The organism is Pseudomonas sp. 21LCFQ010 (assembly GCF_024129905.1).
Lineage (GTDB): Bacteria > Pseudomonadota > Gammaproteobacteria > Pseudomonadales > Pseudomonadaceae > Aquipseudomonas.
Map to the genome: position 1 here is coordinate 113,868 of NZ_JAMYDZ010000004.1, position 114,026 is coordinate 227,893.

109 protein-coding genes (2 of these 109 cut by a window edge) are annotated in these 114,026 nt (G+C 60.9%); 41 read left to right on the forward strand and 68 right to left on the reverse strand.

All coding sequences use genetic code 11. The features are described from left to right. Positions 1–1,301, reverse strand: the 5' portion of a protein-coding gene (locus NJC38_RS07005) for a fatty acid cis/trans isomerase (protein WP_253112507.1). Its footprint begins 1,009 nt before the window's first position; 1,301 of the gene's 2,310 nt are visible here — the first part of the coding sequence; its start codon is at positions 1,299–1,301; its stop codon lies off the left edge, out of view. Between the two features lie 173 nt (positions 1,302–1,474). Between NJC38_RS07005 and metH the strand changes: the two genes are divergently transcribed. Beyond that, on the forward strand, positions 1,475–5,194 hold the full coding sequence (gene metH / locus NJC38_RS07010) for a methionine synthase (protein WP_253112510.1): 3,720 nt from the start codon (positions 1,475–1,477) through the stop codon (positions 5,192–5,194). A gap of 114 nt (positions 5,195–5,308) precedes the next feature. Here the strand turns inward: metH and NJC38_RS07015 are convergent, their stop codons facing one another. Then, entirely contained in the window at positions 5,309–7,255 is a 1,947-nt protein-coding gene (locus tag NJC38_RS07015) for an EAL domain-containing protein (RefSeq protein ID WP_253112513.1), read from the reverse strand. 309 nt (positions 7,256–7,564) lie between these two features. Between NJC38_RS07015 and NJC38_RS07020 the strand changes: the two genes are divergently transcribed. Beyond that, positions 7,565–7,795, forward strand: a complete 231-nt coding sequence (locus NJC38_RS07020; RefSeq protein ID WP_253112516.1) for a DUF2970 domain-containing protein — start codon at positions 7,565–7,567, stop codon at positions 7,793–7,795. Here NJC38_RS07020 and NJC38_RS07025 read toward each other — a convergent pair. Beyond that, complete coding sequence (locus tag NJC38_RS07025) at positions 7,777–8,847, reverse strand: ABC transporter substrate-binding protein (protein WP_253113013.1); 1,071 nt, start codon at positions 8,845–8,847, stop codon at positions 7,777–7,779. The genes NJC38_RS07020 and NJC38_RS07025 overlap by 19 nt on opposite strands. 594 nt (positions 8,848–9,441) lie before the next feature. On the opposite strand from NJC38_RS07025, the gene NJC38_RS07030 reads away from it, so the two are divergent. Together NJC38_RS07030 and NJC38_RS07035 are read left to right on the forward strand one after the other, a co-directional pair. Next, positions 9,442–11,100: a nitrite/sulfite reductase gene (locus NJC38_RS07030; RefSeq protein WP_253112519.1), complete on the forward strand. Its 1,659-nt coding sequence runs from the start codon at positions 9,442–9,444 to the stop codon at positions 11,098–11,100. Next, entirely contained in the window at positions 11,084–11,578 is a 495-nt protein-coding gene (locus tag NJC38_RS07035; protein WP_045490934.1) for a DUF934 domain-containing protein, read from the forward strand. Before NJC38_RS07030 ends, NJC38_RS07035 begins: the two co-directional genes overlap by 17 nt. Before the next feature lie 493 nt (positions 11,579–12,071). On the opposite strand, the gene sohB is transcribed toward NJC38_RS07035, so the two are convergent. Beyond that, positions 12,072–13,097: a protease SohB gene (sohB, locus tag NJC38_RS07040; RefSeq protein WP_253112520.1), complete on the reverse strand. Its 1,026-nt coding sequence runs from the start codon at positions 13,095–13,097 to the stop codon at positions 12,072–12,074. Between the two features lie 248 nt (positions 13,098–13,345). On the opposite strand from sohB, the gene NJC38_RS07045 reads away from it, so the two are divergent. The 3 genes from NJC38_RS07045 to NJC38_RS07055 all read left to right on the forward strand — a co-directional run bounded on the left by NJC38_RS07045 (position 13,346) and on the right by NJC38_RS07055 (position 15,508). Next, the gene (locus tag NJC38_RS07045; RefSeq protein ID WP_045490930.1) at positions 13,346–13,663 is read left to right on the forward strand and encodes an SCP2 sterol-binding domain-containing protein; all 318 of its coding nucleotides are present in this window, start codon (positions 13,346–13,348) and stop codon (positions 13,661–13,663) included. A gap of 192 nt (positions 13,664–13,855) precedes the next feature. Beyond that, positions 13,856–14,623 carry an SDR family oxidoreductase gene (locus NJC38_RS07050; protein WP_045490928.1) on the forward strand — a complete coding sequence of 256 codons (768 nt, stop codon included), beginning with the start codon at positions 13,856–13,858 and terminating at the stop codon, positions 14,621–14,623. Positions 14,624–14,728: 105 nt separating this feature from the next. Next, a complete protein-coding gene (locus NJC38_RS07055) occupies positions 14,729–15,508 on the forward strand; it encodes a TSUP family transporter (protein WP_045490926.1) in 780 nt (259 codons plus the stop codon). On the opposite strand, the gene nudC is transcribed toward NJC38_RS07055, so the two are convergent. Both nudC and NJC38_RS07065 read right to left on the reverse strand, forming a co-directional pair. After that, positions 15,476–16,306 carry an NAD(+) diphosphatase gene (gene nudC, locus NJC38_RS07060; protein ID WP_253112523.1) on the reverse strand — a complete coding sequence of 277 codons (831 nt, stop codon included), beginning with the start codon at positions 16,304–16,306 and terminating at the stop codon, positions 15,476–15,478. The genes NJC38_RS07055 and nudC overlap by 33 nt on opposite strands. A gap of 25 nt (positions 16,307–16,331) precedes the next feature. Beyond that, a complete protein-coding gene (locus NJC38_RS07065) occupies positions 16,332–17,144 on the reverse strand; it encodes a crotonase/enoyl-CoA hydratase family protein (RefSeq protein ID WP_045490922.1) in 813 nt (270 codons plus the stop codon). A 221-nt stretch (positions 17,145–17,365) separates the two neighbouring features. Between NJC38_RS07065 and NJC38_RS07070 the strand changes: the two genes are divergently transcribed. Both NJC38_RS07070 and NJC38_RS07075 read left to right on the forward strand, forming a co-directional pair. Beyond that, a complete protein-coding gene (locus tag NJC38_RS07070) occupies positions 17,366–18,850 on the forward strand; it encodes an ATPase domain-containing protein (RefSeq protein WP_253112526.1) in 1,485 nt (494 codons plus the stop codon). Beyond that, a complete protein-coding gene (locus NJC38_RS07075) occupies positions 18,847–20,871 on the forward strand; it encodes a response regulator (protein ID WP_045490918.1) in 2,025 nt (674 codons plus the stop codon). Before NJC38_RS07070 ends, NJC38_RS07075 begins: the two co-directional genes overlap by 4 nt. A gap of 44 nt (positions 20,872–20,915) precedes the next feature. On the opposite strand, the gene NJC38_RS07080 is transcribed toward NJC38_RS07075, so the two are convergent. From NJC38_RS07080 to NJC38_RS07100, 5 genes are all read right to left on the reverse strand, one after another. Continuing rightward, positions 20,916–21,293 (reverse strand): response regulator, encoded by a 378-nt coding sequence (locus NJC38_RS07080; RefSeq protein WP_045490917.1) that lies wholly within the window; start codon positions 21,291–21,293, stop codon positions 20,916–20,918. A gap of 167 nt (positions 21,294–21,460) precedes the next feature. Beyond that, entirely contained in the window at positions 21,461–22,660 is a 1,200-nt protein-coding gene (locus tag NJC38_RS07085; RefSeq protein ID WP_253112529.1) for a hybrid sensor histidine kinase/response regulator, read from the reverse strand. Further along, entirely contained in the window at positions 22,654–23,265 is a 612-nt protein-coding gene (locus NJC38_RS07090) for a chemotaxis protein CheB (protein WP_045490915.1), read from the reverse strand. Before NJC38_RS07090 ends, NJC38_RS07085 begins: the two co-directional genes overlap by 7 nt. Then, positions 23,262–24,089, reverse strand: a complete 828-nt coding sequence (locus tag NJC38_RS07095; protein WP_253112534.1) for a protein-glutamate O-methyltransferase CheR — start codon at positions 24,087–24,089, stop codon at positions 23,262–23,264. Before NJC38_RS07095 ends, NJC38_RS07090 begins: the two co-directional genes overlap by 4 nt. Before the next feature lie 42 nt (positions 24,090–24,131). Then, positions 24,132–27,653 (reverse strand): response regulator, encoded by a 3,522-nt coding sequence (locus NJC38_RS07100; RefSeq protein ID WP_253112537.1) that lies wholly within the window; start codon positions 27,651–27,653, stop codon positions 24,132–24,134. A gap of 254 nt (positions 27,654–27,907) precedes the next feature. Here NJC38_RS07100 and NJC38_RS07105 point away from each other — a divergent pair, with 254 nt between their 5' ends. From NJC38_RS07105 to NJC38_RS07115, 3 genes are all read left to right on the forward strand, one after another. Continuing rightward, positions 27,908–28,273, forward strand: coding sequence for a response regulator (locus NJC38_RS07105; protein WP_253112540.1), 366 nt, complete (start codon positions 27,908–27,910; stop codon positions 28,271–28,273). Beyond that, positions 28,260–29,573, forward strand: a complete 1,314-nt coding sequence (locus NJC38_RS07110) for a glycosyltransferase (RefSeq protein ID WP_253112552.1) — start codon at positions 28,260–28,262, stop codon at positions 29,571–29,573. The genes NJC38_RS07105 and NJC38_RS07110 overlap by 14 nt, the downstream gene beginning before the upstream one ends. Positions 29,574–29,638: 65 nt before the next feature. Beyond that, positions 29,639–29,800 (forward strand): hypothetical protein, encoded by a 162-nt coding sequence (locus NJC38_RS07115; RefSeq protein WP_253112554.1) that lies wholly within the window; start codon positions 29,639–29,641, stop codon positions 29,798–29,800. Between the two features lie 53 nt (positions 29,801–29,853). On the opposite strand, the gene NJC38_RS07120 is transcribed toward NJC38_RS07115, so the two are convergent. From NJC38_RS07120 to NJC38_RS07170, 11 genes are all read right to left on the reverse strand, one after another. Then, a complete protein-coding gene (locus NJC38_RS07120; protein WP_253112557.1) occupies positions 29,854–30,408 on the reverse strand; it encodes an MgtC/SapB family protein in 555 nt (184 codons plus the stop codon). Between the two features lie 417 nt (positions 30,409–30,825). Next, positions 30,826–31,572, reverse strand: a complete 747-nt coding sequence (locus tag NJC38_RS07125; RefSeq protein ID WP_253112560.1) for an SDR family oxidoreductase — start codon at positions 31,570–31,572, stop codon at positions 30,826–30,828. Positions 31,573–31,643: 71 nt separating this feature from the next. Further along, positions 31,644–33,776, reverse strand: a complete 2,133-nt coding sequence (locus NJC38_RS07130) for an EAL domain-containing protein (RefSeq protein ID WP_045490908.1) — start codon at positions 33,774–33,776, stop codon at positions 31,644–31,646. A 114-nt stretch (positions 33,777–33,890) separates the two neighbouring features. Beyond that, positions 33,891–35,348 carry an efflux transporter outer membrane subunit gene (locus tag NJC38_RS07135; RefSeq protein ID WP_253112570.1) on the reverse strand — a complete coding sequence of 486 codons (1,458 nt, stop codon included), beginning with the start codon at positions 35,346–35,348 and terminating at the stop codon, positions 33,891–33,893. Further along, entirely contained in the window at positions 35,345–38,452 is a 3,108-nt protein-coding gene (locus NJC38_RS07140) for an efflux RND transporter permease subunit (RefSeq protein ID WP_253112572.1), read from the reverse strand. Before NJC38_RS07140 ends, NJC38_RS07135 begins: the two co-directional genes overlap by 4 nt. Beyond that, positions 38,449–41,559, reverse strand: a complete 3,111-nt coding sequence (locus tag NJC38_RS07145; RefSeq protein WP_253112575.1) for an MdtB/MuxB family multidrug efflux RND transporter permease subunit — start codon at positions 41,557–41,559, stop codon at positions 38,449–38,451. Before NJC38_RS07145 ends, NJC38_RS07140 begins: the two co-directional genes overlap by 4 nt. Beyond that, complete coding sequence (locus NJC38_RS07150) at positions 41,556–42,860, reverse strand: MdtA/MuxA family multidrug efflux RND transporter periplasmic adaptor subunit (RefSeq protein WP_253112577.1); 1,305 nt, start codon at positions 42,858–42,860, stop codon at positions 41,556–41,558. The genes NJC38_RS07145 and NJC38_RS07150 overlap by 4 nt, the downstream gene beginning before the upstream one ends. A gap of 194 nt (positions 42,861–43,054) precedes the next feature. Then, positions 43,055–43,555: a thiol peroxidase gene (gene tpx, locus NJC38_RS07155; protein ID WP_253112580.1), complete on the reverse strand. Its 501-nt coding sequence runs from the start codon at positions 43,553–43,555 to the stop codon at positions 43,055–43,057. 169 nt (positions 43,556–43,724) lie between these two features. After that, on the reverse strand, positions 43,725–47,414 hold the full coding sequence (locus tag NJC38_RS07160) for a translocation/assembly module TamB domain-containing protein (protein ID WP_253112583.1): 3,690 nt from the start codon (positions 47,412–47,414) through the stop codon (positions 43,725–43,727). After that, on the reverse strand, positions 47,411–49,135 hold the full coding sequence (locus NJC38_RS07165) for an autotransporter assembly complex family protein (RefSeq protein WP_253112586.1): 1,725 nt from the start codon (positions 49,133–49,135) through the stop codon (positions 47,411–47,413). The genes NJC38_RS07160 and NJC38_RS07165 overlap by 4 nt, the downstream gene beginning before the upstream one ends. 67 nt (positions 49,136–49,202) lie before the next feature. Next, on the reverse strand, positions 49,203–49,865 hold the full coding sequence (locus NJC38_RS07170) for a GNAT family N-acetyltransferase (protein ID WP_045490900.1): 663 nt from the start codon (positions 49,863–49,865) through the stop codon (positions 49,203–49,205). Between the two features lie 185 nt (positions 49,866–50,050). Between NJC38_RS07170 and xthA the strand changes: the two genes are divergently transcribed. The 6 genes from xthA to NJC38_RS07200 all read left to right on the forward strand — a co-directional run bounded on the left by xthA (position 50,051) and on the right by NJC38_RS07200 (position 57,692). Next, a complete protein-coding gene (gene xthA / locus NJC38_RS07175) occupies positions 50,051–50,863 on the forward strand; it encodes an exodeoxyribonuclease III (protein WP_253112589.1) in 813 nt (270 codons plus the stop codon). Between the two features lie 96 nt (positions 50,864–50,959). Beyond that, on the forward strand, positions 50,960–52,294 hold the full coding sequence (locus NJC38_RS07180; protein ID WP_045490898.1) for a substrate-binding domain-containing protein: 1,335 nt from the start codon (positions 50,960–50,962) through the stop codon (positions 52,292–52,294). Positions 52,295–52,379: 85 nt separating this feature from the next. After that, on the forward strand, positions 52,380–53,297 hold the full coding sequence (locus NJC38_RS07185; protein ID WP_253112592.1) for a LysR family transcriptional regulator: 918 nt from the start codon (positions 52,380–52,382) through the stop codon (positions 53,295–53,297). A gap of 1,297 nt (positions 53,298–54,594) precedes the next feature. Then, complete coding sequence (locus tag NJC38_RS07190) at positions 54,595–55,131, forward strand: DUF4880 domain-containing protein (RefSeq protein ID WP_253112593.1); 537 nt, start codon at positions 54,595–54,597, stop codon at positions 55,129–55,131. Positions 55,132–55,222: 91 nt separating this feature from the next. After that, positions 55,223–56,359, forward strand: coding sequence for a M14-type cytosolic carboxypeptidase (locus tag NJC38_RS07195; RefSeq protein ID WP_253112596.1), 1,137 nt, complete (start codon positions 55,223–55,225; stop codon positions 56,357–56,359). A gap of 40 nt (positions 56,360–56,399) precedes the next feature. Further along, on the forward strand, positions 56,400–57,692 hold the full coding sequence (locus tag NJC38_RS07200; protein WP_253112599.1) for a leucine-rich repeat-containing protein kinase family protein: 1,293 nt from the start codon (positions 56,400–56,402) through the stop codon (positions 57,690–57,692). Between the two features lies 1 nt (position 57,693). On the opposite strand, the gene NJC38_RS07205 is transcribed toward NJC38_RS07200, so the two are convergent. Next, a complete protein-coding gene (locus tag NJC38_RS07205; protein WP_045490893.1) occupies positions 57,694–58,398 on the reverse strand; it encodes a YebC/PmpR family DNA-binding transcriptional regulator in 705 nt (234 codons plus the stop codon). A 279-nt stretch (positions 58,399–58,677) separates the two neighbouring features. On the opposite strand from NJC38_RS07205, the gene NJC38_RS07210 reads away from it, so the two are divergent. Beyond that, a complete protein-coding gene (locus NJC38_RS07210; RefSeq protein ID WP_253112617.1) occupies positions 58,678–60,528 on the forward strand; it encodes a contractile injection system protein, VgrG/Pvc8 family in 1,851 nt (616 codons plus the stop codon). Here the strand turns inward: NJC38_RS07210 and NJC38_RS07215 are convergent. Next, entirely contained in the window at positions 60,525–61,298 is a 774-nt protein-coding gene (locus NJC38_RS07215) for an enoyl-CoA hydratase (protein ID WP_253112619.1), read from the reverse strand. The genes NJC38_RS07210 and NJC38_RS07215 overlap by 4 nt on opposite strands. 88 nt (positions 61,299–61,386) lie before the next feature. Beyond that, positions 61,387–62,586, reverse strand: coding sequence for an acetyl-CoA C-acyltransferase (locus NJC38_RS07220; RefSeq protein ID WP_253112621.1), 1,200 nt, complete (start codon positions 62,584–62,586; stop codon positions 61,387–61,389). A gap of 162 nt (positions 62,587–62,748) precedes the next feature. Between NJC38_RS07220 and NJC38_RS07225 the strand changes: the two genes are divergently transcribed. Continuing rightward, positions 62,749–63,237 (forward strand): LEA type 2 family protein, encoded by a 489-nt coding sequence (locus tag NJC38_RS07225; protein WP_253112623.1) that lies wholly within the window; start codon positions 62,749–62,751, stop codon positions 63,235–63,237. Positions 63,238–63,251: 14 nt separating this feature from the next. Here the strand turns inward: NJC38_RS07225 and NJC38_RS07230 are convergent, their stop codons facing one another. Continuing rightward, positions 63,252–63,506: a hypothetical protein gene (locus tag NJC38_RS07230; RefSeq protein ID WP_045490888.1), complete on the reverse strand. Its 255-nt coding sequence runs from the start codon at positions 63,504–63,506 to the stop codon at positions 63,252–63,254. 140 nt (positions 63,507–63,646) lie between these two features. Here NJC38_RS07230 and NJC38_RS07235 point away from each other — a divergent pair, with 140 nt between their 5' ends. Next, a complete protein-coding gene (locus NJC38_RS07235; protein WP_045490887.1) occupies positions 63,647–63,964 on the forward strand; it encodes a YqjD family protein in 318 nt (105 codons plus the stop codon). A gap of 59 nt (positions 63,965–64,023) precedes the next feature. On the opposite strand, the gene NJC38_RS07240 is transcribed toward NJC38_RS07235, so the two are convergent. After that, a complete protein-coding gene (locus NJC38_RS07240; protein ID WP_045490886.1) occupies positions 64,024–64,377 on the reverse strand; it encodes a hypothetical protein in 354 nt (117 codons plus the stop codon). 445 nt (positions 64,378–64,822) lie between these two features. On the opposite strand from NJC38_RS07240, the gene NJC38_RS07245 reads away from it, so the two are divergent. From NJC38_RS07245 to NJC38_RS07270, 6 genes are all read left to right on the forward strand, one after another. Further along, positions 64,823–65,452: a paraquat-inducible protein A gene (locus NJC38_RS07245; protein WP_253112625.1), complete on the forward strand. Its 630-nt coding sequence runs from the start codon at positions 64,823–64,825 to the stop codon at positions 65,450–65,452. Next, positions 65,449–66,063, forward strand: a complete 615-nt coding sequence (locus NJC38_RS07250) for a paraquat-inducible protein A (RefSeq protein WP_253112628.1) — start codon at positions 65,449–65,451, stop codon at positions 66,061–66,063. Before NJC38_RS07245 ends, NJC38_RS07250 begins: the two co-directional genes overlap by 4 nt. Then, positions 66,056–67,735 (forward strand): MlaD family protein, encoded by a 1,680-nt coding sequence (locus NJC38_RS07255; protein WP_253112638.1) that lies wholly within the window; start codon positions 66,056–66,058, stop codon positions 67,733–67,735. Before NJC38_RS07250 ends, NJC38_RS07255 begins: the two co-directional genes overlap by 8 nt. Continuing rightward, on the forward strand, positions 67,732–68,349 hold the full coding sequence (locus NJC38_RS07260) for a membrane integrity-associated transporter subunit PqiC (protein WP_253112641.1): 618 nt from the start codon (positions 67,732–67,734) through the stop codon (positions 68,347–68,349). The genes NJC38_RS07255 and NJC38_RS07260 overlap by 4 nt, the downstream gene beginning before the upstream one ends. 370 nt (positions 68,350–68,719) lie before the next feature. Further along, positions 68,720–69,166 carry a helix-turn-helix transcriptional regulator gene (locus NJC38_RS07265; protein WP_253113016.1) on the forward strand — a complete coding sequence of 149 codons (447 nt, stop codon included), beginning with the start codon at positions 68,720–68,722 and terminating at the stop codon, positions 69,164–69,166. Positions 69,167–69,414: 248 nt separating this feature from the next. Then, complete coding sequence (locus NJC38_RS07270) at positions 69,415–70,227, forward strand: class I SAM-dependent methyltransferase (protein WP_253112644.1); 813 nt, start codon at positions 69,415–69,417, stop codon at positions 70,225–70,227. A 5-nt stretch (positions 70,228–70,232) separates the two neighbouring features. Here NJC38_RS07270 and NJC38_RS07275 read toward each other — a convergent pair whose 3' ends face one another. Further along, the gene (locus NJC38_RS07275) at positions 70,233–71,195 is read right to left on the reverse strand and encodes a FecR domain-containing protein (RefSeq protein ID WP_253112647.1); all 963 of its coding nucleotides are present in this window, start codon (positions 71,193–71,195) and stop codon (positions 70,233–70,235) included. After that, on the reverse strand, positions 71,192–71,707 hold the full coding sequence (locus NJC38_RS07280; protein ID WP_045490873.1) for a sigma-70 family RNA polymerase sigma factor: 516 nt from the start codon (positions 71,705–71,707) through the stop codon (positions 71,192–71,194). Before NJC38_RS07280 ends, NJC38_RS07275 begins: the two co-directional genes overlap by 4 nt. 206 nt (positions 71,708–71,913) lie before the next feature. Between NJC38_RS07280 and NJC38_RS07285 the strand changes: the two genes are divergently transcribed. From NJC38_RS07285 to NJC38_RS07295, 3 genes are all read left to right on the forward strand, one after another. Continuing rightward, positions 71,914–72,258 carry a nuclear transport factor 2 family protein gene (locus NJC38_RS07285; protein WP_253112650.1) on the forward strand — a complete coding sequence of 115 codons (345 nt, stop codon included), beginning with the start codon at positions 71,914–71,916 and terminating at the stop codon, positions 72,256–72,258. A gap of 81 nt (positions 72,259–72,339) precedes the next feature. Then, positions 72,340–73,560 (forward strand): putative DNA modification/repair radical SAM protein, encoded by a 1,221-nt coding sequence (locus NJC38_RS07290; RefSeq protein WP_045490870.1) that lies wholly within the window; start codon positions 72,340–72,342, stop codon positions 73,558–73,560. Next, complete coding sequence (locus NJC38_RS07295) at positions 73,557–74,396, forward strand: TIGR03915 family putative DNA repair protein (protein ID WP_253112654.1); 840 nt, start codon at positions 73,557–73,559, stop codon at positions 74,394–74,396. Before NJC38_RS07290 ends, NJC38_RS07295 begins: the two co-directional genes overlap by 4 nt. Here the strand turns inward: NJC38_RS07295 and NJC38_RS07300 are convergent. Further along, complete coding sequence (locus NJC38_RS07300; protein ID WP_253112656.1) at positions 74,393–75,235, reverse strand: PhzF family phenazine biosynthesis protein; 843 nt, start codon at positions 75,233–75,235, stop codon at positions 74,393–74,395. The two genes, NJC38_RS07295 and NJC38_RS07300, sit on opposite strands and share 4 nt — an antisense overlap. A gap of 108 nt (positions 75,236–75,343) precedes the next feature. On the opposite strand from NJC38_RS07300, the gene NJC38_RS07305 reads away from it, so the two are divergent. After that, the gene (locus tag NJC38_RS07305; RefSeq protein ID WP_253112679.1) at positions 75,344–76,195 is read left to right on the forward strand and encodes an NAD-dependent protein deacetylase; all 852 of its coding nucleotides are present in this window, start codon (positions 75,344–75,346) and stop codon (positions 76,193–76,195) included. Positions 76,196–76,367: 172 nt separating this feature from the next. Here NJC38_RS07305 and NJC38_RS07310 read toward each other — a convergent pair whose 3' ends face one another. Further along, entirely contained in the window at positions 76,368–78,728 is a 2,361-nt protein-coding gene (locus NJC38_RS07310; RefSeq protein ID WP_253112682.1) for a DNA polymerase II, read from the reverse strand. Positions 78,729–78,840: 112 nt separating this feature from the next. Here NJC38_RS07310 and NJC38_RS07315 point away from each other — a divergent pair, with 112 nt between their 5' ends. Then, positions 78,841–81,420 (forward strand): EAL domain-containing protein, encoded by a 2,580-nt coding sequence (locus tag NJC38_RS07315; protein ID WP_253112684.1) that lies wholly within the window; start codon positions 78,841–78,843, stop codon positions 81,418–81,420. Positions 81,421–81,536: 116 nt separating this feature from the next. Next, positions 81,537–81,977, forward strand: a complete 441-nt coding sequence (locus tag NJC38_RS07320) for a CBS domain-containing protein (RefSeq protein ID WP_045490858.1) — start codon at positions 81,537–81,539, stop codon at positions 81,975–81,977. Between the two features lie 81 nt (positions 81,978–82,058). On the opposite strand, the gene NJC38_RS07325 is transcribed toward NJC38_RS07320, so the two are convergent. Beyond that, positions 82,059–82,586, reverse strand: coding sequence for a DUF4174 domain-containing protein (locus NJC38_RS07325; RefSeq protein WP_045490856.1), 528 nt, complete (start codon positions 82,584–82,586; stop codon positions 82,059–82,061). A gap of 122 nt (positions 82,587–82,708) precedes the next feature. Beyond that, positions 82,709–83,878 carry an aspartate aminotransferase family protein gene (locus NJC38_RS07330; protein WP_253112687.1) on the reverse strand — a complete coding sequence of 390 codons (1,170 nt, stop codon included), beginning with the start codon at positions 83,876–83,878 and terminating at the stop codon, positions 82,709–82,711. Between the two features lie 103 nt (positions 83,879–83,981). On the opposite strand from NJC38_RS07330, the gene NJC38_RS07335 reads away from it, so the two are divergent. Continuing rightward, on the forward strand, positions 83,982–84,896 hold the full coding sequence (locus tag NJC38_RS07335; protein ID WP_253112690.1) for a LysR family transcriptional regulator: 915 nt from the start codon (positions 83,982–83,984) through the stop codon (positions 84,894–84,896). On the opposite strand, the gene cysC is transcribed toward NJC38_RS07335, so the two are convergent. Further along, positions 84,893–85,456, reverse strand: a complete 564-nt coding sequence (cysC, locus tag NJC38_RS07340) for an adenylyl-sulfate kinase (protein WP_253112693.1) — start codon at positions 85,454–85,456, stop codon at positions 84,893–84,895. The genes NJC38_RS07335 and cysC overlap by 4 nt on opposite strands. Positions 85,457–85,589: 133 nt before the next feature. Between cysC and NJC38_RS07345 the strand changes: the two genes are divergently transcribed. Then, the gene (locus NJC38_RS07345; RefSeq protein WP_253112696.1) at positions 85,590–86,168 is read left to right on the forward strand and encodes an N-acetyltransferase; all 579 of its coding nucleotides are present in this window, start codon (positions 85,590–85,592) and stop codon (positions 86,166–86,168) included. A gap of 156 nt (positions 86,169–86,324) precedes the next feature. Here NJC38_RS07345 and NJC38_RS07350 read toward each other — a convergent pair whose 3' ends face one another. Next, entirely contained in the window at positions 86,325–86,486 is a 162-nt protein-coding gene (locus tag NJC38_RS07350; RefSeq protein ID WP_253112700.1) for a hypothetical protein, read from the reverse strand. A 27-nt stretch (positions 86,487–86,513) separates the two neighbouring features. Between NJC38_RS07350 and NJC38_RS07355 the strand changes: the two genes are divergently transcribed. From NJC38_RS07355 to NJC38_RS07370, 4 genes are all read left to right on the forward strand, one after another. After that, complete coding sequence (locus NJC38_RS07355) at positions 86,514–86,732, forward strand: hypothetical protein (RefSeq protein WP_253112702.1); 219 nt, start codon at positions 86,514–86,516, stop codon at positions 86,730–86,732. A gap of 193 nt (positions 86,733–86,925) precedes the next feature. Next, the gene (locus NJC38_RS07360; RefSeq protein ID WP_253112704.1) at positions 86,926–88,056 is read left to right on the forward strand and encodes an XRE family transcriptional regulator; all 1,131 of its coding nucleotides are present in this window, start codon (positions 86,926–86,928) and stop codon (positions 88,054–88,056) included. A 224-nt stretch (positions 88,057–88,280) separates the two neighbouring features. Next, positions 88,281–88,580, forward strand: a complete 300-nt coding sequence (locus NJC38_RS07365) for a hypothetical protein (protein ID WP_253112708.1) — start codon at positions 88,281–88,283, stop codon at positions 88,578–88,580. A 48-nt stretch (positions 88,581–88,628) separates the two neighbouring features. Next, a complete protein-coding gene (locus NJC38_RS07370) occupies positions 88,629–88,988 on the forward strand; it encodes a hypothetical protein (RefSeq protein WP_253112711.1) in 360 nt (119 codons plus the stop codon). Between the two features lie 108 nt (positions 88,989–89,096). On the opposite strand, the gene NJC38_RS29155 is transcribed toward NJC38_RS07370, so the two are convergent. From NJC38_RS29155 to NJC38_RS07505, 29 genes are all read right to left on the reverse strand, one after another. Further along, on the reverse strand, positions 89,097–89,360 hold the full coding sequence (locus NJC38_RS29155) for an ogr/Delta-like zinc finger family protein (protein WP_366855608.1): 264 nt from the start codon (positions 89,358–89,360) through the stop codon (positions 89,097–89,099). Between the two features lie 88 nt (positions 89,361–89,448). Then, positions 89,449–90,462, reverse strand: coding sequence for a contractile injection system protein, VgrG/Pvc8 family (locus NJC38_RS07375; RefSeq protein ID WP_253112715.1), 1,014 nt, complete (start codon positions 90,460–90,462; stop codon positions 89,449–89,451). Further along, positions 90,459–90,857, reverse strand: coding sequence for a phage tail protein (locus NJC38_RS07380; protein WP_253112718.1), 399 nt, complete (start codon positions 90,855–90,857; stop codon positions 90,459–90,461). The genes NJC38_RS07375 and NJC38_RS07380 overlap by 4 nt, the downstream gene beginning before the upstream one ends. 5 nt (positions 90,858–90,862) lie before the next feature. Beyond that, entirely contained in the window at positions 90,863–93,442 is a 2,580-nt protein-coding gene (locus NJC38_RS07385; protein ID WP_253112720.1) for a phage tail tape measure protein, read from the reverse strand. Continuing rightward, positions 93,429–93,554 (reverse strand): GpE family phage tail protein, encoded by a 126-nt coding sequence (locus NJC38_RS07390; protein WP_253112723.1) that lies wholly within the window; start codon positions 93,552–93,554, stop codon positions 93,429–93,431. The genes NJC38_RS07385 and NJC38_RS07390 overlap by 14 nt, the downstream gene beginning before the upstream one ends. An 8-nt stretch (positions 93,555–93,562) precedes the next feature. After that, positions 93,563–93,874 (reverse strand): phage tail assembly protein, encoded by a 312-nt coding sequence (locus NJC38_RS07395; RefSeq protein WP_253112727.1) that lies wholly within the window; start codon positions 93,872–93,874, stop codon positions 93,563–93,565. 56 nt (positions 93,875–93,930) lie between these two features. After that, positions 93,931–94,446 carry a phage major tail tube protein gene (locus tag NJC38_RS07400; protein WP_253112742.1) on the reverse strand — a complete coding sequence of 172 codons (516 nt, stop codon included), beginning with the start codon at positions 94,444–94,446 and terminating at the stop codon, positions 93,931–93,933. A 9-nt stretch (positions 94,447–94,455) separates the two neighbouring features. Further along, entirely contained in the window at positions 94,456–95,625 is a 1,170-nt protein-coding gene (locus NJC38_RS07405) for a phage tail sheath protein (protein WP_253112746.1), read from the reverse strand. 107 nt (positions 95,626–95,732) lie between these two features. Next, positions 95,733–96,212: a DUF1353 domain-containing protein gene (locus NJC38_RS07410; RefSeq protein ID WP_253112749.1), complete on the reverse strand. Its 480-nt coding sequence runs from the start codon at positions 96,210–96,212 to the stop codon at positions 95,733–95,735. Beyond that, positions 96,209–96,673 (reverse strand): hypothetical protein, encoded by a 465-nt coding sequence (locus NJC38_RS07415; protein WP_253112751.1) that lies wholly within the window; start codon positions 96,671–96,673, stop codon positions 96,209–96,211. The genes NJC38_RS07410 and NJC38_RS07415 overlap by 4 nt, the downstream gene beginning before the upstream one ends. A gap of 24 nt (positions 96,674–96,697) precedes the next feature. After that, complete coding sequence (locus NJC38_RS07420) at positions 96,698–96,940, reverse strand: hypothetical protein (RefSeq protein ID WP_253113044.1); 243 nt, start codon at positions 96,938–96,940, stop codon at positions 96,698–96,700. A gap of 819 nt (positions 96,941–97,759) precedes the next feature. Further along, positions 97,760–98,146 (reverse strand): hypothetical protein, encoded by a 387-nt coding sequence (locus NJC38_RS07425; protein ID WP_253112755.1) that lies wholly within the window; start codon positions 98,144–98,146, stop codon positions 97,760–97,762. Next, entirely contained in the window at positions 98,146–98,931 is a 786-nt protein-coding gene (locus tag NJC38_RS07430) for a phage tail protein (protein ID WP_253112758.1), read from the reverse strand. Before NJC38_RS07430 ends, NJC38_RS07425 begins: the two co-directional genes overlap by 1 nt. Continuing rightward, positions 98,928–99,545 carry a phage tail protein I gene (locus tag NJC38_RS07435; RefSeq protein WP_253112761.1) on the reverse strand — a complete coding sequence of 206 codons (618 nt, stop codon included), beginning with the start codon at positions 99,543–99,545 and terminating at the stop codon, positions 98,928–98,930. The genes NJC38_RS07430 and NJC38_RS07435 overlap by 4 nt, the downstream gene beginning before the upstream one ends. Further along, on the reverse strand, positions 99,542–100,456 hold the full coding sequence (locus tag NJC38_RS07440) for a baseplate J/gp47 family protein (protein ID WP_253112763.1): 915 nt from the start codon (positions 100,454–100,456) through the stop codon (positions 99,542–99,544). The genes NJC38_RS07435 and NJC38_RS07440 overlap by 4 nt, the downstream gene beginning before the upstream one ends. Continuing rightward, a complete protein-coding gene (locus NJC38_RS07445) occupies positions 100,453–100,803 on the reverse strand; it encodes a GPW/gp25 family protein (protein ID WP_253112766.1) in 351 nt (116 codons plus the stop codon). The genes NJC38_RS07440 and NJC38_RS07445 overlap by 4 nt, the downstream gene beginning before the upstream one ends. 1 nt (position 100,804) lies before the next feature. After that, positions 100,805–101,341: a phage baseplate assembly protein V gene (locus NJC38_RS07450; RefSeq protein WP_253112769.1), complete on the reverse strand. Its 537-nt coding sequence runs from the start codon at positions 101,339–101,341 to the stop codon at positions 100,805–100,807. Between the two features lie 82 nt (positions 101,342–101,423). Next, entirely contained in the window at positions 101,424–101,861 is a 438-nt protein-coding gene (locus NJC38_RS07455; protein ID WP_253112771.1) for a phage virion morphogenesis protein, read from the reverse strand. Between the two features lie 4 nt (positions 101,862–101,865). Next, entirely contained in the window at positions 101,866–102,402 is a 537-nt protein-coding gene (locus tag NJC38_RS07460; RefSeq protein WP_253112774.1) for a phage tail protein, read from the reverse strand. After that, positions 102,399–103,226: an N-acetylmuramidase family protein gene (locus NJC38_RS07465; RefSeq protein ID WP_253112777.1), complete on the reverse strand. Its 828-nt coding sequence runs from the start codon at positions 103,224–103,226 to the stop codon at positions 102,399–102,401. Before NJC38_RS07465 ends, NJC38_RS07460 begins: the two co-directional genes overlap by 4 nt. Next, positions 103,223–103,594, reverse strand: coding sequence for a peptidoglycan-binding domain-containing protein (locus NJC38_RS07470; protein WP_366855615.1), 372 nt, complete (start codon positions 103,592–103,594; stop codon positions 103,223–103,225). The genes NJC38_RS07465 and NJC38_RS07470 overlap by 4 nt, the downstream gene beginning before the upstream one ends. Beyond that, positions 103,500–103,781 carry a peptidoglycan-binding domain-containing protein gene (locus NJC38_RS29160; RefSeq protein ID WP_366855617.1) on the reverse strand — a complete coding sequence of 94 codons (282 nt, stop codon included), beginning with the start codon at positions 103,779–103,781 and terminating at the stop codon, positions 103,500–103,502. Before NJC38_RS29160 ends, NJC38_RS07470 begins: the two co-directional genes overlap by 95 nt. Next, positions 103,768–104,094, reverse strand: coding sequence for a phage holin, lambda family (locus NJC38_RS07475; RefSeq protein WP_253112783.1), 327 nt, complete (start codon positions 104,092–104,094; stop codon positions 103,768–103,770). The genes NJC38_RS29160 and NJC38_RS07475 overlap by 14 nt, the downstream gene beginning before the upstream one ends. Positions 104,095–104,132: 38 nt before the next feature. Further along, a complete protein-coding gene (locus NJC38_RS07480; protein ID WP_253112784.1) occupies positions 104,133–104,342 on the reverse strand; it encodes a tail protein X in 210 nt (69 codons plus the stop codon). Further along, positions 104,342–104,665 carry a hypothetical protein gene (locus NJC38_RS07485; RefSeq protein WP_253112787.1) on the reverse strand — a complete coding sequence of 108 codons (324 nt, stop codon included), beginning with the start codon at positions 104,663–104,665 and terminating at the stop codon, positions 104,342–104,344. The genes NJC38_RS07480 and NJC38_RS07485 overlap by 1 nt, the downstream gene beginning before the upstream one ends. Further along, a complete protein-coding gene (locus tag NJC38_RS07490; RefSeq protein WP_253112789.1) occupies positions 104,665–105,135 on the reverse strand; it encodes a head completion/stabilization protein in 471 nt (156 codons plus the stop codon). The genes NJC38_RS07485 and NJC38_RS07490 overlap by 1 nt, the downstream gene beginning before the upstream one ends. A gap of 95 nt (positions 105,136–105,230) precedes the next feature. Further along, positions 105,231–106,160, reverse strand: a complete 930-nt coding sequence (gene gpM, locus NJC38_RS07495) for a phage terminase small subunit (RefSeq protein ID WP_366855621.1) — start codon at positions 106,158–106,160, stop codon at positions 105,231–105,233. Next, positions 106,160–107,173 carry a phage major capsid protein, P2 family gene (locus tag NJC38_RS07500; RefSeq protein WP_253112790.1) on the reverse strand — a complete coding sequence of 338 codons (1,014 nt, stop codon included), beginning with the start codon at positions 107,171–107,173 and terminating at the stop codon, positions 106,160–106,162. Before NJC38_RS07500 ends, gpM begins: the two co-directional genes overlap by 1 nt. A gap of 12 nt (positions 107,174–107,185) precedes the next feature. Continuing rightward, a complete protein-coding gene (locus NJC38_RS07505; RefSeq protein WP_253112792.1) occupies positions 107,186–108,043 on the reverse strand; it encodes a GPO family capsid scaffolding protein in 858 nt (285 codons plus the stop codon). A gap of 179 nt (positions 108,044–108,222) precedes the next feature. Here NJC38_RS07505 and NJC38_RS07510 point away from each other — a divergent pair, with 179 nt between their 5' ends. After that, positions 108,223–109,989: a terminase ATPase subunit family protein gene (locus tag NJC38_RS07510; protein WP_253112794.1), complete on the forward strand. Its 1,767-nt coding sequence runs from the start codon at positions 108,223–108,225 to the stop codon at positions 109,987–109,989. Beyond that, positions 109,989–111,014, forward strand: a complete 1,026-nt coding sequence (locus NJC38_RS07515) for a phage portal protein (protein ID WP_253112795.1) — start codon at positions 109,989–109,991, stop codon at positions 111,012–111,014. Before NJC38_RS07510 ends, NJC38_RS07515 begins: the two co-directional genes overlap by 1 nt. Before the next feature lie 402 nt (positions 111,015–111,416). On the opposite strand, the gene NJC38_RS07520 is transcribed toward NJC38_RS07515, so the two are convergent. From NJC38_RS07520 to NJC38_RS07535, 4 genes are all read right to left on the reverse strand, one after another. Beyond that, positions 111,417–111,710, reverse strand: coding sequence for a hypothetical protein (locus NJC38_RS07520; protein ID WP_253112798.1), 294 nt, complete (start codon positions 111,708–111,710; stop codon positions 111,417–111,419). A 660-nt stretch (positions 111,711–112,370) separates the two neighbouring features. Continuing rightward, on the reverse strand, positions 112,371–113,273 hold the full coding sequence (locus NJC38_RS07525; protein WP_253112801.1) for a hypothetical protein: 903 nt from the start codon (positions 113,271–113,273) through the stop codon (positions 112,371–112,373). Then, the gene (locus NJC38_RS07530; protein WP_253112803.1) at positions 113,273–113,902 is read right to left on the reverse strand and encodes a hypothetical protein; all 630 of its coding nucleotides are present in this window, start codon (positions 113,900–113,902) and stop codon (positions 113,273–113,275) included. The genes NJC38_RS07525 and NJC38_RS07530 overlap by 1 nt, the downstream gene beginning before the upstream one ends. Before the next feature lie 20 nt (positions 113,903–113,922). Next, positions 113,923–114,026, reverse strand: the final stretch of a protein-coding gene (locus NJC38_RS07535) for a Cro/CI family transcriptional regulator (RefSeq protein ID WP_253112819.1). The gene runs 160 nt beyond the window's last position; the window shows 104 of its 264 coding nt (coding positions 161–264); the start codon falls outside the window, past its right edge; it ends in the stop codon at positions 113,923–113,925.

Genomic DNA, 114,026 nt, shown 5'->3' on the forward strand with positions numbered 1-114,026 from the left:
AGGTTTTCATAGTCGTTACGCCGATCCTTGTAGGACAGCCACAGACTCAGAACACTGCCGACGTCATCGTTCTGCCCCGGCATGGCCAGCAGCGGTGTAGCTTGCCCCTGATAACGGGCATCGTCGACGTACAGGTCGCTGGCCGGCTCCTGGAACAGCACCCAGAAGTGGTCGCGGATCACATCGGTGGCGATCTGCCCCCGGCATACTGGCCCGCGAATGAAGCTGTTCACAAAGTATTGGGCGTTATCGAGCATGAACTGATAACGCGCCCTGGCCGGAATTGCCTCGAAGGTCAGAAACGGATTGGCCCGATGCCCTGGTCCGTAACCCGGCACAGCGCTGGCGTGCCAGTCGTTGTTATAGAACAGTTCCTGCACACGCTTGAGCTTCTGCGCACTCAGCGCGTAGGTGATGTGGGTCTTGTGGACAATCACACCCTGCACCGGCACCAGACGGTAGTAGAACTCGGTGCGACCAGGATCGTCGTTGGGCCGCCGGGTGGCGATGATGTCCACCGGTTTGCCGCTTGGGGTGCGCGAGCGCACCCACTGAAAGAAATGTCCGGGGTCGCCATTGTCGAAGTAAATGTGCGCCAGAAACAGATGCTCATACAGCCAGCGGCCGACCAGCGCCTGGCTGGCACCGGGGCGGTTGAGCAGCGCTTCCCACTCTTTGATCTGCGCCGCTTCCACAGCATTGGCCTGCAGCGGCTGCTGGTCTACCGGCGCGCCGGCCGCCAGCCAGCGTTGCAGGGTCTGGTGCTCGGTGGCGGTCAGGCCGGTCACCGCCAGCGGCATGCCCTGGGTCGGGTGCGCGCCAGCGTAGCCGTTGAATTCCTCCGGCGACGGGCAAAGGTTTTCGCGGTTCAGGCCCAGCACGATGTCATCCGGAATCTTGCTGTTGGGCGGCAACGGCTTCTGTTGGCCCAACTCCAGCATCCGGGTCATCAACGCCGCTTGCCCGCCGTGTGGCTCAAGCACCGAATAAAAGCCCTTGCGCTGCCAGGCCGCCGTGCCATTGGCATCGTAAAACAGCCGGGTCGGGTCAACCGCCCGAGAGCGCTCGCCCTGATACACCGGCACTTTATTGGCCCCGCGCAACACGCCTTCGCCACTGCCCAGATTGAGCTGGCACGGCGCGTCGTTGCAGGCGTGGCAGGCCACACACTTGTCGGTGAGGATCGGCTGGATATCACGGGTGTAGGAAACAGGTGAAGCAGCAGGTGCAGGCAAATCACGCGCCTGGAGCGTGCAGCACGACAGCAACAAGGCAAGTCCTGCCAGCAGACGGTACGGCATATCCGGTTGATTCCCCAAGGCCAATGGCCATCAGTCTATAACGGTTAAAGGTCGCCAAGATGAGCAATTTTCATGTAAATGCCCGGGCAACGCTAAAACGGTCGTGCTTTGGTATTATTTCGGCCTTTCTTTATACGGCCTTTTCATCTGTGGCCTTTGCTAGGTAGCCCTCAATGTCTGATCGCAGCGCCCGCCATCAAGCTCTCCTGAATGCTCTGCAACAGAGGATCCTGATCCTCGATGGCGGCATGGGCACCATGATCCAGAGCTACCGGCTCGAAGAGCAGGATTATCGCGGCGCGCGCTTTGCCGACTGGCCCAGCGACGTCAAAGGTAACAACGACCTGCTGCTTCTGACCCGCCCGGACGTGATTGGTGCCATCGAGAAGGCTTATCTGGATGCCGGTGCCGACATCCTTGAAACCAACACCTTTAACGCCACCAAAGTGTCCCAGGCCGACTACGGCATGGAAGCGCTGGTCTACGAGATCAACGTAGAAGGCGCACGCATTGCCCGCCAGGTGGCCGATGCAAAAACCCTCGAAACCCCGGACCGCCCGCGCTTCGTCGCCGGCGTCCTCGGCCCGACCAGCCGCACCTGCTCGATTTCGCCGGACGTCAACGACCCCGGCTATCGCAACGTCACCTTCGACGAACTGGTCGAGAACTACACCGAGGCCACCCGTGGCCTGATCGAAGGCGGCGCCGACCTGATCCTGATCGAGACCATCTTCGACACCCTCAACGCCAAGGCGGCGATCTTCGCCGTGCAGCAGGTGTTCGAAGAAGACGGCGTTGAACTGCCGATCATGATTTCCGGCACCATCACCGACGCCTCGGGCCGCACCCTGTCAGGCCAGACCACTGAAGCATTCTGGAACTCGGTGCGCCATGCCAACCCGATCAGTGTCGGCCTGAACTGCGCGCTGGGCGCCAAGGACCTGCGTCCGTACCTCGAAGAGCTGTCGAACAAAGCCGACACCCACGTCTCGGCGCACCCTAACGCCGGCTTGCCAAACGCCTTCGGTGAATACGACGAAACCCCGGCACAGATGGCCGAAGTGGTCGAAGAGTTCGCCGCCAGCGGCTTTTTGAACATCATCGGCGGTTGCTGTGGCAGCACGCCTGCGCACATCAAGGCGATCGCCGAGGCCGTGGCCAAGCATCCGCCGCGCGCGATCCCCGAGATTCCCAAAGCCTGTCGCCTTTCGGGCCTTGAGCCGTTCACCATCGATCGCCAGTCGTTGTTCGTCAACGTCGGTGAGCGGACCAACATCACCGGCTCGGCCAAGTTCGCCCGGCTGATCCGTGAAGAGAACTACACCGAAGCACTGGAAGTGGCCCTGCAACAGGTCGAAGCCGGTGCCCAGGTGATCGACATCAACATGGACGAAGGGATGCTCGACTCCCAGGCGGCCATGGTCCGGTTCCTCAACCTGATCGCTGGTGAGCCGGATATCTCGCGAGTGCCGATCATGATCGACTCCTCGAAATGGGAAGTCATCGAGGCCGGCCTCAAATGCATCCAGGGCAAGGGCATCGTCAACTCGATTTCGATGAAAGAAGGCGTCGAGGCATTCAAGCATCACGCCCGGCTGTGCAAGCGCTACGGCGCTGCCGTGGTGGTGATGGCCTTCGACGAAGTCGGCCAGGCCGATACCGCCGCACGCAAGCGCGAGATCTGCCAGCGCAGCTACGACATTCTGGTCAATGAAGTGGGCTTCCCGCCGGAAGACATCATTTTCGACCCGAACATCTTTGCCGTGGCCACCGGCATCGAAGAACACAACAACTACGCCGTTGACTTCATCGAAGCCTGCGCCTACATCCGCGACCATCTGCCATTCGCCCTGTCGAGTGGCGGGGTCTCCAACGTGTCGTTCTCGTTCCGCGGCAATAACCCGGTGCGCGAAGCCATCCACTCGGTGTTTTTGTATCACGCCATCCAGAACGGCCTGACCATGGGCATCGTCAATGCCGGCCAGCTGGAGATCTATGACGAGATCCCGGCGGCGTTGCGTGAGAAGGTCGAAGACGTGGTGCTCAACCGCACCCCGGAAGGCACCGACGCGCTACTGGCCATCGCCGATGACTACCGTGGCGACGGCAGCACCAAAGAAGCTGAAACCGAAGAGTGGCGCGGCTGGCCGGTCAACCAGCGCCTGGAGCACGCCCTGGTCAAAGGCATCACCGCGTTTATCGTGGAAGACACCGAAGAGTCGCGGCTGTCGTTCAATCGGCCGATCGAGGTGATCGAAGGCCCGTTGATGGCCGGCATGAACACCGTCGGTGACCTGTTCGGCTCAGGCAAGATGTTCCTGCCCCAAGTGGTGAAATCCGCCCGGGTAATGAAACAGGCCGTGGCCCACCTGATTCCATTTATCGAAGCCGAGAAAGGCGACAAGCCCGAAGCCAAGGGCAAAATCCTGATGGCCACGGTCAAGGGTGACGTGCATGACATCGGCAAGAATATTGTCGGCGTGGTGCTGGGCTGTAACGGCTATGACATCGTCGACCTTGGGGTGATGGTGCCGGCCGAGAAGATCCTGCAGGTCGCCAAAGAGCAGAAGTGCGACATCATCGGCCTGTCCGGGCTGATCACCCCGTCGCTGGACGAGATGGTCCACGTCGCCCGTGAAATGCAACGCCAGGACTTCCACCTGCCGCTGCTGATCGGCGGCGCCACCACCTCCAAGGCGCACACCGCGGTGAAGATCGAGCCGCGCTACAGTAACGACGCGGTGATCTACGTCACCGACGCCTCACGCGCCGTCGGCGTTGCCACCCAGTTGCTGTCCAAAGAGCTGAAGCCTGGCTTTGTCGAGAAAACCCGCGAAGAATATGTCCAGGTGCGTGAGCGCACCGCAGCGCGCAGCAGCCGCACCGAGCGCCTGCCCTACGCCGCCGCCGTGGCCAAGAAGCCGAAGTTTGACTGGGCCGGCTACACCCCGGCAGTGCCGACGTTCACCGGCACCCGGGTGCTGGAAAACATCGACCTCAATGTGCTGGCCGAGTACATCGACTGGACGCCGTTCTTCATTTCCTGGGACCTGGCCGGCAAGTTCCCGCGCATCCTCACCGACGAAGTGGTCGGCGAAGCGGCCACCGTTCTGTTCGACGATGCGCAGCAACTGCTGCGTAAACTGATCGACGAACAGCTGATCAGCGCGCGCGCGGTGTTCGGCTTCTGGCCGGCCAACCAGATCAACGATGACGACCTGGAAGTCTACGCTGACGATGGCCGGACTCTGGCGACCCTGCATCACCTGCGCCAGCAAACCATCAAGCCCGATGACAAACCGAACCTCTCGCTGGCTGACTACGTGGCACCGAAAAGCAGCGGCGTGACCGATTACATGGGCGGGTTCATCACCACCGCCGGCATCGGTGCCGAAGAAGTGGCCAAGGCCTATCAGGACAATGGCGACGACTACAACGCGATCATGGTCAAGGCCCTGGCCGACCGACTGGCCGAGGCCTGCGCCGAGTGGCTGCACGAGCGGGTGCGTAAAGAGTACTGGGGCTATGCCGCCGACGAGCAACTCGATAACGAGGCGCTGATCCGCGAGCAGTACCGCGGTATCCGCCCTGCCCCCGGCTACCCGGCCTGCCCGGACCACACCGAGAAGAGCAGCCTGTTCAACCTGCTCGACCCGTTGCCGGCCGGCACGCCGATCCACACGGCTGGCAAAAGCGGGGTGTTCCTCACCGAACACTACGCCATGTTCCCGGCCGCGGCGGTCAGCGGCTGGTACTTCGCCCATCCGGATGCGCAATATTTTGCCGTGGGCAAGGTCGACAAGGATCAGGTCGAAAGCTACACCGCCCGCAAGCAGCAATCGCTGGAAGTCACCGAGCGCTGGCTGGCACCGAACCTTGGCTATGACGAATAACCCATAGGAGCGGCCGGGCGGCGATCCGCTTTAGCCGCGAAGGCTTCCCGGCTAAAGCCGGTCCTACGGGGGTTGCGGGTTTGTTGCACGACAGCGTGGCGCCGGGGCGGCGGATCAAACCGCCTGGACCGTGGCCAGTTGCTCGCCGTCAAGCCAGGCGCCGATGTCGCTGGCGCGCATGGGTCTGGAGAACAGGTAGCCTTGGGCCCAGGCACAACCGAGGTTTTTCAGGGCATCGAGTTCTGCGGCGGTTTCCACGCCTTCGACGATGCATTCGAGCTGCATGTCCTGGCACAGGGCAATCAGCGACTTGACGATCTTGAAGCTGGCCGGGTCGAGGTGGATGTTGGTGACGAAGGTGCGGTCCACCTTCAGTTTGGTCAGCGACAACGCGTGGATCTGGCTCAGGCTGGAATAACCGGTGCCGAAGTCGTCGAGGGAAATACCGCAACCCAGTTCACGAAACCGGCTGATCGCTCGCTGGGTCTGCGCCAGGTCCTGGATGACCGCGGTTTCGGTGATTTCCAGATCGAGACAGGCCGGGTCGAAGCCGCTGTTGCTGATCAGCTCGACGATCTGCTGGGCGGCGTCCTCGGAACCACAGTCGTGGGCGGACAGGTTAAATGACAGGCGCATGCCCGCAGGCCAGCTCGCGGCCGCCTCCAGCGCCTTGCTGAGCAACGGCAGCGTGAGGCGATTGACCATGCCGACGCGCTCGGCAATCGGGATGAAATCACCGGGCGGCACGTTACCCAACTCCGGGCTTTCCCAGCGTGCCAGGGCCTCGAACGCGACGGTTTGCTCACGGCGAATGTCCACGATGGGCTGGAACACCACGTAAAACTCACCCTCCAGATCGGCCCTGCGCAGGGCCTGTTCGGTCAGCCCTTCGCGATTGAGCTGCTGGCGATGGGCTGCGCTGAACAGGCAGACCGTGCCGGGGCGGTGGCGCTTGCTCTGATACAGGGCGTAGTCGGCGTACTCATACACTTGCGTGGCGCAGGTTGCGTGATCCGGGAACGTCGCAATGCCCAGTGAAGCACTGATCTGAATCGGAATGTCGACCAGCAGAAACGGCTCGCGCATGCTGGCGCAAATGGTTTCGCCAACCCCAAGCAACTGCTCGTCGCTCATGGCCTGAGTGAAGATCAGACCGAACTCGTCACCGCCCAGCCGGGCCAGGTGCACCTCTTCATCAAGCAGCCCGGTCAGGCGCTGGCCAACCTGATAGAGCAGCTTGTCACCGATGCTATGGCCATACAGATCATTGACCGGCTTGAAGCCATCCAGGTCGATCAGCCCCACGGCCAGACGAATCTCCTGCTCGCGGGCACGGGACAGCAGCGTATCAAGGCGGGAAAAGAACTGCCGCCGATTGGCCAGCCCGGTCAGGCTGTCCTGATTGGCCAAGTGAAGGTTTTCCTCGCTGAGTTTTGCCGTATGCGCCTGCATGTTCACCAGCCGGGTGAAGTCGGTGTACTGCGCCTTGAGAATGACCAGCATGGCGATCGACACCAGCAGGACGTCAATCGCAGTGGCAATGAAGGTAATGATATTGGTGGACGCGAAGAACACCACGAACGCTGTGTTGACCACTGCCGTGGTGGCCAGCGCGGCTGGCAGCAGGTGCATCATGCAAAAAATGCAGCCGATGACGGTGATCGCCATATAAAAGGCGACATGCGCCTGGGTATAGCTGTCGCCATAGGGAAACAGCGCCAGCGACCAGGCGGTAAACGCCACGGCGACAAACGGCGCGAGCATATTGGTGCGCTTGAGCGCCGTCAGCATCTGCGCCGGGCTGCAGGTGCGCTTGCGCGTGCATATCCATTGCGCCGCACGAACCACGCCGAACAAGGTCATGATCAACGGGCAATACACCACCAACCAGCGCGGCGCGACCGCAAAGTGAGTGCCGGCCAGCATCAGGGTGTTGATCAGCAGGATGAAATACATCATGGGCAACTGGCGAGACAGCGCGATGTACTGCGCCTTGACCAGACCAGGGTTGTCCTTGGGTACGGACATCAACGCTCGCACGCCCAGCAGTGTTTTTTTCATCAGGCGACGCTCTGAAAATACAGCCAGATAAATAACCGAGCGGATGATCCTTTCCAGCCTGGATCGAGCAGGACTGAATTCTGCCCTCATGGGATCGTATCGGCCGATCCTGTGGTTTCTGCAACCCTTAAGACTAGTGGCACTTTGATTTCGTTCCCTTCCTGCCCGCATCGCAGGTATCGAAGTGGTACGGTTTGTTACCGTCGGGCATCCGGCAGCGGTTGTACGTCGCCTGCCCCAGCAATACCTCCTCTGCGCGACTACCCTGCCTGACACATGCCTGCGCAGGGCAATCCCATGTACCTCTCTATGCACCTCCAGACTCCGCCACCTGAAAAACCCGACCCGCCCGGCTTCTGGCAGATGCTGCAAAGCGTTCTGGCCGCGGCCTTCGGCGTGCAAAGCAACCGCAACCGCGAGCGCGACTTCGCCCACGACAAGCCCTGGCACTTTATCGTGCTCGGTGCCGGCTTCACGCTGGTGTTTGTCTTGGGGTTGTTGTTGATTGCGCGGCTGGTGCTTTATTTCGTCGGGGCCTGACTGGCAGGCAGCATATGCCGCAAGGCGAATGGCGAATCGCCGGGCGTGGCGGGCCTGGTAAACACCTGCGGGTCGACCCGGTAACTGTCGCCTCTGGCCGCCTCCAGCAGGCGCACGGTTTCGCCTGGCTCCACCAGTTGCAGGACATCGATCTCACGCTCACCCAGTGGCATTGGCCCGCCCACCCGCTGGCGATCATAATCACTGAGCAACACCAGCGCCCAGCCTCCCAGGGTGAAGTGCCCACTGGCCACTGCCGACAGGCGACCATCGAGCAACGCCTGCAATGATTCGGGAGTGCCGTTGATCGCACTGAACAACACGTCTCGGCCGGCGACGCCGCCGATCTCTGCCAGAGCGTCCATGGCGCCATAGGCCATTTGCTCGTTCGCGGCCCACACCAGCCGGGTGTCCGGATAGCGCTTGAACAGCATGCGCGCCTGCTCCAGCGCCCGGTCGCGGCGCCAGACACCCAGCACCACCTGACGCAGGTTCACCTCAGGGTGTTCAGCCACTGCCCGACGCATGCCTTTTTCACGCAACAGTGACACCGGGGTGGCATTGGTGCCGGAGAAGGCCAGCATGTCGACGCTCTGCCCTGGCGTCAGCGGGCCAAGTTGTTTGATCAGACGCTTGGCGGTCAGATACCCGCCTTGCTCGTCGTTACCGAGCAGGCTGCCGAGCAGGTCCGGGTAACGCTGCGACAAATCACCGAGAATCCGCCGCTGATCGAGGCTCAGGGTGTTGTTGACCAGCAACAACTTCACCCCGCTGCCTTCGGCCAGACGCAGGATTTCCGGTGCCACGTTCAATTCGTTGGAAAACACCAGATAATCGGGGCGCTGATCGCCTTTGAGGGTCTGCCGCGCCAGATCGACCTGGGTGCGTGTGTCGCGGTCGGAGAACTCCACGCGCAATGCCATACCGGTTGCATCCGCAGCGGCCTGCATGACTCGCGCGTAGCTGTTCCAATAGCCATCTGACGCAGGGCCGGGGCTTAGAAATACCACTGACGCCGCCCAGCCAGAGCCACAGCCCAGCGCGCACAGCATCGCCAGTGAGCGGGCCAGCCAGCCCGCTCTCGCTGTTGAAACCTTGACCGCCGATAAATCCTTTACCAAGGGTGGCCGTCCGCTCCACGGGGGGTTGAACCCTGGTTATCGGCGGGGCGCGGCAAAAGCTGAGAGCGGCGGTAGCAGAGCCGGCGCGCTACTGACCACTGACCCAGAAGACTCCCGCCCCCGCTACCAGCAATATAAGAAAGAAGATCGCCCAGGCATCGACTGAACTGTCGGATTTTCCAGCTTTGTGTGGGTTGCTCATCGCATCGCCTTTTATCGGTCTTGTGGAGGAATGCAGATGGAAAAATAAGAGATAGGTGCAGTTAAGACGTCCTTTAACCATACTTCAAGTGCGGGCATGACCGATGGCGTGATGCATATCGCTTTTAGCGATTTGCATATATATAAACATCACTTTTACCGATATCAGCAAGCTGGTATCTTCGCCACCGCTCCGCATGGAGTGCGCGACCGTGCGCGCAGAAGCAGAATTGTCCAGATGGTGCCGGACCCGGAGCAGCCCCACCCGAATGGGACGTGACCGGCCACCGCGCAGCATTATTGAAGCCTGAGAGCAGGACCTATATGTACGTATACGATGAGTACGATCAGCGAATCGTCGAGGACCGCGTCAAGCAGTTCCGTGACCAGACCCGCCGCTACCTGGCCGGTGAGCTGAGCGAAGAAGAGTTTCGGCCACTGCGGCTGCAGAACGGCCTGTATGTCCAGCGCTTCGCGCCGATGCTGCGCGTGGCGGTTCCTTATGGTCAGCTGAACTCGCGCCAGGCGCGCATGCTGGCCAAGATCGCCCGTGACTACGACAAGGGCTACGCCCACATCAGCACCCGCCAGAACGTGCAGTACAACTGGCCGGCACTGGAAGACATCCCGGATATTCTCGAAGAGCTGGCCACCGTGCAGATGCACGCGATCCAGACCAGCGGTAACTGCCTGCGCAACGTGACCACCGACCAGTTCGCCGGTGTGGCGGCCGATGAAGTCATCGACCCGCGCCCCTGGTGTGAGATCGTGCGCCAGTGGACCACCTTCCACCCTGAGTTCGCCTACCTGCCGCGCAAATTCAAAATTGCCATCAACGGCGCGGCCAGCGACCGCGCCGTGATCGAGATGCACGACATCGGCCTGGAGCCGGTGCGCAACGAAGCCGGTGAGCTGGGCTTCCGGGTACTGGTGGGTGGCGGCCTGGGCCGTACCCCGGTGATCGGCGCGTTCATCAACGAGTTCCTGCCGTGGCAGAACCTGTTGAGTTACCTCGATGCCATTCTGCGTGTCTACAACCGCTATGGCCGTCGCGACAACAAGTACAAGGCGCGGATCAAGATCCTGGTCAAGGCACTGACGCCTGAAGTGTTCGCCGAGAAGGTCGAGGCCGAAATGGCCCACCTGCGTGGCGGCCAGACCACCCTGACCGAAGCCGAACTGCAGCGTGTTGCCAAACACTTCGTCGACCCGGCCTATAAAACGCTGACTAACCAGGATGCGGAACTGGCCGCACTGGAAGCCGAGCATCCGGGCTTTGCCCGCTGGCGCGTGCGCAACACCCTCGCGCACAAGAAACCCGGCTATGTGGCTGTTACGCTGTCGCTCAAGCCGACCGGCGTGGCGCCAGGTGATGTGACCGACAAGCAGCTCGACACCATCGCCGAGCTTGCCGACCAGTACAGCTTCGGTTTCCTGCGCACCTCCCACGAGCAGAACATCATTCTCGCCGACGTTGAACAATCGCGCCTGTTCGAGCTGTGGAACGTGCTGCGCGAAAACGGCTTCGCAACGCCGAACATCGGCTTGCTCACCGACATGATCTGCTGCCCGGGCGGTGATTTCTGCTCGCTGGCCAACGCCAAGTCGATCCCGATCGCCGAATCGATCCAGAGCCGTTTCGACAATCTGGACTACCTGTTCGACATCGGCGAACTGGACCTGAACATCTCCGGCTGCATGAACGCCTGTGGTCACCACCACGTGGGTCATATCGGCATCCTGGGCGTGGACAAGAAAGGCGAAGAGTTCTACCAGGTGTCGCTCGGCGGCAGCGCCAGCCGTGACGCCAGCCTGGGCAAGATCCTTGGCCCTTCTTTCGCCCAGGAAGTCATGCCTGACGTGATCGAGAAGCTGATCAACGTGTACATCGAAAAACGTACCGAAGACGAGCGCTTTATCGACACTTACAACCGTATTGGCATCGACCCTTTCAAGGAGCGCGTCTATGCAGCGAATCATTAAGAACAACGAAGTCGTCGATGAAACCTGGCACCTGCTGCCCAAGGACACGACCTTTGACAGCCTGTCGAACTGCGACGATCTGATCGTACCGCTGGTGCTGTGGCGTGAGCACGGCCATGCCCTCAAAGCCCGCGACGGCGGCCTGGGCGTGTGGCTGGACAGCGATGAAGAAGCCGAGGAAATCGGTGATGACGTGCAGCACTTCCAGGTCATCGCCCTGAACTTCCCGGCCTTTACCGACGGGCGCAGCTATTCCAATGCCCGACTGTTGCGCGATCGCTATGGTTTCAAGGGTGAACTGCGCGCCATCGGCGATGTGCTGCGTGACCAGTTGTTCTACCTGCGCCGCTGCGGCTTCGATGCCTTTGCCATTCGCCCGGATAAAGACCCCTATGAGGCGCTGGAGAGTCTGAAGGACTTCTCGGTGACTTATCAGGCCGCCACCGACGAACCGCTGCCGCTGTTCCGTCGTCGCTGATCGCTGTTGCTGTACTGCAAAAGCCCGGCCCCTGTTGAAGGGGCCGGGCTTTTTTGTTGGATGTTTTGCTGTTGTGGGAGGCAGCTCTGCTGGCGAAGCACTCTTGCCATTTCGAGCGATGGAAAATCCCTTCTCGCGGCGTCTGGGCGGCAGGTTTCGCCCTGCTGGGCGACCTACTTTTTTCTTGGAAAAAGTAGGCAAAACCGCCTGCTCCTGGCTTGGCCCTTCGGGTTCCCTCGCTCCGGTGCCGATTTGGCGGTCGGCACGATGGGCATCCCTGCCCAGCGCGCCTAAAACCGGCTTCCCTGCCGGTTTTCCCACCAAATCGACACCTCCACTCGGCCAGCGCCCAAGTCGCGATTGGCGTCGTCTGTGCCATCTGTGCTCAAAGAAACCAAAAGTGACCCGCTGTAAAAGTGGAAAGCTGACTAAAGACCAACATCAATGTGGAGGATGTACACCAACACCAACACCAACACCATCCACCTATAAGTCAGGACCAAAACCGCTGCTGGCTCAACCGCTCCCACCAGCGCAGCGCAATGCCATCCAGCGAAGCCGCCGCCGCCATGCCGACCCGCTCTTGCAGGCTCTTGCGCTGGGCGTAATGCAGGTGGAAGACCTCGGCATCCTTGGCCTTGTCGGCCAGGTACTCGTCGCTGGTCTTGAGTTCGTCGACCAGTTGCTTATCCAGCGCCGCCATCCCCAGCCAGACCTCGCCGGTGGCCACTTCATCGATGTCCAGTTGCGGGCGGTAGCTGGCGACAAAGCCCTTGAACAGTTCGTGGGTGATTTCCAGGTCCTGCTGGAACTTCTCCCGGCCCTTTTCGGTGTTTTCGCCAAACACGGTCAGGGTGCGCTTGTATTCACCGGCGGTCAGCACCTCGAAGTCGATGTCGTGTTTTTTCAGCAGGCGGTTGACGTTGGGCAGTTGCGCCACCACACCGATGGAGCCGAGGATAGCGAAGGGCGCGCTGATGATCCGGGTGCCGATGCAGGCCATCATATAGCCGCCGCTGGCCGCGACCTTATCGATGCAGATAGTCAGTGGGATGCCGGCCTGACGCACCCGAGCCAGTTGCGAAGATGCCAGACCGTAGCTGTGCACCAGACCGCCGCCGCTTTCCAGACGCAGGACAACTTCATCCTTGTCAGTGGCCAGGCTCAGCAGTGCGGTGATTTCATGACGCAGGCTCTCGGTGGCCGAGGCCTTGATATCGCCATTGAAGTCCAGCACATAGACCCGCGACCTGGCCTCGGGCTGCTTCTTTTCCTTCTTCAGCGCTTTGCTCTGCTCTTTGCGCAATGCCTTGAGCCGGGCCTTGTCGAGCAGCGAATGCTCCAGACGCTCACGCAGCCCCTTGTAAAAATCATTGAGCCGGGTGACCTGCAACTGCCCGGCCGTCTTGCCACGCCCTTTACTGCGCAGCGAAGCGATGGCAACCAGTACCACCACAATGGCAACCACCAACGTGACGGTCTTGGCCAGAAAGCTGGCGTAATCGGCAAAAAAATCCACGGCGACTCCTTGATTGCTGGCGCGCTCTCTATAGCGGGCACGCGATGAACAAGCATACCGAGCAGGCCGATCAACCACCAGCCGACAAACGTGTGCAAACATTGAAACAGCTAATTCAAACAACTGTATGATTTCAGGTTGACAGGCCCGTGCCATGCCCCTAACCTCGCCTGCACCTGCACATTGCGGGACGATACCGATGGCAGCCGCTCGCACGAGCGCAGCCCACTTCCAATAAGGATCGACACATGACCTCAGTAGCCGATGCAGTCCAGAAAATGCACGCCAAGTTCAATCCTGACGCCGCCAAAGGCCTGGATCTGATCTTCGGTTTCAACGTCACCGACGAAGACAAACACTTTGCCCTGATCATCAAGGACAGCACCTGCCAATTGCAGGAAGGCGAAAACCCTGACGCCAACGTCACCCTGATCATGGACAGCGAAACCCTCAAAGGCATCGTCAGCGGCGAGACCGACGGCATGCAGGCGTTCATGGGCGGCAAGCTGCGCATTGAAGGCGACATGATGCTGTCGATGAAGCTCAGCGAGCTGTTCCCGCAGTAATTTGGCCGGGAAAACAAAAAACCGAAGCCTGCGTGCTTCGGTTTTTTTATGCCTGCTTAACGGGCATGAAGAGCAGTTCGCCCGTAGGAGCGGCTTCAGCCGCGAAGGATGCGCAAATGGTGGATCGCGACTAAAGTCGCTCCTACGCGCTCCTGCGCGCATCCACACAATCGCTGAAATCCGGGAGTAACCATGGCCAGAACCACCCTGTTCGATCTCGACGGCAAGATTGCTCTGGTCTCCGGGGCCAGCCGGGGTATCGGTGAGGCGATCGCCCGGCTGCTGGCCAGCCAGGGCGCTCATGTCATTGTCAGCAGCCGGCGCCTGGAAGGCTGTCAGCAGGTAGCCGCGAGCATCATCGCCGACGGCGGCATGGCTACTGCGCTGGCCTGCCACATTGGCGAACCGGAGCAGATCGAGCAACTGTTCGCCATGATTCGCGAACGCTTCGGGCGGCTGGACATCCTGGTCAACAACGCCGCCACCAACCCGCAGTTCTGCCATGTACTGGACACCGACCCTGCTGCCTTTCAGAAAACCGTCGACGTCAACATTCGCGGCTATTTCTTCATGTCGGTGCAGGCCGGCAAGCTGATGCGCGAGCACGGCGGCGGCAGCATTATCAACGTGGCCTCAATCAATGGTGTTTCGCCCGGTGAGTTCCAGGGTATCTATTCGATCACCAAGGCGGCGGTGATCAATATGACCAAGGTGTTCGCCAAAGAGTGTGCGGCGTTTGGCATCCGCTGCAATGCCCTGCTACCAGGCCTGACTGACACCCGCTTCGCCTCGGCATTGGTCAGCAACCCGGCGATTCTCGACCAGGCGCTGGGTCATATCCCGCTCAAGCGTGTGGCCGCGCCTGATGAAATGGCCGGTGCGGTGCTGTATCTGGCCAGCGCCGGGTCAAGCTATACCACTGGCGCGATACTGAATGTCGATGGTGGGTTTCTGTCCTGATCGGGGTGCAATAACTGACGTCAATCTGACAGCGGCCGGTGATGAGAGGTAGAATGTCGGCCCTTCAGGGCCGCCATTGCGCCCTTCTGCCGACAAGTCCTTGCCATGCCTTTTGAACTCAGTGTTGACCCCCTCACGCTTGCCGTGCTCGCCGTCGTGGCTTTTGTGGCCGGTTTCATCGATGCCATTGCCGGCGGCGGCGGATTGCTTACCACGCCTGCGTTAATGACCGCCGGCCTGCCGCCGCATATGGTGCTTGGCACCAATAAGCTGTGTGCCACCTTCGGCTCGGCCACCGCCAGCTTCACCTATTTCCGGCGCAAGCTGTTCGATCCCTCGCAATGGAAGCTGGCGTTGATCAGCACCGCCATCGGCGCACTGCTGGGTGCGGTAATCGCCCATTACCTGCCTGCCGAGTGGATCAACCAAATGCTGCCGCTGATCGTCTTCGGCTGTGGCCTGTACCTGCTGTTCGGCGGTACGCCCAAGGCGCCGACCGACAGCAACGCGCCGATCAAACAACTGCGCCAGATCCCGCAAGGGCTGGGCCTGGGCTTTTACGATGGCGTGGCCGGCCCCGGCACCGGTGCGTTCTGGACGGTCAGTACGCTGATGGCATACCCCATCGACCTGGTCAAGGCCAGTGGCGTGGCGCGCAGCATGAACTTCGTCAGCAACGCCATGGCCCTGACAGTGTTTGCCGTCTCGGGTCAGGTGGATGTGATTCTTGGTGTGCTGATGGGCCTGGCGGTCATGGCCGGCGCTTACTTCGGCGCCGGCACGGCAATCAAGGGCGGTGCCAAATTCATCCGCCCGGTGTTCATCATCATGGTCCTGGCGCTGACCGTGCGGCTAGCCTGGCAGCACTGGTTCGGCGGCGCCTGAGCGGCGCGCCAGGTACAGCTCGATCAGGTGGCGGGCAATCGAGCGGCTGGCCGGTAGCGGCGGCAGATCAAAGATGCTGAACCAGCGGGCATCTTCGATCTCGTCGGGCTGCGGGACAATCTCGCCGCTCTCGTACTCGGCATGAAAGCCAAGCATCATCGAGTGCGGAAACGGCCAGCACTGGCTGCCCACGTACTGAATGTCACGCACCTTGAGCTGCACCTCCTCCATCACCTCACGGCGCACGCAGTCTTCTGCAGACTCGCCCGGCTCGGCAAACCCGGCCAGGGTGCTGTACACGCCGCTGACGAAACGCGGCGAGCGCGCCAGCAGCACTTCATCGCCGCGGGTGATCAGCACGATCATGCTCGGCGCGATACGCGGATAGAAGCGCAGCTCATCATCGGCGCAGTACATCGCGCGCTCGCCTGGCACCTGCACGGTGGGCTTGCCACAGGCGCCGCAGAAGCGGTGCTCGCGAGCCCAGGTGGCGATCTGCGCGGCGTAACCCAGCTTCTGGTAGACCGCAAGATCGCCCTCCAGCATGAACTGGCGCAAACCTTGCCAGGCCAGCCCTTCGACCTCTACGGCGCGCTGCAGCACCCAGACATACACCGGCTCACCATCGAAATGGCCGATGCCATGCTCACTGAGCAGCGGCAATTGCAGGCCGGCCAGCCATTGCCTGGAAAACAGCACGCCCTCTTCACTCAGTAAAAAGCCCTGCGGGCTGCATACCACGGCACGTCCGTCAGGCAATTGCGGGTCGAGCACGGCGGTGGTCCAACGGCGGGTCATCAACACACTCCTTTCCAGGCCGGGTTCAATCGTCGAACACCGGCTTTTGCTTGTTCATCTGTGCCAGCATGGCCAGCTTGAGATCGGGCGATTGCAGCATGGACGCGTTCCAGATGGCAACGTGTTCCAGGCCATCATTGATCCGGTGATCGCGCATGTAATCGATCATGCGCTTGGTGCCCTCAATGGCCAGCGGCGATTTTTGCGCAATCTGCCGGGCCAGGGCCATGACTTCTTCAAGCAATTGCGCTGGGTCGGTAAAAACCCGGTTCACCAGGCCAATACGCTCGGCCTCGGTAGCATCGACGGTGCGCCCGGTGTAAGCCAGCTCGCGCAACAGGCCATCGCCGATGATGCGCGGCAAACGCTGCAAGGTGCCGACGTCGGCGGCCATGCCCATGTCGATCTCGCGGATGGCAAATTGCGCGTCCTGGGCGGCATAACGCATGTCACAGGCAGCGATCAGGTCGATGGCACCGCCCAGGCAATAGCCCTGAATAGCCGCCAGTACCGGTTTGCGGCATTCGGCCACAGCCGTGAAAGACGCCTGCAACTGCTCGATCTTGCGCCGCAGCAGCCGCGCGTTACGCCCGGCGTCAGCGCCCAGCTCGCCCGCCACTGCGCCCAACAGCGCCAGATCGATACCGGAAGAAAAGTGCTTGCCGGCGCCACTGATCACCACGGCGCGGATTTCATCGTGTTCATCGACCCAGTGGAAGATCTCGACGATCTCGCGCCAGAACGCCGCATTCATCGCATTGAGCTTGTCTGGCCGATTGATCTGCAGGTGAGCGACCTTATCAACGAGCTGGACATTGAAAGCTTGATAGTCAGACATGAATGAACCTCTGGCGGGCTAGGCAACGTCGCCGGACTATAACAAGGCAGCCATGACCGTCGTAAGGCGACGCTTGTGCCATTTGCCGGACCGCTTCAAGCGCCTCACCCAAAACAACCTGGCGACTGCCCGGAACCCGTACCCGCGCCCGGTGTCCAGAGACTACGCAGCTAAACTGGCCAGGTAGTGGCTGATCGCGCCGAGTATCGAGAGGGCATTCATTGAGTACATCCAAGGCAGCAACCGGCATTGATGGTCTGGACAACATCCTCAGCGGCGGACTTTCCCGCGGGCATGTGTTTCTGCTCGAAGGCGAACCCGGCACCGGCAAGACCACCGTGGCGTTGCAGTTTCTGCTGGCCGGTGCGCAGGCTGGCGAGACCTCACTGTACATCACGCTCTCTGAAACCGAGGGTGAGCTGCGCGACAGCGCCCGCTCCCATGGCTGGGAGCTGGACGGATCGATCGCAGTCTTCGAGCTGACCCCGCCAGAAAGCCTGCTCAGTGCCGAGCAACATCAAAGCCTGTTGTATTCCTCGGACCTGGAGCTGGGTGAAACCGTGGCTCAGGTGTTTGCAGCCGTCGAGCGGATAAAACCGTCGCGGGTGGTGATCGACAGCCTCTCTGAAATCCGCCTGCTGGCCCAGAGCTCGCTGCGCTACCGGCGCCAGGTACTGGCCATGAAGCATTATTTTGCCCGTTTCGATACCACGGTGCTGCTGCTTGACGACCTGACCACTGATGCACTGGACAAGACCGTGCACAGTGTTGCCCATGGCGTGATTCGCCTGCAGGAACTGACCCCGGCCTACGGTGCCGAGCGGCGCCGACTCAAAGTGATCAAATACCGCGGCCAGAAATACCGTGGCGGCTTTCATGACTTCACCATTGCCCAGGGCGGCATCCAGGTGTTTCCACGCCTGGTGGCGGCCGAACACCGCAGCAATTATCAGCGCCGCCAGTACACCAGCGGCATTCAGGAACTTGACGACTTGCTCGGTGGCGGCATCGACAGCGGCTCCAGCACCCTGATTCTGGGGCCGGCCGGCACCGGCAAGTCGCTGACCGCGCTGGTATTCGCCGTGCAGGCCATGGCCCGTGGCGAGCGCGTCGGCTTGTTCGTTTTCGATGAAGAGCTGGGCTTGTTGTACGAACGCATGCGTGCCATGGGCATCGACCTGCAAGCGTTTCAGGATCAGAACCGGCTTTGGGTCGAACAGGTGGATGCGGCAGAGCTGTCGCCCGGTGAATTCTCCCATCGGGTACGCCGCTGCGTTGACCAGCAGCAGATCAAGACGGTCATCATCGACAGCCTCAACGGCTATCAGGCCGCAATGCCTGAAGAGAACGCGCTGGTGCTGCACATGCACGAGCTGTTGCTCTACCTCAATCGCCAGGGCGCTTCGACGTTCATGACCATTGCCCAGCATGGCCTGGTCGGCGATATGCGCACCCCCGTTGATATCACCTATCTGGCCGATACGGTCATCCTGCTGCGTTACTTCGAAGCCATGGGCGAAGTACGCCGGGCGATTTCCATTATCAAAAAGCGCACCGGCACCCATGAGTCAACGATCCGTGAATACAAGATCGGCCAGGCCGGCCTGCGCATCGGCACACCCCTGCATGCCTTTCAAGGCGTATTACGCGGGGTACCCAGCTACTTTGGCGACAACCATCCGCTGTTGCAGGATGACCAGACGTGATCCCGGCCTTTTCCGAACGTGCGATCATCCTGGCCCCTAACGGGCGCGACAGCCAGATAGCGATCAACATCCTCAGCGAGGCGGGTTTACGCGCCAAAGCCGTGCAGGACCTTAATGAACTGGCCACTGAACTGAGCCTTGGTGCGGGGCTGGCGATCATTGCCGACGAGGCGCTGCGCGGCGCCGACCTCAACCCGTTGCTTGAGCTGCTGGCCAGACAACCGCCCTGGTCGGACCTGCCGGTGGTCTTGCTGACCCGCCATGGCGGCCCGGAGCAAAACCCCTCGACCCGGCTGGGTACGCAACTGGGCAACGTCAGCTTCCTCGAACGGCCCTTTCACCCCATGACCCTGGTCAGCCTGGTGACCACCGCCGTACGCGGGCGCCGCCGCCAATACGAGGCCAGGGGGCGTATGGATGATCTGCTGGAAAGCGAAAAGCGCTTGCAGAACGCCTTGACCGCAGGCCGTCTGGGGTCCTGGCAACTGGAGACCGAATTTCTGCAACTCAGTTGCTCGGCGATCACCCTGGCGCATTACGGTCGTCACGAGCATACCCTGTTCAGCTATGACGACTGGCTCGATGCGGTCTATGCCGAAGACCAGCCACGCATGCAATCAGCCTTGCAGCGCAGTCTCGATACCGGCGCCGATTTCATTATCGAGTATCGCAACCTGTGGCCAGACGGCTCGCTGAATTGGGTGGATGTGCGGGCCCGGGCGATCCGCGGCGAGAACGGCCAGATCACCGCGCTGGTCGGCGTCACCTCCGATATCAGCGAACGCAAGCAGGCCGAAGTACAACTGCGGCGCCTTAACGAGACCCTTGAACAACAGATCGAAGAACGCACCGTCCAGCTTCGCCAGAATGAAGAAGCCTTGCGCCAGTCGCAGAAAATGGAAGCGGTCGGCCAGCTTACCGGCGGCATCGCCCATGACTTCAATAACATGCTCACCGGCATCATCGGCAGCCTGGAACTGCTGCGTCGGCGTATTGCTCGCGGGCGCACCGATGATCTCGGCGGCCTGATCGATCTGGGGGTGACGTCGGCCAATCGCGCCGCCGCCCTCACCCACCGCTTACTGGCATTCTCAAGGCGCCAGTCGCTGGACGCCAAACCGGTTGAGATGAATCATCTGATCAAGGCCATGGATGAATTGATCCAGCGCAGCGTCAGCGAAAGCATTCAGCTCGATATGCAGTTTGAACCCCGGTTATGGACCGCCGAGGCCGACCCGAATCAGCTGGAAAGTGCACTGCTCAATCTGGTGCTCAATGCCCGCGATGCCATGCCGAACGGCGGCCGGTTGCGCATTGAAACGCGCAACCAACGCCTGGAGCGGCGCTTCACCGATGCCCATGAAAACCTGTTGCCCGGTGACTATGTATTACTCAGCGTCAGTGACAGCGGCAGTGGCATGCCCGAGCACATCGTCAACCGCGCCTTCGACCCGTTTTTCACCACCAAGCCCATCGGCCAAGGCACCGGCCTGGGCTTGTCGATGATCTATGGCTTCTGCAAGCAATCACGCGGCCATGTTGCCATCGATAGCGAAGTTGGCCGTGGCACCACGGTGAAACTGTTCCTGCCGCGCTACAGAGGCCAGCAAGAGGACGATCAACTGACATTCCAAAGCGCCGCCAGCTATGCCAGGGCCGGCGAAACCGTGCTGATTGTCGAGGACGACCCGGCCGTACGGCGGCTGGTCAGCGAGGTACTCAGCGAATTGGGCTATGCCTTCGTCGAGGCCGCAGACGCACCTTCGGCACTGCCGCTGCTGGAGTCAGAGACGCGTATTGATCTGTTGATCAGTGATGTCGGCTTGCCAGGCATGAACGGCCGCCAACTGGCGGAAGTTGCCCGCCAGCTACGCCCTGGCCTGAAGGTGCTGTTTATTACCGGTTATGCCGAACATGCGGCAGTCAGAGGCGAGTTTCTTGGCAGTGATATGCAGATGATCAGTAAGCCCTTCGCCTTCGACCACCTGACCGCCAAAGTGCGCGAGATGATCGAGGTCTGACCCCCACGCCAGCCCGAGACCGTCGCCGGTCTCTGCTGGCCGGCTCAGGCCAGCAGCTTCTCGATCTGCGTATGCAGGGTTTCCATCGTGAACGGCTTGGCCAGAATCGGCGCCCGGGTAGCAATCGGGCTGCCGGACTCGGCGATTTCCGCCGGGTAGCCACTAATGAAAATGACCTTCAGATCCGGGCGCAGCTTGACCGCTGGTTCAGCAATCATCACCCCGGAAATACCGCCCGGCAGGCGGTAGTCAGTGATCATCAGGTCAAGGTGTGGCCGGGTAGCGAGAATCTCGAACGCCTGCTCGCCATTCTCGGCCTGTAACACACGATAGCCCTCGCCGGACAGATAATCGGCCAGCAGCATCATGATCAGGGGTTCGTCTTCGACGATCAGTACAACGTCTTGCGCATCAACGCTCATGGAACGGCCTTCAATCTTCAAATAGCTGCCAATACGACCACGGTGCACGGCGGAGGTTGCGCAGATTGCCTGACAATTTGCGATTGTCGTGCAAAAACCGGCCCCCAGCCTGTTACGCCTGCGGCAGGGCTCTGGCCCTGCACATCACCAAACCATTAAACAGCCCGTTAAACGACCGGCTGCAACGGCAGGCACAGGCTGAACGTCGAGCCTTTGCCCTCCTCGCTCTCCACCAGTAGCTCACCGCCATGGGCCATGACGATCTGTTCGGAGATAAATAGTCCAAGCCCCAGCCCGGCGACTGCATGGCCGGCGTTGACGCGTTCGAATTGCTGGAAGATCCGCGCCTGATTCTCGGCGGAAATACCAATGCCCTGGTCCGTCACATCGACCCGCGCCTGGTTGCGGAGGCTGTCGACGTAGACCCTGACGACAATCGGCTTGCCGGCGCCATAACGCAACGCATTGGTCAGCAGGTTGGCCAGCACTTGTTCAATACGAAACTCGTCCCACACGCCGATGACCGCCTCACAGGTGGTCAACTGCAAGCTGCAGCCGGCTGCCGCCACTTGCGCGGCAAAACTTTCCAGCAAGTTACCGACCAGTTCACCGAGATCAAACGCGCTGGTGCGGATCGACAATTTGCCGGTGCGGATCCGCGAGACATCGAGCATGTCTTCGATCAGCCGGATCAGGCTCTGAATCTGCCGCTCATCACGTTCGACCATGCCGCGCAGCTTGTCCATGCTGAACGCCGCTTCGTTGTTCTTGGCCAGATGCAGTTTGCGCAGCTGGGTTTCCAGAATCAGCCCGTTGAGCGGCGTACGCACTTCGTGAGAGACAATCGACATGAAGTCGTCGCGCATGCTCACAGCGCGCTGCAGGTCGGCCTGGGCGCTCTGCAGTTGCTCCAGCAGCACCTGCTGTTCCTGGCGGGCCTGTTCGAGCGCCTCGACCTGTTGCTTCATGGCCTTGCGCTGGCGGTACAGCTCGACGAACACATTAACCTTGCTCTTGACCGCATGGATGTCCAGCGGCTTGTGCAGGAAGTCCACCGCACCACTTTCATAGCCCTTGAACGCATAGTTCATCTCGCGACCGGCAGCGGTGACGAACACGATGGGAATACTCTTGGTCTTTTCTGTGCCGCGCATCATCTCGGCCAGCTCGAAACCGTTCATGCCGGGCATCTGCACATCCAGAATCGCCAGGGCGAACTCATGCTGCAACAGCAGCGACAACGCGGCATCGGCCGACAGCGCCTTATAAACGATGCGGTCTTCACGGCGGATCAACGCTTCGAGGGCCAGCAAGTTCTCCGGCAGGTCGTCGACGATCAGCAGTTTTGCCTGGATCTGACTCAGCATGCAATTCGTTCCAATTGGGTCAGCAAGGCCCTGATCTCGGACAAGGGCAACAGGTAATCGGGGGTCTGCAAACGCAGCCCGGCTTCAGGCATGGCCCGCGCTACAGCGGTCTGCGGGTTCTGGATCACGGTCAGGCCGCCAAACGTCTTGATCCGCGCCAGGCCACGGGCACCATCATCATTGGCACCGGTCAGCAACACACCGGCAAGCCCTGGGCCATAGGCGTCGGCTGCCGACTCGAACAGGATGTCGATACTGGGGCGCGAGTGAAACACTTTGTCTTCCTGACTCAACGATAGACTCAGATCATCCTCCACCGACAGGTGATAGCCCGCCGGCGCGAAATACAGGGTGCCGGCAACGATCGCTTCCTTGTCCCGCGCCTCACGGACCGCAATCGGCAACCGGCTCTGGAATACCTGAGCCAGCTGACTATTGCGTTGTTCCGGCAAATGCAGCACCACCAGAATCGGCAGGCGAAAGCCGGCCGCGATGCCTTGGGTCAGTGTGAGCAAGGCCTCGACCCCACCCGCTGACGCACCAATCACCACCGCCTGCACAACCGGCAGCCCGCCAGCAGCGTGCTCATCGAAGTGGGTTTTCATGACTTGCGGTAGATCCGTTCCGGCTTGATCAGCGTCTCGAACACGTCGCTGTAGGCCGAGAAGTCCAGTGTTTCCTTGCTGCCCAGCGACAGGAAACCGCGATGACACAACGAATCATGGAACAGCCCGAACGCCCGATCCTGGAGCTTCTTGTTGAAATAAATCAGCACATTGCGACAAGAGATCAGGTGCGTTTCGGAAAATACGCTGTCGGTCGCCAGGCTATGGTCAGCGAAGGTGACGTTCTCGCGCAGGCTCTTGTCGAAAATCGCGTAATCGTAGGCCGAGGTGTAGTAGTCCGACAGCTCGCCCTGACCGCCGGCCAGTCGGTAGTTCTGCGCCCAGCCGCTGACGCTGTCCAGCGAGAAGATGCCTTGCTTGGCCTTGTCCAGCGAATAGGGATTGATATCGGTGGCGTAAATAATGGTGCGCTCCAGCAGGCCTTCTTCACGCAGCAAAATGGCCATGGAGTACACCTCCTCACCCGTGCTGCAACCGGCAATCCAGATTTTCAGCGATGGGTAAGTGCGCAGCAGCGGCACCACTTCCTGACGGATCGCCAGAAAGTGTGACGGGTCACGAAACATCTCACTGACCGGGATGGTCAGCCATTGCAGCAGTTGCATGAACGCGGCCGGGTCGTGCAGCACACGCTCTTGCAAGGCCGAGATGGTGCCGCACTCGAACTGACGCAGGGCATGTTGCACCCTGCGTTTGATCGAAGCACCGGAATACTCGCGAAAATCGTAGCTGTATTTGAGGTAAATCGCCTCAATCAACAAGCGCAGCTCGATATCGACGTTTTTGTCATAGGACATGTACAAACCTGAGCAGGTAAATCAGCGTGCTGCTTTGGCCGCACGCACTCAAATACGTTCCATTTTCGGCAGCCATACCCTGATCAGCGAAAACAGCCGGTCCAGATCGATAGGTTTGGCCAGATAATCATTGGCCCCGGCCTGCAAGCAACGCTCCTGATCGTCCTTCATTGCCTTGGCGGTGACTGCAATGACCGGCAGTTTGCGCCAGCGCGGATCCTTGCGAATCTGCGCAGTGGCTTCGAAGCCGTCCATCTCGGGCATCATCACATCCATCAGCACCAGGTCGATATCCGGGACCTCGTTAAGGCGGTCGATGGCTTCCAGGCCATTGCGCGCCACTTCCACCACCGCGCCTTTGTGCTCCAGGGCGCTGGTCAGGGCGAAGATATTGCGCACGTCGTCATCGACCACCAGGATGCGCCGCGCCTCGAACACCTTGTCGCGGCTGCGGGCGGTAAGCAGCATCTTCTGCCGTTCGTTGGACAACTGCGACTCGACCTTGTGCAGAAACAACGTCACTTCATCGAGCAGCCGCTCCGGCGAGCGTGCGCCCTTGATGATGATTGAGCGCGAATACTTCATCAGCTCGGCTTCTTCATCACGGGTCATATTGCGCCCGGTGTAGACAATCACCGGCGGGAACGAACGAATGCCTTCGCCGGCCATGCGCTTGAGCAGTTCGTTGCCGAGCATGTCCGGCAGCTTCAGGTCGATGATCATGCAGTCGTAAACGTGCTCGCGCAGCAGGTCCAGCGCCTCCTGGGCAAAGCCCACCGCGGTGATCTCCACGTCGTCATCACCGATCAGCCGGGCAATGCTGTCGCGCTGCAACGCATCGTCCTCGACCAGCAGCACACGCTTGAGCTTCTGGGTCAGCTTGGCCTCAAGCTTGGCAAACACATCCTTGAGTTCTTCACGAGTGGTGGGCTTGACCGCATAGCCAATGGCGCCCATATGCAGCGCCGCTTCCTGACGGTCCTCGACAGAAATCACATGAACCGGAATATGCCGGGTGCCGGGCTGTTCCTTGAGACGCTGCAACACGGTCAGGCCGGAGTGATCCGGCAGGCGCATGTCGAGCAGGATCGCATCGGGCGAGTATTGCACCGCCAGATCAAACCCCTCATCGGCCGCATGGGCGACCAGACAGCGGTAACCCAGTTCGTGCGCCAGATCAAAGAGGATCTGCGCGAACCTCACGTCGTCCTCGATCACCAGAATGCAACGCCCCACAAAGGGTGCGAGCTCACGATCATCGGCGAATGCCGGCAGCGCTGGCTCGCCCGGCTCTGGCGGTGCGAGCGCCGGTTGCGGGGTGCTGACCGGCAAGGCTGCAGCGCTGAAACCCGCCGTGGGTGTGCTGACCACCGGACTAATGACGTGCTCGCTGCCCTCGCCGGAGGCGACCCAGACCTGGGGCATCAACAGGGTGAACACGCTGCCTTTGCCCAACGTACTCGAGACGCTGATCGAACCACCCAACAGGGCGGCCAGGTCGCGGGAAATCGACAGCCCCAGCCCGGTGCCGCCATATTTACGATTGGTGGTGCCATCAGCCTGATGGAACGCCTCGAAGACACTGAGTTGCTGATCAGCGGCGATCCCGATTCCGGAATCACAGACAGCGAACGCCACGCCGCCCTCAGGCCGCGCCGAAGCGATCAGGCTGACGCTGCCTCGCTCGGTGAACTTGACTGCGTTGGACAGCAAGTTCTTGAGAATCTGCTCCAGGCGCAACGCATCGGTGTGCAGCAGCGCAGGCGTACCGGGTTGCAGCTCGACACTCAATTGCAACTGCTTCTGGCGGGCCAATGGCTGGAACATTCGTTCAAGCCCTTCGAGCAGTCGCTCCAGGCTGCAGTTTTCCGGCCGCACTTCAAGTTTGCCGGCCTCGACCTTGGCGATATCGAGGATATCGTTGATCAGGTTGAGCAAATCGTTGCCCGCCGAATAGATCGACTCGGCAAATTTGACCTGTTCGTCACTAAGGTTGCGGGTCGGATTCTCCGCCAGCAGCTTGGCGAGAATCAGCGAACTGTTGAGCGGCGTACGCAGCTCATGGGACATATTGGCCAGGAACTCTGACTTGTAACGGCTGGAGCGCTGCAATTGGTCGGCACGGGCCTGCAATTCGATCTGCGCATTGCTCAGTTCGTCATTGTTGCGGTCCAGTGCATCGCGCTGCTCGGCCAGCGCCTGGGCCTGCTCGGCCAACTGCACATTGGTCTGCTCCAGTTCTGCCTGCTGGGTTTCCAGATGTGCCTGGGATTCCTTGAGGATCCGTGATTGCTCTTCAAGCTCCTCATTGGCGGTGCGCAATTCTTCCTGCTGCACCTGCAGCTCTTCGTTGAGCTGCTGGGTTTCGCTCAGCACCTCTTGCAGCCGCTGACGATAACGCGCCGCTTCGATGGAGGTACCGACATTGCCGGCCACCAACTCAAGAAACTCGATGTCACGCTCAGCCAGAGGACGCAGAAAGCCCAGCTCAATGACGCCGTTGACCTGCTCGTCATTGCGGGTCGGCACAATCACCACGCTGGACGGGTTGCCAGCACCCAGCCCGGAGCTGATCTTGAAATAGTCCGTGGGCAGCGAATCGAGGGTCAGGATCCGTTGTTCATCGACCGCCTGACCAATAACCCCTTCACCGGCGTACAGCGATTGCTCGTGTTGTTCCTGCTCGCGAGAAAAACCGTAAGCGGCAACCCGGACCAGACCGCCGTGCTCCTGGCGTACGTAAACTGCCGCCACCGCAGCGCCCATGTAGCGGGCAAAAAACTGCAGCACGTTGCGACCGACCAGATTGAGGGTCAACTGACCGATCACCTGCTCGGCCAGCTCACTTTGCCCATTACGCAGCCAGGCGACCTTCTCCAGACGCTCGGCATTGTCTTGCTGCAGCTTCAGGTTGGCGCCGTAAGTGTTTGACAACGTGAGCAAATCGCGACGCCCCATCCAGGCCAGGATGGCACTGACACTGAGCACAAAGACCAGGTACAGGCTCACCGACAAAATGGTAATGCGGGTGACGTCGGCGTTGCGATTCAGACGCAGCTGCTGTTCCATGGCCACGGCCTGGTCGTACTCGCCACGGATCTGATCGGTGATGCGCTTGCCGCGCCCGGCGCGGGTCGGTGTCAGGAAGTCACCGCTGCTGCGGCGCAACTGGATCATTTCCTGGGCAAAGCTCTCCCACTCATCCTGCAGGGTCGACAGGCGGCGGAAACGGTCCAGCTGGGTCGGGTTGTCGCTGACCAGCGTCTGCAAACCCTGCAGCTCGGCCTTGAGCAGCGGCCGGGCGAGTTCATAGGGGTCGAGAAACTGCGCGTCACCAGTGAGCAGGTAACCACGCAGGCCGGTTTCCATGTCAATCGACAGTTTCAGCGAGCGGTTGGTGTTGTTGATCACCCGATCGGTGTGCTCGACCCACTGGATCGCGGCCAGCAGGTAGTTGATCAGAATGATGAAAAACACCGCGCTGAGCACGCCCACACCCAGTGGCAGGCTGACGTTACGTCCCAGTAATTTGCGAAAACGCTGTTCATCGACGTTGGACGGACGATTCATGAAAAATCCCTGATGGCCCGGTGAAATGACACAGTGTGACGCAAACTTAACAAAAAGATTCCATTTTCGCTCATACGGGATTGAAATTTCAGACATAAATTGGCAATAAGTCGCCTGCATCACACAATGGTGACGATTAACGGGAGCAGCACTATGGCGCAGAGCCATTAAGGGAACTTCTGACGGTGTTTTACTTACAGACATAGGGAGTCACAGCAATGTGGCTTTCAATGCCATTTTTTAGGGAGTTACCCATGCCAGCCCAAACCAGCACCATTCTCGTGGTCGAAGATGACGACATCGTGCGCATGCTGATTGTCGATGTTCTGGAAGAACTCGAGTACGTCGTGCTGGAAGCCGAAGACGGCGCTGCCGCCCTGAAAATGCTCACTGACAGCGCAGTGCATATTGATCTGCTGATGACCGACCAAGGCCTGCCTGATATGAAAGGCACCGACCTGGCCGGCCAGGCGCGCCAAATCCGCCCGCAGGTGCCGGTATTGTTCGCCAGCGGCTATGCAGAAATCATCGATATTCCCGAAGGCATGCATTCAATTGGCAAGCCCTTCTCCATCGACCAGTTACGCGACAAGGTAAAACACATTCTTGGCAACCCATGATCCGCACCACCGCGCCGGGCAACTGACCCGCCTGTTGTTTATCGGTTACGTCTGGCCGGAACCGCGCTCTTCTGCCGCCAGCGGTCACGTGATGCAACTGCTGCAGTGCTTCATCGAACAAGGCTGGCAGATCACGTTCGCCAGCCCGGCCACTGAAGGACCGCACAAGGCCGACTTGCGCAGCCTGGGTATTGATGAATGCAGCATCGAGCTCAATAACAGCAGTTTCGACACCTTTGTCAGCGAACTTGACCCACATATTGTGGTGTTCGATCAATTCATGATCGAGGAGCAGTTTGGCTGGCGAGTCGAAAAACAGTGCCCTGGTGCACTGCGCATCCTTGAGACCTCGGATTTGCAGAGCCTGCGCCATGCGCGCCAGGCAATCTTGCGCGATATCCTCAAGGCTGATGCGCAAGGCGCTGATTTAACCGAGCTTTTCAAGCCGGATCACCACGGTTTATTTACCCGCATGGCCGCCAGCGACCTGGCTCAGCGCGAAATCGCCGCGCTCTACCGTTGCGACCTGAACCTGATGACCTCTGACGTTGAAATGCAGTTGCTCAACGAGCGCTTCGGCGTTGCGGCGCAGCTTCTGCACTGGTGCCCATTGATGCTCGAAGGCAGCCCGGCCAGCACAACCGGCTTTGCCGAGCGAGCGCACTTTCTGAGCATCGGCAACTTTCGCCACGCGCCGAACTGGGACGCGGTGTTGTGGATGAAAAATGCGGTATGGCCGCTGATCCGCAAACAATTGCCTCACGCGCAGTTGCATGTGTATGGCGCCTACACGCCGCCCAAAGCCACCGCGCTGCACAATGCGGCGCAGGGCTTTCTTGTCAAAGACTGGGCCGAAGATGCCCTGCAGGTCATGGCGGCGGCCCGGGTGTGCCTGGCGCCACTGCGCTTCGGCGCTGGCATCAAGGGCAAGCTGATCGACGCCATGCTGTGTGGCACGCCCTCGGTGACCACACCGATCGGCAGTGAGGCCATGCAGGGCACCCTGCCCTGGCCCGGCATGATCGCTGAAACGGCGCAGGCCATTGCTGACGCTGCCGTGCAGTTGTACCAAAACCAGCCAAGCTGGGAGCAAGCGCAGCGCGACGGCTGGCAGTTGCTGCAAACACGCTATGGCTACCCGACCCACTGCGCGAGCCTGATCGGACGCATCGAGCAGTTGCGCAATGACTTGCCACGCCATCGCCTTAACAACTTTACCGGGGCCATGCTGCGTCACCATCAGCACAAAAGTACCCAGTACATGGCGCAGTGGATCGAGGCCAAGAATCGGCTGGCGTGAATCAGCGGGAATTTTGCCCGCAGCGGGAAATCGAACCATAGACATTCCCCCGCCAGGAGAGCCCGATGAACATTCCAATCCCGCCTGAAGCACCGGATCCGAATATCGACGATCCGCTCATTCCTGTTCCGCCAACCGAAGAGGATCCACCGCCCGTTGCCCCGCCTGCCGACAAGGGCACACCGATGGGCGACCCACCCAGCGAAGAAGCGCCGGTGAAGCTATGAGCCGGCCGGAGGCTGACTGTCAGCCTCCGTCCACACTCTGTGTAAACAGCTTCTCAGGACACTTCCTGGCGGTCAGCATGCTCATTGCCTGACTCAGCCCCGTCGCCATGATTCTTTTGTTTAGGCTCGTGACGGTCCACGACATGCGGCACCAGGCTGAGGATGCCCAGGGCCAGCAAGGTGCTGAGGATCGCCATGACTTCACGGCCCATGCCTGCGGCCACGCCGATGGCTGCGGTCATCCAGAGTCCTGCGGCGGTGGTCAGGCCCTTGACCTGGGAGATGTTCTTGGCGTGCTCTTTGAGGATGGTGCCGGCGCCAAGAAAGCCGATGCCGGCGACGATACCCTGAATGACCCGGCTCAAGGCAGTGTCGTCGGCGCCGGCCATGTCCGGGGCGAGGACGAACAAGGCGGCGCCCATGCTGACCAGCATGTGGGTACGAACACCGGCGGCCTTGCCGCGATGCTCACGTTCGAAACCGAGGATGCCGCCAAGGATCGCGGCAGTGGCCAGGCGCAGCGTCACGCGGGTCAGTTGCTCGATATCGCCAATATCGGCGAACTCCGATTGTACGGTTGCCAGTACCTGTTGCCACCACGAATTCATGACCGCTCCTTGGCGTGGGTTTATCGCGGTCACATTAGGGGTTGTCGGCCAGCCATGCAAATCTGCCAAACCTGCGTGGCCGGTTATTGATCCTCTCGTAGGAGCAGCTTCAGCTGCGAAGCCTTCGCAGCTAAAGCCAATACTGTTTGTTCAGTTAAGTCCACAAATCTCGGTGGGAGGCAGCTCTGCTGGCGAAGACGGCGGCGCATTCGCAGCAGATGCTGTGACTTTACTGGCCTCTTCGCGAGCAGACCGGGGCGCCGGCCGGCTCTTCCCACCGGGTCCGCAGTGCTTATTTGAACAGTATTGCGGCCAAAGCCGGTCCTACGTGGCTCCATGTGTGCTGCGCGACAGCGCGGCACCGAGACGGCGGGCAATCTCCTACGCGATACCCATTAAAAATCAGTGGCTTTCAATTCAGCGCCCGCCGCCGACATCAATAAACGTGCCGGTCGCATAGGACGCCTTGTCCGAGAGCAGCCATATGATCGCCTCAGCCACTTCCTGTGCGGTTCCGCCCCGGCGCATCGGCAGGTCGCCTTCGAGCTTGCTGACCCGGAACGGGTCGCCCGAGTGAACGTGAAAATCGGTAAAGATATAGCCCGGACGCACCGCGTTGACGCGGATGCCCTGCCCGGCAACCTCTTTGGCCAGGCCAATGGTAAAGGTATCCAGCGCGCCCTTGGACGCCGCATAGTCGACGTACTCGTTCGCCGCCCCCAGCCGTGAGGCCACGGAACTGACGTTGACGATACTGCCACCCTGCCCGCCGTGCTGCGGTGACATGCGCAGCAGTGCATGTTTGCTGCACAGGATCGGGCCGACCACGTTGCTCATCATGATCTTGAGCAGACGAAACTCCGACATGTCTTCGACCCGCGAGGCGTGGGAGATGCTTGCCGCATTGTTGACCAGGTGGGTGACCGGCCCCAGTTCGGTATCGATCCGGGAATAGAGGCGAATGATCTCGTCCTCGTTACTGACATCGGCCTGCACGGCAATCGCCTGCGCGCCCAGTGCGCGGACCTGGCTACAGACCTGCTCGGCAGCACTGTGATCAGAGAGATAGTTGATACAGATTCGATAGCCTTCAGTGGCAGCCAGCAATGCGGTGGCGGCGCCGATGCCACGAGAACCGCCAGTAACGAGAAGCACTTTTTCCATATTTTTTTCTTGTGATCCGATAGGAAACGGGAGTATCCGACTGCCTGAGCGGTATTGGCAATCGGCGGGTATCAAATTGCCGGTAGCTCCGCAGCCCGCACGCGTTGCTCAGACGCCTGGACTTCTTCGAGAAAGCGCTGGGCCGGCAACGGTTGGCCCAGCAGGTAGCCTTGCAGCGAATCACACCCCAGGCGGGTCAGGAAACTCTGCTGAACATCGGTCTCGACACCCTCGGCGACGATCCGCAGGTCCAGCGCCTGGCCCAACGCCACAATCGCCGACACAATGGCCGCGTCGTCACTGTCGTGCTCAAGGTCATGAACAAAGCCACGGTCGATCTTGATCTCGTTGGCCGGCAGACGCTTGAGGTACATCAGGCTGGAATAGCCGGTGCCAAAATCGTCGATCGACAGGTCCACGCCCATTTCAGACAGCTTGTTGAGCACGGTCATGCTCGCATCGGCGTCATTCATGGCCGTGCTCTCGGTGATTTCCAGGGTCAGGCAGTTGGCCGGCAACCGATGCCGCGCCAGCGTATCGCTGACCACATCCACCAGCCCGGCATGACAGAACTGCAAGGCCGACAGGTTCACCGCGATCCGCCAATGCTGGTAACCGCGTGCCAGCCACAGGCTCATTTGCTGGCAGGCCTCATCCAGCACCCATTCACCAAGAGGAATGATCAACCCGGTCTTTTCCGCCAGGCCGATAAAACGATCCGGGGCCAGCAAGCCGTGCTGCGGATGGTTCCAGCGCAGCAACGCCTCGGCGCCCACCGGCAGGCCGCTCAGCGCGTCGAATTTGGGCTGGTAATACAGACAGAATTGCCGCTCTCTGATCGCCACCCGCAGCTCCTGAAGCAACTGCAACTGGTTGCGGGCGTCGGTGTTCATCGACGCCTCGAAAAAGCTGTAACCGTTCTTGCCATTGGCCTTGGCGTGATACATGGCGGCATCGGCGTTCATCAACAGCTCGTGCTGATCGGCGCCATTACCAGGATAAAGGCAGATACCGATGCTCACCGAGACGTGCAAGGTGTGCGCATTGACATCGAACGGCTGGGAAATGACCTCGACCAGACGCGAGGCCACGGCCACCGCTTCGCCAACATCATCCAGTTCCATGAGCAACACAAACTCGTCACCGCCGATGCGCGCCAGGGTGTCCTGGCGATGCAGATTGGCGCGCAGGCGCTGGGCAACATCGCGCAGCAGTTGATCACCAATATAATGGCCAAAGGCATCGTTTACCGGCTTGAAGCCATCCAGGTCCATGAACATCAGGGCAAAACTGCTGTGGTTTTTCTGCGCGGCGCGCATGGCCTGATCGATACGGTCGGTGAGCAGCACCCGGTTCGGCAGCCCGGTCAGATTGTCGTGCAACGCCAGGTGGGTCAGTTCCTGATTGGCTCTGGACAGTGAATTGGCAAGGATGGCCGTGCGTGCTTCAAGCCGGGCATCCAGTACCGAGGTCAGCAAAGCAATGCTCAGCACCGCCAGAGTGGTGACCAGCACCAGCTTGTCCAGGCCATCGGTCTTCAGGCCGTCAGTCAGCGCAGCGCAGAAACTGCCGTCGGCAAAGCTGGCTGCCGCCATGCCGGTGTAGTGCATGCCGACGATCGCCAGGCCCATGACCAGCGCGGCCGCGCAACGTGCCAGGTAAACATACGGGGTGTTTTGCCGCAGACTGAACGCGATCCACAACGCCGCGGCTGAAGCGGCCACGGCAATCACCAGCGACAGGCCGAACAGCAGCGGATCGTAGTTGATCATCGGCTGCATGTGCAGCGCGGCCATGCCCAGGTAATGCATGCAACTGATGCCTGCCCCCATCAGCAAAGCACCGAGGGCCAGGTGCGAGAATGGCAACGTTGGCTGGCTGACCAGCCACAGCGCAAAGCCCGATGAAAGCATGGCGATCAGCAGCGAACCCAGTGTCAGCAGCAGGTCATAACCCAGCTCGATGGGCAGCACGAAGGCCAGCATGCCGATGAAGTGCATCGACCAGATACCGATGCCCATCGCGAACGCGCCGCCGATCATCCACAGGTAGGCACTACGGCCTTTGGCAGTGGCCACACGACCGGCCAGATCCAGCGCCGTATAGGACGCCAGGACTGCGACCAGGATGGAGATAATGACCAGCGAGGGAACGTAGCTGCCAATCACGGGGAATGCCTCATGACGTAGACCGGGTAAGCGCATCCATGCCAATCACAATGGGGATGATTCTACCCGCTTCCACGCCAACCGATAGGCTCGCCCCGACAAAAAGTGGCAAATAGCCAGAAAAAATGCCGTTTCTCGGTCAAGCCGTGATCATTGCGCCTGGGAAGACTCCAGGCCCTGCCAGCCGCCGCCCAGCGCCGCGATCAGTTGCACGCTGGCAACCAGCCGGCTTTGCAGCACATTCAGCACACTGCGCTCGTTGCTCAGCGCCGTAGCCTGGACATTGACCACGTCCAAATAGCCGATCAGGCCGGCCTTGTACTGGTTGTCGGTCAGGCGCAGCGACTCACGCGCAGCCGCCAGTGCTTCGTCACGCACGCCCGCCTCCTGCTCATAAACCTTGAGCTGGACCATGTAGTTCTCGACCTCCTGAAAGCCGGTCAGCACGGTCTGGCGATACTGGGCGACGGTCTGATCATAGACCGCTTCGACCCGGTCGACTTCCGCCGAACGCTTGCCGGCATCGAACAGGGTCAGGGCCAGTTGCGGCCCCACCGACCAGAAGCGGTTGGGCAGGCTGATCCAGTTGGAGAACGAGCTGCTGCTGTAACCGCCACTGAGGCTCAGGGTCAGGTCGGGAAAATAAGCGGCCTTGGCAACGCCGATATTGGCGTTGGCCGCCATCACCGAACGCTCGGCGGCAGCGATGTCGGGACGTCGCTCCAGCAGCGTCGAGGGCACCCCCACCGGAATGGCCGGCAATGGCGGGATGTCATCGGTCGCCGCCAGATTGAACTCGGCCGGGGCCATGCCCATCAGCACGGCAATGGCATTTTCAAACTGAGCACGCTGCCAGACCAGATCAATCAGGTCTGCCTCAGTGCTCTTGAGCTGGGTGCGTGCCTGCGCCACCGCGTCGGGTCCGGAAACCCCGGCGCGGTACTGGTTTTCGGTGAGTTTCAGCGAGCGCTGGTAGGCCTGGACCGTCGCTTCGAGCAGACGCTTTTGCTCATCGATCACCCGCAGTTGCAGGTAATTCTGTACCAGCTCCGACTGTTGGCTCAGGCGCATCGCGGCCAGATCCGCCTCGCTGGCTTCGGCGTTGGCCTCACCCGCCTCCAGGCCGCGACGCAACTTGCCCCATACATCGGCCTCCCAGCTCACCCCCAGTTGCGCGTTGTAAGTGTCGCGGATGCCGCTGCTGTTGTTCGACAGGCTTGAGCTGCTGCTACCGGTGCCCTGCGCCGAGCGGTTCTTGCCGGTGGTCAGGTTCAGGGTCGGAAACAGCGAAGCCCGGGAACTGCGCACCAGCGCCTGAGCCTGGCGGTACTGAGCCTCGTACTGGGCGACGGTCTGGTTGGAGGCATTAAGGCGCTCGACCAGTTGGTTGAGCTGCGGGTCCTGGTAGATTTCCCACCAGGCGCCACGCGCCAGCGCGTCGCTCGGCGCCGCCTGACGCCAGCCGTCGGCAGCCTTGAACTGCGCCGTGGCGATGACCTGCGGTACCTGGTAATCGGGGCCGACGGCACAGCCACTGAGCAACAGCGCGCACAGGCAGGCCGCCAGCGGACGCAGGCGCAAGGATGGAGTGGCCGGGCAATGAGTCATAGCGGAGTTTCCAGGGCAGCATCAGTACGCACGCCGCGCCAGTCGTTGAAACGATGGCGCAGACGATCGAGATAGAGGTAAACCACCGGAGTGGTGTAAAGGGTCAGGACCTGACTGAACACCAGGCCGCCGATGATGGTCAGCGCCAGTGGCTGGCGCATTTCCGAACCTTCGGCGGTGCTCAGCAACAGCGGCAGTGCGCCAAGGATGGCCGCGATGGTGGTCATCAGGATCGGCCGCAACCGCTGCAGGCACGCCTGATGGATCGACTCCTGCGGGCTCATGCCGTTGTCACGCTCAAGTTGCAGCGCCAGGTCGATCATCATGATCGCGTTTTTCTTGACGATGCCGATCAACAAAAACAGACCGAGCAAGGAAATCAGGCTGAACTGCGAACCGACCACATAGATGCTCAACAAGGCACCTACCCCCGCCGACGGCAAGGTCGAGAGGATGGTCAATGGGTGTATGTAACTCTCGTAGAGGATGCCCAGCACCAGATAGACCAGCACCAGCGCACCGAGAATCATGAACGGCTGGTTCTTCTGGGCCTTGGCGAAGGCATCGCCGGTGCCGCCCATTTTCGAGATCACATCGGTGGGCAGACCCAGACCGGCCACAGCACGCTCGATGGCCATGGTGGCAGTGTCCAGGCTAACGCCTTCGGCCAGATCGAACGAGATATCTTCCGAAGCAAACAGCCCTTCGTGAGAGACCCGGTCATTTTCCAGGCTGCGCTCGTAATGGGCAATGGTCGACAGCGGCACACGCTGACCGTCGGCGGTGATCACCCGGATCTGCTCAAGCGTACTGGGGTCCTGGGCGTACTTTGGATTGACCTCCATGACCACCTTGTACTGGTTGAGGGTGTCATAGATGGTCGAAACCTGGCGCTGGCTGTAGGCGTTGTTCAACACCGCAGTGACCATTTCCATATCGATGCCCAGACTTTTGGCCCGATCACGGTCGACGATCAGCGTGGTCTGTTGTGCACCCCGGCCTTCCCGGGCATCGATGGCCGTCAACTCCGGCAGGCCGCGAAACGCCGCGACCACTTTCGGATACCACTCACGCAGCAGGGCCAGATTGCCGCTCTGCAACACGTACTGGTACTGGGAGCTGGCCTGTTCGCGCACACCACCGACCTGGATGTCCTGCTCGGCCTGCAAAAACAGCCGCCCGCCCGGTACTGGCGGCAGGTTCTTGCGAATCCGCTCGACCACTTTGTCTGCCGAGAGCTTGCGCTCGCTGATGGGCTTGAGGCGCACGATCATGAACGCGTTGTTGATCCCGCCTTCACCGCCAATAAAACCGGCCACGCTCTGCACCGCAGGGTCAGCCAGCACAGCGCGCCGAAAGATTTCCATCTTCGGCTGCATGACCCGGAACGACAGGCCGTCATCACCCCGGATGAACGCCATGATCTGGCCGGTATCCTGCTGCGGCAGGAAAGTCTTGGGTACGATCACGAATAACGCGACATTACCGGCGATGGTCAGCAACAGGCTGGCCAGGGTCAGGCGCGGATGGCGCAGCACCCAGCTCAGGCTGCGATCATAGGCCACCACCATGCGGGCGTTGACCCGGTCGCTCCAGCGCTGGAACCCGGTGCGTTCATGCTCGACTTCAGGCTTGAGCCAGCGCGCACAGAGCATCGGAGTCAACGTCAGCGACACCACCAACGACACCAGGATCGCCACCGAGAGGGTGATGGAAAACTCACGGAACAGGTTCTCGATCATCCCGCCCATGAACAGAATCGAGATGAACACCGCCACCAGCGACACGTTCATCGCCAGCAGGGTGAAGCCCACCTCTTTGGCGCCGACAAACGCGGCTTGTAGCGGCGACTTGCCTTCGTGGATATGTCGGGAAATATTCTCCAGCACCACAATAGCGTCGTCCACCACCAGACCGGTGGCGAGAATCAGCGCCATCAGCGACAGGTTGTTCAGGGAAAACCCGCACAGATACATGATCGAGAACGAACCGACCAGCGAGATCGGCACCGCCAGGGTCGGGATCAGCGAGGCCCGCAGGTTACCGAGAAACAGGAACACCACCATGATCACCAGCACCACCGCGATCAGCAAGGTCAGCTCCGCTTCATGCAGGGTGGCCTTGATCACCAGCGAGCGGTCCTGGGCCACCCCCAGTTTGACACTGGCCGGCATGACCGCCCGCAGGGACGGCAGGCGGTCCTGGATCTGCTGCACGGTTTCGATGATATTGGCCCCTGCCTGGCGATTGATCACCAGCAGTACCGCCTTCTCATCGTTGAAGAAACCGCTGTTGTAACGGCTCTCGACGTCGTCGCGAACTTTGGCGACATCCGCCAGGCGCAATACCGAACCATCCTGGTAACGGATGATCAGCGGTGCGTAATCCTTGGCCTTGCTCAGTTGATCGTTGGCCTGTACCTGCCAGTTGTGCTGGTCGTTTTCGACAAAGCCTTTGGGACGGCGTACGTTGGCCGCAGTAATGGTGTTGCGCACATCGTCCAGCGACACCCCGTACTGCTCAAGCAGATGCGGTTCGACTTCGACCCGCACCGCCGGCAGCGAACTGCCACCGATGCGCACCTCACCGACGCCCTGCACCTGGGACAGGCTCTGGGACAGGATGGTCGAGGCCAGGTCGTAGAGCTGGCCCTTGCTCAGCACCTCGCTGGTCAGTGACAGCACCATGATCGGCATCTGCGACGGGTTGACCTTCTTGTAGGTCGGCATGCTGCGCATCCCGCTGGGCAGCAGATTGCGCGAGGCATTGATAGCAGCCTGAACCTCGCGGGCCGCGCCATTGATGTCGGTGCCCTGGTCGAAAGCCAGCACCACTCGGGTCGAACCCTGGCTGGAATTGCTGCTCATCGAGCTGACCCCGGCAATCGTACCCAGGGTGCGCTCCAGCGGCGTGGCGACGCTCGACGCCATGATTTCCGGGCTGGCGCCGGCCAGGCTGGCCGATACCACGATCACCGGAAAGTCCATGTTCGGCAGCGGTGCGACCGGCATCAGGCGAAAGGCAAACCCGCCGATCAGCATGATCGCCAGGCTCAGCAGCATGGTTGCGACCGGTCGTTTTATAAAAGGCGCCGACAGGTTCATGCGTCGGCCTGTGGCGCAGCGTGCGCGGTGTCAGGCTTACGGCCCCAGCGACGCCCCAGACGGTCGAAGTACAGGTAGATCACCGGGGTGGTGAACAGGGTCAGGATCTGGCTGACCAGCAACCCGCCGACCATCACCAGCCCCAGTGGCTGGCGCAGTTCGGCACCTGAACCGGTGGCCAGCATCAGCGGCAAGGCACCGAACAATGCTGCCAGGGTGGTCATCAGGATCGGTCGAAACCGCAGCAGCGCCGCTTCATAGATTGCCGTGCGGCTGTCCAGCCCGCGGTTGCGTTCGGCATCCAGGGCGAAGTCGATCATCATGATCGCGTTCTTTTTGACAATGCCGATCAGCAAAATGATGCCGATGATCGCGATCATGCCCAGGTCGTTGCCACTGAGGATCAACGCCAGCAACGCGCCTACCGCCGCCGACGGCAAGGTCGACAGGATGGTGATCGGGTGGATGTAACTCTCGTAAAGCACCCCGAGCACGATGTACATGGTCACCACTGCCGCCAGGATCAGCAACAGGGTACTCGACAGCGAGGCCTGGAAGGCTTCGGCAGCGCCCTGGAAGCGGGTCTGCACGCCCAGCGGCACGCCGATGTCTTTCTGGACCTGTTCGATGACTTGCACCGCTTTGCCCAGCGAGACGCCCGGTGCCAGGTTGAACGACATCATCACCGCCGGGAACTGGCCAAGGTGACCGATCGACAATTGCGCCTGACGCTGTTCTACCCGCGCCAGGCTGGACAGTTTGACCTGGCGATCATCGGTGGTCTTGACGTAGATCTGCTCCAGCGCCTGGGGCCCCAGCTCGTTGGAGTACGCCGACTGCAGCACCACCCGGTACTGACTGGCCTGGGTATAAATGGTCGAAATCTGCCGCTGACCGAAGGCGTCGTACAACGCATCGGTAATGTTGGCGGTGGTCACCCCCAGCCGACTGGCGGCATCGCGGTCGATGGCCAGGTACACCTGCAAGCCTTTGTCCTGCAGGTCGCTGGCCACGTCGATCAGTTCGGGGCGCTGCTTGAGCGCCTGCAGCAGGCGCTCGCTCCACTCGCCCAGCAGTTCGGCGTCCGGTGACGACATGCTGAACTGATACTGAGTGCGGCTGACCCGGTCTTCGATGGTCAGATCCTGCACCGGTTGCAGGAACAACCGGATGTCGGCCAATTGGTCCAATTGCGGTTGCAGACGCTGAATCACCTGGGCGGCGGTCAGGTCACGCTCACTGTGCGGCTTGAGGTTGATCAGCATGCGCCCGCTGTTGAGCGTGGCGTTATCACCATCGACACCGATATAGGACGAAAGGCTTTGCACCGCCGGGTCCTTGAGAATAATCGCCGCCAGGGCCTGCTGGCGCTCACTCATGGAGGTGAACGACACCGATTGCGGCCCCTCGCTGATGCCCTGGATCACCCCGGTGTCCTGCACCGGGAAGAAGCCCTTGGGCACCGCCATATACAGCACCACGGTCAGCGCCATGGTGCCGATCGCGACCAGCATGGTCAGTGCCTGATGATTGAGCACCCAGCGCAGCTTGCGCTCGTAGGCTTCGATCAGCCAGTCCAGCCAGGCGCCGCTGGCCCGATAGAACTTGCTCTGTTCTTCTTGCTTGGGTTCGCGCTTGAGCAGGCGGGCACACATCATTGGTGTCAGGGTCAGCGACACCACCAGCGAAATCAGGATCGCCACCGCCAGGGTGATGGCAAACTCGCGGAACAACCGGCCCACCACATCGGCCATGAACAGCAGCGGAATCAACACGGCGATCAGCGACAGGGTCAGCGACACCAGGGTGAAGCCGATTTGCCGGGCGCCCTTGAGCGCAGCCTGAAACGGCGTCTCGCCCTCCTCGATGTGACGCGAGATGTTCTCCAGCATCACAATCGCATCGTCCACCACAAAACCGGTGGCGATGGTCAGCGCCATCAGCGTCAGGTTGTTGATCGAGAAACCGGCCAGGTACATCACGCCAAAGGTGCCGATCAGTGACAGCGGCACCACGATTGACGGAATGATCGTGGCGCTGATCCGGCGCAGGAACAGGAAGGTCACCATGACCACCAGAATCACCGCGAACATCAACTCATGCTGCACGTCAGTGACGGCGGCACGAATGGTCTGGGTCCGGTCAGTGAGCACCACCACTTCCAGACCGGCCGGCAGGTTGTCGGTGATCTGCGGCAGCATCGCCTTGATCCGGTCGACCACCTCGATGACGTTGGCCCCTGGCTGACGCTGGATGTTCACCAGCACTGCCTGATTCTGGTTGGCCCAGGCCGCCAGGCGGTCGTTCTCGGCACCGTCGACGATCTGTGCAACGTCCTTAAGACGCAGCGGCGCACCGTTTTTATAGGCGACGATCAGGTTGGCGTATTCGGCGGCGGACTTGAGCTGGTCATTGGCGTCGAGCATCGAGGTCAGAATCGGACCGTCGAAGTTGCCCTTGGGCTGGTTGACGTTGGACGCGCTGATCAGGGTGCGGATATCGGCCAGGTTCAGGCCATTGGCCGCCAAGGCCTGCGGGTTGACCTTGATGCGCACCGCCTGGCGCTGGCCGCCGGCAATGCTGACCATCCCCACCCCGGTCACCTGGGAAATTTTCTGCGCCATGCGGGTGTCGATCAGCTCGTTGAGCTGCGGCAACGGCATGGTCCTGGAGCTGACTGCGATGGTCAGTACCGGGGTGTCGGCCGGATTGACCTTGTTGTACACCGGTGGTGCTGGCAGATCGCTGGGCAACAGGTTGCTGGCAGCATTGATCGCGGCCTGGACTTCCTGCTCGGCGACGTCCATCGACAGCTCAAGGCTGAAACGCAAGGTAATCACCGAGGCGCCACCGGAGCTGTTGGAGGCCATCTGGGTCAAGCCGGGCATCTGCCCGAACTGGCGCTCCAGCGGCGCGGTCACCGCACTGGTCATCACCTGCGGGCTAGCACCGGGGTACAGCGTGATCACCCGGATGGTCGGATAATCCACCTGCGGCAAGGCCGAAACCGGCAGCAGGGTGTAGGCGATCAGGCCGGCCAGCAAAATCGCCAGCATGCTCAGCGTGGTGGCGACCGGGCGCAGGATGAACAGGCGGGAGATATTCATGCTTGGCTGTTTTCCACCGCGCCGGCAGAAGCCGAGCCTTCACCGGCTTTGCCGGGCTTGCCCTGCAGTTTCTGGCTCGGCGTGGCCGGCACGTCCTTGCTGTCGGAGACGATCTCGACCTCAGTACCCTCGCGCAGACGGTCGGTGCCTTCGAGCACCACTTGGGTGCCGGCCGCCAGGCCTTCAGTCACCACGGTGTAGGTCTCATTGCTCGGACCAGTCTTGAGCAGGCTGATCTTGACCTTCTTGTCATCGCCCAGCGAGTAAACAAAGGTTCCTTTGGTGCCGTACTGCACCGCAGCGGTGGGCACCAGCACGGCCTGCTTGAGGGTGTTGGCCAGCAGCCGCACGTTGACGAACTGGTTAGGCAACAGCGATTCATCGCGATTATCAAAGCGTGCCTTGAATTTCAGGGTGCCAGTGGTGGCGTCAATCTGGTTGTCGAGACTGGCCAGCACGCCACTGCCCTGCTGCTTCTGATCACCCCGGTCCCAGGCCTCGACCGGCAGCTTGTCGCCACTGCGATAGCGCTCTATGACCGCCGGCACGTCGGTTTCCGGCAAGGTGAAGGCCACCGAGATTGGCTGGGTCTGAGTGATCACCACCAGTGCGGTGGTGTCGTTGGCCGCGACCAGGTTGCCCAGATCGAGTTGTTTGAGGCCTACCCGACCGCCAATCGGGGCACGGATTTTAGTGAAATCCAGATTAAGCCGCGCTTCGTTGACCGCGGCCTGATTGGTCTTGATCGTGCCCTTGTACTGGTTGACCAGCGACTCGGCGGTATCGAGGGTCTGCTTGGCAATGCTGTCTTCGCGGTACAGATCGCGGTAGCGCTGCACATCGAGCTCGGCGTTACGCAGCAATGCCTGATTGGTCGCCAGCGTGCCTTCAGCCTGTTGCAGGGCAATCTGGTAAGTACGCGGGTCGATTTCCGCCAGCAGGTCACCGGCCTTGACCATCTGGCCTTCCTGGAAGTGGATCTTGATCAGCTCACCGGCCACCCGGCTGCGCACGTTGATGGTGTTGGTCGCTGTGACCGTACCCAGCGCCTTGTAATAGATCGGGAAGTCCGCCTGAGTGGCGGGAGCAACCCGCACCGGCACTGCCTGGGTCGAACCACCGAAACCGGGGCGGGCCATGCCGCCACGCCCGCCTGAATGGCCCGCCTCGGCGGTCTTGTGCGGCGTGGAGGCCGGCCAGAACCACCAGCACAGGCCGATGATCGCCAGCAGGACCAATAGACTAACCAACCAGCGACGAGAGTTACGGGGACCAGACGATTGCATGAATAAATCAACCATTGCAGGTGGGGGCTTTTTCGAAGGCTGAACAATAAGCACAGATGAGATTCAAGCAAAGCGCCTTTACCAAGCGCTTACCTTCGCTAACCATCTGATACGCAAATGAAAACGGCCTGGATCACAGACCGGCGAAATTTCGTTGATGAAACGAAACAGCGCCGGCCGATTCTCAGGCCGTCAGGCAGCGCGAGGTGTTATTTGAGGACGGAAAGCGCCGCATCATAATTAGGCTCTTCAGCGATCTCGCCCACCAGCTCGGTGTGCAGGACCTTGTCGTTCTCGTCGAGCACGACCACAGCGCGAGCGGTCAGGCCGGCCAGCGGGCCATCGGCAATCGCAACACCGTACTGGCTGGCGAAGCCGGCAGCGCGGAACGTTGACAGGCTCTTGACGTTTTCCAGACCTTCGGCGCCGCAGAAGCGTGCCTGGGCGAATGGCAGGTCAGCCGAGATGCACAACACCACGGTGTTGGCCAGTTCGTTGGCCTGGGCGTTGAACTTGCGCACCGAGGTGGCGCAGGTCGGCGTGTCGACGCTTGGGAAGATGTTCAGCACTTTGCGCTTGCCGGCCAGGTCAGCCAGCGAAACCTCGGCCAGGCCAGCGCCGACCAGGGTAAACGCCGGGGCAGTGCTGCCGGTGGCAGGCAGTTCGCCGTTGATGCTGACCGGGTTGCCTTTGAGAGTTACTTGAGCCATGAAACAGGATCCTTGTTCAAGATGATCTGGATGGGATCGGCAGTTAAGCATGAATCAGTCATATGACCTAGAGGCTACAAGACACCTTAAAGCACGCTCTGATCGGTCCAGTCGACCCATAAAGGCGAATGATTCTCAACTGATCCATGCCACTTGTCTACTGCCCACCTCAGAAATCCCGCTTATAGAAGATATCCAGTGAGCTGGCCAGGCCACTGGCCGCCTCCAGATACACCCGTTTACTCAGCAGATAACGCAGCGCGATGGTATTGGCCGGCTCGAAAACTCCAACGCCATAACGCAGGCTGAGCTTGTCGGTGATCTTGCCGCTGGCAACCACACTGGTCTGATTGCCGGTGCCGGCCGTATCGAGCTCAAAGTCCTTGATCCCAAGGTTACTGGCCAGCTTGCCGGTGGTTCCGGCGCTGCCCGCCACCCCCAGAGCCAATGCAGCCTGGGCAACCATATTATTGTCTTCGCTGTTGGTGCTCAGCGGGCGGCCCATGACCAGATAGGACAGCGCCTGCTCCTGGCTCATGGCCGGCTCAGAGAACACCGTAGTGGTCGGTTGTTCGGCACTGCCGCTCAGGCGGATCCCGGCCACCACTTCATCGACCTGGCGAATCGCTTCGATATCCAGATACGGCTGGTCGATCGGCCCGACGAAGAACAGCCGTGCCTTACGAATGGTCAGGCGCTGGCCGTAGGCGCGGTAGCGGCCCTCGTTGAGGTTCAGTTCGCCACGGGTGTCGAGATTGTCACCGATGTGCACACGACCGGCCAGGTTGGCGGTCAGGCCAAAACCGGAAAAGGCCAATTGCTCTTGCCCGACCAACACATTGATATCCATGGCCATGGCCAAAGGCGGTGCACCCTGCTCGGTCTGCTGGCCGACGATAACCGTGTCGCCGGAGACCTTGACGGTTGAGGGCGGCAACTCGCGTACCGTGATCCGCCCTTTGGGCACCTGTACGGTCCCGGCGATTTTCAGTTGACCGCCTTGCAGGGTGATATTCAGGTCGGGTGCGGCCTCAAGTTCCGCATAAGGCTGGACCACGATCGGCAGGCGAGTGCCGCGCACCCGCACATCCACTGCCAGGGCGTCGCCCCAGGCCAACTGACCACTCACGTTACCCTGGCCAACATCGCCGCTTTTCCAGCCGCCGCTGAGCTGCACGTTCTCGCCGGCGATCTGCGCATTCAGACGCAGATCCTTGACCTGCAAGGGCAACTCAGGCCCGCTGACTTCGCCGCCTTCCAGGCTCAGATTGCCGTTGACCAGCGGCGCCAGCAGCCCGCCAGAAATCCGCCCGCTGCCACTGAGGCGACCCGCCAGGGTCTGCACCATGGGCGCAAACGGCCGCGCCACGGCAACATCCAGGCCGCTCAGCGAAAAGTCGCCGCTGATCGGCTTGTTGCGCGCCAGCGGATCGATCCGCGTATTGAGCAGCAAACGTCCGAGCCGGTCACCGTCGAACTCCAGCCGTGAGTCGATGCGTTTGGGGGTCAGCTTACTGGTCAGTTGCAGGGTGCGGTACGGGAAATCCAGCCATTGCTGCTGGTCGCGAATACGCAAGGTCCCACCGCCGGCATCCACACTGATCTGCCCCGTTGGACCTGCGGCCGGCAGGTCCAGGGCCACATCGGCATTGAGGATGCCGCGCCAGGCGAAGTCCTTTGGCATCCATTGCGCCAGGCTGTCGATAGGGAAATTCTTCAGTTGGTAGCGCAAGCGCGGATCGGGCATCAGCCGCTGATTTTCGCCACACAGGCTGGCGTTGCCCGATAACCAGCAATGCGCGCCAAAATTGAGCGTGCCGCTGGCAAGGTATTCCAGGCGCGCCGGCGCTTGCAGGCGCCACTGCTGACTACCGCTTTGTACTTCACCGCTGGCCAGCCGCCCGCGCCAGTTGCCTTGATCCAGATTGCCGTCCAGCGCCAGCGCCAGTTTCAACAACGGCCCTTGCAGGTCGACGTTCAGTTGCTGGCTCTTTAACGTGCCTTGAGCGTCAGCCTGCAGCGTGCCCAGTCGCGTGTCGCCACTCTGGATGCCATCGCCCTTGAGGCTCAGGGTCGCGCGCTGCGCCTGATCGAGCTTGCCATCCAGACTCAGGCGTTGCAGCCGATTATCCTCAAAGCCCAGGCCACTCCCCGAGAGCTTGACCAGACCTTGCGGAGCTTGCAGCGTACCGGACACCTCCAGTTGCCCCTTGGCCTGACCTTGCAGCCCCGGCCACAGCTGCGCCAGACGCGGCAGGTCAAGATTCAACTGCCCGCGCAGGCGCTGATCGAGCCCGCCTTTACCCTGGATCCGGTTGTCGCCCAGCCGCACCAGCAGATTGTCGAGTTGCCATTGCTGACCATCGCCCGCCGCCTTGGCCTGCAACACCGCCGGCTGGCCACGCAGACGACCGGTAAGGTCCAGATCAGCCAGCAGATCGAGCGTCTCGCCTTGCATGCTGCCCTTGCTGCGTAACTGACCGCCCAGGGTGCCGGGCAGTTGCGCGACCCAGAAGGCCGGGTTCAGAGCGCTGAGTTTCAGATCGGTGTCCCACCCCAGCCCCTCGGCAAACGCCAGATTCAGATAGCCGCTGGCCTTGCCCTGCCCCGCTTCCAGTTCAAGCTGTGGCAGATAGACCGCTTGCAGATCGCCACTGAACGGGCTTTGCAGGCTGAACGCACCGGCCGGGCCATCAGCCTTGGCGCTGAAGTTGCCCAGGTACTTGCCATCGGTGTAAGACACCACGGCCTTGAACTGACGCACCGCCACCGGCGGCTCGGCCACTGCCGGGTACAGGCGCTGCCAGGGGAAGTCCAGCCAGTCCAGGCTGGCATCGGCTTTAAGGCCTTCAGCCCAGCCCAGCGTGCCCTTGAGGGTGACGCGTTGCTGCTCGCTGGCGGTCAACTCCAGCCCGGCGATCTGCGCACCGGCCGCATCCACCTTGCCCTCCAGCCGCAATGCCACCGGGCCTTTTTCCGCCGGCAGGCTGGCGTTGCCGTGCACCTGATAGCCCTGCTGCAGATTGCCCTCGGCGGTCAGTTGCAGCTTTTCCAGGGTCAAGGTGTCGGGCAGATCGGCACTGGCCTTGAATGCCTCGCTGGTGATGCTCAAGCGTGCCGGCAACTGCTCGGCCAACGGCTGCAGCTCAGCGTTGAGCAATGCGTCCAGATAGCCACTGCTTTGCCCTTGCAATTGCAGGGTCTTGCGCAGATCGCCCTGAATATCCAGCGCCAGCGTCCAGCTTTGCTCGCCTTGCGGCGGCAGTTGGACCTGGCCCTGAATGTTCAGCGGCCAGTCACCGACCGGCTGCAACAGCCCGGACACGTCCACTTGCAGATCATCACGTTGCAGGTGGATCCGGTCGATCTGCAGCCCTGCGGCGGTCCAGTGTGCGGCCACTTGCAAGTCTTGAAGCTGCTGCACGCCGTCGATCTGCAGGCTGGCGATCCTGATATCCTGCACCTCGATGCCCAGTGGCAGGCTCAGGTCGGGCAATTGCAGCGGCCCGCTCGGCGTGTCGGCTTCGCTGGCCGGCAATTGCAGGCTGATCGGCCCGCTATGCAGACGCTCGATACACAGCGTCATGCGCCACAGACAAGCGGGCGACCAGTCGAGCTCGGGATTGACGACCAGCACCTGCTGCTGACCCTGTTGCCAGTGCAGTTTTTCGGCCTGCCAATGGCCACCCAGCCGGCCACTGAACTGCTCGACCTGCAAACCCGGCACCTGGCGCAGCAGCCATTGGCTGCCAGCCTGAGTGCCGAGCAGACCGGACAGAGCCAGCAGCAGAACAATAATCACAGCCAGCAGGCTGAGCGCGGCGATCATCAAGCCACGTCCGATGCGGCGAGTATTCATAGTTCCGGCCCCATGGAAAAGTGCAGGCGTACGCCACCGTCGCCATCGAGCGGATGGGCCAGATCAAGGCGTAACGGACCGACCGGCGACACCCAGCGCACACCAAAGCCGACCCCGGTCTTCAGGCTCGGCAGGTCCAGATTATTGAAGGCGTTACCCTGGTCGACGAATGCCGCAAGGCGCCACTTTTCGGCAATCGAATACTGGTATTCGGCGCTGGCCGCGACCATGTAGCGGCCACCGATCCGGTCACCATCGGAGTTGGTCGGTGACAGGGTCTGGTAGTCATAACCCCGGACACTCTGGTCACCACCGGCAAAGAAGCGCAGTGACGGCGGAATCGAGGAATAGCCATTGGTCCAGTTGCCGCCGATCTGCACCCGGCCCAGAAAGCGATGATTCTGGCCCAGGGTGGTCAGCCCCTTGGCCATGGCGCTGCCGCGCAGCAGGTTAGTATCGGACAACATACCCTCGGCCGCGACCTGGGCATCGAACTGCAACCGATAACCGTTGTGTGGGTCAATCCGGTTATCGCTGCGCAGGAATGAATAGCTGACACCGGGCATCAGCAACGTGCTGAGCCCGGAATCATCGCCAAGCCGATATTCTTCGCGCTGCCATTTCAACGACACCACCCGCTCCCAGCCACTGGGCAACTTGCTGTGCCACTCCGGGCCAAGGGTCAGCAGCTTGCTGAGGGTGTCAGTGCCGGCAATCTCTTCATACTGATAACCACCGGCATACCGCAGCTTATCGGTCAGCGGCGGGTCGAGCGGCACATCGTAGTACAGACCGATGTTCTGCCGGGGCGCCGATAATTCCGATTCGAAGCCATAACTGTGCCCCTGGGGGTTGGCCCAGTGGCGGGTCCAGTTGGCTTTGCCGCGCGGCCCGACGTCGGTGGAAAAGCCCAGCCCCAGGCCCATGGTCCGGGGCTTGCGGGTTTCAAGTTGCACCGTGACCGGGATGACCTGGCCTTGCGCAGCGGTCGGCGCCGCATCGACCCGTACGCCTTCAAAATAGCCACTCGATTGCATGGCCTGGTTGAGTTCGGCGATCAGTTGTGAGTCGTAGGGGGTGTTTTCCTTGAACGGCACCATGCGGCGCAGCAGGTCCGGGTCCAGCGGCGTGTCGCCGCCGAAACTGACCGGCCCCAGCACATAGCGCGGGCCGCTGTCATACACCAGCTCGATATCCGCCACGGCGCCCTGCGGGTCGACCCGCAGTTGCTGGCGGCTGAAGCGGCCGCTGAAGAACCCATAGCGTGAGGCCTGATTCTGGATCAGCTTCTTGGCGTCTTCATAGAGCCCATGGTTGAGCGGTTTGCCGGGTTGCAGCGCTTCACTTCTGGGCACCTTGAACGCCGCCATTTGAGCAGCCGGGCCTTCAACCCGTACGGTGACATTGCGCAAGCGCACCGGCTCGCCCGGCTCGATCCGGACAATCAGCTGCGGCTGTTTGCCATCGCGAACCTCGGTATCGATCCTGGCCTGGTAATAGCCCAGCGCCTGCGCAGCGGTCTGCGCCTGCTGCACGGCGCCCAGGCGAAACTGCTCCAGTGCCTGGGCATCACGATCGCCCAGGCTGCCGATATAACCTTCAACGTTCTCCTTGAGCGCCGCGTTGGCGGGACTGATATCCACCTCCAGACGCGCCTGGGCATGGACCGTGGCGCTCATGGAGACAACGAACAAGCTGCTGAATAATCTGGAAAGCTTCATGGGTCCCGATGCTAACACGACTCAGTGGCACGCCCGTGAGCGGACAAAGCGTCGAAGTTTCAATCCCTTAGGTAGCAGGTTGCGCCAAAGCCCGTGGACTTGGGTGAAAGAACACATGTTCACGAATCGGTCCTACCGCCACTTCACCGATTTGCTCGTAGCCCTGCTGTTTATAGAATTCAAGATAGCGGGGATTTCCAGTGTCGAGGACCACACCCCGTGAATGCTCATCAACTGCGCACCAGTCATGCAGCGCCTGCAGCAGCCGTTCGGACAGTCGCTGACCCAGTACCTGGCCCTGATAAGCGGGGTCCAGACCGACCAGCGGCAGCACGTGCACCGCTTGGGTCGGCAGGCAAGCGAGCACCGCGTTGTAGTAGTCCAGATAGCGCTGAGTGCAGCTCAGGCCGGTGCTGAGCACCATGCGCAACCGCCACGCCCAGCTTTCGGTCACCCCCAGCCGGCGCTGCGGCGGCGCGATCAACGCTACGCCCGCCAGCCTGTCCTCGACAAACAGCCCCAGCGCCGGCAAGTCCTGCAAAAAGTGCTGCTTGACCAGTTCCCTGACCGTGGCCTTGACCCGTTGCTCGTAACCCGCCCGCTGGGCATTGAATACGTAAGAGAAATTCGGATCGTTGCGATAGGCCTGAAACAGCAGATTACGGGTTTCACGACTGTAACCGCTGTCGAGTTGACGGATATCGATCTGGGGGGCAGTAGAGTCAGGCATACAACAAACCTCGTGATAAAGGGCAGCGCAGATACAGCAACGCTCGGGATGCACTGGGTCAGAGTCATGGCCATCTGCGACAGTTCCAACAAAATTCAGGCCTTGTAACAGCCGTTCACAAGGCTGGCCCCGAACTCACAGGTTGGTTAGCATCGCGGTTTCGTTTTTGCCAGGACCTGCATGTCATGAAAATTGTCTCGTTCAACATCAATGGCCTGCGTGCCCGTCCCCACCAGTTGGCGGCGCTGATCGAGAAGTATCAGCCGGATGTGATCGGCCTGCAGGAAACCAAGGTCGCTGACGAACAATTCCCCCAGGCCGAGATCGAGGCGCTGGGTTACCACGTGCATTACCACGGGCAAAAAGGCCATTACGGCGTCGCGCTGCTGTCGAAGAACATGCCGCTGGCGCTGCATAAAGGCTTCGATACAGATGATGAAGAGGCCCAGAAGCGTTTCATCTGGGGCACCTATGCCGACCACAATGGCCAGCCGGTGACCATCATGAACGGCTATTTCCCGCAGGGCGAAAGCCGCGACCACCCCACCAAGTTCCCGGCCAAGCAGCGCTTCTACCGCGACCTGCAGGCGCTGCTGGAAAGCCGCTTCAGCAATGACCAGGCGCTGGTGGTGATGGGCGATGTGAATATTTCTCCGCAGGATTGCGATATCGGCATCGGTGCCGACAACGCCAAGCGCTGGCTGAAAACCGGTAAATGCAGCTTTTTACCTGAAGAGCGCGAGTGGATGGAACGCCTGAAAAACTGGGGCCTGGTCGACAGCTTCCGGCACCTGAACCCCGAGGTCAGTGACCGCTTCAGCTGGTTCGATTACCGCAGCCGGGGCTTCGAGGACGAGCCCAAGCGCGGCCTGCGCATCGACCTGATCATGACCACTCAGGGCTTGCTGCCACGGGTCAAGGCGGCAGGGATCGATTACGACCTGCGCGGCATGGAAAAACCCTCGGACCATGCACCGATCTGGCTGGAACTGAGCTGAGCCATCGGCGCCGGCGACGTCTGGCGTTGCGGCGTCATCGCGCCGTCATATTTGTGTCTTAATCTTGCGGCACTTGCATGCTTCAAGGTGATGTCGATGTTTCGTGCGCTGCTGTTTGCGCTGCTGCTGGCAGGTTCAATGCTGTCCGTGGCGGCGCAGACCGCGCCGGACAGTCCGGCCCCGGTCTTGCGCCTGCAAGGCTCCAATACCATCAACGCTCAGCTAGGCCCTAGGTTGATCGAAGGCCTGATGCGCGAACAAGGCCTGCAGCAGATACAGACCCGTGCCAGTGCAGTGGCCAATGAACAACGTGTCACCGGCCAGGATATCGACGCCAGCATCTGGCAGGCACAGGTCGCCGCGCATGGTTCCAGCACCGGTTTCAAGGCACTGCAAGGCGGCCTGACCGATGTCGCCGCTTCGTCGCGACCGATCAAGCACCAGGAGCTGCTGGCCTTGGCCAGCCTGGGGGATCTGCGCAGCCCACAGGCCGAGCACGTGATTGGCATTGATGGCGTCGCGGTGATCGTGCATCCGGGCAACCCGCTGCGCCAGCTCGACACCCAGACCCTGGCGCGTATTTTCAGCGGCGAAATCAGCGACTGGCAGACCATTGGCGGCACGCCTGGGCGAATAGTGCTGTATGCCCGCGATGAGCAATCCGGGACTTGGGAAACGTTTCGTGAGCTGGTGTTGACCGCGCATGCCAAAGCGCTGTCAGCCGGGGCGCGACGGCTGGAGTCGAGCGAGCAACTGGCCGACGAAGTCAGTCGCACGCCCAACGCCATCGGTTTCATCGGTCTGCCTTGGGTCCGCCGCGCCCGCGCGCTGGCCATTGCTGACGGCGACGCGCAACCGCTGCTGCCGACGATCGAATCGATTGCCACGGAAGACTATCCGCTGACGCGGCGGCTTTACTTGTATCTGCCGCCGCACCTGCAAAATCCCTGGGCGCAGGCTCTGGTGCGGTTTGCCCAAAGCCGCCAGGGACAGGCAATTGTCGCCGCCAGTGGCTTCGTGGCGCAGCAGATCCAGACCATACAGACCCGCCCCGACCTACAGATGAGCAGTCAATACCAGGCATTGAGCCGCCACGCGCAGCGGTTGTCAGTGAATTTCCGCTTTGAACAGGGCAGCGCCCGGCTGGATAACAAGGCATTGTTTGACGTGCAGCGCCTGGTGGATTACCTGAGCGCCCATGACAAACTCGATCGACAGGTCACCCTGGTGGGGTTTGGCGATGCCAAGGACGACCCGCAACGCGCCCTGCTGCTGTCGCGCCTGCGGGCCATGGCGGTGCGCCGTGAGCTGCTGCGCCATGATGTGATCCTGCGCGACGTGCTGGGCCAGGGTGAGGACATGCCGGTCGCCGATGACGACACAGCGCAAGGGCGAATCCGCAATCGCCGGGTGGAGGTCTGGGTGCACTGACCAGCAGGGTGGCGTGCAGTTGCTGCAGGCACGGCTATGATCAATTTGAACATGGCCGTGGGCCACGACAAGAGGCGCCTGCACGATGACGCTGCATAAAGTCGATCTGAATCTGTTCGTGGTGTTCGATGCCATTTACACCGAGTCCAGCCTGACCCGCGCCGGGCAAAATATCGGTATCACTCAGCCGGCCGTTTCCAATGCGCTGGCGCGGCTGCGCGAAACCTTCAATGACCCATTGTTCCTGCGCACCGCGCACGGCATGATCCCCACCCCGATGGCCCGGCGGATTGTCGGCCCGATCCGTAACGCCCTGTCGCTGCTACAGGTGTCGGTGCAGCAAAGCCGGGGTTTCGATCCTTTGCTGAGCAACAGAACCTTGCGCATCAGCATGAACGACCTCAGTGAGGTTTTATTGCTGCCCAGGCTGCTGCAACGCCTGCAGCAACTGGCGCCAGACCTGTGCATCGAAAGTTTTGGCAGCCGCCACCACGAAATTCCCCAGGCACTGGCGGCAGGACACCTTGATCTGGCAATCGACGCGCCCGCGCCGGGCGATGCACAGATACACCACCTCAAACTCCTTGAAGACCGCTACGTGTGCGCAATGCGCAAGCAGCATCCGCTGGCGCAGCATGACACTCTGGAACTTGAGCAATACCTTGCCCAGCCGCAGATTCTGGTGGCCCACCCGCGTGACAAACCTCATAGCATTGACCTGGCACTGGCCAGGCTAGGCCGGCAACGACGCATCGCCCTGCGCTCGCGCAATCACCTGATGGCCTGGCACGCCCTGCAACAGACCGACCTGATCATGACTGTGCCGGAACACTTCGCTCGTCAGCACGCTCTGCATTGGGTCAATCTGCCGGTCGAACAACCCGCCTTACTGGAAACCCACCTTTACTGGCATGAAAGCACCGACCATGACCCGGCCAACCGCTGGATGCGCGAACAGCTGATCGAGCTTTGCCTGGCGATGGGCCTGGAGCAGCCCAGCTGAAGCGCTGGGTAACCGGGTTTGCGCTTGACAGCAGCACGCGCGTCGGGCAGCACGTGCGACACCTTGTCACACAGTGTTACCCTTGTTGGTGAATGCCCCAGGATTCGGGTAGCACGGAAACATTTCAATTGCGTGACTCGGCCCTCAGCAGGACGATGCAAGGATGGAAACGCCGGATTACGGGGCTTTTATAAAGTTGGCACGGCTTCTGCTTTATGTCTTGGTACAACAAGAATAAAAACTGCAGCAACCCAATAAAAACAAGATGTACGGCTCTGACATAACAAGAACAATACACACAGAGACGCAGCCAACAGATTTTTTTGGAGTCGATAGTTTTCCGGGGCTTTGTCCTCGCAACCCGTCAAAGAACAACAAGACTGCCCAAGGCAGCTGCCCGACTGGTTGGATCGTTTGATGAAAGCTGATCAGCGCTCAAAAAAATACGTTTGCTCTTGATCCCGTATGGGGATCGCCAAAGCGGTAACGGGTACGGTCACCAAAAACAACAACAGGCCACCCGAACAATAAAAAGAGCATACCAAGAAACCTTGAAGGGGAGCCCAGGCTCCCCTTCGTGCTATGTGCGGTACAGCCACTGCCCATGCACAGCCCTTACCGCCCCTTTCACGACCAGCACGGATCGCCGCCCGGCCGCCCCCGCCCCGATTCTGACTTGAAACAAAGTGGGAACGAGCTCGCTCGTGAAGACGGCGACACATGCACAGCAGATTCAGGACCCATACCCGCCCCTTCACGACCAGAACGGATCGCCGCCCGGTCGTTCCCACCCCGATTCTGATCTGAAACGAAGTGCGACCAAGCGGGCAGAAAGAAGAGTCGTATACCCTAGAGAAAATCCATCAGTGCGGGGCAATGGATTGTAAATTTCAATGAGGGGTAAAAAAGCGTTGACCGGCAAATGATAATGATTATTATTGCATCAGCTGGTCGCGAGACTGGCGGATAACCCAGGAGTCTTAGGTCGACTCCAGGATTATCTCCTCATCAGGCTAATCACGGTTTTTGACCCGGCTTTTTGCCGGGTCTTTTTTTTGGTTTTTTATCGCTGCTTCAGGCTAATGAAGTCTTTGCTGTTGCTCATGGGCGGCATCATAGCAAAGCGATATTGAACTGCGTCATAGTTTTTGACTCAAACTCCTATGAAAATTGGCAATTGTTGACACTTTTCACTTGAGAATGATTCTCGACCTCACTAATCTGTACGCATGTCACGGGTGACATCCCTGAACCAAGGACGTCCCCGCCCTCCACGCAAGATCAGCGAGCGTAGAACATGAGTAGCCAACTCTCATCTTTACTGCATATGCCCATCCGGCCCGACGCCGAGGCCACTGCGCAAACGCTCGAACTGACCCGACGCCTGGGCAAACTGCCGCGGCATATCCGCCAGGTGTTTCTGCTTAGCCGCCTTGAACAGCTCTCGCACAGCGAGATCGCCAGCTTCATGGGGATTGCCGCCGACAAGGTCGAACGCGCCATGTTGCGGGTCATGCACCACGCGCATCGTGACCTGGCGGACACCCACGCGCCATTGGCGATCCACGATCAGGCCGACGCCTGGTATATCCACTTGCAAAGCCCGGCGGCGACTGCCAGCCAGCGTATCGAGTTTCGTCACTGGATCGACGCCGATCCGGCCAATCTGGCGGCGTTCCAGGCCAGCGAGCGGCTCTGGCGGCAGTTGCAACCGGCGGCTGCACTTCTGGGCGCCTCCGGCTGGCACCGGCGCAAACGCCGCGGCTACCTGGGCTGGTACCTGCTGACGGCGTTCATTGGCAGCCTGATGGTGACTGCCGAAGCCTTCAGCTGATCACTAATGACCGATCGACGACTGAAAAGCCCGTCAAAATCCCTGTAAAGTAATTGCCACACCCCGGCACTTGCGCATACAGGGAGACACCGTGAGTCTGAACATCAGCGCCGATTTTGACAGCGGCAATATTGAGGTCATCGATGCCAGCGACAGCCAGCGCATCGAACTGGCGATCCGCCCCGACAGCAACAGCCCGCATTACCAGTGGTTCCACTTCAAGGTCGATGGCCTGATTCCCGGCCAGCAATACCACTTCAGGCTCGGCAATGCTGCCGGCGCAAGCTACGGACATGCCTGGCACGGCTACAACGCGGTAGCCTCCACTGACCACCAGAGCTGGTTTCGCGTGCCCTCCAGCTTCGACGGCCAGGCGCTGAGCTTCTGCTTCGAAGCCAGTCACCGCCAGGCCTGGTTTGCCTATTTCGAACCCTATAGCCGTGAGCGCCATACGCGCCTGATCGAACAGGCGCTAAGCAATGCCGGCTGCCAGTTGCTGGCCACCGGGCACAGCGTCGAAGGCCGCGATATTGCCCTGCTGCGCAAAGGCGACGGCGCGCCGGGCAAGCGCAAGATCTGGATCATCGCCCAACAGCATCCGGGCGAGCATATGGCCGAGTGGTTTATCGAAGGCATCATCGAGCGTTTACAGGAGCCTGCCGACGCCGCGTTGCAGACCTTGCTTGCCGCCGCCGACCTGTATCTGGTGCCGAACATGAACCCGGACGGCGCCTTTCATGGCCATCTACGCACCAATGCACGCGGCAAAGACCTTAACCGCGCCTGGCAAGACAGCAATGCCCAGGACACGCCGGAGGTGTTCTTCATCCAGCAACAAATGGAACAGTATGGCGTGGATGCCTTTATCGATGCCCATGGCGACGAAGACATCCCTTATGTCTTCACCGCCGCCTGCGAAGGCAATCCGGGTTACAGCCCCAGGCAGGCCGCGCTTGAGGCGCAGTTTCGCAGCACCCTGGAGGGTATCACCCCGGACTTCCAGAGCCTGCACGGCTACCCCCGCAGCGCGCCTGGGCAGGCCAATATGAGCCTGGCCTGTAACAGTGTCGGTGAACGCTACCAATGCCTGGCACTGACCCTGGAGATGCCCTTCAAGGATCACGACAACGCCCCGAACCCGCACACCGGCTGGTCCGGGCAACGCTCAAAGGCGCTGGGCCGTGACGTGCTCGGTGCTCTGGCGCAAATGGTTCAGGCGTTACGCTGAATCTCCCCTACCACACCGGTAACCTGGATAATCCCGACCCATGCATTCTCTTGCAGACCTGCGCGCCGGCAAACTGGCCGGCATCCGTCGCCTTGATCTGGGCTGCGGCCTGGAGCACTTCCCGCAGGAAATCTTTGACCTGGCCGACTCGCTGGAAGTCCTCAACCTGAGCGGCAACGCCTTGAGCAGCCTGCCGGATGATTTGCACCGCCTGACAAAACTCGAAGTGCTGTTTGTTTCTGACAACCTGTTCACCGAGCTGCCACCCGTACTCGGGCGCTGCCAACGGCTGAGCATGATCGGCTTCAAGGCCAACCGCATCGAACACGTACCCGCCGAGTCGCTGCCGCCGCAGCTGCGCTGGCTGATCCTCACTGATAACCGTCTGGAGACCTTGCCGGAGCAGCTTGGCCGGTGCCCGATGCTGCAGAAACTGATGCTCGCCGGTAACCGCCTGCAAAGCCTGCCAGCAAGCCTTGCGAACTGTCAGCAGTTGGAATTGCTGCGCCTGTCCGCCAACCAACTGCCGGTGTTGCCTGACTGGCTGATGCAAATGCCGGCCCTGGCCTGGCTGGCGCACTCCGGCAACCCGTTCAGTCGCAGCCCTGAGCAGCCGGCAATCAAACGCATCCCCTGGGCGCAACTGCAACTGCAGCAACGGCTTGGCGAAGGGGCTTCGGGGGTCATCCAGCAAGGGCTATGGCACAGCGCTGAAGGCAGCAGAGCGGTGGCGATCAAACTGTACAAGGGCGAGCTGACCAGCGATGGCTCGCCACAGGATGAAATGCTCGCGTGCATGGCCGCCGGGGCGCATCCGCAATTGATTGAGGTCATCGGCGAGGTCGACGGCCACCCCGATCAGCGTCGTGGCCTGGTCATGGGCCTGATTGACCCTGCGCTGCGCAACCTGGCCGGCCCGCCAAGCCTGGCCTCCTGCAGCCGGGATATCTACCCGCCAGACACCGCGCTGAGCCTGCCGGTGGTGCTGCGCCTGGCAACCGGTATCGCGTCAGTGGTGGCCCATCTGCACACGATCGGCATCACTCATGGTGATCTGTATGGGCATAACATCCTCTGGCAAGCAGACGGCCAGTGCCTGCTGGGCGACTTTGGCGCCGCCGCCTTTCATCCGCATGCTCGCGTCAGCACTGCGCTGGAGCGCATCGAGGTACGGGCATTCGGGATTTTGCTCGAAGAGCTGCTGAGTCACTGCCCGGAAAGTGACTCCTGCCCGGCGCTGGTACGACTGGCTGCACGTTGCGTACAGCCAGCTGTGGCGCTGAGGCCAGGGATGCAGGAAGTCCATGACTGCCTGCAAGCCCTCGCAGGCTGAATCAGCCCGCCAGCCCGACGTACATGTCTTGCACGTCATCGTTGTTGTCGAGCGCTTCCAGGAACGCCTCGACTTCAGCCATCTGCTCATCGGTCAGGCCGTCGACGGTGTTCTTGGGGCGATAACCCAGTTTCGCCGACTGCACGGTAAACCCCTGCTCGGGCAATGCCTTGCACACCAGGTCCAGGTCAGTCGGCTCGGTGAGGAACAGGGTCACCCCCTCCTCGCCTGGCTCGCAATCCTGGGCACCGGCTTCGATGGCAGCCTCTTCAGGGTCGATATCCGCCGAATTGGCGACCGCCTCGATCATGCCCTGATAAGCGAAGTCCCAGGATACCGAACCCGAAGCGCCCAACTGGCCCTTGCGAAACAGCACGCGGATTTCCGCGACGGTGCGGTTGACGTTGTCGGTCAGGCATTCGACGATCACCGGCACCCGGTGCGGCGCGAAGCCTTCATAGGTGACCCGCTCGAAGCTGACGGTTTCACCCAGCAGGCCGGCGCCTTTTTTGATCGCGCGCTCCAGCGTGTCACGCGGCATCGAGGCCTTTTTGGCCTGCTCGACCACCAGGCGCAGGCGCGAGTTCATGTCAGGATCAGCACCGCCGCGGGCGGCAACCATGATTTCCTTGGACAGCTTGCCGAAGATCTTGCCCCTGGCATTGGCGGCCGCTTCTTTATGTTTGACTTTCCACTGTGCGCCCATGTCTGCTGCTCTCTCTCGCTTCACTGGCGTCCCGCCACGACAAGATGACAGAACGCTGAAAAAGGTATCGCCCGGAATACTCCGAACACAGGGCGAGCATTCTATACGCCCGACGTATAGATGGAACCCCTCCAACAATTTCATAACCGCTGTCCGACAATTACCCCAGAGCCCTACAGGGCTGTAGGCCATTTCTGAAATAACCGGCAACTATGCCTTTGCGCTCCGGCTTTTCGTACCCTTCGCAGCCTTAACCCCCTGAGGAGGGAGCATCTGTGCATGCTCAATGATTCTGCCTGCCCGATCAGCCTGAAAATCCCAGGCCTGCCGATGGACTTCAGGGTTGCCGCCTTTAGCGGCCAGGAAGCCTTGAACGAGCCGTGGCGGTATACGATCGATCTGATCAGCCGCGATCCAGGCCTGGAGCTTGCCAGGCTGCACGGCCGACCGGCGAGTTTCATCGCCCGCGCCGGGCATCCTGCTGTCGACGGTGAAATCATTGACGCCTGCCAGCTGTACGCCGGCACCTGCCTGAGCCATTACCGCATCAGTCTGGCGCCGCGCCTGCAACGCATGACCAGCCCCCCAAGGCAACGATTGTTCAGCGGCCAGAGCAGCCTGCAGCTCATCGAACGTCTACTGAGTGAAAACGGGTACGACCCAACAGAGCTGCGCCTCGAACACCTGCACGGCGTGTATCCGGTCCGCAATCAATGCATTCAGTATCAAGAGAGCGACCTGCATCTGCTGCAGCGGGTGTGTGAAGAAGAAGGTATTCACTTTCACTTCGACGGTCAGCAACTGGTGTTCTCGGATGACCCGGCGAGTTTTACCGAGCGCCTGGAGCCGTTGCTGGCCCACCTGCCCTCCGACCGGAGCGGCCTGCTTGATCAGCTCTGTGAATTTCGCGGTTTACAACCCGTCACCCCGACGCTGCGCCAGGCAACCCACGGTGCCACGCCGTCCCACCCGCAAGCCTGGCAATTACAGCAGCGCAGCCGTGACCTGGAACGACTGCGCTGCGGTGCTCGTCAGCTCAGCGGGCAGAGCCGCGATGCGGCGCTGCGCTGCGGGCAGGTCATACGCATTGCCAGACACCCCGAGCAGCGTTACAACGACCACTGGCTGGTGACCCGCGTGCATCACTACGGCAGGCAGATGGGCGTATTCGAAGGGCAAGACCCCCACGAGATTGCCACGATCGTGCGCAACCTTGCCGCTGCCGATACTCATGACTGGGCGCTCAACGCCCCGCTGTTGGATCTGGGCGAGCACAGCGATCCCGGATACGGCAACAACTTTGCGGTCATACCCTGGACCCAGCCGTTTCGCCCGGCCTTGCGCCATCCAAAACCCCGAATCAACGGGCTGCATGCGGCAACGCTGATCGACAGCACAGCCAATCGCCAGGCCAGCCTGAAGATCCGGCTCGACTGGCAGACAACCGGCAGCGCTCCGGTACAGGCGCAGCTAATCCCCGGTCGCTTGCCCGCCGATCAACCGCTGCTGCCCGGCAGCCGGGTTCTGGTGGCCTATCTGGACGGCGACCCGGACCGGCCGACGATCTGCGCCCTGTTGCCTGGCAGCATCGCTGCAGAGCCGCTGCGCTTGAGCCTTGATGGCTGCCCGATTGAGCCGGGCACAGAACAACTGGCGGTCCAACGCGGTCAACACTTGCAGATCTGCGCCACCCAAGCGCTGAGCCTGAGCGGCGCGCTGGCCAGCATTCGGCTCGGGCACCAGGGCATCGAGGTCAGCGCAGCCAGGCTGCAATTGACCCGACGCAGGCAACAACAGCCACTGCAGGATCTACGCCTGGTCGTGCAAGGCACGCCGCTGCGCGATTGCGTCTGGTATATCGTCCACATGGACAAGCCGGGGCTGGAAAATCTGTCTCTGCTTGACCCGGAGCATGTGTTATTCGAGGGCCGCACGGACGATCAGGGCTATCTGGGCATGACTGCCGAGCAGCGGCGCCGGTTGGCCATGGAATATGCCCGGGGTGCGCAGACGCTGTGCCTGCTGCACCCCGGCCACTGTGTCACGCTGCATCACTATCTGCGCCAGAGCAGCAATGATGCCCTGCATCAGGCGTTGCTCGATGCCGCCGCCGCGCCGCAAACAGATTAACGCCCCCTGAACTGCGGCGGGCGCTTGGCAACAAATGCCGCCATGCCTTCTTTCTGGTCCTGGCTGGCGAACACCGCATGAAACACCCGTCGCTCAAAGCGGATGCCTTCGGCCAGGCTGACCTCGAATGCACGATTGACGCTTTCCTTGACCATCATCGCCACCGGCAGCGATTTGGCAGCGATGGCCGCGGCGGCCTCAAGGGCCTCATCGAGCAGCCGTTCTGTGGCGACCACCCGCGACACCAGCCCGGCGCGTTCGGCTTCATGGGCATCCATCAGACGCCCGGTCAGGCACATTTCCATGGCCTTGGCCTTGCCTACCGCCCGGCTCAGGCGTTGCGTGCCGCCCATCCCGGGCAACACCCCCAGATTGATTTCCGGCTGACCAAAACGGGCGTTGTCGGCGGCCAGAATAAAGTCGCACATCAATGCCAGCTCACAACCACCGCCAAGGGCAAAACCAGCCACTGCAGCGATAATTGGCTTGCGCCGCCCGGCGACCCGGTCGCTTTCGCTGAACAGATCGTCCAGGTAGATCTGCGGGTAAGTCAGCTCGGCCATTTCCTTGATGTCTGCACCGGCGGCAAACGCTTTCTGTGAGCCGGTGAGCACAATGCAGCCGATCTGCGAATCGGCCTCGAACTGATCCAGCGCGTGGTTCAACTCATCGATCAATTGGGCATTAAGGGCATTCAATGCCTGCGGACGGTTGAGTGTGATGAGCGCAACCCTGTCTCTGACCTCGGTAAGGATTTCGCTATAAGCCATTGTTTTTTATCCTTTTTATTTAAAACGGGCGGTTAACACCAAATTGAACAATCAACATTCATATCCAATCATAAGCTCTTGATTAACCTCACCTTATTAACTCAACAGCCATGGCCGTAGCCTCACCACCACCGATGCAGATTGCCGCCACCCCACGGCGCTTGCCGTGACGCCGCAGCGCCGCCAGCAAGGTCACCAGAATCCTCGCCCCCGAGGCCCCCACCGGATGCCCCAGCGCACAGGCGCCGCCGTGGACATTGACCCGTGCATGATCCAGCCCCAGCTTGTTCATCGCCACCAGCGTCACCACCGCAAAAGCCTCGTTGATTTCGAACAGATCAACCTGATCGGCTGACCAGCCGGTCCTCGACCACAGCGCCTCAATCGCGCCAATCGGCGCGGTGGTGAACAGGCCTGGCTTATCGGCATAGGCAGCATGACCATGGATCACGGCCAGCGCGCTCAGGCCACGGCGCTCGGCCTCGGAGCGGCGCATCAACAGCAGCGCAGCGGCACCGTCGGAAATGGAACTGGAGTTGGCCGCCGTTACCGTTCCGCCATCGACAAATGCCGGTTTGAGCGAGCCGATCCGGTCCGGCCGGGCCTTGGGTGGCTGCTCATCCTGGCTGATACGCTTGCGCTCTTTCCCGACGCTGACCTCAAGCGGGACGATTTCTTCCTCGAACCAGCCATTGGCCATGGCATGTTGAGCGCGACTCAGCGATGCCAGGGCAAATGCGTCCTGGTCTTCGCGAGTGAAGCCGTGCGATTGCGCGCACTCCTCGGCGTAGGTGCCCATCAGCCGACCGGGCTCGAAGGCATCCTCCAGTCCGTCGTAAAACATGTGATCCAACACCCGACCATGACCCATGCGATACCCCTCACGCGCCCGGTCCAGCAGGTAAGGCGCGTTGGACATGCTTTCCATGCCACCGGCCAGCACGACCGTGGCGCTGCCGGCCAGCAGCAGATCATGCGCCTGGATCACCGTCTGCATGCCAGAGCCGCACATCTTGTTCACGGTCGTGCAGCGCGTCGCCATGCTCAGCCCGGCGCCCAGTGCAGCCTGCCGGGCCGGTGCCTGACCCAGCCCGGCCGGCAGCACGCAACCAAACAGCACCTCCTCGACCGCCTGCGGCTCGATACCGGCCCGGGCGACGGCCGCAGCGATGGCTGCACTCCCCAATTGCGGGGCGCTCAGGCTGCGCAATTCACCCTGAAAGCCGCCCATCGGCGTGCGCGCTGCGCTGACGATAACCACCGGGTCCTGATGACTCTGAACGGTCATGGAACTCTCCTCCTGAACACAAGATTGCTCGGCCAGATGCCCAACGCGATGGTGGCACCCGCCATACAGTCTTGAGCTTAGTGGAAAAACCCAGGCGACCGGTGCGGCGAATATCTGCCGGCCTCGATGGTCAGATTCTGTGTTGCCTTTCTGGAGCCCGCCATGTTGCGCCATACACGTCGCCTGCTGCTTGTCTCACTGTTCTGCGCACTGGGCGCCTGCGCGTGGTTACCGGATCGTGATCCACTGGTGATCGAAGTGGCAGGCATCGAGCCGCTACCCGGCGAGGGACTGGAAGTGCGCATGGCCGTGAAGTTGCGGGTTCAGAACCCCAACGACAGCGAGATCCACTACAACGGCGTGGCCCTGCGCCTGGAGGTCAACGACCGCTTGTTGGCTTCCGGGGTCAGTGACCAGCATGGCCGGGTGGCCAGCTATTCGCAGGCGCTGATCACTGTGCCGGTGAGCATCACGGCGTTCTCTGTACTGCGCCAGACTCTGGGGCTCGGCGAGGCGCAGGCACGCGGTCGGCCGTTGGACGGGTTGCCGTACACCTTGCACGGCAAGTTCGGCGGCGGCCCGTTCGGCACCCAGCGCTTCAGCAGCAGCGGCACCTTGAACCTGCCTGGCGGCGCCACCGGCGGCTGGTGAGCCTGGCGGGGCAGTTAGCGGGCAGCGGCCATCAAACGATTGACCTCACTGCGCACCATGTTGGCGTACTCCGGCGGACTCATGGCATCCAGTTCGCCACGTACCCATTCGGCCCACTTGCCCTTGCGTTTGGATTTTTCGCCGATCAGACGCGCGGCATCACCCTTGGCCTTGCCCAGATTGCTCTGCCATAGCTCGAACAGACGCGATTTTTCGTCTTCGATCTCGGCACGTTCGGCCTGGGAAAGGTTGGCGAGATTGAAACTCATGGCGGTTACCTCTTACAAAAACCGGGAGCAATCTTACACGGCCAGGACCATGACGCCGAACAGCCGATTGAACAACTTGCAACTTTTGCCGCCGCCCGGTACTCAATGGTTCAAATGCCATCCACTGAAAGGAAACCACCATGGCCCGCAAAACCGCCGCGCAAAACCCTGCTGACCAGATCAAGGATCAGGCTTTCAGCGAATTGCAGTCGCTGATCGAAGAATCGGAAAAGCTGCTCAAAGACAGCGCCGCGCTGGTCGGAGAAGACGCCGAAACGCTGAAAGCGCAATTGAGCCTGAAGCTCAATCAGGCGTTGGAAGCGGTGACCAGCGTGCGTGAACGTGCGCGCCCGGCCGTCGAGGCGACCGAGACCTATATCGGCGGCCACCCATGGCAGACCGTTGCGATATCGGCAGGGTTCGGGCTGGTTGTCGGCCTTTTGCTGGGCCGTCGCTAAAAATCATTGTCGCTGGAACTGGCTCGACAGAGTGCCGGTTCCAGCTACATAACAGCGCCTTAAAGTGCGCGATTGACCAGTGCAGGTTTGGCAAAGCGGTGCGATTTGGCCACTTTGGCTTCCAGCCCGGTCAGCTGTTCCTGGCCTTGCTCCTGCGACTCGTAAGGCCCCAGCAGGATCTGCTGCTTGCCATCGAGATTGACGATCACCGGCGCATAATGACGCTCCAGCAGCCACGCGCTGGTGTCGCTGATCGCCTCACGGGTGTTCATCTGGATGTACCACTTAGGCTGACTGACCTGCGGCGCCTGCACTTGGGCACTGGCAGCAGACTCATGGGCTGGCGTCGGGGACTTGCCGGCATCACATGCGGTCAACGCCAGTGCCGCCATTATCATTACCATCTTGCGCACGTCGAACTGCTCCTGACTGATCGAGGCAGGAGTCTATCACTGTGCACCGCTTCAGCGACCGGTTGCGCTAAGGTGACGCAGCCAGGTGCTCGATCAACCGGCCACTGCTGGATGCCGTCATAGCGCCAGCAGCCGGGCGTTTGCAGCAGCGACCGGGTCGCCTGTGCTGTTTTTTGATCATGTAATCAGATATTTCACGAAATATCAGCCCCGCGAGGCCAGCGTCCCGCCGATGAGAGGACTCCGCGCAACCGGCCACATTTGCAGGGTAAATCCGTGAAATAATGGCTCTGTGACATGGGAACGTCAATCTGCCCCTGTGGTCCATCCTTGAGCCACTTTCGCCTCAATCAATGTGCATAAATACAAGCCTCAGCGGCAGCAAACAGGTATCTTCCTGCACCTTGCGTTGTAGCCTTTTCCAGAACCAGCAGCCACGGCATCGATGAGCACTGAAACGTCCAGCCAGCCACAGCCGGCCCTGATTATTTGCGAGCACTGCGACTCGCTGTATGAAATTCATCCCTTGCGCGCAGGCGAGTCCGCTTACTGCTTGCGTTGTCGCGCGCTGCTTGGCCGCGGTCAACGCATGTCACTGGAGCAATGGCTGGCCCTGACCGTGACGGCCGCCATGCTGTTTCTGCTGGCCAATATCTTTCCGGTGATCAGCATCAGCATGAAAGGCCTGAGCAACGAAGTCACGCTCTGGCAGTCAGTCGAAGCCCTGGCTCAGGGACGTATCACCCTGATTGCGCTGGTCGCCGGTCTGTCGATCATCTTTGCCCCGCTGCTGCAGATCGCGCTGCTGCTCTGGGTCTTGCTGCATGCCCAGCGCGGCATTGTCGCGCCCGGCTTCAAGGCATGCATGCGCGCCCTTGAGCATCTGCGGCCGTGGAGCATGCTGGAGGTCTGCATGCTTGGCATCCTGGTGGCGATCATCAAACTGTCGGGCATGCTTGATGTACATCCAGGGATAGGCCTGTGGGCGATGGGCATGTTAATGGTGCTGATCCTGCTGATCGCCAATCGCAACATTCGCCGGCTGTGGGACGTGCTTGAGGTGAAGCCTTCATGAGCCGCATCCCTTATGCCCATGAGCACCAAATCAACCTGTGCCACATCTGTGGCTACGCCTGCGCACAAGAGCTGCACTGTTGCCCACGCTGTGATTCACCGGTGCATCGCCGTAAACCCAACAGCCTCACGCGCACCTGGGCGTTTCTGATCGCCGGGCTGATTTTCTATATTCCGGCCAATGTCTTGCCGGTGATGTACACCAACATGCTCGGCAACAGCAGCGAAAGCACGATCATGGCCGGCGTCATCGATTTCGTGCACCACGGCTCGTGGGACATCGCGCTGCTGATCTTTATCGCCAGCGTCCTGGTGCCGTGCCTGAAGTTCGCGGTGCTGGGCATGTTGCTGGTGACCTGCCAGCGGCGCAGCCAGTGGGCGATGGTCGAGCGTACCCGGCTGTATCGTTTCATCGAACTGATCGGCTATTGGTCGATGCTCGACGTGTTGGTCGTGGCCCTGGTGGCGTCACTGGTGCAGTTTCGCGAACTCAGCAGCATCGAGCCGCGCATCGGCATCCTGTTCTTTGGTTTGGTCGTGGTGATGACGATGTTCGCCGCCATGAGTTTTGATCCCCGGCTCATCTGGGATGCAGAGGTTGAAGATGTCTGATAACACCCCCCCTACGTCCGCGGCAGTCCCTACCCGCCCGGAGATCAAACCGCGCCGGGCGAGAATCTCGCTGGTCTGGCTGGTGCCGATCGTGGCCGGCCTGATCGGCCTGTCCATGGCCGCCCACGACTGGATGAACATCGGCCCGAAGATCAAGGTCAGTTTCGAGACCGCAGAAGGCCTGGAAGCCAACAAGACCCAGGTCAAATACAAGAACGTGGTGATCGGTACGGTCACTGCCATCGACCTGAGCGAGGACCGTACCCACATCCTGGCCACCATCGAGCTGAACAATAGCGCCACGCCCTTCACCCGGGTCGACAGCCAATACTGGGTGGTGCGCCCGCGCATCGGTGCACACGGCGTGTCCGGGGTCGACACCCTGCTCTCCGGCGCGTTCATCAACGCCGATGCAGGCAATGCCGAGCAGACCAAAGATCATTTCACCGGCCTGGAAACCCCGCCGCCGGTGACCTTCGGTGAAAAGGGCAAGCGCTTCGTGCTGCGTACCGATGACCTTGGATCGCTGGATATCGGCTCGCCGATCTATTACCGGCGCATCCAGGTCGGCCAGGTGGTGGGCTATAACCTGTCTGACAACGGCAAAGGCGTCGACGTGCAGATTTTCATCAATTCGCCCAACGACAAGTACATCACCACCGACACGCGCTTCTGGAACGCCAGCGGCGTGGACGTCACCGTGGGCGCAGCGGGCCTGAAAATCGATACCCAGTCGCTGGCGTCGATCGTCTCCGGCGGTATCGCCTTCCGCGAGCCGAACTGGAGCCCGGATGCCAAACCTGCTGACGAGTATGCCGAGTTCCGCATTTTCGACGATCAGGCCACCGCCCTGGCCCCGCCAGATGGCGAGCCGCGCTATATCCGCATGCGCTTCAAACAGTCGCTGCGCGGCCTGGCGGTCAATGCACCGGTGGACTTCCTGGGCGTCAATATCGGCAAAGTGGTGTCGGTCGACCTCGACTACGACGGCGACACCAAGACCTTCCCCGGCGTAGTGGGGGCGGTGATCTATCCCAAGCGCCTCGGCGCCGCCGAGGAAAAACTCCAGAAGCTGGCGGGCAATGGCGATGAAGACGAGCAATCGGCGCGCATTCTCGGCGCCTTCGTCAGCAATGGCCTGCGCGCCCAGGTACGCACCGGCAACCTGCTCACCGGCCAGCTGTACATTGCCATGGAGTTCGACCCCAAGGCACCGAAAGTGGCTTTCGATCAACGCGCCCGGCCGCTGGAGATCCCGACCGTGGCCGGCAGCTTCGACAAGCTGCAAGAGCAGTTGCAGGCCTTTGTCGACAAACTCAGCCGCCTGCCGATCGACGAGTTGGCGACCAACCTCAATGGCAGCCTGAGCGAGCTGCAAAAAACCCTGAAAACCGTCAACGGCAGCGTATTGCCGCAAATGCGTGGCACCCTGCAACAGGCCGAGAAAACCCTGGCCAGCGCCAACGACACCTTGGGCGAAGACTCTCCTGGCCGTCAGCAGCTTGGTCAGGCACTGGATGAAGTACAACGCGCAGCCCGCTCGGTGCGAGTGCTGACCGACTTCCTCGGTCGCCAGCCCGAATCGCTGATTCGTGGCCGCAGCAGCGATGCTGCACCGGCCTCGTTCAAAAGCTCGTCGTCGCGTAACAAGAATGTGGAGCCACAAGAATGACCCTGCGCCGCAAGTTTGCTGTTCTGGCCGCCGTTTTCGGTCTGGCCGCCTGCTCGTCACCGACCCTGCGCTACTACACTCTGGTCGCGCCCATCGACTCCGCACCGCCGCAACGCAGCGCACCGGCGCCGTTCCAGTTTGAAATGCTCCCGGTGCTGCTGCCGGTGCAGGTCGACCAGCCGCCGCTGGTCGTGCGCCAGGGCGATGGCAGCCTGGCGATACTCGACACTGAGCGCTGGGGCGCGCCGCTGGGCGATGAATTTCATGACGCCCTGACCGCCCAGCTCGAACAGCTGTGGAATCGCCGCGACGTGGCGGGGCTGCCCAAGAACAGCGATGAGCCGCTGCTGTCGCTGCGCGCTGACGTACGCCGCTTTGAATCAGTGCCCGGCCAGTTTGCGCTGATCGATGTGGTATGGAATCTGAGCTTGCGTAGCGGCCCGAGCGGCAGCAAGCGCGAGAACCTGACCTGCAGCAGCGTGATCCGCGAAAATGCCGCAGCCAGCATGGAAAACCTGGTGCTGGCCCATCAACGCGCCGTGGGCCGCCTGGCCGAAGAGATTGCCCAGACAGGCCGTAACTGGTCGCAGCAGCGCACTACCGGCTGCCCTTGACAGCGGCCATGCCCGTCAGTGCGTACTGACGGGCTTTGCTGCGCCCTGAATGAGCCGCTTGCCTGCCGCATAAGCCCCCTACAAACGCACCTTCTGGATAAACCGGAACAAAGTTCAACCCGGTTTATACCTGTTATTTTTTTAACAATGCTTAACATCAAAACGTTTCACTTCGTACAAAAAAGTACTAATGGCCACTACTCCCCTGGAGTATTTCCGGGTATCGTGCGCGCACCAAATCATATGGTCCGCGAACTTTTCGGATGACCTTCAGTTGCTGCCCGTCCGGGCAGCAGGTCTGTTCGCTCTTCAAATCACTATGCCTTCGCCGGGTTTACGCCTGCGCGAAAGATTGATCGAGGACAAACGGATGACCGGGATTGGTCCACGCCTGAAGCGTGAACGTGTACGCCTGAAACTTTCCCAGAGCGCGCTGGGGGCCATTGGTGGCGTTGAAACCAACGCCCAGGGCAATTATGAAAACGGCATGAGATACCCCAGGGCCGATTACCTCTCACGGGTATCGGAAGTTGGCGTTGATGTCAGCTATGTGGTCACCGGGCAATCTCGCCCACCTCCCGCCAATGACGCATCGTCTGCGCAGCCGAGCGAAAATCTGGAGCAGGTCATCGCCGCCCTGCATGAAAGCCTGCATGGCATGAGCCGCAACCTGTACCAGATGACCCGCATGCTGGAAGCCAGAACCCAGCATACCGAGCCTGACGGTGCCTGTTCGCTCGACGCGCTGTGCAATGAGGCTGAATCCATCAGCCTGGCGGCGCTGCGGCTGATCTACACCACCGCGCGGCTCGTTTAGGCTAGAGAAAGTCGGCGAGCGCAGGCAGTTTTGCTACACCCTCCAGGACCATTCATCCAGCCATATGGCAACTCTTGCCCAGCATAGTCAGCGCACTGACTATGCTGATCACTCCTGCATCGAGAGACTCCACCGGCTGGCATACGCTTACCAGCCCAGAGACAAAGCCGGGTCTGCAAGCCGTTACCTTTCTTCGCTCATCGGGGTTTCCCGCCCTCTACCTGCATCCCGCCGACAGGTGACCCCTGATGAAAGCCCCCGTGGATCTGCAACAACTCAAAAAGCGCCATAACCAGGTCTGGAGCAGCGGCGACTACGCCGTGATCGGCACCGGACTGCTGCTCACGGCTGAACTGCTTGCCGAAGCCTGCGACTTGCGCTACGACGAAACCGTGCTGGACGTTGCCGCCGGTAACGGCAACGCCAGCCTTGCCGCCGCCCGGCGCGGCTGCGTGGTAACCTCCACCGACTTTGTCGGCGCGCTGCTTGAGCGCGGGCGCGAACGGGCAAGGGCCGAGCGCTTCGACATCAGTTTTCTGGAAGCCGATGCCGAAGCCCTGCCGTTTGCCGATGCCAGCTTCGACGCGGTGCTGTCGACCTTTGGTGTGATGTTCACCCCTGACCAGCCTCGCGCTGCCGCTGAACTGGCCAGGGTCTGCCGGCCCGGCGGGCGCATTGGCCTGGCCTGCTGGACGCCGGACGGTTTTGTCGGACAGATGTTCAAGGCTCTTGCCAGGCATGTACCGCCACCTGAAGGCATACGCTCACCGTTGCAGTGGGGTAACAGAAGTTGCCTGGACGACTTGTTTGCCGCCACCGCCAGCGAGGTGCGGGTGACACCGCGACTGTTCAATATGCGTTATCGCTCTGCGCAGCACTTTATCGACACCTTCCGCGCCTGGTACGGGCCACTGCACATGACCTTTGCCAGTTTGTCCGCGAACGACGCGCAGCGCTTGCAACAGGACTTGAGCGACCTGCTACAACGCATGAACCGGGCCGGCAGTGAATCGCTGATCGTCCCGGCGGAATATCTTGAAGTGGTGATTGTGCGGCGCTAAGCGGCTCAGACAACTTTCGGGCGCGCGACCAGGGTGACCCAGTAGCGCGTCCGGCGCTGTACCTGAAGCGGCAGGCTGGCGGCCAGCAGGTCGAGGATCTGCTCGGTGTCGTCCAGCCGGAAGGAGCCAGTCACGGCCAACTGCTCCAGGCCCGGCTCCCAGCGCAGGATGCCCGGCCGGTAGCGGCCAAGCTCGGTCAGGAAGCTGCCCAACGGGCGATTTTCGGCACTCAGCACGCCCATCCGCCAATCCGGCTGACGGGCGTCGAAGCGTTCTATCGGCGTGATGCCGTCGATATTCAACGAAGCGCGCTGCCCGGCCTGCAGGCGCTCGATAGCACCGCTGGCCGAGCGCAACTCGACACTGCCGCGGCTGACCGACACCCGGCAGCGCCGGGCATCCTGACGAACACACAGCTCGGCGGCACTGGCACTGATCTGCCCAAGACGGGTTTGAATGCTCACCTGCTGCGCATCAGCGGCCATGTTCAGTGCCAGTTCACCGTCTATCAGTCGCAACTGGTGCTGGCCGGCCCGCCACTCCAGATCCACCGCCGTGGCGGTGTTGAGCTGCAATTGACTGCCATCGGGCAAGCTGACCATACGCCGCTCACCGGTGGCGGTCCGCAAGTCGGCACTCCAGTTGGCCAGCGGCAGTTGCCGACTCAGCAGCCAGCCCGCCGGTAACAACGCCGCCACCACCAGCGCGCGCTTGAGCACGGCGCGTCGTTGCAGGTCAGGGCCGGGCCGGTCGAGGCTGGCCAGCGCAAGCTGGGCAGGCACCTCGGCAAAGCGCTGGCGCAGCCCTTGGGCCTTCTGCCACATCTGCTCATGGCGGTGCGACTGTTCGCGCCAGTGACGCAAGCGGGCGTGATCCTCGGCGCTGGCGCTGCCCGATTCGATCAACGCCAGCCAATAGGCTGCTGCATGCGCCAGCTGACGCGCCTGATCCTGACTGTCGCCGCTCACAGATCAGCCACCAGGCAATGCTCATAGGCTTGCGCCATATAGCGTTTGACGGTGCGCTGCGAGACCTGCAACCGCTCGGCAATCTGCGCGTAGCTCAACCCCTCAAGCTGCGCCCAAAGGAACGCCCGGCGCACCGCCGGTGCCAGCCCATCGAGCAGATCATCCAGCGCTTGCAGGGTTTGCAGGACGATCCAGCGCTGCTCTGCCGACGGCGTCACGGCTTCAGGCAACTGGCTCAGTGCGTCAAGATAGGCTTGCTCCAGTTGCCGGCGCCGCTGATGGTTGAGCAGCAGGCGCTTGCCGACTGTCACCAGGTACGCACGCGGCTCGCGCAAGGCCGCCAACGGTTCGCCGCCAGGGCTGGCCAACACCCGCAGAAAGGTCTCCTGGCTCAGGTCGGCGGCATCCCAGCCATTGCCCAGCCGCCGACGCAGCCAAGACTCCAGCCAACTGCTGTGTTCGCGATAAAAACTGTCCAGGCCAGCCTGCATGGGTTGAGCGGCATCGGTCATGCGCGGAGCACTCTTTGGGTTCGACTCAAGAAATGAGAATAATTCTATTTAACTCGACCCCTTCCGCCAATCGGAATTTTTCCCGATTGGGGCCATTTGTCGCACAGCCCTGTCAATCGAGACAGGCCGACTAAGCTTGGCTGGTCGCGTGCGACATCAATTTCTTACCCATTTCAGCAATGCTCTGCACCTTAAAGGACTAAAACATGATGACTCCGCCAGAAGACGATTACATCGAACAGGCCGTCGGTAACTATGTTGCAGGCATGGTCTTCGCCGATGAGGCGCTGTTGCGCCGCGCCATGCACCCGGACAGCCGGATCATGAGCTACAGCAATGGCCAGCCGCAGTGGTTCACCCTCGATGAGTTCATCGAGACCATCAAGACCGAAGGCAGCGCCGAGAGCGACTTCAGCCCGTTCTGGGAAGGACAGGCAGAAGAACCCGTGTCGTCGGCCAATTCCGGCAATGAATACCGTAAATCGCTCAAGGTCTATGCCGATTGCGTGAGCATCAACCGGCGTTACGCGACGGCCTACCAGCAGCACTGATCCTGCACCGGTCTTACCAGCGGCACTTGAGCCTCAGGGCGAAGCCCGATACTGTATGTAAAAACAGTATCGGGTTTTTTCATGCAGTTGATTGAAAAGCTGAGCATTCTGGCCGACGCCGCCAAATACGATGCCTCCTGCGCCAGCAGCGGCGCGCCCAAACGCAGTTCGGCCGGCAAGGCCGGGCTGGGTTCGACCAATGGCATGGGCATCTGCCACAGCTATACCCCCGACGGCCGCTGCGTTTCGCTGCTCAAGGTATTGCTCACCAACTTCTGCCTGTACGACTGCCAGTATTGCGTCAATCGCCGCTCCAGCGATGTACCGCGCGCGCGCTTCAGCCCCGAAGAAGTGGTGCGCCTGACTCTGGACTTCTACCGTCGTAATTGTGTCAGCGGGCTGTTTCTCAGCTCAGGGATCATCCGCTCTTCGGATTACACCATGGAGCAACTGGTCGAGGTCGCCCGTCTGCTGCGCGAGAAACACGAGTTCCGCGGCTACATTCACCTCAAGACCATCCCGGACGCCGACCCGGCATTGATTGCGCTGGCCGGTCAATATGCCGATCGCCTCAGCGTCAATATCGAGCTGCCGACCGACAGCAGCCTGCAAATCCTCGCCCCGGAGAAAAACGTCAGCTCGATTCGCCGGGCCATGCACACCATCCACAGCGCCGAGCAGAACGTTCAGGGCGAGCCACGGGCGCCTCGCTTCGCCCCTGCCGGGCAAAGCACTCAGATGATCGTCGGCGCCGACAGCACCGACGACAGCACCATCCTGCGCAGCGCCCAGTCCATGTACAGCCATTACAAACTGCGGCGGGTTTACTACTCGGCGTTCAGCCCGATTCCCAACAGCCCGAGCAGCGTACCGTTGGCCGCCCCGCCTCTGCTGCGTGAACATCGGCTGTATCAGGCCGACTTTCTGTTGCGCGGTTATGGCTTCAAGGCCAATGAGCTGCTCAACGGGCCGGGGGATCTGGCGCTGGACATCGACCCCAAGCTGGCCTGGGCCTTGAATAACCGGGAGGTGTTTCCGCTGGACCTCAACCGCGCCGAGCCCAGCCTGATCGCGCGCATCCCGGGCATTGGCTTGCGCACCGCTCAGCGGCTGGTCGAACTGCGCCGGCTGCGCCGCATCCGCTATGAAGACCTGGCGCGGATGCGCTGTGTACTGGCCAAGGCCCGGCCGTTCATCATCACCAGCGATTACCGGCCGTCCCAGGCCGAAACGCCCAGCGAGCGCCTGCACCAGCAGTTGCGTGACCGTCCGCAACCGCAACAGTTGGGGCTCTGGGCGTGATCTGCCTGGAGTGCGACGACCTGTTCGAGGTCTGGCGGCAACAGGCCCGCTGGCTGCTCAGCCACGGCATCGATCCGAGCCGGGTCAGTTGGCAAGGCGAGCGAGAAGCGGACCTGTTCGGCAGCGACGAAGCGTTGCCAGACGGCCTTGGCCCGTTCCAGGCACGGGTGCCGCTGGCGCTGCTGGAGCAACTGCGCGCCGCCTCGCAATATTGCGGCGAGCAACGCTGGAGCCTGTTGTATGAAGTGCTATGGCGGGTCAGCCATGGCGATCGCAGCGCCATGCTGGCCGGCGACCAACTGGGCAGCGAACTGCAGCGCCGGCTCAAGCAGGTCAGCCGCGAAGCCCATCACCTGCATGCCTTCCTGCGGTTTGTCGCCGTGCCGCCAGGCACCTCATGGCCAGACGACAACGCGCCGGACTACGTCGCCTGGCATGAGCCGGCCCACGATATCCTGGCCAGTGCCAGCACGCATTTTATCGGCCGCATGGGCCGCCACCGCTGGCTGATTGCAACGCCCAGGGATGCGGTGTTCTACGACGCCAGTCGTCTGATCCACCTTCGTCAGTGCCCTGATGCCTGGCAAGCGCTGGCGCGCCAGCCGCAAGACCCTGAAGGTGCGCTGTGGCTGACCTATTACCAGAACATCTTCAACCCGGCGCGGCTCAACCCCAAGGTCATGCAGGGCCATCTGCCCGCGCGGTTCTGGAAGAACCTGCCCGAAGGCCCGCTGATTCCGGAGCTGATTAGCCAGGCCCGCACCGGCAAGCAACGCGACGGCCAGGCCAGCAGCGTTGCCGCCCTGCCCGGCAAAAGAATCCGGCCGGCAAATTAAAGACTGATCTGGCCCTCGATACAGGTCACACAGGCACCGCCGACCCAGATATCTTCACCGATACGTTGCACATGCACCCGGCCGTTGCGGCCCAGGGCTGTGCCCTGGCTGACCAGGTAACGATCAGGTGCCAGCCCCTCCTCCAGCAACCAGCGGGCAATGCCTGCATTCAGGCTGCCGGTGACCGGATCTTCCGGCATGCCGTCGCCGCCGACAAAGGCGCGCACTTCAAAGCTGGCCGGGCCTTCAGCGCTTTCGGCCTGCCATGCGGCAAAAACACCCACGGCCATGCCGAGGATCCGGGAAAAGTCCGGAGTAACCGCCAGCACCTGCTCGCGGCTGGCCAGTCGCAGTGCAACCCAGCCCGCGCCGTTGTCGACCCAGCGAGCATCCAGCACTTGATCATCCGTAAGCCCCAGCGCGGCAATCAGGTGCTCCAGCAGTGCCGGCTCCAGCGGCCCGGCGCGCAACAGTGGCGGCGCCGTAAAGGCCAGAAGCTCGCCGTCACGGCGAATGCGCACCAGGCCGATACCGCACTGTTGAATGATTTCCTTGCCTTTGGCCACCCCGCCGCTCTGCAGCCAGGCATGGCAGGCGCCCAGCGTCGGGTGCCCGGCAAACGGCAATTCCTTGAGGGTGGTGAAGATCCGCACCCGATAGTCCGCCCGCGGATCAGTGGGTTGCAGCAGGAATGCGGTTTCGCTGAGGTTGGTCCAGTTGGCCAGCGCGGCCATGCGCTGCTCATCCAAATCATCGGCCTCCAGCACTACCGCCAGCGGGTTGCCTTGCAGGGGTTGGTCAGTGAATACGTCGAGTTGCTGAAATGGGTGGCGGCGCACGCTGGGCATCCTTTCCAAACTAAAGCTGGCGAGGGTGGCATAGCGATTGAACCGAGGTAAAGCACAATAATCATTAGACTGGGTAGATGACGTTGTCTGGAGTTCGGTATGTCCCTCGATAGGCTTTATGAGTATCTGCAACGCCCGCTGCTGGTGATTACCGGCGCCGGCATCAGCACCGCCTCCGGTATTCCGGATTATCGGGACCGCCAAGGTGTGCGCCGTGGCAGCCAGCCGATGATGTATCAGACGTTCATTGTCGACCCGGCGGCGCGTCAGCGTTACTGGGCCAGGGCCATGCTCGGTTGGCCGAGAATCCTCCAGGCACAACCCAACGCCGCGCATCTGGCCTTGGCCGAGCTGCAAAGCGCAGGGCGAATCAGCGGCCTGATTACCCAGAACGTCGATGGCCTGCACCAGCGCGCTGGCAGTGCAGCCATTGAATTGCACGGCAGCCTGCACCGGGTGCGCTGCCTCGATTGCCAGGCGCAGTACGATCGGGCGCTTATCCAGACGCAGATGCAAGCCGATAACCCGCACATGCAGCAGGTCGAGGCCATGCAGGCACCGGACGGCGACACGTTGCTTGATGACGCCCGTATCGGCGGTTTTCAGGTCCCCTCCTGCGCGCACTGTGAAGGCGTGCGGCTGAAGCCGGATGTGGTGTTCTTTGGCGAGAATGTCGCCCGCCAGACCGCCGCTGACGCCACGGCCCTGGCCACTGAAGCTGCAGGCGTGCTGGTGGTCGGCTCGTCACTGATGGCCTGGTCGGCCTTTCGGCTGTGCAAGGCCATGGCTGAGCAAGGCAAGCCGATCCTGGCCATCAATCAAGGCATTACCCGCGCCGATGAGCTGTTGACGGCGAAATTCGATGATCCGTGTGAAGAGCTATTGCCGCAGCTGGTTGTGCGCCTGGCAGAGCTTCCTGGCTTGCGCGATTTTCGCGATTTTCGCGACTAAAGTCGCTCCTACAGGGGTGTTGCTAGAACCAATACTGTTCAGAGCTTGCTCGCGAAGACGGCGGCAAACTCGCAGCAGATACTGTGACTTCACCGGCCTCTTCACGAGCAACCAGAGCGCCGGCCGGCTGCTCCCGCAGAGATTTTTAGCGCCTAATTGAGCAGTCTTGTCGCTAGAACAGGTCCAGTTGCCCGCCAATCAATGTGGCGAACTCATCATTCACGAACGGCAGGATCGCGTCGGCAATCGGTTGAAGCTGGCGGGTGACGTAGTGATCGTAATCGATGGGCGCCTGGCGGGCTTCAAGGGGTTCAGGGCCATTGGTGGAGATCACGTAACTGATCCAGCCGCCACGCTGGTATTGCAGCGGTCGCCCCAGACGCTGGTTGCAGTTGTCGGCCAGACGCGCAGCACGCACATGCGGCGGGACATTGCGCTCGTAGTCGTCGAGTCGGCGGCGCAGACGCTTGCGATACACCAGCAACTCATCTTGTTCACCGGCCAGGGTCCGGCGCACATATTCACGGACAAACGCCTGATAAGGCTGGCGCTGGAAAATCAGCAGATACAGTTGCTGCTGAAATTCCCGGGCCAGCGGCGACCAGTCGGTGCGTACCGACTCCAGCCCCTTGTAGACCATTTCTTCGCGGCCATCGCTGCGCGTGACAAGCCCGGCGTAGCGCTTCTTGCTACCCTCTTGCGCACCGCGAATGGTCGGCATCAGAAAGCGCGAATAGTGGATCTCGTATTGCAACTCCAGAGCACTGGACAGCCCGTACTGCGCTTGCAAATGACTCTGCCACCATTGGTTGACCTCCTCGACCAGGTTCCGCCCGATGGCTGCCGCGTCAGGTTCAGCGTGCGGTTTGCCAAGCCAGACAAAGGTTGAATCGGTATCGCCGTAGATCACCTGATAGCCACGCGCCTCGATCAGCTCACGGGTCTTCTGCATGATTTCATGGCCGCGCAGGGTGATCGATGAAGCCAGGCGGGTGTCGAAGAACCGGCAGCCACTGGAGCCCAGCACACCGTAAAACGCGTTCATGATGATTTTCAGGGCCTGGGACAACGGCGCATTGCCGTCACGCTTGGCCTGCTCACGCCCTTGCCAGACCCGCTCGACAATACTCGGCAGGCTGTGCCGGGTGCGGGAAAAGCGCGCGCCACGAAAGCCTGCGACCGAGTGTTCATCGCCCGGCTCACGCAGCCCCTCGATCAGCCCGACCGGGTCGATCAGAAAGGTCCGGATGATCGAGGGGTACAGGCTCTTGTAATCGAGCACCAGCACCGACTCATACAGGCCCGGCTGCGAGTCCATCACAAAACCGCCGGGGCTGGCCTCGGGCATGCGCTCGCCCAGATTCGGCGCGACGAAGCCGGTGCGGTGCATTAGCGGGATGTACAGGTGATAGAACGCTGCGACCGAACCGCCGCTGCGATCGGCCGACAGGCCCGTTACCGTGGCGCGCTCCAGCAGGAAGGTGAGCAATTGGGTCTTGGCGAAGATCCGCGTAACCAGCTCACAGTCCTTGAGGTTGTAGCGCGCCAGCGCCGGCTTATCCTCGGCAAACAGGCGGTTGATCTCGTCCATGCGCTGGTACGGCGTGTCGATGGCCTTACCCTCACCGAGCAAGGTCTGGGCGACAGATTCCAGGCTGAATGACGGAAAACTCCAGGTCGCCGAGCGCAGCGCTTCGATGCCATCGATGATCAGCCGGCCGGCGGCTTCAGCAAAAAAATGCTGACGGCTGCCGTGCTCACGCCAGCCCAGCGGCTGGCCGCCACGGCCCAACAACAGCGGGATGCCCAGGCGTTTGGAGTGCTCTTGCAGCACCCGCAGGTCGAACTGCACCAGATTCCAGCCGATGATCGCGTCCGGGTCGTGCTCCGCCATCCAGTGGTTCAAGGCCTGCAGCAGCTCGGCGCGGCTGGCGCAGTACTGCAAGTTGAAATCCACGCCGCTGGCGTCGCCATTGGCCGGCCCGAGCATGTACACCTGACGCTGGCCGCAGCCCTCCAGGCCGATGCAATAAAGCTCGCCGTGCTCGGTGGTTTCGATGTCCAGCGAGGCCAGTCTTAGTGCTGGCCGGTAGTCCGGGTCCGGGCGGATATGCGCTTCAATCAGCGTTGCGTCGGCCTGCGGTGTACCGCCAAACAGCACTGGCGCAGTGATGAAACGCTCCATCAGGTAACGGTCCGGCGGCCGGATGTCAGCTTCATAGACGTCCAGATTACCCTTGCGCAGGGTCCTTTCGATGTTCAGCAACTGCCAATACTGATTGCAGTAAATGCCCAACACCGGCCGATGACGAAAGTCGCGCAGCTCCAGCTCGCGCAGTTGCACATCCTGCTCGCCGCGCAGCAAGGCCTCTGCGCGTTCACGCTGGACAGCCGGCATGAAGGCCACTGCCGGCTGGGCAGGCAGGCGAATGTGCTGCGGCCCTTGCTCGGTCGCCAGCCACAACTCGACTTCAACGCCCGCCGGCGTGTCGCGCCAGTGCCGACTGAGTATGAAACCCCGCTGTAAATCCAACGCTCTCGCCTCACCCATCTGCAAACCGCAGGCATTCTACGCGGTCCGCGCGCGCAGGGTCGCGTTACCGGGTCTATAAATGATCAGTAGTCGTGTGATGGAGCCAGCCCCGATGCCCCCAGCACCCAGGACACCTGAGTCCGACCCACGCAATGTCTGGCTTGCCAGGCGCACCCTGTCTGCCTTGCTGGGTCTGCTGGCGGCGATTTCACTGGTAATGGTCGCCGCCCTGCTGCTGATTGCCCTGCAATTGGATCGCGATGCCAGCAACCACAGCCAACGGCTGGTGGACAAACTCTGGCGAGCAACCCACCAGCAACTGATCACCACCACCCGCGACTACGCCTTTTGGGGTGAGGCCTATCGCGCCCTGCACCTGCAACACGACACCGAGTGGGCCTATGACCGGGATAATCTGGGGGCTTCACTGTTCAAGACCTTTCACTTCGAAGGGGTTTTCGTGATCAATGGGCAAAACCAGACAACCTACGCCCTGGACCAAGGCAACCTGAGCGACACCACGCTGCAGAGCTGGCTCGGCAGCTTTCCGGCCAGCCTGATAGAGGATGCGCGCAACAGCGAAGACGAGGAACACGTCGCCACCCGGATCCTCAATGTGCAGGGTCAACCGGTGTTTTTCAGCGCCGCCCGCCTGACCCCTGGCACCGACCCGGCGGTGCAACGCCTGGCCGGTGTACAGTCGGTGCTGGTGCTGGCATACCGTTTGAGTCCGCCAAAGCTCAAGTATCTGGGCAACAGCTACGAAATCGCTCATTTACGCATCCCGCTCGACCATCAAGATGCGACCCGCCAGCCGCAATTGCAGATCGACCCGCAGTTGCTGTTGCGCTGGGATCCAGAGCGGCCCGGTCATCGCTTGCTGCGGGTGCTGTTGCCGATTTTGCTGCTGTTGCTGGGCGCGCTGCTGCTGGTGAGTCGCGGCATCCGCCGGCGAGCGCTGAACAACGCGCAACTGATGGACCAGCAATACGCCATGATCAGCGCCAGCCGCAGCGCCCTGGCCAGCAGCGAAGCGCGCTTTCGCAATGTCGCCGAGGCCGCATCGGACTGGTTCTGGGAAACCGCGTCGGACCTGCGCATCACTTACTTGTCCGAACGCTTTACCGCCGTCACCGGGCAGGCGGCGCAAGACTGGCTGGGCCGCCGTCTGGATGAAATGCTCGATTGCCCCGAGCAACGGCTCGATCAATGGATCCACGCCCAGCACGCCAGCGCGACCCGCTCGGTGATCCGTTGCACCCATCAAGCCCCCGACGGGCAGACCCTGACCAGCCTGATTGCAGTCAAGCCAATCCTGCACGACGGGCAGGTCGTCGGTTATCAGGGCAGCGCCTCGGACATCACCCGGGAAGTGGCCGTTGAACAACGGCTGCGCCAACTGTCATGGCACGACGCCCTGACCGGCCTGGCCAATCGCAGCCAGTTGCGGGAATTTCTTGAAGCACAGTTGCAGCAACTGCCTCACCAAGGCATGCCCTTGACCCTGCTCAGCCTCGACCTGGATCACTTCAAGCCGGTCAACGACCTGTACGGCCATAGCGGTGGCGACAGCGTGCTGCGTGAGGTGGCCCGGCGTCTGGCGCGCTGCCTGCCACAAGGCGCCTTGCTGGCCCGCCAGGGCGGTGACGAATTCATCATGGTGGCCCCGGCACTGGCCAGCCGACACGCGGTGGAACAGCTGTGCCTGACGCTGATCGCCAGCATCTGCCAGCCTTTTATACTCAATGGTCAGGAGATCACGATCGGTTTGAGCATCGGCATCGCCTGTGCCCCCACAGACGGCGTCGAGCCGGATGATCTGCTGCGTTTTTCTGACCTGGCGCTCTATCAGGCCAAGCACAATGGGCGTAACACCTGGCGCTTCTATGAGCCACAGATGACCGAGCGTATGCAGCAGCGTCGCGAACTGGAAAGAGACCTGCATATCGCCCTCAGGCACGGCCAGTTCAGCCTGCGTTACCAACCCCGTCATGCGGTGAGCAGCGGGCGGATCTGCGGTGCCGAGGCACTGATCCGCTGGGAACACCCGCAGCTTGGGCTGTGCATGCCCGATCAGTTCATCAGCCTGGCCGAAGAGAACGGTCTGATCATAGCGCTCAGTGACTGGGTGTTACGCAGGGCCTGCAGCGATGCGATGCAGTGGGGTGACGGTGTTCTGGTGTCGGTGAATATTTCGGCCATCGAGTTTCGCCTCGGCGGCCTGGTCGAACGCATTCGCTCGGTACTGGCGGCCACCGGGCTGCCACCGCAGCGACTGGAACTGGAGCTGACCGAGCGGGTGGTGATCGAGGACGCGCCCTCCTGCCTGGAATTGATGACGGCCCTCAAGCGCCTCGGGGTCAGGCTGGCGATGGATGACTTCGGCACCGGTTACTCGTCGCTGAGCTACCTCAAGGACCTGCCGTTCGACACCCTGAAGATCGACCGCAGTTTCATCAGCGAAATCGAGCACAGCGCCCAGGGACGTGCCATTGTGCGGGCAATCATTGATCTGGGACGTGCGCTATCCTTGACGATCACCGCTGAAGGTGTGGAAACCGGGCAGCAATTGCAACACTTGCAGGACTTGACCTGTGACGAAGCTCAAGGTTATTTCCTGAACCGGCCGATGCCCTTGGCAGCGCTGCTTCAGGCAATCGAAGGGCAAAATGTGCACGCACTGGATGTTTGACGCTTTCGCACCCCTGCAAGGCGCTTTCAAGCTTGCGGCAGCTCATGGCTTGCCGGATGCTTTAACCACCCCGCAGAAGGGTCCCTGATAACAAGGTCTCGCCACTGGAGAGCGCCATGAAAACCGTAGCTCAATTACTCAAACTCAAGCCTGAACAACACCGTCAGGTTCACACTATTGCACCCGGCGCGCTGGTGCTGGACGCCTTGAAACTGATGGCCGAGAAGAATATCGGTGCCTTGGCCGTGGTCGAAAACGGCGCGGTCGTCGGCGTGGTCAGCGAACGCGACTACGCCCGCAAGATGGTCCTGCTTGGCCGCTCTTCGGCCGGCACGCCAGTGAGCACGATCATGAGCAGCAAGGTCATCACCGTTGACTCCTCACGCAGCGTCGAAGACTGCATGAACATCATGACCGACGGCCACTTGCGCCACCTGCCGGTGGTCGACAACGGCGAACTGCTCGGTTTGCTGTCGATCGGTGACCTGGTCAAGGAAGCCATCGCTGAACAGGCGAGCCTGATTCAACAGCTGGAACAGTACATTCGCGGCGAGTGAACCCTGGGGGGTTGGCGCAAAAGCCAAAGCCCGCTGCAGAACACGCTGCAGCGGGCTTTTTGTTTGCACGGCTGATGCCCCTCAGTCGTCGAGGGTCGGCGCCCCGCCCTTGCCGGCCTTTGGCGCTTTTTCCGGCGGTGGCGCGGTACTGCTGGCGGGCGCCGCTGCCGGTGCGCTGGCCTCTTTTTCACGCATGGGCATCTGGTCGATGGTGGCGAAGATTTCCTGAACCTGAATGCTCTCGGTTTCGAGCTTCTTCTCGCCATCCTTGCCAATCAGGATGACCCGGGTCTTGCCCCCGGCGCCCAGCTTCAACTCGCGGATCAGCGCCATGCTGGTCTGCGCATCCAGATTTTTGCCGTCACGCTGGCCAAGCGTATTGACCACGGTGTAGAGCACCATGTTGCGCTCGGTAAAGGCCTTGCGGTTGGCGGGTTCTTCAAGCGCTTTTTTCAAGCTGACCAGCGTCTGGTCGCTTTGGCTAGGGGCAATGATGACCAAAGGCCTGGCCTTGCCGCGTTCCTGTGCCAGCGGTGCATCGCTGTCGGCGGCAAACACCGGGGCAGCGACGAGCAGCAGAGTAGCAAGGGTCAGTGACCGGATAGGCATGGGGGGCTCCTTGTTAATCGGTGGGTCGGCATATTGCTTTGATTCGCAATTCCCATGTGTGTTTCTACCGTAACTGTATCTTTCCGGTATAGCCCAAAATTTACTCGCCCCCATCAAACCGGTTACTCAAGCAGGCTGTGCAGCGCCTGCACAATGGTATCGGCCTCGTCATGATTGAGGGTCAATGGCGGCAGCAAGCGGATGGTCCGGCCGCGCGTCACATTGATCAGAACCCCATAATGCCGGGCGGCCATCAGACTCAGATCGGCAATCGGTTGCTGCAACTCAATGCCGATCATCAGCCCGCGACCGCGAATCGCGACGACCTTGGGGTTGCCGTGCAGCGCCTGGCCCAGACGCTCCATCAGATAATCGCCCAGCAGCCGGGCATTATTTACCAATTGTTGCCGCTCGATGATCTCCAGCACCGTGCAGCCGACCCGACAGGCCAACGGGTTGCCGCCAAACGTGCTGCCATGACTGCCAGGAGTGAACAGCCCTGCCGCTTTGCCGCGCGCCAGGCAAACACCAATCGGTATGCCGTTGCCCAGCCCTTTGGCCAGGGTCATGACATCCGGCACGATACCTTCATGCTGAAAGGCGAACCAGCGCCCGGTACGGCCGATGCCGCTCTGGATTTCATCGAACATCAACAACCAGTCACGCTGCCGGCAACGCTCATGCAATGCCTTCAAATAGCCGGCCGGCGCGACCCGAATCCCGCCCTCGCCCTGCACCGGCTCAAGCAGCACCGCCGCGATCCGCGAGCCATGGCTGGCACAGGCCTGCTCGAAGGCTGCCAGGTCGCCGAACGCGATGCGCAGCACATCACCCGGCAAACCGGCAAAGCCGAGCCGCACCGCCGGGCTATCACTGGCGGCCAGGGTTCCAAGGGTCCGGCCATGAAACGCATTGTCCATGACCACCACCAGCGGCTGCTCAATGCCTTTGTGCCAGCCATGCAAGCGGGCCAGTTTGAGTGCGGTCTCGTTGGCCTCGGCGCCGGAGTTGTTGAAAAACACCCGCTCAAGGCCCGACAGCCCGGTCAGCGCCTGTGCCAGACGTTGCTGCCAGTCAATGTTGTACAGATTGGAGGTGTGTAACAGTAACCCGGCCTGTTCGCTGATGGCCGCCACCAGGGCCGGATGGGCATGGCCGACATTGGTCACTGCCACCCCAGCCACTGCATCGAGGTATTCGCGCCCGTCCTGGTCCCATACGCGGGTATTCAGGCCGCGCACAAAGCTCAACGGTAACGGCTGGTAGGTGTGCATCAGGCAAGCGCTGGTCATGGTCCGCGGCTCCATAGTGGTCAGGGGTGGTTTGCAGTATCGTTAGCCCCTTTCGCTGGATAAACCGGCTATAACTTCAAACATTTTCAAGCATGGATTGATAATGGATCTGTTCCAGGCAATGTCGGTATTCGTAAAGGTCGTCGAATCCGGCAGCATGACGGCCGCCGCCCGCGAATGCGCAATTTCCACGACCATGGTCGGTAACCATTTGCGTGCACTGGAACAGCGCCTGGGCGTCAGCCTGCTCAAGCGCACCACCCGCCGCCAGCGCCTGACCGAATTTGGCGAAGCGTACTACCAGCGTTGCGTGGAGGTTCTCGGGCTGGTAGTCGATTCCGAACAGTTGGCCGAACAGGCACTGGGCGAACCGTTGGGTACCTTGCGCATCACCGCGCCGCTGACCTTCGGCTCGGAGCGTCTGGCCCCGGCCCTGAGCGAGTTTTCCCGGCGCTACCCACAGATTCGGCTGGATGTCGTGCTGACCAACCAGCGCATGGACCTGCTCGACCACGGCTTTGACGTGGGCATCCGCATGGGTGAACTGGCCGCCTCGACGCGCCTGATCGCCCGCCCCTTGCAGGACTACACCCTGACCATCTGCGCCGCGCCGCAATACCTGGCGCGGCGCGGCACACCCCGGCATCCCCAGGACCTGCAGCAGCACGACTGCCTGGCGTTCGCTTATCTGGCGGGCGACGACTGGAGCTCCACCGAAAAGCACTGGCGACTCAACGGACCAGACGGCGAGGTTTCAGTGCCGGTCAACGGGCCGTTGATGATCAACTCTTCAGCGGGCCTGTATCAGGCCGCCAAGGCCGGTATGGGCATCGTGATGCTGCCCGACGCGCTGGTCGAACAGGACCTGCAAGAGGGACGGCTGATGGCCTTGCTCCCCGAGTACCGCCTGCCGGGCAGGCCCATGCACCTGATCTACCCGCAAGACCGCTATCGGTTGCCGAAACTGCGCAGTTTTGTCGAATACGCGCTGCAGTTGTGGGGCATGGAGCAGATTTAACCCGACTGCACTGCACGTTCACACAGCGCATCAAGCAAATGTTCAGTGCTCATGGTATGGCTGTCGAAGCTGAATTCGGCCTCCAGGGGCACCTCAAAAGGCGCATCCCAACCGGTCAGATTGTGCAGCTCGCCTCGTTGTGCGCGGGCGTACAGGCCTTTGGGGTCGCGCTGCATGCACACCTGCAGGCTGGTGCTGACATGCACCTCGGTGAACTGCCCGGTGGCGAACAACTGGCGTACCCGCTGGCGGTCTTCATTGAAGGGCGAGACGAACGCGCAGATCACATCCAGCCCTGAGCGCTGCAACAACGCAGCGACCTCACCGGCCCGGCGAATGTTTTCCCGGCGATCGGCATCGCTCATGCCCAGATCGGCGCACAAGCCGCGGCGCAACTCGTCACCGTCGAGCACCAGTGCCTGGCGGCCCGCAGCCTTCAGACGCTGTTCGAGCGCTTTGGCCAGGGTGGTCTTGCCGGCAGCAGGCAGGCCGGTGAGCCAGAACACATGGCTCATGGATGACTGGGGAGACTTCAGGTCAGCAAGAATAGGGCTGGGCATGGACTTCCTTGAAATTGGCCAGATACCGGGCTGAGCATATACCGCCATTGGTTGCTGCTCGGCAAGCCAGACTTGCAGATCGTTGGCCTGAACACATAAGGTGCGCCTCACGCCGTACACCGCAAGGACCGACATGATCCAGATCCGCCCCATGACCGCCGCCGACTTCGACGGCTTCTGGCCAACCTTCCAGGCCGTCGTCAGCGCCCGGGAAACCTACGCCTATGACCCGGCCCTGACCTTTGAGCAGGCCCGCGAGCTGTGGCTGAATTATCCGCTGCACACGTTGGTCGCTGAAGAACACGGCGTGCTGCTGGGCAGTTACTACCTCAAGGCCAATGCCGCAGGCCCCGGTAGCCATGTCAGCAACTGCGGCTATATGGTCACCGAGGCTGCGCGTGGCCGTGGCGTGGCCCGGCTGATGTGCGAGCACTCGCAGCAGTTGGCAAGGCAAAGCGGCTTTCTGGCCATGCAGTTCAACTCGGTGGTGGCCAGCAACGAAGTGGCCGTCGCGCTGTGGGGCAAGCTGGGCTTCGACACCGTCGGCCGCCTGCCACGTGCTTACCGTCACGCGCGGCTGGGTCTGGTGGATTGCTTGGTGATGTACAAGTGGCTGGGCGAACAACCGGCTGTTACAGCTCAGCCTGAGCGCCCACTGTTGATCGGCCGGAAAAATATCGAGTCGGTGGTATCACGGCCGCGTCGGCGTTGAACCTGATCGTTTAGGCCCTATGTACCTCTGTGGGCGCTACCTTGGTAGCGAAGAGGCCAGCAAAGTCACTGCATTTGCTGTGGTTTACCGGCCCTTTCGTCGCAATGCCGCCCAGCCCAAGGTCGCGGCCACAAAGCCAGGTACCGTCCGAGACGGTCAGTCCTTGACCTGGCTGAGGGCGAAGCGTTGCCCTTTGGTATCGCGAACCTCATTGCCAACGATCCAGGCGATGGTCTGACCATCATGGTCGACCAGCCGCTGGGGCGTCCCTAACGATACTCTTCCTATACTTTTCTTGATCACGTCCTTACAGTGCATGCCCCGCACCCTACCCTGAGGACAGAAATGGACAACCTTCAAGCGACCAACATGCTGATTGACGTGATGCAGAGCCGTTCAACGGAGCTGGAGATTCGGATTGGTGCAGCAGAAGGCCTGGGTTATACAGGATTCGTCATTGCAAGGGATGCTCTGTACGGGGTACTCACTAGCGCCGCCTATCCTGCAGCTCTTCGGGCATCCGCTGCGAAGGCGCTCGGACGAACCTTAGGGGCATGCGAGTGAAAATCTGCGGCTGCCCATAGAATTACCTCACATGCTGCTAATAAATAACAGATATACGCATTCGCAACACTAAATCATCTCCTCGGCTTTGCTTTCTTCCACCGCATCTCTCAGTGGAAACTTACCGACGCTAGAGGGATCATGGATGCGAGCATTTCTTGCATTTTTACGTTTGCAAGATTAAGATGCGCGCATGAAATCAAACGACATGACTCCTGCTCCTGCACGCCTTGGTCTGCGCATTCGCGCCGCTCGTGAGGCTTCTGGCTTGACTCAAAAAGCCCTAGCTAGCGCCCTAGGTTTCGCTGATCGACAGACTCTCTCGACCATCGAGAATGGGGAGAGACGTGTGCAAGCAGCAGAGCTCGTGCGATTTAGTCAAACGCTGAATAAACCCATTGAATGGTTCATAGACCCATTCATGATTGTTGGTGAAGCTAGTTTTTCTTGGCGCGTATCTCCTAGCGTTTCAAATGAGTCGCTGAGCGATTTTGAGTCGCGAACTGGCCAACTTGTAGGGCTATATCGTTTTTTGAAGGTCGCTCTAAATAGCCCATCTAATCCTCTGACGCAAGTATTGCGGATACCGGCCCACCCTACATTTGAAGATGCTTGGTCTTGGGGCGAAGCACTGGCTGAAAAGCTCAGTTTAGGATTGATCCCTTCCCAAAATTTAGCTGAACGAATAGAGAGCGAGCTTGATATACCGATCTTATTCATAGATGCGGAAACCAATTCTAGCCCTGAAGGCATATCAGGAGCCATGTGCCGCCTGCCCGATTTAGGCGCCATCGTTATTAACCGTCGGGAGTCTTTGGTACGTCGCCACTTTGACGTGGCACATGAATTATTCCACGCTTTGACGTGGGATAAGATGCCCCCAGAGCATAGAGAAGACCCTGACTCACCCCCCCCAGTGCGGAACCGTAGAATAGAACAACTGGCTGACAATTTTGCGGCAGCAGTGCTTATGCCAAAAACCAGTTTAACCAAATTGATAAATCCGGCGCTCTTCAATAATGCCGAACACTTAAGTGAAGTAGCCTACGAACTGCAGGTATCTACAGGTGCCCTTGCGTATCGGCTATACAACGCAAAAATGATCGACAAACCCACTTGTGACTCGTTGTGCAACCAGAAGATGGTGAAACACCAAACAGAACTCCCCAAACTACTTTCCGAAAGTTTTGTTTCGCTACTACACGACGGCATTGCAAGAGGATATGTATCATCAAGAAAGGCTGCTAAAGCCTTATCGATGTCACTAGAGGAACTTTCCTCACTGATTCGCGACTACGACAAGACCGTTCCATTTTCGATTTAGGTTAAAAGATGGCAAAGGTACGGATACTAGTCGACACTTGCGTCATAATTGAGGCATTCCGAACAAATTGCTGGAAGCAACTTTGCAATTTTTTTGACATAGAAACTGTACAATGCTGCGTAGACGAGTGCCGGGCGGGCGACCCACTGGCACCAAAACGCGTTAACATATCAGAAATCGACTTGCTTAATGGATTAGCAAAAGTCCACGGAGTGGACGATTTAATGCTCGCCACCTTAGCTATTGAATGCGACGATCTTCCTGCAATTGATGATGGAGAACTTCATATAATGGCTTGGCTCAATGCCAATCCATCAGAAGCGGTCATCACATCAATATCTACTGCTGATAAAGCAGCAGTACGAGCAACATATGCGCTCAACTTAGTAGACAACGTAATTTCACTCCAAAAACTAGCCCGCAACGCAGGAGTTTCAAGCCGACAACTGCAGGGAATGCAGCATCATTTTAGTGAGGACTGGCTCAGCACCATACGCACTCAGCTGAAAATGAAGATATTGTAGGCAAACTCGAAGCCCCTCTCATAACTGAACGCAAATGGAAGGATCTAAATGGGATTTTTCATTGAATGCACTGGCCACTTTCAATACAAGAAGCCAAACCTGAAGCCTAATGCTACTCAGAGCAGTGAGCAAGAGGAGCCTATTTGGGTACGTGTAGATGCCTCCCAGTTAAAGGAAGGAAATCATAAGCAGATATCCGAGCGTTCCTTTGACGAGGACGACCTCGAGTACGAGGTTCCCTTTACCGCTCAGACAGAGGCAGGCATCTTTGAATGGGTGGTGATATATACACAAACGTTTTCTCACGCAAGCATCGACAATGTCGACGACACCCCTCCAATCGATGATTACAAGAACTTCATCAAGTTTCGCATCGTGGAAGTGGACGAAGGTGACGAGCTTCTGTAAGCGGTTCGCTCAAGTCTCATGCTGGACTTGCACGGATGCCCTTCGGATATAGCGGCTGGCTCGGATGTTGACACATCTGGGCTAGTCGCTCCTTTGAATGATGAGGCGTTAGGCCTCAGCGCTTTTCAGCGACTCGCGAAAGATAGCGGCCGGGGCCAGTGGAAGCAGCGCCTCTTTGTTGACTACGCATGGTCGTGCCAAGTCGTGCTTGATGTGCAACTCACCTACGCCCTTCCAGCCGCAACCCTGGCACTGCAGATAGACAGTGCGCAGGTGAATGTGTAGCTCTCTGCTGGTACGCGTTTGAACCCGGCCACCGCAGTGTGCACAGTTCCCGCTTCGGCTTGGTTTGCTCTGTTTCCGTTCTTGCATGTGACCCTCCCCCTGATAATGTCATTTTAGCATTAAATCGATATCACTGATAATTCATACAGCAATTATCGATGACGCTGATATGTAACTACTTATTACTTTCTGACGATTTGCTCTCGGCTTCGATGCTGCCCGTGTAGCCGCCGTCGCCCAACGTGTGGGTGACCTTCACGCCGAGCCAGCGAACAGCCGAGATCTGCGGCTTTATTCCGTGCAGTTCGAAAGTGCATTCCGGCACCAGGTCAGGAACGCCCAGGGCCAGGTTGTAAGTCAGCGTGGCGCTGCCCCTGGACAAGCGTTGCGACTCTGCCTGTGCGGCCTTCTCCGCCGCTTCCTTGGTTGGGTACATGTGGCGCAGGCGCTTGGCATTGGCCTCATCCCCTACCTGAGTTTCCTTGAGCGCGAACTCGTCGCCGTCGTTGTACTGGGCAACCACACCGGTGTAACTGTCCCGATCGGCCTGCTGAAAGCTGTGGCTGTCGCCGTCCTTACGAGTCAGGACTCGGTGGGGCAGTGCCAAGCCGCTGGCACTCTTGCCGGCACCAGCCGGGAACAACAGCAGGCTGCCAGCCTTGATCGCGGCGATCGCGTCATGCTCCTTGGCCAGGCGCGTCAGTAAGTTGATGTCGGATTCGTTGGTTTGGTCCAGATGCTTGACCGGTACGTCGTCCACGTCCTTGGAGATCTCAGCCTTGAGCTCATGTTCTGCAGCGACCTTGCGTGCGATCTCGCCCAGGGTCGTTCCGTGCCAGCTCCGTTCCTTCTTCGCTGCCAGGCCTTCGCGCAGATCTGCACTGCGCGCACGGATCGTCAGGGTATCCGGTGCCCCGGCGTGTACGGTCTCGTCGACCGTAAACGTGCCCTTGTCGACCAGGCCAGTAGTGTTCCAGCCCAACCAGACGCGCAGCTCTGCCCCATGGGCCGGTATCGCCAGTTGGCCGTCGCTGTCATCGAGCGCGATGTCGAGCTGGTCAGCCTCGGTCCCGCGATTGTCAGTCAACTGCAGGCTGATCAGACGCGAGTTCACTTTCTCCGTGATATCCAGGTCACCGATGGTCAGTCGGTAACGCGGCTGGGGGTGCTGAGCGCCGCCGCTGTTCATGCGCGGCCCTCGGCGCGATCGTCATCGATGCGCTGCAGGCTGAGCGAGAAGTCGATCCGGCGCGGTGCGCCGTCCTGGAAGTGCAATGTCTGCCCTTCCGTCAGTCCCTCGATGACAAATTGCCCGTACACCCGGCCGGTGCCCTCCACGAGTGGCCAGCCGCTGCCCGAGTCACCCATCTCCCGAAGCGTGTCCAGGCTTTCGATCTCGCCCGTTACGTCCGGAGCGATCAGCCCGGCCATGGTGATTGAGTCATCACCCTGCCCCACGAACTGGCGAGCTGGCCGCACGCCGACCCGGTTGCTGCTGGCGTGCCTCCATTGTGTCTGTCGCTGCAGATCCTGGTAGGCGGCCGTTCCCATGGAAAACACGAACTGTCCCAAACTCATCATCATTGCAATTACTCCCGGTCACTGAGTGACGATCGGCCGCGTGCGGCCTGCTGATGGGTCACGCGCTGCATAGCCAACTCGACCTGGCGCGCAATCTCTTTTGCCAGCGCCTGTTCATCCATGCCCTGGCTTGGGTGGACCTCGATGTGGATTGGCGGCATTGCCGGCGCGGCCGCTGCTGCAGGCGGTGCAGCCGACAGCGGTGCCCTGGTATCGAATGCCGGCATTGCTGGCAACTCGGACATGGCCGCCATCTGCGGCATTGCGGGTAGGCCGGCCATTGCCGGTATGGCCATGCTCGCGCCCAGGGCGACGGTGCCGGCAGCGGTAAGCTGCTTTGCCATGTCCGCCACGGTCTTGAGTGGGCCGTTCTGGGCATCGCTCAGGCCCTGGTCAAGGCCCTGCATCGTGTAGCCGCCCAGTTCCGCGAAAACCCGGGACGGACTGTGAATGCCGAGCTTTTCTTTAAACCAGCCGATCGTTGAGTCACCGGCATCGGTGATCGCCGTCTTCACGCTGCCCAAGGCATTGGTGATGCCGTTGGCCAGGCCTTGGAGAATGTCCGAGCCGAACTGGGTGAAGCGTGCCGGCAGACTGGCGAACCAGCTCATGGTCTGTTCAAAAATGGTCTTGATCCCAGCCCACATAGCCGCGAACTTTGGCCCGAGGGTGTCCCAGTTCTTCCAGATCAGGTACGCGGCGCCGGCGATGAGCGCGACCACTGCAGCGATGGCCAGCACAACCGGGTTCGCAGCCAGCACCCACAGCGCGCTGCCCACAGCCCGGATCGCCAGGCCCAACTTGGGTAACAGGCCCAGCAACGGCCCACCAGTGATAGACATGGTTGCCATGGCATAGCGAACCATGGCGAAGGGGCCAATCAGGCTGGCCAAGGCTACGGTCAGCGCACCACCGACTGCCACCAGTGCCGCGACACCCACTGCAGCGGTGACCAGGCCCTTGGCCAAGCCCGGGTTCTCCTTGGCCCACTCGCGGACGGTGCCGATCACGCCGGTGATGCTCTGGACGATCCCGCGCAGCGGCCCGTTCTGACTGTCCATCAAGGTGGATGTCAGCTCGCTCCAACTACCGGATAGCTTTTCAACGTCACCGGCAAGGTTGTCGCGCAGGGTCTTGCCGAGCTGATCAGCGGCGCCGCTGACATCACCCAGGGTGTTATCGGTGTTGGCCAACGCACTGAGAAAGGCCGGGATCTGATCGATCGCCAGGTCTTCGACCGGCGTGCCGAACAGAGCAATCGCGGCGTTTGCGCGCTCAGCCGGATCTTTGATATCCAGCAAGCCCTTGGCCGTGCGCTGCATGGCGATGCGCGCGCCGTCGCCACCCTTGGCAATTGCCGAGGACATGGTTGCGGCGTTGAGGCCGATCGACTTGTAGGCCTCGACACTGGTTTTCGACATGTCAGAGCCACGGATCGAAAACTCCTTGATCGCGTCGCCAGTCTTGTCCAGGGCGAACTTGCCCTGCTTGGCCATGGCCACGAGCAGCGACATGGACTGCTTACCGTCCATGCCCATGCCCCGAAAGTGGGTCGAATACTCGTGCAGGATTTCGGGCATTTCGCCGCGCATCTGAGCCGATACGCCCTGCATGCCGGCGGTCAACAGGTCGAACGCTTCATCGGCGTTCTTGGCCATGTTGTTTTTCAGGAGGATGCCAACGATCTGGATGTGCTCGGCGGCCTCACCGCCCAGGACGGCAGACATGTCCATGGCTCTGCGCGCAGCGGTGTCCAGTCCGGAAGAGTCCACCGTGCCCAGCGCACCCAGGGTGCTTTTTGCAGCACTGACCGCCGCGCCGATTGCAGCCATGTCTTCGCTCAGGCCGTCAGCACGAATGCCCCGAATGATCGACTCATACTCTTTGGCCCGCTCGATCGGGTCACCGTTCTGTGCTGCGACCAGGGCACCCTGCTGCTGCGCTTGCATCTGAGGGGCAGCCATCCGGGCGGCACCATAAAGCGCTGCGCCGCCACCTAGCATTGCGGCTGCGCCGGCACCGGCCATGGTGCCAGCCGCTTCCCGGGTGCTGTCGTACCGCTCCCGGGCTTGTGTCAGCCGCTCCTGCTGACGGGTGGCATGGCGCAGCGCTTCCGCCTGGCGCTCGATCTCGGCGTTAGCCGCGGTGATTCGCGCCCGTAGTTCACGCTCGCCATCCGACAGATTACTGGTGCTGATCCCGGCCTCCCTGAGCCGGTTGCGGAGCCCCTGCAACTCGTCGCGCTGGTTTGTGTGCTGCTGGCTGAGCACCTGGGCTTCGCGCTGCGCCCGGCGAAACTCGGCAGCCATTTGCCGCGTTGGGGTGGTGGTGGACTGCATGGCCACCGCCAGGTCACGCATTTTCTTCTGGTTGGCTGCCATCGCCGCCTTGGTTTGCTCCTGGGCGGCCTTGAGTGTCCGGAAGCTTGCAACGTCGCGCTGGCTATCCTGCAGGCGCTCAAGTTGCGTTCGGTTGGCGCGCAGCGCTTCTGATGCCTGGTTGCCGGCCTGAGTGACATGACGCATGGGCGCGGTGATGCGGTCCACCGCCGTCATCAGCACGTCAAGTCTTAAGCTATTGCCTGCCACGCGATGCCTCCCAGCGTTGCCTGGCGCGCTCGCGCCATTCGATCAGCTCCGTGAGTGTCAGCGGCGCGGTGTCCTCTGGCCCCCAGTGAAAAACCATTGCGATGTCGGCCATCGCGTCCTCTACGCGCCTTGGGAGGCTTGAGCTTTCGCTGATTTCGTGAGCAAAAAACTGGTCACGGCAACCCCGCACTGGACGAGGTCAGCGGGGTCCATACGGCTAACGTCCAGTTCGTGGAGAATCGGGTCAGTGATCCGTGGCAGCACCTTGCGCAGGGCAACCACGTCCATATTCATCAGCTCGATCAGCGAAGCGCCGCGCAGTTCGCCAGACATTGGCTTGCGGATGGTGACCTTCTTGATGGTGGTCTCGCCACGCTGGATAGGGGTGTCAAGGGTGATGATTTCGCTGGTCTTGGTTTTGGCTTGGGTCATGAGAATGTTCCTGGTCAAAGAGTTGAGGCGCTGCACCTGCTGCAACGCCGTTAGGGTTACAGGCCGATGGCTTTGCGCTGTTCGGCCAGGCGATCGACGCCGTTGACGATCTCGACGAAGTTCAACAGGTCGATTTCGATCTCGGTGTTACCGTTGACGACGAGCTTGTAGTAGGTGCCGACCGTCACGATCTTGTGCTCTGTGTCTTCGCCTGGCTCCGCGTCGCCCATGTCGATTTCTTCATGACGCCCGTGGACGATCACCTCAACGGCGGTGACTTCCTCGGTGTCGTCCTGCTCATAGGCGCCGGCAAAGCGCAGTTGCACGCCGTTGATCTTGGTCATGCCGAATTGGCGCAGGCAGATCAAATCCAGACCACCGAGGGTCCATTCGATCTGAATGCCATCGTCCGACATGCCGAAATCGATCTTGACCGGGCCGTTCATGCCGGCGCCGCGCCAGGCCTCAAGCTTGCGGCCCAGCTTCGGCAAGGTGACGCTCTTGGCCTTTCCGATGTAGCTGCTGCCATCGTTGAACAGGCCAATGTTTTTGAGTTTCGACGGTAATGCCATGTGGCCTCCTTAGGCGGTGATACGGCTGGCGAAGTCGCCCAGGTAGCTGTCAGTGATGCGCTGACGGAGGGTCAGGTCTTCCAGCGGCGGGATCGGGCAGTAGTCGTAGTCGATACGCAACTGGCCGGCTTTGAGGGTGTCCTTGCCGTTGACCGCGCCGTCGAACCAGGCCTGGCCATCCAGGATGTAGCCAAGGCCCTTGAGGTCGCGGAATTTGGCGTTGATGCCTTCGATCAAGTCGCGCACCAGGCTCGGGTGCATCGGCTTGTCATTCGCCCAGGCATGGGCCTCGGCCATGGTGTCGGCCAGCACCTGGGCGGTGCGGGTGTAGTTCTCGAACGCAAACAGCGGATCATCAGATGTGGTTCGCGAGCCCCAGAAGCGGAAGCCGTCACGGCGTACCAGGGTGGTGACTTCACCGGCGTTGAGCAGGCCCGCATCCGTGGCGGGGTTCTGCAGGTCCCAGTGCACATCTTTGTTGATGCCGGTAACGCCGTTTACGGCGACGTTCGACAGGGTTTTATGCCAGCCCACCTGTTGGTCGAGCTTGGCGCGCAGGCCCAGGGCGCGTGCGACGGCAGCGGCCGGTGCATCGGCATTGGTCGCGGTGTTCCAGTTGATGAAGTCAGGCCACATCAGCATCAGTTCACGGGCACCAAAGCCGCCGCGATACGCCAGTGCCTCAGCGACGGTTTCGCAGTTCCAGCAGTTGGCATATGCAAAGGCGCGCAGCTTCTGCGCGATGGCCACCAGTTCGGCAGTGACCGCCTTGTTGTCGAGGCCAGGCACACCCAGGATGCGCGGACGCACGCCGGTGACAGACTCGGCAGCAAGCAAGGCTTTCAGGCCCGTGTATTGACCGCCTGTAACACCTCCGATGATGTTGGTCGTGGTTTCTGCTTCGGTTTCGCCTTCAGCAACACGAACAACCACGGTCACCGGGCTGGACTGGTCGGCAATCGCGTCCAGGCTGCGCGCAAGCGTGCCCTGGTCGCCGGCCTTTCCGGATGCAGTCAGTACGTCAGTCAGCAGAACCGGGCGGTTCAGGGGAAAGACCGCCGGATCGGCATCGCTTGCAGTGCAAACCATGCCGACGACAGCGGTAGATATGGTGCGGATCGGGCGTGTGCCCTCGTTGATTTCGACGACGCGGACGCCGTGATGGTACGTGTCAGCCATAAAGGCTCCTGCGCGGGGGTGATCTGTGATCTGCGCAGGGTGTCGCGGGGGACCAGGTGAGGCCAGCGGCACGAGTTGTAGATTGGCGTTCTACAACTCGCGGCCTTTCACGCTTGCAGCCAGGCTGATTCCAGCTCGCGCTTTTCGGGTGTGTTGCTCGGCGCGTGGGTGAACGTGACAAGGCGATAGGTGCTGACGCCGGCGTACATGAGCTGACGATTCGGCGCCGGCACCTGCAGGACGGTCATCGCTTCCAGGAACAGCAGATCTGCCTCTGCCCTGGTGATGCGCACCTGGTCGCCGGCATCGGTCATGACAACCAGATACTCGCACAACAAGTCATGCACAACAGCGGCCTGGCCGTACGCCCCCCAGGGCGGCACCAGGCTCCAGACAACCCGGGGCACACTGGCCCCATCGGTCAGGTAGCCGGCCGGGACCGTCACCCAGACTTTGCCCAGTCGCGGCAGCTCACCCCAGAAACGGAAGTCGCGCAGCACCCGCCAGTGGTCTGTGCCCAGGGAACGGCTGGCCTCGGGATCGTAACGGGTGTCGAGCGGTGCGCTGAATGCAGTGAATGAACTCACTGGAACACACCGGTCAGGATCTCGGCCGCTCGACGCTCCACCGTATCAGCCGGGATGACCTCGTCGCTGGCCAGCGCCTGCAGCGCGTAGCCCACGCCGTCCCGGGTCGATTTGAGGGACATGTCGACAAAGCCGAGTCGGCCGTCATCGACGATGCTCATGAAGTCATCGAGCAGCGCATCGTCAACGCGCAGCTTTTTGATGCCGACACGCTCAGGACCGGTAAACAGCAGCTTGAACTCAACAGGCGAGACTTTCGTCACCGCCTGAGCAAGCACGATCGGCGGCTCATCAGCAACCGGCACTGGCGGGATCCATTGACCGTCAACGAGAGTCGAACCAACGACTACAGATTCCGGCACATCGGCAGTGAACAGCGCCGCCACATCCGGGTGGAACAGTGAGTCAGGGTCTACGGCAATGTCACGGACGACCCCGTTTTCAATCCAGGCTTTGTGCATATCAGTAACCCTCGGTCCAAAAAATCAATACACCCGCAACACCGCCTGGCCCTGGGGTGCCGGTGTAAGTACCGCCACCACCACCACCGACTCCGCCAACGCCACCGGCACTGCCTCCCGAGTAAGAGCCACCGCCGCCACCGCCGAATCCACCTTGCCCTCCAATGGACCCACTGATGGCCCCACCGCCACCCCCGCCGCCAATACCGCCGACCTGACCGCCTCCACCGCCACAACCCCCGCCAGGGCCACCTGCAGCGCTGGCACCACCGCCCCCTCCGCTCAACGCCATATTGGCAATATCAAGCATGCCCTTGGATAAGGTCGAGGTGCCTGGCTGACCGTTTGCCGCAGCACCAGCGCTGCCCGCGCCGCCAGTGCTGCCATAGGACGGACCATATGAGCCACCGCCGCCTGTTAATGTCGCGTTGGCGGCATCGGCAGCCGGATGCAATCCGCCACCACCACCGTATGTTCCGCCGCCTGTGCCGTAAGTGTTGCCACCCTTGCCGCCCCAGCCCCCGCCGCCGGATGCGGCGACATTCGTGCCCAAGGCGCTGCCACCGTCACCACCAGTACCGTACGGAGATCCGGAACCGCCACCCCCACCGGTCCCCGAACTACCGCCATTGCCCCCTTTACCGCCAGACGCCACAAAAGCGGCCTTGATGGTTGAACTAACGCTACCCACTCCACCGTTCCCGCCGACATTTCCTGACGCGTTACTGCCACCGGTACTGCTCAGCAAAGTGCCGTAACTGGCAACAGCACCCTTGCCACCGACGGTAATAGTTGGGAGAGGCTGCCCGGCAACGACATCAACGATCCCCATGGCAAATCCGCCGCCACCACCACCGCCACCGCCGACGTTGCTTATAGCGCCATCACCGCCACCGCCGAACACAAGAACATACAGTTGAGTAATGCCTTGCGGAGCGACCTCATTCGCGTAGGTTCCCGGTGCATAGAGCTTCCAGCGCTTCCATTCTGGGGGGGCCTTTACGAGTGTCTGTGCCTGGCTTGCTGTGGCTACGAGCGAAGCCGCCAGAGTCGGAGAAGATGGGAACGACTTGAGTCCGAAGTTCATCAGAAGTCCCCTCCAAAAAGGCTCAACACGATTGACTCGCCCCGCTCGGTCGATGCCGAGATCTCGCTGCCCGCCGGGATCGGCAGGCCACCGAGGAAGTCGACGACCGTTTCAAAGCCCGGCACCGACGCGCTCCGGGTCACCGCGAGGACCGGAATTTCAGTCAGAAGCCGTCTTGCTCCGTTGACGGTCGAAAAGAGCCTGACCATGCCTGCGGTGGTCGTCACAGTGGCCTTGACCACAGCCCTGTCCAGCCGGGAGCCGTTGACGCCGGCAGTAAATTTCTCTGCGCCAAGCGTTCCCGTACCGTCAGTGGCTGAGTTAGCAGTGTTGAGCTGGACCGTGACCAGGCGCGGCACGGCGGTGTATTGCGGGCTTGCTGCCATTAATAGGCTCCTTGTTCGAAGGCCATAATGGCCATGCTGTTGCTGATCGCAGGGTTGAGCAGGGCCTCAGTCTTGGCCTGCGTCATGTATTGAGTGTGCGGGTCGGGATCGTTGCCATGATCGGTCAACAGGCCTTTCAAGCCTGCCGGCGTCACCGCCCTGGACGTGTCTGTACCGGCCCGGGTTTCTGTGAGGGTGGCCAGCTCCACGACGCCTGCCTTGGTCGTGGTGGCGTCCGACACTTCCCGCAGGTAGCGTTCATCGGCCGCTTCCGCCGTCAGGTAGCGGGTAGCCGCATCGTCGACCGTCAGGTACAGCTCCAGGATCTCAGCCAATGCAGCGTGGGATACGGTGGCAACACTTGGGTCCACAGTCAGGTTGACCAGGTTGGCATTGCCGACGCTGATAAAGATGCGGATGAGTATTTCCTTGGACATGCCCTCGACCAGTTGGGTCTTGTCGGAAGGTGCATAGTTGCCGATGGTCAGCAGCTTTCCGTCACCGATCACACCGATTTCCCGCATCGTCCACCCACCCACATCAACCGGCACCACCGCTTCCACACTCACCAAGTGAGGGTTGTTTGCATCCCGGCTGATTTTTCGGATCGGTGCGCGATATACCTCGTGCACCAGTGCCGTCATGGACTCGTCAGGTTGAATCGCCGCGCCGTTACCGTCGCCAACGGCGATGTGGCTCAGGGCAACCATTTCGCCATTGACTGTCGCGTTCGTGAAAGCCGCCGCACCGTCTATGGTCAGCAGGTTGTAATAGGTCTGGCTCATGGCGCTGCCTTCGGATAGAGGGTGATGGTTTCCCAAGCCTGCGCGACCATGCTTGTCTTCAAATACGCAGGCTCGGGATAAATTTCAGTGACCATGAGCGGGTAGCTCTCGATGGTTTCGGTTGTTACAACCATGCAGCCGACGTGGATGCTCAAGGAGGCCTCAGCAACCAGGCGCAACTGGTAATGACTGCGTACGGGCTTTGCGCGGTTGATCTGCCGCTCCAGGGAGGACAGCAGGCTTTCGGACATTCCCCGATCGTCGATATCGATCTCGGCGGTAAAGGTGTGCGGCTCACCAGGTGGCTGCATCTGCCACCATTCGATCAGCCGGGTTTCGTGGCCCAAGGATTCCATGGCCCGCTCTACGGCACCGACCGTCCCTTTGAGCCGGTGGATCTGCACGCTGTTGGCCACGACCTGGCGCTGGGTGGCCTCATCCCAGTTGTCATTCCACTCATCGACAGACAGCGCCCAGGCCAACTGGGGCAACAGATGTAACGGGCAGGTCCAGGGGTTCCAAAGCTTCAGGATCACGTCGGGGTCGAGATCGATCAGCCTGGCGTTTTCAAGCCGCTGCTCAAACGTGGTACTGGAATTGGGTAAGAGGCTCATCCGTTTGCCTCGGCCAGCGTGACATCGATGGCAGTGCAGTACCCGGCTTGATTGGCGGCGCACACCACATCAGCGCTTGGCTCGATAAGCACAACACGCTTTACACCAGGCTGGTGCAGCGCCGCATACAGCGCAGATAACGTGACATCAACGCCCAGTCGCGGATTGGCCAGGTTGGTGTCGTGGACGTAGGCATTCACCGCTTTCAATGAGGCGGCGAGCACTGGCGCACGCGATGGGCCGTCGAGCATTTCAAGCCGTGCCACGACGCGATAAGGCACGATCTCCGCAGCGACGCTCAGCACCTGGTCAGTCAGCGGCCGCACATCCTTGTGCCCCAGTGCCTGATCGACGGTGGCCAGCAGCTCAGCCGCCGGCACTCCATCACCGAGGCGCGACAGCACCGCCAGGCGAACCTGGCCAGGCTTCGGACTGTCGATCGCAACGTCCCGCACATTGCCCGACGCGCTGAGCGTGTGAAAGCGATAAGCGCCTTCGGGACCGGCCGTAGAAAAGCCTTCCAGCGCCATCTGTGTGCGATAACGCAGGTCGTCGTCTGATTCGTAGGTCGCCGGTATCGGCGGCCTGGCCGTCAAATCGCCCGGATTGAGCACCAGGCGCTTAACGCCGTAGAACGCCGCCAGTCCGTCCAGGTTTGCCCCGGTTGAGTGAGCAAGCATGTTGGCCACTCCCACCTCATTAAGGCGCTGACGCAGCAGCACCTCCCGGTAAGCGTTCTCCTGCAGCATCTTGTTGGTGGGGTCAGACTCAAGTGCCAGCTCAGCCGCGATAGCCGCCTGTTCCTCAACGGGGTAATAGCTGATCAGTGTGGCCTTTCGCTCGGCCAGGATCGTTTCGAAGTTGACTTCCTCAAGCACGTCCGGTGCCTGCAGCCGCGACAGGTCAATCATGACGAGGCCCCCGCACGCAGCGCGACGGTGGAGCTACGGCGCTCACCGGTGACTTTGACGGTGTACCCGACATCGAGCACAGCAGCGCCGTGCGTGCTGCCAATCTCCAGCTTTACATTAGTCACACGGATACGCGGCTCCCAGCGCATCAGAGCTGCAGCAGCAGCGGCGTAAACGCGCAGGATCGTTGGGCCAATCAGTGGCTGATCAATGAGGTCAGGAATCAAGCTGCCGTACTCACGGCGCATGACGCGGCTGCCGATCGGCGTAGTCAGAATGTCGTTGATTGACTGCTGCAGGTGCATGGCGGGAGTAATCGCCCGGCCATTGATACGCGACATGGCCATGTCAGCCTCCTATAAAGACAGTCGACGACCCGGACACGATCTTGAGCTGTGGTGACACCGTGTCCCCGATCCTGGCCGCTGCCTTTCCACCACCATTGAGGTTGATGGTGCCGCCCTGCAGGTCGATCGCGGCGCCGTTGATCTCGATCGTGCCGGCACACTCGATCACCAGCTTGTTCAGCTTCAGCTCCAGGACACCGTCTGCCGCGTTGTGGCGCACGGTCGTACCGTCTGCGAACTGGGCGACATTCTCGTCAGGGTTGATACTCGGCGCCGGCGCATCGGATGAGTACATGCCCAGCAGCACAAAGCCGGTGGCTGGGTCGCCCGATGGGCAGAAGACAATGCAGGGTTCGTTGATGTCAGCCGGCGACCAGGTACTGGTTTTTCCCGATCGAGAGGCGAACCAGGGCAACCAGTCGGTTTCCAGTCCACCGGTCTTTACCCGGCATCGAGGCGGTTCGTATTGGACGTCAGAAACCCGTCCAGGACGGATCAGGTTTTCGAGGCGGCGGTTGAGATCGGATGAGTTTTCCATGCCGCGATGCTGCCGCAGGCTGATGGTAGGGGGCACGCGGCACGAGTTGTAGATTGGCGTTCTACAACTCGCCGCCGCGCTGTCACACCAGGTGATCGACGATGTGGGCTCGGATCATGTCGTAATCATCAGCGCTCAAGCCCAGCAGTACACGCTTGTCGTACTGGGTTTCCGGGGCCCCGGGCTGCGCTCGATCACGCAGTCCGTACTGATGGACGCGCGCCAGGCGTCCCGTGCGGCCCAGGTACATCAGCGAGATGCTTTCGTTGCTGACCTTCAGCTTCAGGTGCTTGGCCTGGCGCAGCTTCGAGAACATCTTGCGCCGCAGCGTCACGGTTTTGCCGTTGCGCAGACGGGACCGACGCTTTTCGTACGCGCTGCCGTCAGGGTTTTCCTGCCGGGCAATGCGTTGCATCTGACTGCGGCGCAGATCCCGGGCGATCAGTTGGGCGAGCTTCTTCCGCGCTGCCGGCGTGAACTTGGCCAGCATCGAGTCGGCCCATTCGTCCAGGGCGAGCAAGTTATCAGCAGTCACAGTCGCAAGGCCTCCTGCCCGGGATTGGTGTGGCGATATCGGCGCCGGTGGCTTCGCCGCTATGCCACTCGGCTATGACTTCGTCCTTGAGCATGAGCTGAACCAGGCCGGCCGGTTCAGGGTCGATCAATGCCGGCTCCGGCGGGTAGCGGTAGTGCAACTTGCCGTCGACGCGCTTCACGATCACACGCTCGGTCAGCGGCAACGTGAACTGCAGGTCAGTGCGTTCCAGATCCAGGAACTCGGCTTCAAACTTGATCGACTCGGCGTGTTTGTTCTGGTTGGCCAACAGCTCGTTCTGATTGACGCGGACCCAGTCCAGGAGCGGGATCGTGATGTGGTCAGGGCTTCCGGTGTAGTCAGTGATCAGCAGGCTGAGCTGATAGCTATATTGAAAGCTCAGGCCCGGGCCAGCCGTCGTGCGCAGGCTGCCGCTTTCCAGGAACACCTTGACCTGGTCAGGGCTGCGCTTGAGCAATGGCACGCTGGCCAGCAGATGATCACGCAATGATGCGGGCTTTTTCATGCGGCTATGCTCCCTGGGGCAGTACAACCACAAGTTGCATAACGGTTATAGGCGTTGGCCAGTTTCGTGTCGTAGCGGTTCTTTGCGTAGGCCGGGCCGTTGTAACGGCTGGCGAAAGCTACCCAGTCCCGTGACTTCAACGCTTTGAGTAGGCGCTTGTCAGTCTCGATGAACCGCACAAATGCGTCGAACTGTTCTGACTCGCTGCGCACCATTGCTGCAAGAAAGTCATGGACGCTCATATAACCCAAGCGCTGCCAGTGGTAACCCATGATCTGGAACGCGCCCCAACTGCTGGCCTCGATCGCAGACTTCTCGTCGATCAACACTGCATCAGTGAAGCGCGCCCACTCTGCTGCACCACCTGCATAGCCGCCGGTCTTGACGTTGATAATGTTCGGGTACTGCTGGGAAAGCGCCCCAACGTCCAGATCCGGGCGGTTCACCAGCAGTTGTCGACGCATCTGGTGCCGCTCGAACAGGATCTTGACACGCCCCTGTAGAAAGCCCTCGCCCAGGCTCTCCACTTCGTTGACCGCATAGACGGTAGCCAACGGCAGACCGAGCCGCGCAGCAGCCCGAACCAGATCCTCGTCCTGCAGGAGCGCGGTGCAATCACCACCCTGCAGGGCCTGAATAGTTTTTGAGCCTGCACGACCGTCGACCACCAGGCCCGCATGGCCTTGGAATGTACGCACAGCCTTTTCCGTGGCCTCACCAAATACCCCATCGATGGCAGTCAGGAAACCCCGACGGCTGAGCAGTCGTTGCAGCTCAGTGACCGCTGGCCCGCGCCGGCCGCGTGTGAGGATGTCATCGGTCATGCCTCACCTCGCTCAGCACGAACTTCAGCAACGGTCTTCATGCCAACGACCAATGCAACGATAGTCGCTTTACACGCCAGCCCGTTGGCATCAAGTTGCACCTGGCCCTGGAACACCCGCACGGCCTGCTCGGTTTCCTCCGTGTAGCGGCCGGTGAATTTGTCCAGCAGCCCACGGCGCTTTAACAGCATCTCCAGCTGTACGACATCAGGCCCCCAAGAGACTGGTTTCAACGTTTGGAAGTCACGGCCCCCGTAAAGGCCCTTCCGCAATTCAACGAGGTTCATCAGCACCTCCCTGGCGGCGGTGGCCCCACTGTTCAACTCGTTCAATGAGAGCATCAACGGTTGCTTGATCGACAAGACCATTAACTTCCAAGCCTGCAGACGCCTGGAAATCACGAACGGCCTGCGAAACAGCCGGTCCATATCCAGGTTCGAATTGATCTAGCAGGCCCAAGTGATTTAGCAGCACCTTAAGATGACCAGGGGTTGCCCCTTCGCATTCAGGGCGAAAAGGGTGAAGTCGCTTTCTCCAGTAACTAGCGTGCTTCATCCTCACCTCCCAAGCGGCTGGACATGATGCGCTGCGCTGCAGCACGACTGGCTTCGACACCGAACAGACCGACCATGCTGCCCAAGAACACGCCGGCTTCCGGTGGTGCCCCGATCAAGGCCGGTCCGTAGGACACGCCGACGCCCAGTAGCCCACACAATGGCGCCTCCAGGACCAACTGGCGCAGCCGGCCACCGCTGTAGATGATTCGCCAGGCCGCGATCAGCAGGGCAAGCCCGCCGGCGTAAAGGGCAGGAAAGTGTTGTTCCATCCAGGCAGCAAAAAACGCCCAGGTTTCGGGTCTGTCGGGCATAGGGTTCTTCCGGTTGGCCCCGGCCGGGGCATGAGTGTTCAGGTCCATAGCTGCACCACGGTGCGTTGCGTCTGGGTAGGAATGTCGGGGAGTGTTACGGCGGTGCCGTGTGGCAGGACCGGCCCGAGCCTGGCCAGCCCGGGATTTGTTTGAAGTACCTGCTCGACAACGCCGGCAGTGCGGCCGTAGTGCCGCCAGCAGAGCATGTCGATCGTGTCACCCTGCTTGGCATTCACGATGGTGGCCATCAGTCCTCAGCCTCGTTCGTCAAAGGCGCCAGGGTGGTTCTACAACCGCCATCACGAGCCACAGCCTCACGAAGCGTGGCCATCTCGGCTTGGAACCATTCGATGTCAGGTTCCAGAGGCCGCTTGATGATCAATACGTCTGCCTCTGGAACCTGAAGATCGTCCGGGTAGCAGAACGGCCCATCGTCACTGACGACCGCGCCGGATGACTTACCGGTTTCAGGATCGCGGCTGACCGCCAGACCAAGCGGATGCAGGATCTCGCGGTTAATGCGCACCATCAGGCCAAGGCGGCTTAGTTCGTTCCAGTCGATGAGCTTCATCAGATCAACTCCACTGTTGAGCGACCGATGCCCAGGATGTCGCTGATAGCCCAGCGCATATCCCGCCGGTACTCGTCAGCGGTGGGAGTCAGCGCCTCGGCATGGCCATTGCCTGTGCTGGTGGTGTCCGACCCTCGGTAACGCTCTGCCAGCTCGGCACCGACGCTGCAGTACACGGCGCGACGGTAGCGATGGATCAACAGGGGTTCGCCGGCAATCACTTCGCCAGGCACCAGATCTGCACGGGCATGGCCCGTTGCTTCTTGGTCTGCGCGAAAGCTGGCCAACTCCTGATTAACGCTCTGCATCGCGTTGATGGTGGTCAGCTCAATGCGCTGGGGGCTTACAGTGTCACCCAGGCGCAGACTCGCCTGCAGGTGATCCACATCGACACTGGGCCAAAAGGAGACATTGACGAGCAGGCGCGCAGCAGGCGTGGATGTGTCCGCACCACTGAAAAATGCACTCATGGAGATGTCCTCAAGTCGGCGGTGGTCGGGACTTCACGCGAGCGGCGAACCGCTGCGATCAGTCCCGAGCCGCCGGGGTTGCGGGGTACGCTCTGTTAGCCCTGGTCTGCCGAGTCGTCCGCGCCGCTCGATGACGACGACTCTGCAGGGGCTGATTCGGATTGATCCTGCGCTTGGCTGCTCTGCCCTTCCTGGGGAGCGTCCGCAGCAGAATCACTGTTCGGCACGTCCGGCTTGGACGCGGCCTGTTTTGCAAGCTCGATCGCCGGTGGTTGCCCGTCCTGTACCGCACCTGCAGGAGCTTCGGCGCCCTGGCCAACCGGCTCAGGCAGTGGCTGTTTCTTCAGCAGCCGCTCGACTTGCTCCAGGTCTTTCTTGCCACCGCAACTGCCGTGCAGCTCGATGGCCTGCGCGATCGATGCGCGTGCTTCCTGCAGCAGCATCAGGTTGGCCAGCGAAACCTGGTCAACATCGACCAGGCCAAGGTGGGCACGACCAATCGCTAGCTGCAGCTTGGCTTTCACTTCATCAGGCATGTCTTCCTGCGCCGTCAGGTCTGCCGTGCGCAACAGTTGCGCCCGATTGAAAGGGTTGCCCAGCTTCTGCGCCTGCAGTGCGGCATGGGCGATCTCTTCGGCGATCAGGCAGCCGGTGGTGCGTGCAAAGCGATCAGGCATCACCAGCTTGTGCTCGAGGACATACTCCGCCACGTCCAGAGCGGGACCGTAGTTGCCGACATCGATGAGCCACAGCATGACAGTGGTCAACACGTCGTCCTGGGAGCCTCGGCCACCGGACAGCACACCACTCACATACGGCTCATAGGCCGGCAGCAGTTGACGCTTCAATGCCACCTTGCCCTGCTGAGACTGGATCTGTTTCAGGCGCGCACGGTCCTGTGCGAGCTGCGCAAGCTGCAATTCATAGCTGGTGGCACCAGCCATGGTTTGAGCCGGCGCCGTGGTGGCCGCCTCCAAAGCTGCGCGCTTACGCAGTTGGGAGCGTTGCATCAGGCTGAGGCCCATCAGGCGGCCTCCTGGATGTTTTCAACCAGCGCGACCAGGCCTAGGTCCTCGATCACGTAAGCATCGTTGCTCGACTGGTAGTCCGCGATGCGGTCGAATTCTGGCTCTTCCTTCAGGTGACGACGGCGCGAGCCGGTCTGGTAGTAGATGGAAAGGTTCGACAGGGTGGTGATCAGCACGGTGCCATCGGGGAAGAACGGCGCATCCTCGACCGGCAGGCCGCCCAAGCGCGCACGAGCGATAATCTCACCGGCGGCGTTTTCTTCCTGGTTGCCCTTGGCGCCGTTGTCGATCGCCTTCAGCAGCTTGCTGTGCATCAGGTCGCGGCTGACCACCACGACCAGATCAGGGCGGTTTCGGTGCCACGGGTCCAAGGCCTGCACAGCGTCATATACCAGGCTGTCGAGGGACACATAGTCACCGTTCGGGCCAATGGTCACTTTGCCGCTGCCTACGACGCCTTCATCCATTACGCGGGTCGATGCAGAAATACGGATCTTCTGCAGCCAACCGATGTTGACGTCCTGCAGCAGCGGGTTGGCCTGTAGATCGGTTTCGGTCGCGGCACTGGTGCCGTTGAAACCGATCATGATGCGATCCAGACCTTGCTGCTCAGTAATGGCAGCCGTCAGCAGGGTCTGAAACTCAGGGTGGCCGGCCCACTGGTCAATTTCGGAGTAATTGAAAGCGGTGTCGAAGTCAGTCTTTACGCACTTGTACGCATCTTTGGTCAGTGCGCCCCGGGAAGCAGGGTTGCGACGATGGCCGTTGGCGGTATTAGTACGACCAGCGCCAGGGCCTTTGCTGCCCAGGCTCAGTGCTTCGCCTTCCTGCTCGGTCACGCCGATGATGTTGACCTTTTTCAGGAACGCGGTGGTTTCCTGGATCTTGGCTTCCAGGCGCTGCTGCACGGACGGGGTGACACTGAATTTGACGGCAGCGGAGTCCACGCCGTTGAGCTTGGCCACCTGTGCGGAGTAGCCGTTGAACTTGATTCGGGTTTCGTTACGCATGAGCGCTCCAGGTCAGCAATCAGTGAGGTGTTTGTCGGTGTTGCCGCCGGTTGCCGGCGGACGATTTGGCTGGTTGAAGTCCTGGGTCTTGCCCAGCGCTTCCTGCAGGTCGGTAAAGTCCTTGCGCAGCGATTCCAGCTCGCCGGCCAGCGCGGTGTTTTTGTCGCCCTGAGCGGAAAGCTCCACGACCTTCTCCGATAGGCTGCCCACCTCGCCTGCGACCAGCTCGATGGCCTCAGCCGCTTTGCTGAAGTCGCCATCCGCCTTGGCCTGGCCCAGCTTCAGCAGGTCTTTCACACGGCTGAACATTTGCTCGCCCAGGCTTGGCTTGTCGTCGATTTCTTCGAACTGCAGGGCGACTTCCACGGCTTCGGAGAACAGCAGCTCGGCGTTGCTCTTGCGGCCGGCAAATGGGCTGTGAGCGGGATTCTGCGCACTGAACTGCAGGGCTTCCGTGCCCAGAGATGCCGGCGAGTCGGTGACGGCCAGGCCGGTCAGGTAAGCGCGGCCGGTGTCGGCAAAGCGCGGATCGATCTCGATCGACGTGTACAGCTTCTGCTTTGCCTTGTTCATGGCCACCAGGTCGGCGGTAGGTTCGATCTGAGCGAACAGCGCCAGGCGCTTTTCGCCGTCGACGTCGACCTCTTCAGCCTTGACCGCGATCACGTCGCCATAGGCACGGAACGGACTGTCAGCAGTCACGCCGCGATAGTGCTCCAGCCAGATGCGCGCCGCGTACTTGCTACGGTCGTAGGTAGCGGCCATGTCCTCGATCCAGGACCGCTCGATCTTGCGGCCGTCCGTGGTCGCTCCCTGGGTGGCAATGCGGAACCAGCCGCTGCTTTTGAATTTCTTGGCATTCGCAGCCATGTGTTGCCCTCGATGTGTGTAAGCCGCCTGGCGGCCGCTGAGGGCTCAAATAGTCGGTGTGCGGGGGGCAGAGGAACAACGGGCACGAGTTGTAGATTGGCGTTCTACAACTCACGGCAGTAACGCCGATGGGAAACGGGCGGGCAGCATCGGCCGCAACATTGCTATCGAGACTCGTCATGTCTGCCCTGCTTGAACACCAGCCCCTGCGCGACAACCGCCGCCAGTCCAAATTTCTCTACTGGACCGGGTGGAGAATCACTGACATCGCGGATTTCCTAGGCGAAAAGGAAAAGACCGTTCACACCTGGAAAGCCCGCGACGAATGGGACCGGGCCGATAACGTCGAGCGGATCGGCGGCGCAATGGAGGCGCGCCTGGTGCAATTGATCCTCAAGGACATGAAGACCGGCGGCGACTTCAAGGAGATCGATCTGCTGCACCGGCAACTAGAGCGCCAGGCGCGAATCCAGCGTTATCAGCGCGGCGGAACTGATACCGATCTCAATCCGAACCTCGCAGCACGTAATGAAGGCCCGAAGAAGCAGCCCAAGCGTAACGATTTCAGCGAGGACGATATAGAGAAGCTGGAAGAGGCTTTCCGGGATGGGTGCTTCGACTACCAGCTCGACTGGTACCGCGCAATGAATCAGCGCACCCGCATGCTGCTCAAATCGCGGCAGATCGGCGCAACGTTTTACTTTGCCAGGGAAGCGCTGATCGATGCGCTCAAGACCGGCCGCAACCAGTTGTTTCTGTCAGCATCAAAAGCCCAGGCCTACCAGTTCAAAAACTACATGCAGTCGTTTGTCCAGGAGGTGCTAGGCGTCCAACTGACTGGCGACCCTATCGTCCTATCGAACGGCGCCGAGCTGCATTTTCTGGGCACCAACTACCGTACCGCCCAAGGCCGTAGCGGTAACTTTTACTTCGACGAATTTTTCTGGGTCCATGGCTTCGACGAGTTGAACAAGGTGGCCAGCGGCATGGCGCTGCAAAAGCGCTGGAGAAAGACCTATTTCAGCACGCCATCCGCGATGGGCCACCCCGCGTACAAATGGTGGACCGGCGAGCGCCTGAACAAGGGCAAGCCTGCCGCGCAGCACATCAAGATCGATCTCAGCCACGATGCCCTAGGCCCCGGTCGCCTGTGTCCGGAGGACAAGGTGTGGCGGCAGATCGTGACTATCAAGGACGCCGAAGAACGTGGCTGCGATCTGTTCAACATGGAGGATCTGCACTTCGAGTACAACGCTGAACAGTTCGCAAACCTGCTGATGTGTGAGTTCGTCGACGACAGCGCGAGCGTGTTCCCGATGGCCATGCTGCAGCCGTGCATGATCGACAGTTGGGAGGTGTGGGCCGAAGACTTCCGCCCCCATGCCATGCGGCCGTTGGGCGACCGCCAGGTGTGGATCGGCTACGACCCGGCTGAAACCGGCGACACAGCCGGCTTGGTGATCGTTGCACCGCCATTGGCGCCTGGCGGCATCTTCCGGGTCGTTGAGCGTCACCAGTTCCGGGGAATGGACTTCTCGGCCCAAGCCGATTTCATCCACCGGGTCATGGAGCGCTACTGGGTGACGTACATCGGCATTGACGCAACCGGCATGGGTAGTGGCGTTGCCCAACTGGTGAAAGCGTTCTTCCCAGGCGTGACGACCTTCAGCTACTCGCCCGAGGTTAAGACGCGCCTGGTGATGAAAGCCTGGGACGTGATCAACAAGGGCCGGCTGGAGTTCGACGCCGGCTGGCAAGACATGGCGTCCAGCCTGATGGCCATCCGCAAGACCACCACTGCCGCCGGCCGGCAGCTCACCTACACAGCAGGCCGCAATGACGACACTGGGCACGCGGATCTGGCCTGGGCGCTCATGCACGCCCTACACAACGAACCGCTGGAAGGCCAAACCGTCCGGAACACCAGCATCATGGAGATTTCGTAATGACCGACCTGCAACTGGCCACCTCCAGCGAGACCACCGCGGCTACCGCCAATCCGGGAAAGATGGAGGCGTTCACGTTTGGCGAGCCAACGCCAGTGCTCAACAGCAGCGACATCACCGAGTACCTGGAGTCCTGGTTCAATGGTCGCTGGTATGAAACGCCCGTGAACATGCACAACCTGGCGTGCTCGACGAAAGCGAGCGTGCATCTATTCTCGGGTCTCATGTTCAAACGCAACATGCTCAGTAAAACCTTCATTCCGAACAAACTGCTGTCGCGCCAGGGGTTCGAGCAGTTCGCCCTGGACTGGCTCTGGAGCGGCAACGCCTACCTGGAGCGCCGGCGCAACCGCCTGGGCGGCCTGCTGAACATGCAGCCCACTCTGGCCAAGTACATGCGGCGCGGCCGCGAACCAGGGCAGTTCTTCCAGGTCACCCATCACCACCAGGATCATGAGTTCGCCGAGGACACGATCGTCCACGTCCGGGAGGTCGACATTCACCAGGAGATCTACGGCCTGCCTGAATGGATGTCAGCAATCAACTCGGCGCTGCTCAACGAGTCGGCCACTTTGTTCCGCCGGCGTTACTACGAGAACGGCAGTCACGCGGGGTTCATCCTGTACATGTCGGACACCGCCCAGGATCAGAAGGACGTCGACAAAGTGCGCGAGGCGCTGAAGAAGTCCAAAGGCCCTGGGAATTTCCGCAACCTGTTCATGTACTCACCTGGTGGCAAGAAGGACGGCATCCAGCTGATCCCGATTTCCGAGGTCGCGGCCAAGGACGAGTTCAGTAACATCAAGAGCATCACCCGCGACGACATGCTGGCAGGCCTTCGCCTGCCGCCGCAGCTCATGGGTGTAGTGCCGCAGAACGCCGGCGGCTTCGGGTCCAGCCGCGATGCGGCCGTGGTGTTCGCCGCCAACGAGCTGGAGCCGATCCAAGAGCGGATGTTGCACATCAACGAGCTGGCCGGCGAAGAGGTCATCCAGTTCAAGCCCTACGAGGTTCCGCCTGCCTGACCCCGCGACCTGGATACCCAAGCCCGCCACCCGGCGGGCTTTTTTTCGTCTGCAGATCTGCAGCATCAGGATCATCATGATTTGCCCTGGAATGATCCATTTTTCCCCGGCGCGCGCAATCGTCCCCCCACCACGCCTGCGGGCTAAACCTGTGGCAAACCCGGCACCCCCGCACCCTACCCCGGCCCCAGCCCGGCCGTGGGGCTGCGCAGGATCGCGCACACGCCGCAATTCTTCGCTTCCCTTCACACCCTACCCAATTTGCTACGATAGCCCTGCAGGTGAACGCGCAGGCTGATGCGCAGAGATTCCGGGTAACCGGTGGACCGTATCGTGAGTCACAAGCGTCCAAGAACGATAAGACTCGCAAGCCGGGGATCAGCACCGGGCGCCTGCTGATACCTAATATTCACGGCCTGTTTTGTCACGCACGTGGGCAGGCAGCCTCGGGTCATCTGGGTCATATCGATAGCGACCGTCGCCCTTCTGAAAGTCAACTAGATCTTTTAGCATGTATCTAACTTCGCTAATTTCCAGCTCAATACTCTCTAATTGTTCGCTACGTTTTTTCTCGAACCATTCCCTATCTACCTCGATCGCATCTATGCGGTTGGCTATTTTTTGAACCTCATACAGCACTATCACGCTAAACACTGCCCCTACCGTGACAGCGATTTCAAACCATTCAAAATCCATACACCCTCGCTCACCCGTTTGTGGCATCTAGGTTACCTGACCCAATAGCTATGTCAGACACTCCGCATAATGCCAGCTTGCTGGCATATGAGCCGCCACACAGATATCAACTGAGAAAGCTGAAATCTGCGCGGCGTAACCCGCGCAGCGGCCGGTCGCCCGTCAATCACGCACCCAGAAATGCCCGCAGCCCCGCCGCTGCCAGCCCGCGAGCGCTGAACGGGAAATTTACCCGGCGCCAAGTCGCGCCCAATTACTTCGCCCCTGCCCGCTGGCACCCCGCCACAGCGTGGAGGGTGGACAGTTTGGGTGCAGGGCACTGCCCTGCCGCTGGGCGGGCGCGTAGCCCGCGATTGACATAGAAAGCTGAGCGCAGCGAACTGAGTCCCTTGGGACGAAGGCATAATTGGTACACAGCATGGGATGGCGGCTACGCCTCGTAAGCCTTTTTTTTATCCCGGAGGGGTTGCTGAAGGGGTCTTAAAATTCCATTTAATTCAATTGCTTCCTGGATGCCCGGGGCTGCCGCCGGCGGCGCGTCAATTTGACGTTGAAAAGCCGGCACGCACATGGCGAATTGCCGTCACGTGAACTGGCCAACAGTGGGAAAGTAGATATTTTCGTGTGGCCAGGCGTGACCAGGCCTCGCGGGAACCGCGATTATTTCGGGGGGTTGAGCTTGCCGTTCTTAGCCAGAATCTTGGTCATGAACGCACTAGGCTTCTCAGGGCCTCTGTCGCGCTCTCTCGGCGGTTCTGGCCGCCCGTCGCGGCTCTGCTTGGTATCGAGTGCTTCAAGCTCGCTATGGCCCGCCTGGTGCGCCTGGCTTTTCTCCCAGTTGCGCCTGGACGTTGCCCGCTGCAGCATTTCGATCGAATACCGATCCTGTCGAGCCTGGCGAATCTGGCCGACCACCTGCAACTGCTTGTCTCGCTTCTTCTGCGCCGCTTTTTTGGCCTTGTACCAGAGGTAGCGCAGCCCCAAGTCAGCAAAGAACAGCTCGGTAAATCGCACCAGCACACGTGTGCGGACCAGGTGTAGGCCAGCGTCGTCTTTCTCATCCAGCCGGACGCGCTCGAACCGGCGATAAACATAGCCCGCCATCTCAAGCCCGTGGATCAACCGATTGAATGCCGGCGCCGATAGTCCACTGTCTTCCGCGATCCCGCACTGAGTGTTCAGGAAATACTGACCACGCTCGACGTCAAGCCAGCCCAGCACACCGGTCGCTAGGTCGAGACGCAGCAGGATCTGCTCAGAGGACTTGGCCAGCGCTTCGAATTTTTCGGAGCGCGTGCGCCTGCTGCCGTGGATTGTGTCCAGTCGCCTCAGGTATTTGCCTCGGAGCTGAGGAATCTGGCTGAGGCGGTCATGCGCATTGCGCAGGAGGGGATTTTTACGCTGCTCAGCGGTAAGTGAACGCTTTTCCCGGTAACGATCAGGCCGGATCGGAGCTTGTAGGCCTGAGTGCGGCAATTTCTTGTCGACAGCCGTCGGCTGGCCCTTGCGGGAGCCAGTCTTGCGATCTTTCGCGGGGGGGACGTCCTTATCCAGGTTGCTCACTAGCGTGCATTCACCTGGTGAAGTGCCGGAAGTTCCGGCAGGCTATCAACTACGTCCTCTGCCAGCGTCCGAAGCTCTGCGCAGCGCGCTTCAACACTTCTGAGCCGGTCGATAAAATCAGGGAGGTAGGGACGATCTTCGCTGTCGATCCGGCCGTCAGCCAGAATCTTGCTACCCAAGGCAACAGTTTGGCCCAGTTTCGTGACCAACTGCCCGAACGCGCCGACAGGACACGCTTCAACGTCCAGCTCACGTGCGCCGATCAACCCGTGACGGCTTGCCAGTTCGTTGATGCAGCACTCCTGATACTCGCTAACCAGCGATTGGACCCAGGCCTCCTCAATCCAACTTGGTAAGTCCACCTCACCGCTGAGCCAACGGCTCACGCGCCGCAGCCATGCACTGGAGGCCCTAAGGAAGGCAGTCGCGTCGTTGGCCTTGATAAGCTGGTTAAAGTCAGGAACGTCCTTGCTGCTGGCTTTCTCAGGCACCAGAAGATGCAAGTTGTCGCTCAGCTCCTGGGCAAAATCATCTTGGCTGAAACTGGTACGAGCGATCATTTCAACAGCATGAGCGACCAGCACCTGGTCGCGGGAGATGGACCGCTGTCCGAGATTAGACGTGTTCATGAAAAATCTAGGACCGTAGTCTATGGGCGATCGGCAAAGAGATCTGCCGTCGCCGTTGCGGGAGCGTCAGCTACTACGGCCGTATCCAGCTTCTTCAACGACGGACAGAGCTCGTAAGCTTTGA

Coding starts and splice junctions, on each gene's coding strand:
- metH (WP_253112510.1), top strand. CDS start 1,475: ATGTCTGATCGCAGCGCCCGCCATCAAGCTCTCCTGAATGCTCTGCAA.
- NJC38_RS07015 (WP_253112513.1), bottom strand. CDS start 7,255: ATGAAAAAAACACTGCTGGGCGTGCGAGCGTTGATGTCCGTACCCAAG.
- NJC38_RS07020 (WP_253112516.1), top strand. CDS start 7,565: ATGCACCTCCAGACTCCGCCACCTGAAAAACCCGACCCGCCCGGCTTC.
- NJC38_RS07025 (WP_253113013.1), bottom strand. CDS start 8,847: ATGCTGTGCGCGCTGGGCTGTGGCTCTGGCTGGGCGGCGTCAGTGGTA.
- NJC38_RS07030 (WP_253112519.1), top strand. CDS start 9,442: ATGTACGTATACGATGAGTACGATCAGCGAATCGTCGAGGACCGCGTC.
- NJC38_RS07035 (WP_045490934.1), top strand. CDS start 11,084: ATGCAGCGAATCATTAAGAACAACGAAGTCGTCGATGAAACCTGGCAC.
- NJC38_RS07045 (WP_045490930.1), top strand. CDS start 13,346: ATGACCTCAGTAGCCGATGCAGTCCAGAAAATGCACGCCAAGTTCAAT.
- NJC38_RS07050 (WP_045490928.1), top strand. CDS start 13,856: ATGGCCAGAACCACCCTGTTCGATCTCGACGGCAAGATTGCTCTGGTC.
- NJC38_RS07055 (WP_045490926.1), top strand. CDS start 14,729: ATGCCTTTTGAACTCAGTGTTGACCCCCTCACGCTTGCCGTGCTCGCC.
- nudC (WP_253112523.1), bottom strand. CDS start 16,306: ATGACCCGCCGTTGGACCACCGCCGTGCTCGACCCGCAATTGCCTGAC.
- NJC38_RS07065 (WP_045490922.1), bottom strand. CDS start 17,144: ATGTCTGACTATCAAGCTTTCAATGTCCAGCTCGTTGATAAGGTCGCT.
- NJC38_RS07080 (WP_045490917.1), bottom strand. CDS start 21,293: ATGAGCGTTGATGCGCAAGACGTTGTACTGATCGTCGAAGACGAACCC.
- NJC38_RS07085 (WP_253112529.1), bottom strand. CDS start 22,660: ATGCTGAGTCAGATCCAGGCAAAACTGCTGATCGTCGACGACCTGCCG.
- NJC38_RS07090 (WP_045490915.1), bottom strand. CDS start 23,265: ATGAAAACCCACTTCGATGAGCACGCTGCTGGCGGGCTGCCGGTTGTG.
- NJC38_RS07100 (WP_253112537.1), bottom strand. CDS start 27,653: ATGAATCGTCCGTCCAACGTCGATGAACAGCGTTTTCGCAAATTACTG.
- NJC38_RS07105 (WP_253112540.1), top strand. CDS start 27,908: ATGCCAGCCCAAACCAGCACCATTCTCGTGGTCGAAGATGACGACATC.
- NJC38_RS07115 (WP_253112554.1), top strand. CDS start 29,639: ATGAACATTCCAATCCCGCCTGAAGCACCGGATCCGAATATCGACGAT.
- NJC38_RS07120 (WP_253112557.1), bottom strand. CDS start 30,408: ATGAATTCGTGGTGGCAACAGGTACTGGCAACCGTACAATCGGAGTTC.
- NJC38_RS07125 (WP_253112560.1), bottom strand. CDS start 31,572: ATGGAAAAAGTGCTTCTCGTTACTGGCGGTTCTCGTGGCATCGGCGCC.
- NJC38_RS07130 (WP_045490908.1), bottom strand. CDS start 33,776: ATGCGCTTACCCGGTCTACGTCATGAGGCATTCCCCGTGATTGGCAGC.
- NJC38_RS07135 (WP_253112570.1), bottom strand. CDS start 35,348: ATGACTCATTGCCCGGCCACTCCATCCTTGCGCCTGCGTCCGCTGGCG.
- NJC38_RS07140 (WP_253112572.1), bottom strand. CDS start 38,452: ATGAACCTGTCGGCGCCTTTTATAAAACGACCGGTCGCAACCATGCTG.
- NJC38_RS07145 (WP_253112575.1), bottom strand. CDS start 41,559: ATGAATATCTCCCGCCTGTTCATCCTGCGCCCGGTCGCCACCACGCTG.
- NJC38_RS07150 (WP_253112577.1), bottom strand. CDS start 42,860: ATGGTTGATTTATTCATGCAATCGTCTGGTCCCCGTAACTCTCGTCGC.
- tpx (WP_253112580.1), bottom strand. CDS start 43,555: ATGGCTCAAGTAACTCTCAAAGGCAACCCGGTCAGCATCAACGGCGAA.
- NJC38_RS07160 (WP_253112583.1), bottom strand. CDS start 47,414: ATGAATACTCGCCGCATCGGACGTGGCTTGATGATCGCCGCGCTCAGC.
- NJC38_RS07165 (WP_253112586.1), bottom strand. CDS start 49,135: ATGAAGCTTTCCAGATTATTCAGCAGCTTGTTCGTTGTCTCCATGAGC.
- NJC38_RS07170 (WP_045490900.1), bottom strand. CDS start 49,865: ATGCCTGACTCTACTGCCCCCCAGATCGATATCCGTCAACTCGACAGC.
- xthA (WP_253112589.1), top strand. CDS start 50,051: ATGAAAATTGTCTCGTTCAACATCAATGGCCTGCGTGCCCGTCCCCAC.
- NJC38_RS07180 (WP_045490898.1), top strand. CDS start 50,960: ATGTTTCGTGCGCTGCTGTTTGCGCTGCTGCTGGCAGGTTCAATGCTG.
- NJC38_RS07185 (WP_253112592.1), top strand. CDS start 52,380: ATGACGCTGCATAAAGTCGATCTGAATCTGTTCGTGGTGTTCGATGCC.
- NJC38_RS07190 (WP_253112593.1), top strand. CDS start 54,595: ATGAGTAGCCAACTCTCATCTTTACTGCATATGCCCATCCGGCCCGAC.
- NJC38_RS07200 (WP_253112599.1), top strand. CDS start 56,400: ATGCATTCTCTTGCAGACCTGCGCGCCGGCAAACTGGCCGGCATCCGT.
- NJC38_RS07205 (WP_045490893.1), bottom strand. CDS start 58,398: ATGGGCGCACAGTGGAAAGTCAAACATAAAGAAGCGGCCGCCAATGCC.
- NJC38_RS07210 (WP_253112617.1), top strand. CDS start 58,678: ATGCTCAATGATTCTGCCTGCCCGATCAGCCTGAAAATCCCAGGCCTG.
- NJC38_RS07215 (WP_253112619.1), bottom strand. CDS start 61,298: ATGGCTTATAGCGAAATCCTTACCGAGGTCAGAGACAGGGTTGCGCTC.
- NJC38_RS07220 (WP_253112621.1), bottom strand. CDS start 62,586: ATGACCGTTCAGAGTCATCAGGACCCGGTGGTTATCGTCAGCGCAGCG.
- NJC38_RS07225 (WP_253112623.1), top strand. CDS start 62,749: ATGTTGCGCCATACACGTCGCCTGCTGCTTGTCTCACTGTTCTGCGCA.
- NJC38_RS07230 (WP_045490888.1), bottom strand. CDS start 63,506: ATGAGTTTCAATCTCGCCAACCTTTCCCAGGCCGAACGTGCCGAGATC.
- NJC38_RS07235 (WP_045490887.1), top strand. CDS start 63,647: ATGGCCCGCAAAACCGCCGCGCAAAACCCTGCTGACCAGATCAAGGAT.
- NJC38_RS07245 (WP_253112625.1), top strand. CDS start 64,823: ATGAGCACTGAAACGTCCAGCCAGCCACAGCCGGCCCTGATTATTTGC.
- NJC38_RS07250 (WP_253112628.1), top strand. CDS start 65,449: ATGAGCCGCATCCCTTATGCCCATGAGCACCAAATCAACCTGTGCCAC.
- NJC38_RS07255 (WP_253112638.1), top strand. CDS start 66,056: ATGTCTGATAACACCCCCCCTACGTCCGCGGCAGTCCCTACCCGCCCG.
- NJC38_RS07260 (WP_253112641.1), top strand. CDS start 67,732: ATGACCCTGCGCCGCAAGTTTGCTGTTCTGGCCGCCGTTTTCGGTCTG.
- NJC38_RS07265 (WP_253113016.1), top strand. CDS start 68,720: ATGACCGGGATTGGTCCACGCCTGAAGCGTGAACGTGTACGCCTGAAA.
- NJC38_RS07270 (WP_253112644.1), top strand. CDS start 69,415: ATGAAAGCCCCCGTGGATCTGCAACAACTCAAAAAGCGCCATAACCAG.
- NJC38_RS07280 (WP_045490873.1), bottom strand. CDS start 71,707: ATGACCGATGCCGCTCAACCCATGCAGGCTGGCCTGGACAGTTTTTAT.
- NJC38_RS07285 (WP_253112650.1), top strand. CDS start 71,914: ATGATGACTCCGCCAGAAGACGATTACATCGAACAGGCCGTCGGTAAC.
- NJC38_RS07290 (WP_045490870.1), top strand. CDS start 72,340: ATGCAGTTGATTGAAAAGCTGAGCATTCTGGCCGACGCCGCCAAATAC.
- NJC38_RS07305 (WP_253112679.1), top strand. CDS start 75,344: ATGTCCCTCGATAGGCTTTATGAGTATCTGCAACGCCCGCTGCTGGTG.
- NJC38_RS07315 (WP_253112684.1), top strand. CDS start 78,841: ATGCCCCCAGCACCCAGGACACCTGAGTCCGACCCACGCAATGTCTGG.
- NJC38_RS07320 (WP_045490858.1), top strand. CDS start 81,537: ATGAAAACCGTAGCTCAATTACTCAAACTCAAGCCTGAACAACACCGT.
- NJC38_RS07325 (WP_045490856.1), bottom strand. CDS start 82,586: ATGCCTATCCGGTCACTGACCCTTGCTACTCTGCTGCTCGTCGCTGCC.
- NJC38_RS07330 (WP_253112687.1), bottom strand. CDS start 83,878: ATGACCAGCGCTTGCCTGATGCACACCTACCAGCCGTTACCGTTGAGC.
- NJC38_RS07335 (WP_253112690.1), top strand. CDS start 83,982: ATGGATCTGTTCCAGGCAATGTCGGTATTCGTAAAGGTCGTCGAATCC.
- cysC (WP_253112693.1), bottom strand. CDS start 85,456: ATGCCCAGCCCTATTCTTGCTGACCTGAAGTCTCCCCAGTCATCCATG.
- NJC38_RS07345 (WP_253112696.1), top strand. CDS start 85,590: ATGATCCAGATCCGCCCCATGACCGCCGCCGACTTCGACGGCTTCTGG.
- NJC38_RS07350 (WP_253112700.1), bottom strand. CDS start 86,486: ATGCACTGTAAGGACGTGATCAAGAAAAGTATAGGAAGAGTATCGTTA.
- NJC38_RS07355 (WP_253112702.1), top strand. CDS start 86,514: ATGGACAACCTTCAAGCGACCAACATGCTGATTGACGTGATGCAGAGC.
- NJC38_RS07360 (WP_253112704.1), top strand. CDS start 86,926: ATGAAATCAAACGACATGACTCCTGCTCCTGCACGCCTTGGTCTGCGC.
- NJC38_RS07365 (WP_253112708.1), top strand. CDS start 88,281: ATGCTCGCCACCTTAGCTATTGAATGCGACGATCTTCCTGCAATTGAT.
- NJC38_RS07370 (WP_253112711.1), top strand. CDS start 88,629: ATGGGATTTTTCATTGAATGCACTGGCCACTTTCAATACAAGAAGCCA.
- NJC38_RS29155 (WP_366855608.1), bottom strand. CDS start 89,360: ATGCAAGAACGGAAACAGAGCAAACCAAGCCGAAGCGGGAACTGTGCA.
- NJC38_RS07375 (WP_253112715.1), bottom strand. CDS start 90,462: ATGAACAGCGGCGGCGCTCAGCACCCCCAGCCGCGTTACCGACTGACC.
- NJC38_RS07380 (WP_253112718.1), bottom strand. CDS start 90,857: ATGATGATGAGTTTGGGACAGTTCGTGTTTTCCATGGGAACGGCCGCC.
- NJC38_RS07390 (WP_253112723.1), bottom strand. CDS start 93,554: ATGGCCGACATCGCAATGGTTTTTCACTGGGGGCCAGAGGACACCGCG.
- NJC38_RS07395 (WP_253112727.1), bottom strand. CDS start 93,874: ATGACCCAAGCCAAAACCAAGACCAGCGAAATCATCACCCTTGACACC.
- NJC38_RS07400 (WP_253112742.1), bottom strand. CDS start 94,446: ATGGCATTACCGTCGAAACTCAAAAACATTGGCCTGTTCAACGATGGC.
- NJC38_RS07405 (WP_253112746.1), bottom strand. CDS start 95,625: ATGGCTGACACGTACCATCACGGCGTCCGCGTCGTCGAAATCAACGAG.
- NJC38_RS07415 (WP_253112751.1), bottom strand. CDS start 96,673: ATGCACAAAGCCTGGATTGAAAACGGGGTCGTCCGTGACATTGCCGTA.
- NJC38_RS07425 (WP_253112755.1), bottom strand. CDS start 98,146: ATGGCAGCAAGCCCGCAATACACCGCCGTGCCGCGCCTGGTCACGGTC.
- NJC38_RS07430 (WP_253112758.1), bottom strand. CDS start 98,931: ATGAGCCAGACCTATTACAACCTGCTGACCATAGACGGTGCGGCGGCT.
- NJC38_RS07435 (WP_253112761.1), bottom strand. CDS start 99,545: ATGAGCCTCTTACCCAATTCCAGTACCACGTTTGAGCAGCGGCTTGAA.
- NJC38_RS07440 (WP_253112763.1), bottom strand. CDS start 100,456: ATGATTGACCTGTCGCGGCTGCAGGCACCGGACGTGCTTGAGGAAGTC.
- NJC38_RS07445 (WP_253112766.1), bottom strand. CDS start 100,803: ATGGCCATGTCGCGTATCAATGGCCGGGCGATTACTCCCGCCATGCAC.
- NJC38_RS07450 (WP_253112769.1), bottom strand. CDS start 101,341: ATGGAAAACTCATCCGATCTCAACCGCCGCCTCGAAAACCTGATCCGT.
- NJC38_RS07460 (WP_253112774.1), bottom strand. CDS start 102,402: ATGAAAAAGCCCGCATCATTGCGTGATCATCTGCTGGCCAGCGTGCCA.
- NJC38_RS07465 (WP_253112777.1), bottom strand. CDS start 103,226: ATGACCGATGACATCCTCACACGCGGCCGGCGCGGGCCAGCGGTCACT.
- NJC38_RS07470 (WP_366855615.1), bottom strand. CDS start 103,594: ATGGTCTTGTCGATCAAGCAACCGTTGATGCTCTCATTGAACGAGTTG.
- NJC38_RS29160 (WP_366855617.1), bottom strand. CDS start 103,781: ATGAAGCACGCTAGTTACTGGAGAAAGCGACTTCACCCTTTTCGCCCT.
- NJC38_RS07475 (WP_253112783.1), bottom strand. CDS start 104,094: ATGCCCGACAGACCCGAAACCTGGGCGTTTTTTGCTGCCTGGATGGAA.
- NJC38_RS07480 (WP_253112784.1), bottom strand. CDS start 104,342: ATGGCCACCATCGTGAATGCCAAGCAGGGTGACACGATCGACATGCTC.
- NJC38_RS07485 (WP_253112787.1), bottom strand. CDS start 104,665: ATGAAGCTCATCGACTGGAACGAACTAAGCCGCCTTGGCCTGATGGTG.
- NJC38_RS07490 (WP_253112789.1), bottom strand. CDS start 105,135: ATGAGTGCATTTTTCAGTGGTGCGGACACATCCACGCCTGCTGCGCGC.
- gpM (WP_366855621.1), bottom strand. CDS start 106,160: ATGGGCCTCAGCCTGATGCAACGCTCCCAACTGCGTAAGCGCGCAGCT.
- NJC38_RS07500 (WP_253112790.1), bottom strand. CDS start 107,173: ATGCGTAACGAAACCCGAATCAAGTTCAACGGCTACTCCGCACAGGTG.
- NJC38_RS07505 (WP_253112792.1), bottom strand. CDS start 108,043: ATGGCTGCGAATGCCAAGAAATTCAAAAGCAGCGGCTGGTTCCGCATT.
- NJC38_RS07510 (WP_253112794.1), top strand. CDS start 108,223: ATGTCTGCCCTGCTTGAACACCAGCCCCTGCGCGACAACCGCCGCCAG.
- NJC38_RS07515 (WP_253112795.1), top strand. CDS start 109,989: ATGACCGACCTGCAACTGGCCACCTCCAGCGAGACCACCGCGGCTACC.
- NJC38_RS07520 (WP_253112798.1), bottom strand. CDS start 111,710: ATGGATTTTGAATGGTTTGAAATCGCTGTCACGGTAGGGGCAGTGTTT.
- NJC38_RS07530 (WP_253112803.1), bottom strand. CDS start 113,902: ATGAACACGTCTAATCTCGGACAGCGGTCCATCTCCCGCGACCAGGTG.